Source organism: Desulfosporosinus sp. FKA (assembly GCF_002196785.1).
Lineage (GTDB): Bacteria > Bacillota > Desulfitobacteriia > Desulfitobacteriales > Desulfitobacteriaceae > Desulfosporosinus > Desulfosporosinus acididurans.
Map to the genome: position 1 here is coordinate 115,344 of NZ_NAHZ01000028.1, position 115,343 is coordinate 230,686.

The following is a 115,343-nucleotide window of genomic DNA, read 5'->3' on the forward strand; positions in this document are numbered from 1 at the left end:
GCTGCCAAAGGTTTTGCGATTAACCGAGCTGCTGATAACAAGGTGAACGGAGAAAGCGTCCAGGCTTGCATCGGTGTAATTGCAGGTGAAGGGTTAATTGCCGCTTCAAAGCTATCTTCCTCCTGCGTGATCCAATCGTCTGGGAGAGAATATGTTGATTGACCAGCTTTTACGCTGATGGTTGTCGGTCGCTTACGGGGACGATATTTTGAATAGGTCCTGAAGCCATCCGTGATAAATTGAGTAACTTCTTGGTCGGTTAAGGCCTGAGTTGTTCCGTTATCACGAATTTGGGTGCGGAATTCGGTGATTAAATCGGTAATGGTAATAGCCATTACTTATCACCAGGCTTATTGCGTTTACTAGCAGCAATCGCCTTTTGAGTCGCCTCTGGATCGGCTACAGTTTGGACAGTTACCGCCGGCTCAGCAGGATACTTAAGTTCTTGCTTTTCGTTTTCCTTTAGTTCCATATAGGATTGTCCTGGCATAATAATTTGCCCTGTGAGAGGATGCCTCATGGGCTTGCCTGTAGTGTTTATTAACATACGATGAGTCACCATAATTCCCCCTTTCAGAAGAATAGGAGCCGCCATTCAAGGACAGCTCCTATTAACACCTCTTTCTAAGGTACGATTCGAATTGTACGACTGACAGGGTTCAGTACGTTTCCGTTGCTATCCAAAACCTGAGGAGTAACAATGGCACTGAATTCTTCACCATACCAAGCTTTGACCGGCAAAAGGTTACCCGTTGTAGGATCCTGCTTAGTTATTGGCCCCTCGATCTTATATGGAGTTTGAATTCCATATCGAGTAGCGTTTTTCTGAGTCAATAAAATACGGCTATCACCGAGAATCCAAGGAGCATTCAACTTAAACAGGCTTGTTTCATCACGAACACCAAAGAAGTTCTTGGTTGGGGTTAATGACGTTGCGGGCGGCTGCGCAAGCTTATAAAACATTTGAGCATTGCGGACAAAATTAGAACTATTCAAGCTAAATAATCCGAGGTTCGGAGGATTAAATCTCGGGCTTGATCCCATGATTGCTCCAGTTAAAGAGAGCTGCATAAGCAGGGTGTTGTACCAATCTTCTTCTTTGGTATAACCAGCTCCCATAGCGGAATGCCAGAGGTCATAGTTTGTTGCAGCGCTATAGCTGATAACGGGATCGGTCGTTCCCGGAACAATTCCCAGTCCAGTTACAAAGTAAATATCGCCAGTCTCGAAGTTGATTGCAAACTGAGCACCAGTACCAACGATATTACCATTGCTGTCTAATCCTCCGATAGTTAAAGTTGTACTACCAACCTTACAGGTAATTGCATTTGTGGTGCTGGATTGGACCGAACCGTTTGCGTTAATAACTTGCTTCGTGCGAGGACGAACGATAGGAGTGGACCCTGCAGGGGCAAAGACAAAACTGCTACCATAAGCCGGTGCAGCTTGCCCAGCTTGGCCGCCTAATTTCAATTGTCCTTTAAACTTAACGTTTGTTCCATCGTTAACAGCAGTCGTGGTAACTGTTTCATTCGTAACGATCAAAGGATTGAATTCGTCAGCAGTAACCGCCATATCCCAATATGCATAGAGATCCACGCGCCGGCCAGCTTCTTTACCAATGTGGTAGATAGCCCGAGCAGGGGCATTGTATTTCAGCGGACCAGTTTCCATAGCACGGATAACATCTGTGGTTAAGCTAATAGCATTACGACGAGCTTTAGGCGTGAATGATGCCCAAATTACGTCAATTTGACTTTCAGGAATTGCACTATTTTCGGCAACTACAAGATCATAAAGCAACGTTGCAGGATCAATTGCGACAGATCCCTTGAAGGATTCAGACGGAATTCTCCACTCAGAGCCCTCGAAAACATCCGTCATCATGAATTGTGTTGATTCCGTATCTTGGAATTTTTGAATCAGGATTACTTCCTGGATCGTCGGTTGATTAAGAAGAGCTGCGGTCGTGACTGAAGCGCCACTATCCAGAAGAGCTTCGACTTTCTCTGCAGAATCCTTCATGACCGAATATCCAATATCCTTTTGTTCGAACTTATCAAGAATCTTCTTCACAAGTTCGCCGTTGTGCTTCCGTAATTCTGGATCAGGAGTGAAGCCCTTTTCGTCATCAATACGACTAAATGCCTGCAGCATACTGTCAACTAATGGCTGCCACGGCTTTGGCTCATTCCCAACCTGAACCCGTTGCTGCCCGGATGGTGTATTAGCTGCATTAAATCCTAATGATTGAAGGAATTCCGCAGCCGATACTTGCCCAGCCATATCAAGAACGCTATCAAGCACAATTTCGGCTTGTTCTTTTGTTTTGGGTTCACCGGTAGCTTTTTTAATCGCTTCTAACACTTGTGGAGTATATTTTGGTTTCAGTTCCTCAAATTTTGAGTCAAGAAAAGCCCTAGCTTCAGCCTTTTTTTGTTCGGCTTCTTGCTGGGCTTGCTGTGCGTCTAACATGGCTTGGAATGGCTGTAAGCTCGTTCCTTGAGCCTCTTGGATCATTTGCATAATTTCTTCCTTAGTCAATTCACGTTCCCCCTTATTTTGAGTTTGACTATCAGTCATTGGGTTTCCGCCAGGCGGCTCTTGGACAGCTCGATCTGCTCCGTAATTCGGTGAGTCATATCGACGGTAGAGGTTTTGGTTACTGGTGGTGCTAACCTGGATGCCGTTGTAAACGTCATAACGGCTTTTACATTTTGGACATTGCCAAAAATCTACGTCATCATCCTTGTCCGGATCGACAGGAACGAGCGCCGTTCCGTCCAAGGGACAGATAGGATCGTTAAAGTTAATCCCATCCATCATGGCTTCCAACTGGCTATCTGTCATGACAATTTGCTCTACTCCACATCCCTCGGTCGCTGGATCGGGTACATAATCAAAGGTCAGCATTTCCATGTTAGTTGCAACCGAAATAAGACTATCGTTGATAACCTTTTTACTGGAATGGCCAACACTTCGAAGACTTATCCCGACCGGCTCCCTAGCTCGTGCTAAAGCTGCGATATTTCGCCCCTTTGTTGTATCGAAGATATCTGAGTCAAACCAGACCCATCCATCACTATCCATCCAGGGGTCTCCGTGAATCCGAGCTACACGATTATCCAGGCTTGTCTTAAATCTAATTTGGCCGCTAGAGTCCACAAAATGAGCCGGGTGTGGGGATTCCATCGGCTCCCATTTTCCTTTTCTTCGCTCCATGCTGTCCGTCATAACGTTCACTGGATACATCCTATTATGAGCGTTAATCACATTAGCACGGGTCCCCTTGTTACGTAGCCGCATAATGATACCGGGAGGAAGCTGCTCCTTCTGTTCAGCATTTGCCGAGTCGAGTAATATCTCTGGATGTTCATAGATAGCATCTGTCATAGGAGACTTGTCCCAATCGGAAGTATCAATACCTTCCTTTTTCGCGGCAGCTAATATGTTCTTTCGGGCTGTTTTACGCTCGGAATCCGTAAGCCCTTTCGCCCTATCAACCATGTCCCAGCCAAGCTTTATATGTGTTTTATCAGTAATGGGGAACATTTTCTTTCCTGGCAGCGCAAATTGATCGCTTGATAACTTTTTGCGATCTGCCGAATCTAATTTAGCCATTCAATTACTCCTTTCTGCCGATTATGGACAAACAAAAATGGTGCTCTACAATGCGCACCACCGCCTTTCAATATATTTTCCTTCTACTTACTCAACAGGAAGCCAAATGCACCTACAATTTGGATGATATGGAGGTTGTTCGTCGTTTAAATCGAATATCCCCCCATTTTTGCTTAAGCAAATAGGACATGTCCGATTATCAACGACCGCTTCAGAACGGAATCTTGTGTACCCAGCCTCAGCTTGGTACTTCAGATTTGCTGTATTAAAAGCATACGCCATCTCTGTTCGTGCAATCATGTTAAGCCGCCACTCCGGAACGTCGACGACGTCCTTCATGCGTGATGTATACCCCGCGACATTGTCTCCGTCTTCGTAAGCGTCGCTAATTGCTTTCATGAGTTCCTTTTGAGTGGTTGCTTGAATCCCCTTAAGTCGGTACTTAATCTGATCCTTCAGGATATCCTGGACCTCTTTGCTTACTAAAGAAAAGCTTACGCTCTCGCGAATGTCTTTTTGGAGCGTTTCTTCAGCTAACCCGATGGATTTTAAGTAACTGGTTAAAAAATGATTACTCATTGTTTTCTCTTCGAAATTCCATGCCGTATTGAATTGGCCCAAAACATAATTTTGAAGAAGTTCGAGATCAACCCGAGCAATATTTATTACCTTTTCATCCAATTGCACTTCAGACTGCTGTTTTTGCCTATCACTTACTTGCTCAGTACCAGCGCTCTGGCCCGTAAGGTGGGCGATATTTTTAACAAACTTCTCTGAAGTAAGTTTTTGAGCTATTTCTGAAAAGGAATCTTTTAGTTTCCCTGCGAAATCAGATTCAAACTTTGCCATTTTGTCTGACCGCAGGGGACTAGACTTTTTTACATTGCTACCTCCGCTCTTACTATCGAGAGCCGCCCTTCCAGCGCTGGCAACGGTGCTTTTGCTAATGGCTACCGGACTTGGCTTTTCGGGATTAACAGCATTGGCTTCGACGGCTTGAGCCGCTTTATCCGAAGCAATTTCCTCATCAATCGCTTTAAGCTCATCATCAATAGCTTGTTCATTATCAAAGTCAAGGAATGGAGCTAGGATTGTTAGCCCGCGCTTCGCCGTAATCTGCGGCTTAGGTTGTGCAGCTCTAAGCTTGAGCACAGTATCTGTCGCCTCACCAAATGTTAATTCGTCTAACTGTGCCCAGCCGATATTGATCGAGACCTCCTCAGGATTAATTCCTCCAAGGGCCAAGGCCATGTTAAAAATAGCTCTTATTCCGGAGAATGTTCCAGGGTCACCATTCTCAAGTAAATCTTGGATTCCCTTAACGTCCTCTTTGTAAGTTCGTTTTTGGTCCTCCACAACATCCCGGTTAACGTTGCGGCCAAATCCTAGGATATGCAACGGTACGCCGGTGCCAATCATGGCGTTTTCCAGCAAATACTCCACGTCTTTAATATGGTCAAGGTGGGCGTCTCCTTCGAGATTGCGCACATCGCCAAGACCATTAATGAAGTAATCTGCTGTGATGCGTGAGTTTTTAGGATCATCTAATCGGTTATCCTTGATATATTTCTTGAGTTCAGTATCCGTACCAGGATTATCCTTATCGCCAACAACATGAACCCGGCGCTGTACGGCACGGGTTCTACGTCTGACAACCATATCTTCCTCTGTCATTTGAAGCTTTTTCCACATCGGTCTACCTGAATAGTATTGACTTCGTCCGTAGCGCTCGCCCGGCTCATACTTCCAGCGAATGTGGTTGACACTCCATAGCGGGAAGGCTTGGATTTCCTGCCTGGTAATTGGGTCAATCTGAAGAAAAGCTCGTTTTAAATCCGGAAAGCTATCGGTCATATCATCGAGGCGTTCCATACTGATGGCTGGCAGGTTTTTTATTCGGGTAATATGTGCGGACATACCATCAGGGTTCATCGCCGGAATGACATTCAAAAATATGTCACCATCTCTCAGGACCGTCCTAGCCCATGCCGGAAGATGAGCATTTAGCTTTGTATCCTTCATGAGCTTGTCAATGATTTCCTGCGCCTTTTTCTGGATCTTTGTTGTTCGGCTCCCGCCAACTGTCACCGTAATGCCTCCGCGTGTTGCGGCATTTGCCATAACATAATTAGCACGGTCTAGACGGCTATCACGTTTTACTAAAAGTTCCAAGTCCCTGAGGAGGGTTCGCCGTTCCCACTCTAACACGAATATTTCATAAGGCCAGAGTAAGGGAGACGTCTTAATTGTTAATCCTGGATCATCTTTGGCGGTTCGTGTTGCGTTTTCAGGCAAGATATTGACGAACATGTCAAAGAGTTTTGTTAATAGATTTGCCACACTATGGAATCACCTCCCTTGATGGGGATTGCTACGAATTTATTTCAGGAAAAATTCGCAAATAGCTTTGAATAAGTAATCCTTGCTACGCTGTTCCTGAGGTAATTGATCATAAGGTACCATGCAGGGATGAGTTTTCTTATTAGGATCTTTTATATCTCCATATATCCATCCATCTGCTTCCTTCTCGCGCATCCAGCTAATATGCGTTTCTTCCGGAGTAGCATTATTATTTAGGTGAAACCTTACTCCGTTAATGGCACTCTCCTTTTGCCAAACAGGCGCCTCTGTCCATCTTTTCTGCGAATGATCCCCCAGACTCTCACAATAAGCACGGTTAACTTCATGGCACAATTCGGCAATCTGCTCAATATTAACTCCGTTAAACATCCTTACTCCCTCCGATACAATAAAACGTCAATCTTCACATCTCTTGGCCGCCTATAAGCTACATCCCGAATCCTTGACTCAAGATCGTCCCTAATTTCAGCCCAAACATGTACCAAATACCTACCCGGTGAAACATACTCCGGCATGACATCATAAACGCCTTCCAATGCTAAAATTCTTTGACTCAACTTCCCTATATTCCATTTCCAAGGCGGATCTGGCAATCGTATCCGCTTAAAAATACCCATCATAATATCCTCCCTGATCATCGAGCCCATCATAATAATCCTCTTCGAGAATATCTGCATATGATGTTCGAACTGCCTGCATGTGGACAGGTTCTCTCTTAACTTCAAGCGCCCAATTTGCCAATGCCAACGCCCAAAATTTATCGCCATGGTGCTTATCGTTGCGTTCGACGGAATATCGGAAGGCTCCAGTACTCGTGACATCACGCTTAATAGCTACGATCTGGGAGATTAAATCTCGGTCATTAGGAATTAGAATCCCGCTGCGTCCCTTTTCAAAATCCTTGTGAAGGGCAATCGCCATAGCTTCTTTACTGGCGTTCGTGAAACTGATTGGCTCAACTTGCCCACCGTATTTCTTGCGAAGATCTTCGGCCAAGTTCATTCCAAGGCCGGTTTCGTCAATATCAAGTCGAACCGGCTTAGCGATCTCTAAAAATCTACTAAGCTCACGCTGCTGAAGCTCAAAGTCAGATTGTTTATAGGTCGCCATAAGCCGAAGAATCTTAGCGACTTCCGTTTCATCAAGACTGATAAGTTCTGAGGCATCTTTTCGGCGGCCAACATCGTACCCAGCTCCGAGTCTACCTTTGATTTTTTTACGAAGGTCAGTAAATCCACTGGCCATAAGGCGGTCCTGTTCGGTCTCCCCCTCTTCGCCTTCATCATTCATGACGCAGGCATATACCATTTGCAAGGGAAAGTATGATGAGTTATCGTCGACAAAGGCGCATTCGAACTCTTGTTGAAATGCCTCCAGGTCCATAGCATTGAAGAGTTCATGTAGTTGTTCTGTACCGAATTCCTCAACTCGCTGAAGGGTTTCCATGTTTAGGGCTTCTCTTCGAGCTCGCGGAACGTCTTTGCAGAGTAAAGAAAAGTCCCACCAGTATATGGTGCGACGCTTATAATTCTTATATTTTTTGGGATTATCCCATATCTCGTAAAACTTACCGGCTTTACCGAGTGGCGTTGATATAACTGTCAGCGAACCATGCTTTACTCGAGTAAAAACCGGTACTGCTGAAGTATAGACTACGCTGTCCCAACCACCAAAAAAGGCGAACTCATCAAGGATAACATCAAGGACGTTATTACTACCCTTACCACGAATAGGCCCCTTACCTTGAGCTATGATCCGAGTGCCGGTAGACTTTCGCCCTGACTTAGAAACGAATTCAAGCGATGTTGTGTTATCCACGAGCTTTCGTTTCTTGTAATTGTCAGGTAATGAATCATAAAGTTGCTTAGCATATCGAATTTTCTCTTTGGAGTCATCCAGCTTGTATGACGCGATGATACAGGTATAATCATCAAGGTTTTGACTTCGAGCCAAGGCTCTAGCAGCTGACACGAAGGAGAATCCTAACTGCCGGCCCTTAAGCCATATCTGAAAACGCTCTGTTGATTCCAAAAAGTCACGTTGATAATCATCAAACTCAATCGCTGGATCTGTAAGCAACTCAAGATAGCCAGCCTCCGTTGCGAGTACGTCTGCCAAGACATCAGACGTTATTGGTTTTTGGGTAATAATTGTTGGCCCTCTACTCATCCGAGATTACCTTCACTTCAGGCAACTTCTGGTTATATCTCGCCGCAAATCTTGCCTGTACTTCATCGGCAGAGATACCAATATTAACATGGACCTGAGGCCCTGCATCCTTAGCAGATTTTGGAGTCATTAAGAAGCTCCCCATGTCTATGCCCAAAGTCTTCATAATATGCGCCGCTTCCCTGAGCGCCGGGTGAGCGACTTTCTCTGTATATCTTAAGCCGCTGTTGGTGAGCTTCTCGCTTTCTACAACCACGCCATCTTTTATAACAGCTTCTAACAAGCGATTAACCTGAACTGCCATGCCACCGGCTACTGTGCCAACGTCATCTTTTAGGGATTCGAGATCATTTTTTCTGAAGGCTACTTGCCATTTTTTAATCTGACGAAGTTCTGGACGACAAAGTTCTTTATCCTTAACCTTTCCAGACATAAAATCTTTACATTGATCACGGTGAAGGCATTCGCTAGTACAAGGCCTTACTGGAATTTCAGAAGATAGATACGTTTTGCTACGCTTCTGAGTGGCGGCGGAGTTATTGGCTTCGCTTTCCGTGATGACTTGTCGGAGGGCTTGGTCATACTCCTCAACGCAGGTTGTGAAATCGTCATCGTCATCGACAAGGTTTAGGGGTTTTTCTTCATTGTCTTGCATGATTTATCCCTCCTTTGTGGGGTATTTTAACTACTATTTACTTAACGTGGGTTCCTTCAACTCCACGCTTTTCTCTTGCCATTGTTCGCTTTCTTAACCAGAGCATAGCTTCTTCAAGCTTGGTAATAGCAATTGAATTATCACGGCACGCATATTCTGATTTTTGGAAGTGTTCAAGCCGAGTAATGACCATTGCTATTAAATCTTCGTTGCATACGCCGTTGACGCCGCATTCCTTTATCGGGCCTTCCTGGAAATCAACTTTTGCTAAGATTTTGTGATTCTTTTCAACTTCACATACAGTAAAGTGATGTGGAGCGTTAAATTTCATAGTCTTATGTTCTTCGTGCCAAACTTCTGTATATTTATTAGTCAATAAATCATGCTCAAGTTTTTCCATTAGTAAATTCCTTCTTTCAACTCACCAGTTTTATGTGTATAAATTTTTTACCGGGAAAAATTTTCACTTTAAGGCTAATAAAAATGGGGAAAATTTCTGCGAGAGGGGGATTGCGTATAAAAAAATTCGATTTTCGTGGTCAATTTCCGACCATGTTCGACATTTGCCCAACGTACCCTGCTCACTGGGCATGCCTGCTCCTTTAACACGCACACAAAGCACAGACAAAAGAAAACAGATAGAACTTCTCTCAGCCCTACCTGTTAATAAGGAATCCCTTTTATACATAATCAACCTGGTCCACTGCCTTCTGTAGATCGTTCATGTCTGGCCTCGTATAGATCGCCGTCGTATTTAAGCTTGCATGTCCAAGCATCAAGGCAACCTTATCCAGGCTAACACCAGCATCTAGTAAATCATGAGCAAAAGTATGTCTTAATATATGAGGTGTTAGGTTGTCAACCTTCGCCTGCTCGCCGTACTTCTTGCATATCAATTGCACAGCACGAGGTGTTAGTTTAGGATCTCTTTGCCCTTGGAATAAGTATTCGCCAAGGTACTTGATTCGAATGTTACCCATGTAATCTGCCATGTAATCTCTTAGCATTTTACGCATGGGTACTTGCCTAAACTTGTTCCCCTTGCCAGCCCTTACGATCAAAACGCCTTTCCTGTCACTCAAAACAATATCCTCTGGTATTAACTCGACCAACTCTGATACTCGAATGCCAGTACTTAGCATGGTTAAAATAATAGACCCATCTCTTTTATTCTTTGTATGTTCTATGACTCTGAGGAGCCTATGCTTCTCATTTTTATTCAATCCTCTTGGAGCTGTTTTGACAACATCGACCTGCTTAACCTTTTTGACTGGGTTATGAGATAACTTGCCTTCTTCATACAACCATTGGCAAAAGGCTTTTATCGACGATAGTGCCGTATTTACTGAATTTGGCTTCATGTTATTATCCTGCAAATACTTTCTGTACTTGGCTGCGTCGATTGAAGTGATTCCCAGGGGATCGTCTGACTCAGTTGTCTCTTTTAACCATGCTAAAAACTTGCTTAATTGTATCCTTCGAGTTGCTATTGACCGGCTACTCTTCCCGGTGCCCTCCAAGACAGCTAAGTATTCGTCTAACATTCACAACGCCCCCTACACATAAGCGAACAGTTTTTTAACAGATAATAGGCTGTTCAAGGCCTTATTATTGTAGATATTATAACATAACTGTTCGCATATTGTATAGTATGCGAAGTGACCATTTTTTACCTTAATGTCTCAAGATGAGACTGTCCACGATTTGACGCGGGAGGGAGCGCCCCCGCCTATTCGAACCTCACGCCCTTGTTTGTTCGCATCATCATATCATAAACCCTAAACTTTGGACTTTCCTCGTACAACTCATCCAGTATTGCCCGGACCGAGCAACTCGCATTCTTCCAGTTTTTACAATTACCGCAGTTAGGATTTAGCCCAGCTTTCTTGGGTTCAAATCCTACGCAGGTGAAAGCTTGTTTTGGCAATCCAATCACCGCCTTAACAAAATAAAGAAAGCGCCCCTTTCGGGAACGCTTCTGCTCATTAACCGTATATCGCCTACGGCTTTATTATACCACTTATAAGTCAATACAGTACTGTCAAATTCCTGTCAAATTCCTGTCAATTTCGTTTTTTCCTAAATGCCTATCAACTTCAACTAAAAACTGATCTGCATTTAACATAACTTCCGCTATTCTACCAACGGCTTTTCTGCGTTCTCTATAAAAATCCGATTCACTTAATCGCATGTGCTCCCAACAGCTCTGATTTGTCCAGCATTTGACATACTTTAACTTGACAAGTTGCCGCTGATCATCTCCAAGTGAGTCAATAGCAGCGTCCATCATTCTTACTTTTGATTGTAATACAGGAAGCTTGTCCTCTTCGATAAGGATAATGGCTGCTCGTAAACTTGTACTATCGCTCGTAGTTCCTGATCCTCCGATTCCCGGACTATAACCTGCTGTAATTTTACTGCTATGGTCATTTTGATTTTCGAGCATTACCTCAATTTCTGCTTTCCACTTAGTTAAGTTATAGAGCCATCTTTCAGCTACTTTAAAAGCAGCGCGTATAATTTCATCAGCCAAGCTGAACTCACTTCCTTTGCGGTCACGTTATCTCCAGTTTATCCACACTTACTCCATCCACACACTGGGCAGTGAACGCATCCAGATTCGTGGATCAGTTTATTACCACAACATTGGCAGGTGTTATTATTGTCGGTCATCTGTCTTGGCCTCCTCAACCTCCCAGTACAAGTCCATATAGTTCCATGCTTCTTCCACGCAGGCTTCTCTAATCTTTTCTTCCGTGGCATCGTCTTCAATCTTGAATTCCCCAGTATGCTCTGCCCCAGGGCCAAAGCCGGTTGACAGAGTCCACTTGAATTTTTTTCATAAGCCTAATCCTCCTTCGGCTTCCAGTTAGAGAAATCAGTGCATGTATCGCAGGGATCGGCACCAAGTTTTTCAAGTGCTTCGTTTGTCATAACGTCATACAGGCATTGATGGCATTTTTGCTCGATCATTCTCAGTTCTTCCTCATTCCCCTTAAATAGGTTCTCTGATTTCCTATTTTCCGAATATGGTTTCCAATCATTCTCCATCGACATGATAAACTTCATAGCCATTGCTGCAACTTGTACGGCCTCGGCTCTCATATTCTTAACGTCTGGTTTATGCTTTTTCACTTCATCCCAAAGCTCGTCAAGTTCCTCAAGAATGACTCCGTATCCCTCAATGCCGTGAATTAAACAAAGGCCACTTCGCCATGGACTTTTGGAGTTCCTCACTGACATCAGCCCCTATTTTATATAGTGAATCGTTATACTTATCATTCATACGACTATCCCCTTACTTTCTCATAAACATCTCTGGCGGCTTCTCATCCGTCACCTTACCAACCCTGGTAAGCTTAAAAACAAGCATTAGATCAATCTTCAGCGGGCTTAAATTATTTCGCTTAATATCGTCCCATTCTTTATCATTCCACTCTCCAGGCATCAACGTGTAGCTCGTTTGAGTCTTTGTGATCTCAGCCCCACCACAACGGATACCATGAAGCAAGAAATATAATTCGTGTTCTTTAAGATGCCAGCAGTTATAGAGCACAATTCCCCAAAGTCGATGATCTCTTACTAAGTCTGGCCTTGGATCGCTTGGATGATGATCTTCTTTATTCATACTCTTCATTTTTGCCCAACTCATAGTATTCAACGTAGTCATTCCAGTCATCTAGATCTAGTCCTAAAGATTTCGCATCGTAATAGTCACACTTTGAATAAGGTGCATCAGCGGGAACATCTGGTAAATGATCATATTTACCCATGAAAAACTACCTCCTCAAAGACTCTCAATGACCACATAGATTCCCGGGATCTTTGCCCAAAACTTCTCAATGATCTCGCTAGCAACCAGAGCGTCATCCGTCCAAAAACCAAGATCCGTCATAACATCCTTAAGCATTTTTTGCAGATTATCCGTATCAGGCTTGGTTGTTTTGTATTCACCGTCCTGATGCTTACCCGTCATCGGGAAACACCACTTCACCAACAACCTGATTGGACCTGTGTATTTTTTCTCCGGCTTATGCCCTGCAAGGTTCGCTTCAAGTTTAGCTCTGGCGGCCTTAAGTTCTGTTGGGTTATAAAATACCGGTTTCCCCTTTTTGGTACTTGCTTTGATATTTACCTTTTTCTCTTGATGGGTTTCGGTTGGCGGGATCATCGGCATGAAAAATTCAGTTCTTGCCATAATTAATACCCCGCCATGTACCGCGTTCTGGATTGTAAACAATTAATGGTTCTCGATTATGATTTTTGCCTCGTACTACATCATAGACATATTGCAAAACTCCAGGCTGCTTAATAAGCCACTTAACAACTTCACTTTTGGTGATATCAAATTCTCCTTCATAACCTTTGCTTTTTAATTCAGGCATTTGTTTTACGCAAAGTAAATCATCACTTGTTTTAACCCATGCCATTTTACACACCTCTTGTTTTGTGTTATTTTTTTACAATTCTTCCAATTGCGTTTTTTCTTTCTGGACAACTTCTTTTAGTCACAGACAGGGTAAAGGGAGGCGTCGTGCAAGCTCACGCACGACTTCCTTACCCCTGTGACGGACGCGTGAGGGACAGACAGAAATGTATATATATACGTTTTTGTCCCTCATTTTGTCCCTGGGATTCTTAATGGACAAAAACGTGATTTGTGTTTTTGTCCCTAAGTTGTCCATAAGATTTCCTGAGGACAATTTTTAAGGACAAAAACGCTTTTTCTGTTTTTGTCCCTACTCTTGTCCCTAGGGACATTTTTGAGGGACAGGGACAAATTCCGTTTTTGTCCCTCTGTTCTTTATAGGGACAAAAGTTAATTTTCCGTTTTTGTCCCTGTCCCTGTCTTAGTAACAATACCTTCAGAAATGGTAAATCCACCGTGTTCCTGTATCCTTCTTCTAGCGGTTTTTTCACTTACACTCATGTATCTAGCGACCTCTTCAACGGTTACTTGCCCGCTGAAACTGCAAGCTTCGACGGCAACCTCAACGGATCGCTTCCTGTCATTAGCCTTAGATTCTTTCGGCTTTCTCTTACCTATAGCGCGTTTCCATGATGGACCCGATCCTTCAGACTCAACATCATTAAGACTACCAACCTCATCCACATAATGAATAGGGTAGTCAAACCACAAATTTACCGGATCGAACTTAGGGAACTCTCTCAAGGTACCGTCAATTCTCCAGGCTGTACGCTGCTTAACTGACCTTCTGGCGGCGCTGACTTCCTTCTCCATAGTTTTATACATCTCTGGATTTAAAAGCTTTTTAGTGACCTCAAGCATGACCTTTTCACTGCATAAATCATCCTGAGAGACTTCATTTTCCCAGTGCTGGACATGTTTTTTAAGCCAGGATTCGCATACCTTACAGACGGCCTTATTTTCTTCCTGTTTGAGAATATCTTCATTAAGTTCAAGTTCGATAAGGTCCATTAGTGCATCAGGATCCCGGGCAAATACTCCGGATCCCGAAGCACGGTCCATACTACGCTTATTGCCTTGGCTCCCTTTACTGTGATGGTGGCAATAGATCACGGCGGCTCCCAGCTCCGTACAGACTCTGTCAAACTGGTTGCAGAAGTTGGCCATCTGATCGGCGCTGTTCTCGTCGCCTGTAATGACCTTGTAGATCGGGTCGATGATGATGGCAATATAATTCTTCTTGGCAGCTCTTCGGATCAACTTAGGTGCCAATTTATCCATAGGGACAGACTTTCCACGGAGGTTCCAGATATCAATATTGCCTAAGTTCTTTGGCTCCCATCCTAACGCTTGATATACATCCTTAAAACGATGAAGGCAGCTTGGCCGGTCAAGTTCTAGGTTAACGTACATAATCTTCCCCTGAGTACAATCCCAACCAAACCATTTGCGCCCTTCAGCAAGGGCACAACATAACTCAATGAGGGCAAATGACTTACCAGCTTTAGACGGTCCAGCCATAAGCATTTTATGACCTTGTCTGAGAACATTATTAATCAGTGGCGGCGACAGCTCGGGAAGATTATCCCAAATACTAGCCATGCTTTCGGGCTCTGGAAGATCGTCGTTGATGCCTTCAATCCATTCCTGCCAGTCTTTCCAATTCTCTTTACCTATGTTGGTATCGACTAGGAATTGCTTTTGACCGTTACGCATAACCCCGGGCATCCGTGAAAGTCTTGAGGGATTACGGTTTTGTGTATCTACATTGAGACCATTCTTTTTAAGAATTGAATAAAGGTAATCAACACGTTTCCGATACTCGTCATAGTTGGCGGCCTCAATCTTCACGATGGCATGAAGGCTTTTCTTTCCGCTGTGAACAAGGCAGGCCACTGGAAGTTCTAGTTCTCGGATAATGGCATTTTGCTTGTCGATTTCCATGTCATCCGACTCAACTAGGGCATATCGAAAGTCTGTAACGTTCTCATTCTTAACACCATTACCATCTAAGGGATTGAACCGAATCCATGCCCCAACTTCCTGTTTGTAATCTCCCAAGACTGATCCAATATCACCGTTACACTGGTTCAATTGCTGAATTAGCTCCCCGGCTGTACGATCCCAGCAACCCCTAGTAGGAAGGTATTTACCATCCTTCTCCCAGCTTTCTGTGACATAACCAACGTTCTCTGAAGCTTCAAACAAGATTGAGAGATATTTAATTAACTCTTCAACAGGATTCCATGAATTAGGTTCATTGATCTCTCGGCCTTCGATCCAGTTCTTATTGATAACCACGAGCTCATCTTTATTGCCAATGATAGCGTTCCATTCTAGTTCATAGCTTTCGGTATTTCGCTCTGGCCTCCATCCCTGGTCCTTGGCTAATTGAACAATCGTTCCACCTGTTACCGGCTTTGTTGTCCCGCGAAAGCTATCCCATTTCTTGAAGCACTCGCCGGCATGATATCGCTTAACGTCCCGTCGGCTCCAGGCATCCCAATCGGAAGCAGTATGACCTGCTTCTTTTAGGGCCATACCGACGCTTGTCCATTCTTGATAATTCAGCATTGCCGGGTCGACATTATTTAGTGCTTCAAGCAAGTCATACTGCTTTTCCAAAGTTAGGCCTCCAGTCTCTTAATAAGTTCAGGAACTAAAATATTCTGCAATGACCATTCGTAAGTTGATTCTGAAACATTAACTCTACAATTGTTTAGGTTATGCTTTACTGCCTCTATCAGCGCCTCATTATTAAGCTTAGTGTACAGTAGATGGAATCCTGGTGAATTAGCTCTTGCGCTGTTGTACTGTTCAAGCGTTATGCTTCCGGAAGGAGTATTTTCGATATCGATTTCAATTCCATCGATTGAAACAAAAGGCTTTATTGTTGGTCTCTTTATCTTTGTTTTGAAATCAATCATGTTTTGTCACCTGTTTTCCTGTGAATCTCAAGAATCCATTCAGGGGCTGTAACGAACTCAAATTCTCCTGGCTTTACACCCATATATTCACCGTTATCGCAGAGACCAGAAATTGCTCCGTTCGGATTGGTCATTGCATCGTATTCTAAGCCTTGACGTAAAATAGTCCCTGGTTTAGCAAGAAAAATAAAGTCTGGACGAACATTTTGAAGCATTCTAATTTTAATTTGCGCTTTCATTTACATCTCCCACTCAAAATCAGACTTCGGCACAACCTCTGGTTTATACTCATGCGGATTAATATCATGCGGCACTCGCCAGCCATGGGCAGCAATTCGATCAATCAGTTTTTTAGCTGTCTCAAATTGCCAAGAGCCTACATGCTGGAATCCTTTACCTTCCAATAATCGTATCTGTTTCGGTGTCGTTAATCCTTCTTGTCGTCTCTTATCAAGTCGATCAAGGATCTTACCAGCTTTACCTGCACTCTCAATTTGATCTGGGAAAATACCTAATTTCTCAAGAGTCTGAACTTGTTTCTCACTTGGTGGACCCATTTCCCATCCGAAGGCCGGTACATAACCAACGAGGTCTTCGGCCTGAATGCTCATTTCGAACTGTAGCGGATCCACGAGCTTACGCTTACGATTCTTCATTTCTTGGAGTTGTTTAGCCAACGCTTCTTCTCTGGCGAACACTGCGTCCTCAGTGGCTTTCACTTCAGCTTCTTGAATATCGATAGGGCAACCGGCTTCTTCAATGTTCTTAGTCATAATCTCGGCGACTTCTTGAGACTCGCATATCAAGTGTGCAGGATGGCAGAGTTCATGGCGTTCTGTGTGCCAAAGGAAATCTAAGATTAAGAGATAATCTTTGCCATCGAAAAGGCGGGTACCGCGCCCGACCATTTGAACATAAAGACTTCGAATCTTTGTTGGTCTTAATACGACGATGCAATCCACTGAAGGACAGTCCCAGCCTTCCGTAAGTAACATGGAGTTGCAGAGAACATTGTATTTACCATCTTCGAAGTCTTTAAGCACTTTCTCACGGTCATCATTAGTCCCATTAACTTCTGCCGCACTGAATCCCTTAGAATTTAAGATATCTCGAAATTTTTGACTGGTTTTGATCAATGGCAGGAAGACTACCGTTTTTCGATCCATGCAGCACTTCGCCATTTCTTCAGCGATCTGATAAAGATATGGGTCAAGGGCATTTCCTAAGTCTGATGATTTGAAATCTCCTGCCTGCTGGCTTACTCCGGAGAGATCCAGCTTAAGAGGTATTGTCTGAGCTTTAATGGGGCAAAGATAACCTTCTTTAATAGCACGAGGTAATGGGTATTCATAGGCTAAAGTTTCGAAATACTGCCCAAGGTTTCGCATATCACCTCTGTCGGGTGTTGCAGTAACTCCGAGTACCTTGGCCTTATTAAAATAGTTAAGGATTCTTTGATAGCTGTCTGATAGGCAATGATGCGCTTCATCAATAATGATTTTGTCGAAGAAATCTTGTGGGAATTGCTTGAGCCGACTTTCCCTCATAAGTGTTTGCACGGACCCAACAACAACCCGGTACCAGCTTTCAAGACATGAGCTTTCAGCTTTTTCAACTGCGCATCCTAGGCCTGTGGATTTCTTCATTTTGTCGGCTGCCTGATCAAGGAGTTCGCCCCGGTGGGCGAGTATTAAAACTCGCTCACCTTCTCGAACACAATCCTCAGTGATCTTTGAAAAAACAATCGTTTTGCCGCCGCCTGTAACAAGCACTATAAGAGTTTTTTGAATCCCATTATCCCACTCTTTGAATACAGCATCTTTTGCCTCGGCTTGATAAGGTCTTAAGTCCATATCTAAAAGCTCCCTGCTTTAAAGCCTTTCTGGCTGTTTTGTGGACCTTCAGGTGGCTCGTAAAACTTCTTAATCTCATTGAAGGTCATTTCAGAACCATCATCTTTCTTCCATGTTCTAATACCGACCTTCGCTCTGCCTCCCGAGCCAACAACCTTATTCCAGTTCATGCTAACTCTTTCACCTTTTTTTCGTTGACCAATGGCTGTAAAGAACGCACAGAGCATTCCTTCAGTTTTTGAATGCAAGAATAATTGATGCTTGATTACCGCAACGCCCTCTGATCCTTGGACCTTGATATGAATAACTGCTTTAGGGCATGGAGGAAGTTTTTCGCTTCCACCATGATGTGCCCTTTCAAATTCAATAACCTCAAAATCATAATCGCCTTCAGGCAATGTCACAAATTCTGGACCATCGTTTTCTATTTGATCATCCCAACCTAATTCGCGTTCTTCATTCATTAGTCTCTCGCTCCCTTTTTATTCTTTTACTAAATACACTCCACAAAACTCCATCATCCTCGCACAAATCGGGCAGGGCTCTGGATGCTCATCACTATCACAAACCAGGTATAATTTGCAGCCCTTCAAACTGTTTAAATTACTGCTCATCCCAGCTGTCAACAATGCCATTTGTTCAGCGTGTATCGAGTGACACTCGCCATAATCGCCCGTATTGTGAGGAATATTTTTACGAGCACATACTTGGCAGGGTATCTTACTATGATTAAATCCAACCGAGATCATGTGACCTACTGGGTTAACAATCACACAAGAGTATTTTCTACGGAGGCAGTTTGATGACGAAAGATAACGTCTCGCTTCAGAAAAATAATTCATCATGATCACCATCCTAGAATGGAATATCATTCCTAATTGCCTCGATCATTTTGAACACCTGAGGCCAAGCCCCTACAAGAACACCACTAATGAATTCTGGATCATAATTCGAGATTGGTGTATTTTGAGGGTAATATCCTTTACTGGCAACGGCCTGCTGTATTTCCTCGACCGTAACCTTATTGGCAGCCATTAGATCTGCTAATGCCTTAGGAACACCTGTTAAGTCAATTGGCTTTTCATCTTTAGGTTGCTCTGTTTTTGGATGGTCTTCTTTTGGAGGATCCTGTTTAGGAGGATCAGCCGGCGGGGTATCCATTTTGAGTTGTTCTTGAGGTGGTTCTTCTTTAGGCGGAAGAGTTTCATAGGCTGGCTTAGGCTTAGTATTCTGTATCGCTACTCCAGCGGGGATAATATGAGCTATTTCATCAAAGCTAAATGATAGCTCATCCTTCAGATTGTCGCGGTTCTTAGCATCCCAACAGTTATGGTGGGTTGTGTACATGACACGTTTACCGCCCTGTGCTTTGTTTTTACCGCTCTGAACTCCTTGACCATCTACATTAACTACGTAAGTTTTATAATTTGCGAAGAGTACTGTATCTGCCCATTCCCGGAGTAAGGGAGCTGTCTTCTTTTGTAACTTCATTTCCCATCGGTCATAAGCTCCCATTTCGTCCGGTTGTTCAAACTTCCTCATTTGAGCATGAGCAGTAAATACCACATTAACTCCGACTTCGATAACTTCTTCCAAGAGGTTAAGTAAGCGCCCGAATTCTTCAGCAAGATAAACATATCCCTTACCATATCCAAAATCCTCAATGCCTGATTTACGGGACTTGGAACAAAGTTCACTAATACAAAGGATTTCTGCCCAGTCAGCAGTATCAATGACCAACGTGCTTAATTCCTTCGGGTTATTCTTGAAGTATTTAACCTGTTCGAGCAGCATAGTCCAACTGCTAGGCTTGGGAGTTCTGGCAACATTTAATTTTTTAGTGCTTCCTTCAGTATCAATGAAAATAGGATTTGGGAATTGTGAAGCAAAGGTTGACTTACCAATACCTTCAGGTCCATAAATCACTACTTTCTGAGCACTTTTAATTTCACCGCGGATAATTTGCATTAAGATTCAACCTCCTCGCGTTCCAGGATATTACTTGCTTCGAAATCAGCAGTAGTTAAAAGAGCAACTAATGGAGTAATTTTATTAGCATTGTTGAACGACCATCTTCCGGAATAATCGCTAAGATCCCAAGCCCCCATATGCCAGCGAATTGCTAACTTTTCGTTATCAGTAAGCTTTATAAAGTCTTGTAAAATACTTATTGATTTTTCGCCATGGCCTAGGGGTAGCTGGTCCTTGATGGAATATACAATTGGCAATTCCTCTGTGAAGGCAATACGAGGGCTATTCTTGAGCCAATTAATCAAGATAGTTGCAGTTGCGGTAGGGATTGATCTCAATAATTTACCGTCAGCGCCGAAAAGTTTTGTAGTATCATCTAAATCAATTTTTGCATGCTTTTGATTCTGATCCCAAAGATTACAAAGGTAACTAAATTGAGCATCACTACAGGGATCGCCGCCTTCTTGATAAGAATTAACTTTGCATAGATCATGTCCCAAGCCACAAATGGTTATCGTATCTCTTGGTACATCTAATCCAAAGCGATTAATTTTTTCGTATAGCAAGTTGTAAACATGTAAGCTATGCTCAGCTAATCCACCTGGTTCCGCTAAATGATGCTTCGTAGAACATGGGGCTTTAAAGAAATCGGATTCATTTAGAAAATTGATAAGCTTATCGATACCTGGTCTATTAACAAATCCCCAAAGGTTTAAAATAACTTCTTTATGGTCGACGCTAAGCAATCAAAATTCACCAACCTTCCATTTTGGAGTTTCCTGAATCGGTTCATCTGCTGCTTTATCAGCACCCACGACATAACCGTCTTCGATTAAGATACTGCACTCATCACCGGTGCTTACTCTGGTTGCAATGGCTTGAAGGCCTTCTTGCTCAAGCCACTGACCAAATTCCTTAAGGCTATCAAGGTCCATTTGCTCCAGCTTGTCCAAGAGAACAAAACCACATTTAGGATTAAGTTTCCGGACAATTGCAGTAGATACCTTGAGTTGATCAGCTCCAGACATTCCATCCCATTTGCGCCCGTTGTAAGTAAGTTCCCCATCTACTACAGAGAGACCAGGAAGAGGTAAGTCGGCATTCTGAAGGAGATCTATCCTTGATTTCCTGACAGCGTCAATCTTAGTTGTGAGAGAGTCGTATTGGGTGGCATAATCCCGGGCATCTTCTTCAGCCTTGTCTTTGTCGAGATTAGCCCTTACTTTTCTGTTAATCTCTTCAATATTTGAAATATTGGCTTCAAGCTCTGCAGTTGATTCATCGTGAAGGTCAAGAGCGTCCTTTTGGGCAATCTCTAAATCAGCATAAACATTGTCTTGCTGCTGTTTAAGTTCTCTTAGCTGTTCTGCCAATCGCTGAATGCTTTCACTTAATGATTTATGATCATTGCGAAGTTGTTCAACTTTAAGCCGCTTTCGTTGATTCTCACCATTCTGAGCCAGGATATCTTGCTGTTGTTTAATAAGCTCAGATACGGATATTAGTTCTTTTGGCGCTTCCGAAAAGTATGGTTGCTCTTTAGCAAATTTTTTCTTTTGATCTGAAATTCTGCCGATGGCCTGACGCTCGCTGTACAGTTCCTTTTCTTGCCGTTCAAACTCCTGAAGCTTGTCTCCTACACCAATAATTTGAAGCAACGTGTTAGCCTTTTCTTTTGGACTAGCTTGAATAAATTTTGGTAAGTTCAAAGCAAGTTCTTCTACAAACTCATTCAGGAGCTGCTGGCCGCCTTTATTACCGCCAGGATCAATAACCTTTAAATCGCTGTTCTTACCCTTGCGTTCAACGACCAAACCGTTAGACATGACCATGTGAAGATTAGGAGGAATCACCGATCCCTCTCGCTGAGGATCAGAAGGCTTATATGCATTACCGCCCAGGGCCCAGGCAATAGCATCAAGTACAGAGGTTTTACCTTGTCGATTCTTACCACCAATAACAGTTAACCCGTTTGCTGTCGGCTCAATCTTGACAGCTTTAACACGCTTGACGTTTTCGATTTCGAGCTTATTTATTTTAATGCTCACGCTTTTTCCTCCGTTTCTTTTGAAATAATCAGCATGGATATTACTACAACTCCCACGAACGCACCGACAAATAGCCCGACTATCAGTCCTTTCCAGAACATTGCGTATACCCTCCAATAACTTTATAATTAGAATGTAAATTAACATTTTTTCTAGAGAGCCCCGGCCAGTGCAATGACCGGAGCCCTTTTTATTTGTTGGGCAAATTTGACTTATTCCAAGACTACAACGCGGCCTTCATTGATCAGGGCTTCTAAGGCGCTTTCGAAATACTCTTTTATTCTTTCACGGGCTTGCAATCGCCACGCCCCACCATCGGCTTCGAAGAGAGCAACCTTGGGACCTTCCTGCATCCGGACTAAGAATTCACTTTCTGGCTGATTAACTTCAAGGAATGCGCGGTAAGGAGTAAGTTTTATGATATTCGGTACCGTAACGTTGCCCATAGTAGCAATTCCCGTTCTGGCGACGACCTGTTGAGAGAATCCATCATCACTGGTTGTTTTAACTGCTTCCTCCGTGATATTTCCGAGCAACTTGATAAGCTCATCTCTTTCTTCTGCGGTAACAAAGCAACTCTTCAGATGAATATTCATGGATTCCAATCCAATAAAGGTATTGAGTTGAAGCTTAGGCACCTCTGCTCCGGCAGCATACAATCGCTTACGATCAAGGTTCTGATCTAGGGAACTATATACAGAAACTTCAGTTGGGCCCTCAACCTGGATAATGATCTTAAGGTCAGCAATGCGAGGATGATTAAGTTCATTTAGAACAAGATCGACAATGGCAGCGAGGCTTTTTGCCTTTACGAAATCCGGCTCGAGCTCAGGAAGCTTTGTAAGACGTTCGTTAGAATACTTGGTATTGTTGTGTTCGATGATTTGAACATCGCGAAAACTCATAATGTATTGAAGGGCTTCTTTAATCATTGACATAATTTACACACTCCTAATTTAAATTAATGAATTTAAAGAACATCGGGATAAAACTTAGGAATTAATTGCATTTAGCTTAATTACATTTGTCACTTGATCTTCGCTGAATACTGCCATTTGGTTAGGATCGTTCTTAAGAATTTCTGAAGCACACGGATTACCGTTTCTATCCTGATCAACCATGATGCTCGTTGTAATGGATTTAATCGGGGCTGTTGTAGCCTTAGCCGAAGCTGAAAGTTTAACAACATTTCGATTTTCATCCGGTTTGAATGTAAGAGTAACGGTTAATTTTCGGGCTGTTGTAGCATCCGTATTAGGATCCAAGATATTGGCTAAAACTACGCCTGTTTCATTCATAACTTGCTCTTGGATAGCACCTTGAGCTAATTCCAAGATGTTAACTTCTTTGGTTAATGGCATTTTTTCTCTTCCTTTCATTTTAAGTTTTGGTTATTTGTAAAAGATTGGCGTTACATTGTAATCACCACCTCAAAAAACTAAATTATTTAATGCGGGCATCACACTCCTTTCATTATTGTTTTTTCCTTATCTCCACCCACCGGCAAACGTCGATATACCAATAAAAGCATTCGCCCTTATATTCACACTGTTTGCATTTACATGGGCCACCTTTACACTGTAGGCATTTACACAATCGCGCTTTCCTCCTTCATCCTCTTATTCCCGACATTCCTCTTAATCCGTGCATAAACAACGTCCATACCTAACCCGAAAATGTCACCGATTTGCTTGTAAGTTAATCCTTGTTTTCGGTACCGTTTCATTAGGGTTAAATCCTCTGGAAGGATGATTCTCTTAACTAAATCAGGATGAGGACTCGCAAGCTTTGCAAACGATGTCTCGGGAAGGTATCCGCCTATTATCGATAAAGCAAGAGCATAGTAGTTTTCCTGATTCATCCAGCCTCACGTCGTTTCCAGCTTCTAACTTCGCCGGTATCACGATGAATGATTTGAAAAAATGAAGGGGTATTTTTTGTGACAAACCAGTCTTCGTGGTTAAGGCCAAATAGCGTGATTCTTGCTTTTTGCTTGGCGTTGGGTTTGCGTCCATGTTTCACGATTTACCACCTCTGGTTTTCTTTCTCTCACCGATTTTGTTGTAAATATCCGCAATAATAATCCCTGTTCTTGTTAAATTAACATCGCTCTGGATCAGATTCTTTTGATTTAGCCTTACAAGTTGCTGGCGGGAAACAAGGATTAGATTATCCGGATCAAAATTACCTTTGTTCCCGTCACCGAAAATCACTACATGGTTCTTAGGAACTGGACCATTCGCAGACTCCCAAATCAAAACGTGCTTGGATTTCCAGTTTTTATTTAATTTACCGTCCGCAATTTTTACTTCGATATATCCATCCTTGCTTAACCTTTCAGTTCCTATCGGTACCCAATTGGCTGGCTTATGCCCCTTCTTGAATTGAGTCGGCTTCATTCCTGGGTAGCTAACTCCTTTTCGGCCTTTGTTAAAAGGGATATGGCCTTTTTTGAATTGCGTTGGTTCATAGCCTTTGTTGAGTTTTGTATCCCTGCCGTTGTGCAGGCCACGTCGATCAGCTAACGAAACCATTGCAGGAACGCTTAAGTTCATCCCAAACTTTTGATTAAACATGTCCGTTAAATCCTTAAAGCTTGTTCCAGCAATATGAGATCTTACAAATTCGATTTGATCCGAGTTATATTTACGATTCATAATCAACCCTCAGGTACAAATGCTTCACGCAGCATTGCTGGCATTTTCTTGTTGTCGCCGCCAAGGTACTCATCTTTTGCTTTTATCGCATCAAGGACTAACTTGCCGTTATTAATAATTTGAGTGGCAACCTGAGTGATAGCCTTTGATCTTTCGATTTCCTCTGAGAGCTTATCGCCCTTAATGTCCTCATCGCCTAAGCGCTCGAGTTGGGCAAATAAATGATTATTCAGATCTCCAAGTGAGTTCTTCAAACTTCTCCCTCCTTAGACGTACCGTATTACCTGAGCTCAACAGCTCTGCAAAATGATTTTTCCGGCGGAATATCTCGAGTAGTTTTCTTAGCACTTTGAGACCTCCAGGAGTTCGGGGTTTTCGTAGATGTTGCCGATGACTTCTCTGTCTTGCCAAACGTTATTAAGCAGCTGGTAATAATTATCGTCACGGTTTAATTCCCTTCTGGCTGCTTTTATGTTTCTTAGCCACCAAGCAACTCTATAGTCATCCCAAATTACTTCATAGATTCCAGGCTTATAATCGCCTGTGATTTTTACGATATCTCCCTCATAAATTTCAGCACCGTTCTTGTCTTGGAGTCCGGTGAATTGACCAATTGTTTTGGAATCAACCTCGTGGGATTCAATCATGCTACATCCAATAGGACGTATGATTAAGGAAAAATGACTGGCTTTATAAAAACTAACACCGCAAGATAAATAACCAGTAAACCATTCTTCGCTATCGACTCGCTTACCACGAAACTTAATCTCTCGACTCATCTCCGCCCTCCTTTATATCTCCACAACATGTATCTGTGATAATGATTAAGATCACTCCTGCGAGATATCATTAAAAAAGTCACAAACGGAACCTTACAAATTTCCCACAGACCGTCCAAGCTGAGTTCCCAGACCGTGCCGCACTCACAACGAGTTTTTATCTGACCATCAGGGAACTGCATAGCTTGTCCACATACACACTTAACGAGTGCTTGTTTTACGACCATAACCACGCCTCCTTTAAGGTGAGATCACACCGGAGTTTAGAAAGAAGCGTTGTGCATTTAAGTAGTGTCTAAACTCCTTGATCGATCCAATAAATCCGCAAAGAAAGATTGAATTATTTTCTGTATCACGTGGTATAATAACCGTAGATGTAATTTTTCTTCGGTCCGCTTGGCATTGCAGTGCTGGGCGGACTTCTTCAGTTTCAAGGGTTAACATTGGGTTCACCGTCCTTCATAAGTGGCACTCTTAGCCCATTTCTTCCAAAGATCAATTCGTAAACCTGCAGTGTGTCCTAGTTTGCTTGGAGTCTTGTAGTAAACGAAGAACCCTTCTTGACCAAGACAAATTCTTGTTCGATTTCCCTTTTTGTAGATGCCTGGGCGAGTGAGTTTTAGTCCAATCGGAACATCGTCCTCATCCACTTCGACTCTCCAGCCGCACTCACAGGTGCGCTTCAAGATATCGTCTGATATATCAAGGGTGCCTTCTCCGTTACCAATGAGTTCGCTTCCGCATTTTGGACATTTAGAGTATTTCTTTAAGAGTTCAACTGATTTAAGAGCGTTCAAAAGTTTTCGCCCCCCTTCCTTACTCTTCGCATCCTTTGCACACTCTCGGATGCCCAACAGCTTCGCCGATATAGGTTCCGCAGCTCTCGCAGAGTGTTCCGTCAAGGTGCATTTCGGCGATGGTTTCTGAGCTGAGTTGGCCTTCTGTCGTTTGGTTCATGGTTTTCACCTCCTTAAATTAAATTTTTCCTAGAAACATACTCTTCCCACGTTTCTTTGCGGTAACAACCTCCGTAAACGTATCTTTGGGCAAATTCTAATTGTAAGGAATTTGGTATAATGCCCTTTCGCTCGTTTCTTTCGGGCTGAGCATACAAATTGATCGCTTTAAGATGCTTTAGCTTTTCAACCCTAAAAGCCGCGTCATCAATGTCCTTTTTCACTAAGAGGTAAATAAATAACCTGTACGGACGAACGCCATGTTTTAAAAGTAATTCCGCAGCGTCTAGAATTGCAGGGATCTGCGAAGTTTGGTCACATGAGAATCTTATAAAGCGAATCCATTTTAATTTAGAAAGGATATTTGCTATTTCGTTGTTAACTAGTCGAGCATCCATGCCTTGATTTAAATCAATTTCATAATCGGTCCCGATCATATTTTCGAGTTGACCAATGCCGTATTCGCTAGCAAGAATGTTGTTATCCATTAGGATCAACTTTTTTGAATCGGTCCTAATTACTTTCTGCCATTGTCGATAAGCTTTTATGTTTCCCTCTTTTTCCGGCACATAGCACCAAGGACATTTATTTGGGCATCCTCTTGTTATATAGCCAATGGCGTAATCGCATCCAGGGTAGATAGAATAGTCGGGATAAAGATCATCAATTTCCTCAGGCAATTTGTGGTTCATCCGAATACCCGTGTATCCTGTCCCACCCCTAATTGTAGTTGTAGGTAAATAAAGATTTTCGGGAGTAAAATCAAATACTTTACTTGAGTAAATCTGGTCATATTTTTCAATTGGGTCCCACCATTCAACGGAATCACCTTGCGCTTTGTGCCATGCGCTTATTTTCATTAATGCCAAGTTTGGAAAATGTTTTTTCTTGAAATGATCTTTTTCTGCATCGTGCAACCCAATCCGCATTTCTTCTCTCACCTCCTTTCATGAAATACCATTACTTAACCAACTTCGCCGAGAATGATTTGAGTTGTCCTTTTGTTAACTCAACAAACTTTGAGGGATCTTTCCAGTTAGCCCCATTGCAATTTGACTGTATCCTCTGACGCTCCTGGTACCTCAAACGGCGGGCTTGATCTTTCCGCAAAATTTTCCATCCTTTCATGTGGTCCATGTGGTTTCACCTCACTGGTACTTGGTGTAGATAAGTAAGCAGGGTTTACCTTTCCTCTGTAGAATTGTAAATTGTCGAAGTTTACTTTCTTTTGGAAGGAGGTGTATCTATGAGAGATGTAAAATTAGGTAATTGGACCGTTAGGTGTTATACGGAAAATTACACTATCTGGGCTAATCAGAATGAGGAAAGCGTAATGATTGAGTTTAACCAAAGTAAAATTGCTACGCTTAATCTGAGGGACGATGGTTATGTTTTTATTCAGTCAGTAAACGCTAATTGCGAAGTCCATTCCGAACAGCACTTAATCATCATTTCAAGCCCGAATGACAAGAACATATTTTTTGAATAAGAGGAAATTCCTTGATTTCAACCTGAACGCATTCAAGTAGTGCATTTACTTGTCTCGTGTTCAGGTTATTTTCTTTGATTAGGTTAATAATCTGAATGCCTAAATCCTCAATTAAGGCCAATTCCTGAGCGTTTTTAACAGTTTCGCGTAGATCGTTATTGGCTGGGTTAATCGTTGCTTTAAGACGTTTTAGTTTTAAATAGGCCGGCATCTCTTCTCCCTCCTTTCGAGGAATTAAGGTTTTCACAAACTATTACTTTCAGCTTTTTCTGGGTCCTGAGCTAATGCTTCCATAACACTTTCATTCCATTTGATCTGATAACCGCTATGCCCATTCCTCACGTAAGGGAACTCCTCACCATGCTTCTTACCATCTTCGGTAAGCCGCCAATCTTTATTCCCCTTGCCATCGACTTGCTGTTCCTGCAACCCTTTAGAGGCTAACTTTTTATTAGCCGAGACTGCGCTTATGCCAAGTCTCTTCCCGACTTCAGTAGCGTTCAGAAATCCAGTTTCATGTTCAGCAGGCGGAAGGCATTTCGAGATTTCCGTTAGATCGAGGTTGTAATTCTTCTCGATGGTTCGCATACATGCCGCTTGAGCTATGCCGGGTTTGACGCCTAATCTTTGAGTGAGGTAATCCGCTGCGTCCAGGGCATCCTTGATCGCTGGTTTAACTCTTGAAGATATTCGTTTGGGCTTGTCCGATTGAGTAAGTTGCTTTTCCATTTCCTCGAATTTGGTAACATATGCTGCTGTGAAGAGGACTCCTTTTTCTCCCGTCATTTTATTTGCCACCATGTCGCAGCCCTTGCGGGTGAGGAGGTAACAGGGTCTTTCTTGGTTTTGTGCGTCTAAGTAGGTACTTGGAATAAAGAAGTTAGCCGAGCTCAATTTTGAGCTGGGGCTATCTAGGATCTCAACGTAACCCTTTATGTCTCTTAATAAATTTTTGTGGTCCTTACCGGTCATTTCAGCCACTTCCCGGCTGTCAATGACGAATAATCCGTTTTGGTTGATGACTTTTAAGTTGTTCATGCGCTCACCTTCTTTGCTTGCACTGCATTATCCATTTCTTCCTGAAGCTTAACCAAGTGAAGAAGTTCCCTAAGTCCTTCATGATATTTTTTAGGATCAAATTCAGGTGAAGGGAGATAAGTAACTTTAAATTCCGACATGTTCTAGTTCCTCCCCTTTTACTCCTGTAGCGTAATTACTTGATAAAAAAAGGGTATCCAGAGATAATCCCAATTCCCTTGCAAGAAGAATCATAGTGTCGATACCAGGTTTTTTTCTGCCAGCCTCAATATCACATATCAGTTGAGGTTTTCTTTCAATCAGCCCTGCAAGAGCAGTTTGAGTTAGCGATTTTTCACAACGTTTATTTCTAATAATAGAACCTAATTTTTTATTATCCATTTCAAATTTCACCTCCAACTTGCATAATTACGCTTCATGAGTAAATTATATTACTCCTGTGGCGTAATAAAAAGTCGCAAAAACAAGCGTATTTACTCTTAAAGCGGAATATTTTAATAATAATTTGGGCATATCAAACTATATCGTTATATTTCTTGAAATTACGCACCAAGTGTATATTTACACTGACAGCGTAAAATTATATAATTCATATATCATATCGAATCAAATAAGGGAGTGTAACCGTTGAAATTTGGAGAAAAACTTAAGCTGCTTAGGAATGAAAGAGAATATACATTGAGACAATTATCGGAGTTAACGAATCTTTCAATATCATTCATCTCAGATGTTGAAAATGGTAGAAGGAAACCTAGTATTGAAAATCTAAATAAAATTGCAAATGGATTAGATATTAGCGTTCCTGAGATTTTGGATGGAACTGATTTGGTTGGCCCGCCAATAAAAACAGGTAATTCGCAGATTTATGCCAATGAAATTCTCACCGATACAGTAAAGGTTCAGGAAAGCGAAGCAATTACTACTTATATCTCCATAAAACAAAACAGAGATGAAGCAGCTGAGTTACTCGAAATTCTCCATAAACGACCCGAAATGAAAGCTTTATTTAGCGCATCTAAAAACGCATCTAAGGAAGATATTGAAAGAGCTATTAAAATAATTGAAGCATTAAAAGATGAATAGGAGGAAGTTACATTGACGATTGTAAGGATGATCGGTTTACCTCTTACTGTTAGGGGGTTAACTATCCCTGATGTGGATGGAAACTATAATATTTTTATAAACAAAAACCTAAGCCACAAAATGCAGTTAGATGCTTATCTCCATGAGATAAATCATATAGAAAACGGTGATTTCGATAGTTATGCGCCTGTCTATGAATTAGAACAAAGAATAAATAAAGGAGCTTGATTCTAATGCATGGCATTTTATATTTACGTAAAAGTAGAGAAGATGAGCAATACGAAAAAAACACTGGTGAGGACGTTCTACAAACTCATCGGGAAAGGTTGACCCAATTTTGTAATGCTAGAGAAATTACCTTTGACGAACGAGCAGAGGTGAAAAGCGGTGATACTATAGCAGGTAGGCCACAATTCCAGCAAGTATTAAATATTGATATACCATCTGGCCAATATGAATGTATCATTGTTACTGAAATATCAAGACTTGGGCGAGGAGACATGGAGGACGCAGGCAGGATCTACAAAACAATTATTACCCACGATATTAAGATTGTTACCCCAAATAAGATATATGACCCCAACAACTCCTCAGATTTACGCCAGTTAAGATTCGAATTATTTATGTCTCGGGAAGAATATGAAAGCATTAAAGAAAGACTATGGAACAATAGAAATTACCGGGCAACTCAAGGCTACGCCGGTAATTATATCGTCACTTTAGGATTTAGGCAGTCCAGAGGAATAGTTGAAATAATACCTGAAGAAGCTAATTTAGTAAAAGAAATATTCACTATGAGGGCTGAAGGTAATTCCTATCAAGAAATAGCCACCTATATGAATTCAAGAAACTTAAAGACAAAACGCGGAACCCAATACCATCTCACAACTATTTGTAAAATACTTCATAATCCTCGTTATATTGGAATCGCAAGATGGAACGGAAAACAATATAAGGCTAAGCATCCGGCAATAATACCTCTCGATTTATGGGAAAAGGTTCAGGAAATTAATTCAATAAGGAAACACAATAAGCAAGGGACTAAAGAAAATAATCCCTATCTGGTCGAATTGTATTGCCACGAATGCGGAAGACGTATGTATGGTGAACATCGAAGACCATCTAAAACAGTCAAAGGAGTCAAAAGATGGTACACCGAAAAGGATATATATATTTGTTCTGGCAAAAACAAATCAAAATGCTTTCATAGTATCAACGCTAATAAGATTCATCAATTTATTATTAATGAACTCAAGAAGATCATCGACAATCCAGAAATATTCAAAGATTTATCCAATGAAAGAGAGTCGAAAATTGGGGGGAATAATGACGCCTTAGAATTACAACTAGATGAACTTTATAAACAAGTAAAATCCAAGGATAATTTACTTTCGAAATTAGAATCAGATTATGAATCCGGAGATTTGCCAGCCTTGTTATATACAAAGCATGTTGACAAAACTTCAAGGGAAAAAGCGGCATTAGAGAACAGAATTAACCAGATTAAAATCACTTTATCCAAATCAGATATTAAGATTGAATCACCCGAGAAATTAAGAGCCTTATTGGATAAAGTTCTTAAAAATTGGGATAGATACCCTAATAAAAGCAAGAAAATTATTATCCAATCTTTTTTGAGCAGAGTAGAAGTGGACAAGCAAGGGGAGTTTTATGTTGCTAGACGCTTACCGTATACCATTGACTTGTGACTTGATGACGGGGTAATCTCCCCACAATCTCAAAGCTTGGCAAGCCGTTTGACACGTCAACTTCTACCCGAATCAAGTGAGCATGTAATCCCAAAACGGTCATTCCGTAAATTGAAGCGAACATCATACTCTCCCCCAAAAAGGCAATAGTAAAATGTTCGCTTTAAGAGTCTTTAATCCTTCCAGAATAAGCAAAAAAATACATCTTATTCTAAAGAAGGGGCATTGAAATCTTTGGGCAAAGTTATAAGGAAGGTCGTTCCTTTTCCCATATCGCTTTCTACTTTTATCTGTCCTCCATGAGCTTCTACAATTTGACGAACTATCGCTAAACCAAGTCCCATTCCTCCGTCTTTTCTCGTACGTGCTTTATTAACCCGGAAAAAGCGATCAAAGATATAGGGCAGAGCTTCCCGCGGTATCCCCTCTCCTTCATCTTGGATAGCAAATTGAACATGAGTTTCCTGATCTTCAAAAAGGACTCGAACCGTTTTGCCCTGCGGGGTATGACGCATTGCATTATCCAAAAGATTAATAAATACCTGTAAAAGGCGATCAGGATCGGCCGTGATTTTGCCTGAACCTTTGGCGACTTCCAACGTTAAACCCAAATCTTGAGCTCTGCCCTGAAAGCGCTGGTAAACTTCACTAAGAAAGCTCTCCAGATCTAAGACAACCGGCTGCAAACTCTGTCCCCGCTCTAACCAATTAATGTCTTGCAGATCTTTAACTAAACGGGCTAAGCGTTTCGCTTCTTCCAAGACCAAGTCAATATATTCTCCCCGCTCGTTCTTAGGTATCACATCATCCTGGATTGCCTCTAAGTACCCTTGAATAAGATGGAGCGGAGTTCTTAGTTCATGGGTGACACTGGCCAAAAATTCACGTCTTGCCTTTTCGGCCCGCAGCGAGGCAGTTATATCGCGAAGAACGGCAACATGTCCTCGAAATCCCTCAGTCTCTGTCATAGGGGCCAAGATCACCTGAAGTACTTGAAGCCCTAATTTTAAAGTTCCATAATTTTCAGTTTGCTCTTGGTTTTTTCTCATGGCCTGAAGAAAATCAACAATTCGAAGTTTCCTATCTTGGAGTTCCGCCTCTTGCTCTTGCCATAATGACTTTGCCGTGTCATTGGCATAAAGTATAGCTCCGTCACAGCCTAACATAACTACAGCATCACTAATGCTTTCAATAATACCTTGAAGCAGGTTTTTTTGCTGTGACAGCCATTCCATGTGGTTTTTTAAACTTTCCCCCATAGAATTAAAAACTTCAGCCAGTTCTCCAATCTCATCTTGACTCGTTACTCCCTGGATGGGCAAGAAATCTCCTTTTGCCATTCTCGAAGCACTTCGCTGCATTAAAGCCAGAGGCCTCGTTACCTGCCGAGCAAAAATCAGGCTGACTATAGTAGCGAGAAACACAGCAATTAAGGACGCATAAACGATCAAGTGCCGAAAGGTTGCGATACTTTCTTGGATGGGAATTGGTGAACTGCCCAGCAGAACAACAGCTTGTACGGGTTTTGCTCCGACAGGTGCTGCCGCAAGGAGCATGGCCTGCCCCCCTCCGCTGGCGGGCAGAGCCTTAATCGAGATGGTATTGCCGGCCAGGACTTGCGCTAAATAATCGTCGGTGAAAAAATCAGAAGGGAGCAACGTTCGCGTCCATCCTCCAAGTAACCCATTAATCTCGCCGATAGGTCCGCTGAGTCCTATTCCTTGAGTCTTGTTTGAAGTTGATCCCGCAATCACAAGGATATTTCCTTGTGGATCAAGCAAAACCAGTTGGGTTCCAGAGGTGAGTTTAAAGGTTTCTAATAAGCTTAAACGTTCACTCCAACCTGGAATTGAAGCTAATTGGGTCGAAACTTCCGTTGCTTCTGTGCGCAGAGAATCAAGCTTTTGCTGTAAATAGAAATCCCCGAACAACCATGTAATGGTGACTCCTAATCCTCCCAGTACCAGAAGAATCAGAAGTGTCATAGCCAGCCAAAGTTTCATGGAGATGGTCCAAGAACGCCGTTTTCTCCATTTCATCAGGACACCATATCCGGATCAAATTTATAACCGACGCCCCATACGGTAACAAGCATTTTTTTAATCGTAGGATGGGCCAGTTTTTCCCTCAATTTTTTGACGTGGGTATCCACGGTACGAGCATCTCCATAAAAATCATATCCCCATACCGTTTCCATAAGCTGCTCACGAGAAAAAACTCTTCCCCGATTTTTGGCGAGAAAATAGAGTAAGTCAAACTCCAAAGGGGTTAAGTTTATCACCTCATCGCCAATTGTGACGCGATGCCTTTCTTTATCAATGTTGAGCAAACCAACAGTTATTTCCGAGGAAACTGTATGCATCTGGCCGCTGGATCGGCGCAGAAGCGCCTTGACCCTGGCGACTAATTCTTTCGTACTGAATGGTTTAACTAAATAATCGTCTGCACCCAGTTCCAAACCTAGTACACGATCAAACTCTTCCCCGCGTGCCGTCAGCATAATAATGGGAATCCCGGAGCTTTCGCGGATTTCACGGCAAACCCGCCAGCCATCAACATCAGGCATCATTAGATCAACAATTAATAGTGAAAATTGGCCTGTTTTAAATTTAGACAGAGCAACACTGCCATCCTCTGCCTCTTCAACAGGAAATCCTTCCCGCTCAAGATACAATCTAACTAAACTACGAATTCGTTCTTCATCATCGACAATTAGAATTGGATCCATGTTCTAACTCCCCTTTGAAAACTTGATGCAAGATTTTTCTTGGGTATTTGTCTTTAGTTTACCACGTTATCATGGCTATTTTGTGAAAATTAATTGAAGAATATTATAAAGCTCCTCTAATCCACATAAGATCAGGATTATCTCCCAGCCATCGTATGGCAATGACATCAATTCTCATTTCCGGCCAGTTGACATATCCTTGCTGCAGAATATAATACGCTGCTATTGACCTAAGACGCTGCGCCTTCCGAAAGGTGATACTTTCTTCACCCCATCCTCTATACGCAGAACTGCGAGTTCGCACCTCAATGAACACCAATGTTTCTTGATCTTGAGCAATAATATCCATTTCGCCTTTTGGGCAGCGGTAGTTCCGCTTAAGGACTTTTAATCCGGACGCTGTCAGCGAATGGACAGCCAATTCTTCCCCAGCTTTTCCCAAGCTATTTTTCTTGACTCCGATGATCATTCACTCCTTTCAGAGCAATATCATTTAATTCTTTGTCCTTGATCGGAAGTCCTTTATGCAGTTGCACTTAAGCAACAGGAAAGTTATACAAGCGAAAATTATTCTTTCAAATAGTACAAAAAAGAGGCTCTCAGAATGACTGAGAACCTCTTTAATGATTATACAAGAAACATAACACAAGTGAACTCGCCCACCCTCACTTATAGAAGTGGGGTCTTAAAAACCGGATAAAGGTGGACGTTAGTTCTTATTGAACTAAACTTTGAGCTGCCGCAATAGCCATTTGGGCCAAGGGAGTTGGGTAAATCCCAATAGCGATGGTAATAATCATTGTGAATAACATTGTGAATTTAACTGCTCCATGGACAGGAATATCAGGAAGCCCTTCTCCCTCTCCGAGGAACATGACTTTAACAACCGACAGATAATAATATACAGACACCATGCTCATGACAAAACCGATGTAAGCGATAGCCGTATAGCCTTGACCCATGACGGCGGAGAAGAGATAAAATTTCCCGACAAACCCGGCCAGTGGCGGAATCCCGGCTAAGGACAACAAGGAAGCTGTCATAACTACTGCTGCCAGGGGAGACCTTCGAGCCAAACCGGCAAAATCCTGAATCTCGTCGCTGCCTTGTTTTTCGGATACATGTGTCGCCACAGCAAAGGCACCCATATTAGCAAAGACATAAATCATAGCATAAAAGAGTACGCCTTTCACACCGGGAATAGACTCGGCGATAATGCCAACCATCAGATATCCTGCTTGGGCAATACTCGAATAAGCAAGCATCCGCTTGATATTCTTCTGCGGTATGGCAACTAAGTTCCCGATAATCATCGTCAGGGCTGCCAGAACTATGAGCAGGGTTTGACCTGTTGCTGAAAAAGACTGGCTGTTCATGGTAATCAGATAAACTCTGATCAACGCCGCAAAAGCAGCAGCCTTAGAAGCAATTGCTAAAAAGGCAGTGACAGGTGTCGGCGCTCCTTCATAAATGTCGGGGGCCCAGAGATGAAAGGGAACCAGGGAAATCTTAAAGCCCAAACCTGCTAAGATAAAGACAGTGGCCAAAAATGAGGTTGGGGTTAAAGACGCCCCAAGTCCGCTGGCGATCTCTGAAAGTTGAGTCGATCCTGTCAGTCCATAGATAAGACTGATACCATAGAGCAAAATCGCCGAAGAAGTTGCGCCTAAGACCAGATACTTGATTCCTGCTTCAGAGGAACGAGCATCTTCAGATAAATAGGCAACAAGAATATAAAAGGAAATCGTCATTAATTCCAGGCCAACATACAGGGTAATCAGCTCGCCGGCTCCCGCCATAAGCATCATACCTAACGTTGCTGTCAAAATTAAGGTGTAAAATTCCCCCCGGTACTTCGGCAATTTCTGTATATATCCGCCCGAAGAGAGCACAACCAAGAGAGCCGCCGCTAAGAAAAGCACTTTGAAATACAGAGCGAATTGATCGTGCCAGTAAAGTCCATTCATAAAGGAAGTCTTCGTACCAAAGTAAAAATCATAGAGGGTATAACTAAGGATTCCGATTAGAGAGAAAGCGGTGAGAGGCATCATGCCCTTTCTCGCGCTGGGTGGTATCAGAAGCCCAATGGCCAAGAGAATCAAGGCCATTGCAGCTAGCGCAACTTCGGGCGTGAGTACTGCAAAGATATTGAAATCAACCATTAGAACAGCCCCCCCATCTTCGCCTGACTCACCGTCTCAAGAACCTTCGCAAGGCCTGAGGAGGTAACACCAGTATTAACTAAACCAAACAAGATATTCGGAAAAATCCCTGTTGCAAAAATTACGAAACCCAGTACAACCAAAGGAACCAGTTCGGGACCTTTAATATCCTTCAGGTGATCCCATTCCGAGCGCCGCGGGCCAAACATCACATTGGCAATCACCCTCAAGGTGTATACCGCCGTAAAGATAATCCCTGCAATTCCGAGAATAGCCTGCACTGGCAGAGCTTTAATAGTACCCATGAAAATGGTAAATTCAGAGATAAAGTTCACGGTACTCGGTAATCCCAGAGAAGCCATCCCGGCAATAATAAATCCCGTGGCCAAGCGAGGCATCTGGTGGGCTAAACCGCCTAAATCAGGAATGTTGCGGGTATGCGTCTTTTCATAGATAAACCCAATCATCGAGAAGAACAAAGCGGACATAACACCATGAGCAAACATCATCGCCACGGCCCCTCCAACCGCTGTCGGATTTAAAGCCGCAATGGCAATGAGGACATAGCCCATATGGCTTACCGAAGAATAACCAATGACATACTTAAGATCTTTTTGAGCCAGAGCAATGAATGCCGCATAAAGAACATTGGCAATAGCCAGAACAGCAATCACCGGAGCCCAATACTTAGCTCCAATGGGGAGAACATAAATCCCGAGTCGAATCAATCCGTAACCACCGATTTTTTTCAAGACGCCGGCGTGAATCATACTGACAGCAGTAGGCGCTCCGGCGTAGCCATCCGGTGACCAGGAGTGGAAAGGGAACATAGAAATTAGAGATCCAAAGCCGAAGAGCATTAAGCCGAAAGCAACTTTTTGGAATGGTGCACTATAAAGATTTTGTCTTGCGGCTAATTGGTCAAACATAAAGGTTGGATGCCCCTGTTTAGCTGCTGCTAGATAGAGAGCCACCATCCCAACGAGAAGGAATGCCGATCCGATGAGAAGGTAAATGGTCAGTTTCATACCGGCATATTCTTTGGAGACCCGTTTAGTACTACCCCAAATAATAACCATGATGTAAATTGGAATAACGACGATCTCGTAGAACAGGAAGAAAATGAAGAGGTCGCGTGCGATAAATGTTCCCATGACACCGGTAATAAGGATAAGCAGCAAAGCAAAAAATTCTTTGGCCCGCTTTTCCATATTCCAGGAAGCATAAATTGAGGAAAAGCCAATCAAATTCGTCAGAAGAAGCATCGGCAAACTAATTCCGTCAACCCCGAAGGCTAAATTGACACCAAGATCAGGAATCCAGGGGATTGTCAGAGTAAACTGCATGCCGCCTGCCGCTTGATTATAGGCGAAGAATGCATAAAGCGAGAGCACCATAGAGGTAAAGGTACCTAGAGCTGCAACAATCTTTATCGTTTTCGTTTCTTCCTTCGGCAGGAATACAATGATAAACATGGCTAATAACGGTGCCAGTAAGATAAAAGGAAGCAGGTAAGACCCTCCTGATGGCAGTGCTGACATTATTTCACACCTCCCAGCATCGCTAAGGGGTTAAGGGATGAGAACTGTCCTTCCCCAAAAGCGAAGACCATGAAAATGACAACAACTGCGAAAAAGAATACCATAGCATAGGTTTGAAGTTGTCCGGTACTCATTCTGCGCAATCCTTTAGCACTCCCACGTGTCAATAGAGCAATTCCATTGATAATCCCGTCAATAATATAGATGTCAAAGAAATAGAGTACTTTAGCCAACCCATCCATGATATTGTGGATAATCCAGAGATACAGCTCATCAATGTAGTATTTGTTCTTGAGGATTTTGTAAGGCACTGGGAAACGGGCAACTATGCTCTCTGAGCTGATTGCTTTTTTGATATAGATATAATAGGCCAAGCCCATGCCCAGCAAACCGGCAATGACTGATATTCCAGCCAAACCCCAATTCATACCTTCTGGTTCAAATTCACCAAAGTGAATAAAGAAGGCAAAATTGTGACTTGGTAAAGCAGCTAATCCACCTATAGTACTAAACGTTGCCAAAACAATCAGTGGAATAGTCATAGTCCACGGAGATTCGTGAGGATGATTCTCCGGTTTTTCAGGGCCCATAAAGGCTACGAAGAAGAGGCGGCTCATATAAAAGGCCGTTAAAAACGCCGTAAACAAGCCAACAGCATAGACTATGGGGTGACCATTTTGTAAAGCGTTGGCTAACAGTTCATCCTTCGACCAGAAGCCGGCAAAGGGTGGAATACCGGAAATTGCCAACACACCAATAAAGAAAGTCCAGCCCGTAATCGGCATTTTCTTCCACAGACCACCCATGTCCCAAATGTTCTGTTTTTCATGCATAGCATGGATTACCGAACCTGCACCTAAGAACATTAAGGCTTTAAAGAAGGCATGAGTCATCAGATGGAACATTGAGCCTGAATAAGAACCAACCCCAAGAGCGAAGATCATATAACCTAATTGACTCAAGGTTGAATAGGCCAAAATCCGTTTTATATCATCCTGGGCAATGGCGATAGTTGCCGCAAAAAGTGCTGTGAAAGCACCGATTCCTGCAACAAACTGCAGCGCGGCCGGGGAAGCTTGAAACAGGAAATACATTTTGGCCACAAGATAAACACCGGCCACAACCATAGTTGCAGCATGAATCAAGGCGCTAACGGGTGTAGGACCTTCCATTGCATCAGGCAGCCATACGTGCAGAGGGAATTGGCCTGACTTGCCCATCGGTCCCATAAAGATCAGAAAGGCCATAACCGTGACATAACCGGCTGTACCTACAACGGCCACGTTTTGCAGGCTAGTACTCAAGGCAGCGGAGAGGGCCGTGAAATCCAGAGTTCCGAACCTGTTGTACAGAAATAGAATTCCCAGCAGTAAACCAAAATCCCCAACACGAGTTGTGATAAAAGCTTTCTTGGCTGCTTCCCGAGCAGAGACTTTAAAATACCAGAAACCAATCAGCAAATAAGAACAAAGACCGACAAGTTCCCAGAAAATAAAGAGCTGTAATAAGTTAGTCGCAATAACCATTCCCAGCATAGAGGAAGCAAATAAGGACTGGTACGCATAGTAACGTGACCAACCTTTATCTCCATGCATATAGCCTAAGGAGTAGATTTGTACCATAGAGGCAACTAAGGTCACAACAAACAACATCATAGCACTTAGAGGATCTACGATTGTACCGAAATTAATCTTTAATCCTCCAATATTTAGCCAGTTCGCGCTAACGATCACCGGATGTTCCACAATTTCAGCCCCAGACTGAATAATGCCTAAACCAATTGCGACAGCTAAGCCCAATGCAGTCAGGATCGCAAGGATCGACACCGTGGAAGACAGTCCTTTGGATCGTTTCGTGACAAAGGCGATGAGTAGAAACGACAGGAAGGGCAAAGCAGGAATTAACCATGCCCATCGAAAGAGATCATGCATTTCCTTGAACACCTACCTTCTCCATAGTCTCTCTTACCACTTCAACCAATCAAATTCATCAACATTTGTTGAATGACGATTACGATAAATTGTAATCACGAGGGCCAGGCCCACAGCAATTTCAGCTGCAGCAACCACGATTACGAAGAGTGCCGCTACATTTCCTGTAAGGATATAGTGAATATCAACTTTTTGATTCCATAGAAACCGGTTAAAGGCGACAAAATTGATGTTAACAGCATTAAGCATTAACTCAAGGGACATGAGTATGGCAATAATGTTCCTCTTAGCAAATACACCGTAAAGTCCAAGGCAAAAGAGCATCGCTCCTACCAAAAGATAGGTTGAAAGTCCAACACTTAAATTACCTAAATTCATTTGTTTTCCTTCACTCCCTTCGCCAAAATTACGGCTCCGGCTAAAGCTACAGTCAGCAATACAGCAGCAGCCTCAAAGGGAATCATAAACTGTGAAAGCAGCAGGAGGGACATATCCTCGGCAGAACCGCCGCTCGTCCAGGCCGATGGCAAAATACGCCAGTCAGGATTTGTAAGAACGACGAGAGCAATCACCGCGAAGAGCAGTACAGAAATAAACGCTCCCCATCCCCACTTGCGATTCTCCGGATTACTGTCACTAACCTCTCCGCGCAGCGTCAGCATTACTGCGAAAACGACCATAATCGATACTGCACCGGTATAAACAAGCAATTGAACAGCTGCGAGGAAATCCGCGTTCATTAGGACATAAAGTACGGCTACTCCTGAAAAGGAAAGTGCCAGATAAAACGCACTATGGACAATATTCCTGGAAGTAACTACCCCCCAAGCTGCGGCTATTGCCAAGATAGCAAAGATAAAGAAAACGATAGTGCCCACGCTTAGCCCTCCTTCCCTTTCCGCTCAGCCCGCGCAATCATATCCCATTTCATGTCATCAGCTTCAAATACTGCATTTTCATACTCCTGGGTGACTGTCAAAGCCTTAGTCGGGCAAGCTTCCGTGCACAAACCACAAAACAGGCAGCGACCAAGATCCATATGATAGCTTTTAAGAACTCGTTTTTTGCTTTCTTCATCTTTTTCGCCGGTTAATTTAATCACGCCATTCGGACAAGCCATCGCGCACATATTGCAACAAATGCATTTTTCCCGCTGCAGACCCATCGAACTTCGCACTCTACTTGGAAGCACAGGCTTCTGTTCGGGATAAAACTCTGTGATATTGGGACCGACCATGCGTTTGAACGTGATGCCTAATCCTTGAAACAGACCTTTACCAAACACTGCGTCAACCTCCCATCACGAGCCGGTAAATAAAAATTCCCAGACCCGTTAAGAAAATGTTCAAAATCGAAAGCGGCAGTAATACCTTCCATGCCAAGTGCATCAGATGATCCACCCGAATTCTGGGGAACGTCCAGCGCACCCACATCATAAAGAAGATGATTACCCCGACTTTCATCCAAAACCAAACCCAGCCCGGCAGAAAAGGACCTTGCCAGCCTCCCAGAAATACCGTTGCAGCAAGAGCTGAAACCGCCGTCATGTTGCCATACTCTCCTAAGAAGAACAAGCCCCAGCGAAGACCGGTATACTCTGTGAAAGGGCCTGCAACAACCTCTTGATCTGCTTCAACCAAGTCGAAAGGTGCACGATTGACTTCAGCAATTCCCGCAATAATATAAATAACAAAGGCCAAAGGCTGAAGAACTATAAAGGGAATCGTATGCTGAGCTTTAACGATATCGCCGAGATTAAAGGACTGAGTAATCATAATTACTCCCAGAAGGGAAAATAACAGGGGAATTTCATAACTGATCATTTGAGCAACCGCCCGCATACCGCCCAACAAAGAGTATTTATTGTTGGATCCCCAGCCGGCCATTAAAAATGCCAAGGTAGAAATAGCAGAAACCGCCAAGAAATAGAAGATTCCCAAATCGAGATCTATTGGAGCCATATGGTTTCCATAGGGAATCACGGCCAAGGTCATCATCGGTAGTGAAAAGATAATCATTGGTGCGATTTTGAAGATAATTTTATCGGCGCCAGCCGGAGTAACATCTTCTTTTCCCATTAATTTTAAAGCATCTGCAATTGTCTGAAACCATCCGCGCGGACCGAGACGATTGGGCCCTGTTCTCATTGAAGTCCAACCCGCTACTTTACGTTCAAGTAAAATAAGAATTAATGCAGCCAGGACAATAATGACAACCACGATGATGAAATTAATGACATCCATGGTTAAATTAGCCCAAACCGATTGGGGATCCGCAAATAAACTACGGATGAAATGCGCGATAATCAAAAACAGATTATTTAAAGTCTGCATCTTATTCTCCCCTCATAGGATTTTCTACTTGTCCACTTCACCCAAGACTGCATCCAAAGTTGCAAATATCGCCACAACGTCTTGAATTTTCCACCCTTTAGCAACGATGGGAAGCATTTGCAAATTGACGAATGTGCCTGGACGAATGCGAACACGTGCCGGTTTCGTCGATCCATCACTGACGATATAAAATCCCAATTCCCCTTTGGGGTTCTCCACGCGGTGATAAACTTCGCCAACCGGAGGCTTTATGACTTTCGGTACTTTGGCCATAATCGGCCCTTCAGGGATATCACGAATAGCTTGCCTAATAATCTTAACGCTTTCCTTAATTTCATCCATCCTTATTATGGTGCGGTCATAGCTGTCACATCCGTAGCGAACAGGGACATCGAAATCAAAGCGGTCATAGATACTGTACGGATAAGCCTTGCGCACATCATACTGAACCCCGGATGCCCGTAAAACCGGACCGGTAATTGATAGATTTTCTGCCAGTTCTTTAGGCATAATCCCCACATTTTTCAAACGGCCTTGAGCAATTTCATTCCCGAAAAAGATGCCGTAGTATTCTTCGAGCATCTCAGGGGTATCGTCCAAGAACGATTCTAATGCAGGCCAAAACTCAGCCGGAGGTTCGGCACTCATGCCGCCAATACGCATGCAGTTTACTGTCAAGCGGCTTCCTGCAGTCATTTCATACATATCCAGGATTCGTTCCCGATCCCGGAAGGCATAGCCCCAAGCCGTCCAGCCCGCGATATCCAGGGCAGTACTGGCAATCATGACCTGGTGGCTGGCAATCCGAGCAAGTTCCCCAAAAATTACCCGAAGATATTCAGCCCGCTCAGGAATTTCAACACCCATCAGCTTTTCAACAGTCTGTACATAGGCCCAGTTATTATGCGGAGAAGCTAAGTAATCTAAGCGATCCGTGTAGGGAATAAACTGCGTATAAGTCCGGCTTTCTGCTAGTTTTTCTATTCCTCGATGTAAATATCCAATTTTGGGCTCGATTTCTGTTACAGTCTCCCCTTCTAAATGAACAATCATCCGAAATAAGCCGTGCATACTCGGGTGTTGAGGACCCATGTTAAGAACGAGTTCTTCCGTTTTATCAATACTCATGGTTTTCCCCCCTATTCCCCGTCTATACGCTGGCGGACAAGATTACGAATCTCAATGGGTTCGGTCTCATAGTCCTTGCGTAGTGGATAGCCTTCAAAATCATCCCACATATAAATCCTTTTGAGGTTAGGATGACCTTTAAATTGAATTCCAAACATGTCGTAGGCTTCACGCTCTAAATAGTCTGCGCCTTGCCAAATTCTCGTGACCGAATCAACCACCGGGTTTTCTCGGTCAATAATGGCCTTTACGCGCAGATGCTGAGGGCCGTTTAGACTTGTCAACTGATATACAACCTCAAGATGATCCACTAGGTCTAACCCCGCCAGATCGTGGAGAAAGTCACATGGAACATCATTGAAGCTTTTCACAGCTGTGAGGGTTTCTGTCACATAAGGTGCCTGAACTTTAAGAATAAGTGTACCTAAGATCTCTTCGACCTCACCGTTAACCCTGCCGGCCAGCTCTTCCACTCGTTGTTTTAACAGTTCTTTATTTTCCATGTCTCATTAACCTCACCTTAGCGGGATTTGAAACCTTATATTGAAGTTGCAAAAGCCCATAGATTAAGGATTCCGGCCGCGGAGGACACCCCGGAATATAGACATCAACCGGGACAATCTTATCAACGCCTGCCATCATTGAATAGGAATCCACAAAAGGTCCTCCGGCGTTGGCACAACTTCCCATGGCGATAACCCATTTTGGTTCAGGCATTTGGTCATAAATACGTCTTAAAAGCGGCGCCATTTTGCGGGTACAGGTTCCCGCCACAATCATGACATCAGCTTGCCGCGGTGATGCCCGGAATACCTCATAGCCAAAGCGCGAAATATCGTAGCGTGGTCCGCCGGTAGCCATCATCTCGATGGCGCAGCAGGCTAAACCAAAGGTAACAGGCCAAAAAGAGTGCCCGCGCGCCCAGTTAAGAAGCTTATCGATATTCGTTACTAAAATGTTCTTCTCCAGCAGCGTTTCATCTTCACGCAGCTGTCTTTCCAACCTTACATCCACTCTAAAGCACCTTCTTTCCAAGCATACCAGAAGCCAACCAAAAGAATGACGATAAAGATGAACATTTCCACGAAGGCGAATGTCCCTAGTTTTTGGAATGTGAGCGCCCAAGGATATAAGAAGACCGTTTCAACATCAAACGCCGTAAATACAAGAGCATACATAAAGTAATTACTCTTAAATCCGAGCCAGGTCCGTCCAATAGTTTCGTTCCCGCACTCATACGTTGTCAGTTTTTCCTTATGTGGCTTATTGGGCGCCAACAACTTGGGCATTAGCATCATAATGACCGATACAGCGATGGCACCAACAAGAAACACTCCGACAGCAGCAAAATTGTTGTCCAACTTCCTTACCTCCTTCCTGAAAAATTTTTTTATAAGCCGGGTTAATCCACGGACTCAGAAAGAACCTCTCATTATCCCGGCATAAAGCGGCGCCATTGACCTCGGCAAAGTTAAAGAGCGGACAGCCCTTCTTTTACCGGGGCAAAACTCTTACGATGAAGAGGACATGGCCCTAAACGCCGCAAAACTTTCATATGTTCACTCGTACCATAACCCTTGTTTTTAGAAAAGGTATATTCAGGATAAAGTGCGTCAAGTTCGACCATTAATCGATCACGAGTTACCTTTGCTAAGATTGAAGCCGCAGCGATCGAGGCGCTTAACTGATCTCCTCTTACCAGAGGAAGCTGCGGTAAATTGACCGCCGGCAAAGTGAGGGCATCAATCAATAAGTAATGGGGACGAACTGTCAAACCTTCGACTGCTCTCTTCATTGCCAGCTTTGTTGCTTGTAATATATTGAGAACATCAATCTCTGCTGGTTCTGCACTGCCAATAGCGTAGTCTATGGCTTGGTTTTGGATTTGCGAAAATAGTTTTTCACGCTTGCTTTCTGTTAAAGCTTTTGAGTCATTAAGACCGGGCAGCGTAAACCGTGTCGGCAGAATACAGGCTGCAGCAACAACCGGTCCAGCAAGGGGGCCCCGGCCGGCCTCATCAATACCTGCTATCAGTAAAAAACCCTTCTGCCATAATTTCTTTTCCTCGATAAGTAATCCCTGAACACGCGCGTCTTCTTGCGCTTGGGCCTGCTGATGCTTTATTTGACGTTCTGCGAGCCGCCGAACCCCTTGCCGTGGGTCATTTTGGCAAGCAGCAAGCATCCGAGGAGAAGGATCATTATATAATGCGATTTCAACTTCTTTAATATTCATCTGGGATAACGGTACCACCTATTTTCCCTCTTTCTGAGTTCGACATCACAGGTCTATATCCTTTAATTACGGGGCTGAAATCCTTCCAAATAACGGAAAACACCTATCCAAATATATCCATGGTAATGGGGCCAAGTTGCCCTGTTCTCAGTTCACGCAAAAATATTTGAGCTGCTTTTAATGTATCCACCCGCCCGCCTCGAATCAAACAACCCCGTTTAATACCTATAGTCTCCAGGGTTATGTCCGAGTCAGAATTCTGATAGCGGCTTAAAGACTGGGGTGAATGTAATCTGAACCAATCAATCATCCAAAGGGCCAATTCTTCCAAATCAAAAACTTCGTCTTTAATCGCCCCTAAAACGGCAAGTTTACGTCCGATTTCAGGATCTTCAAACTTGGGCCATAACATACCCGGCGTATCCAAGAGTTCGACTCGATCATGGATCCGAACCCATTGATTTCCCCGGGTCACACCGGGTTTATTGCCAACTTTGACTTGGGCTCCCCCAGTCAATTGATTAATTAAAGACGATTTGCCGATATTAGGTATCCCCACGATCATAACCTTGATCATTTGCGGGCGAACGCCTTTTTCCGCAAGTTTCGCCTGTTTTTGCTGTACCATGTTTTCTAAGGCCGGTACAATCTGTTTAACGCCTTTTCCCGTAACAGCGCTCAACGCATAGGCTGGACTGATGCTTCTCAACTTTTCGAGCCATTTTGCTGTCCAGACAGGTTCTGCCAAATCAGCTTTATTGAGCAACAATAACTTTGGTTTTTTGCCAAGGATCTCATGTAATAAAGGATTGCGGCTGCTAGTCGGTATTCTGGCATCAGCAAGTTCTATGACAACATCAACCCATCTTAGCTGATCCGTTAAAAGACGCCTCGCTTTGGCCATATGCCCCGGAAACCACTGTATACTCATTAAAAACCTTCCTTATTAGTTTAAAACAACCTTTAATAAATTAAAGAACTTTAATAAATCAAATTAGAGAAACTTAACCCTTGGAAACGGGTAATAAACAAGCCAGGCTTTTCCTAAAAGATAGCTTTTAGGAAGAAGTCCCCATTCTCGGGAATCCTCGCTTTGACGGCGATTATCACCTAAAACAAACACTTTATCTTTAGGTACAACCTGCGGGCCATAAGGCGGATAATCTCCCGGTTTAACATAGGGCTCTTGAATTGCTTGGCCATTGACGAATACTTTATTATCACGAAGTTCGACTTTTTCTCCTTCAACAGCAATGACACGTTTAACAAACGTCCGTTTTGTGTCTTTGGGAAAAGCGAAGACAACGATATCTCCGCGGGTAGGAGCCCAAAGTCGATAGGCTAATCGGTTGACAAGAATACGATCTCCCGGAGCAATCCCCGGTTCCATGGATGGAGAAGGTATTAAATAGGGCTGTAACACTCCCCAACGCAGCAATCCTCCGCTTAGTAAAATAACCCCAAACAAAATTACAATCCACTTTCTTTTTGATTTTGATTGTTCCATTCCATAGCTCCCCTCTTGAACTACTTCATAGTATGAACAAGATTTTATGGAGCATACGTTAAAAATCAATAATCTCCAAAGTTATCAGTAAGTCAAGTCTGATAACTCAAAATAGTTCTACGGATCGTATTAAAGAAGGCTCGGCTTGCGCCGAGCCTCGCGAGGGCGGAAGCCGTCAGGTTTTACTGCACCATCGTCATGAATGACTGAGTGCCCGAAAAAGATTGCCTATTAAGAAGACCAACCGAGAATCTTTTTTGCATGCATGTAAAAAAAGGGCTAGATCGCTCCAGCCCATTTTTAACCTTAGATCGAACGCCGGTCGCGAATTCGTGCCGCCTTTCCGGACAAAGATCGTAAATAATAGAGTTTAGCCCGACGTACAATACCACGGCGAATTACCTCGATCTTATCTAAGCGAGGGGAATGCAAGGGAAATGTACGTTCAACTCCTACGCCGGCAAATACACGCCGAACTGTAAAAGTCTCCCTGATACCGCCACCTTTCATGGCAATAACAAGTCCTTCAAACACCTGAATACGTTCACGAGTGCCCTCAACAATACGTACATGCACACGTACTGTGTCACCCGGACGGAAGTGAGGAAGATCCTTTTTCATTTGCTCTTCTTCAATCATGCGAATATAATCCATTATAAAATTACCCCCCTTCCTTGCCTAGATGTTCATACACTGGTTTGACAGCGAGAGGACCATCCTTTTTAGACCAATTTATATTATCATAACCTGATTAGTTATGCAACTTCCATTTACAAAATATAATAATTCGGTCTTTTCTTAATACTTATCAGTGTCCCCTTAAACGATCTAGAATAATGGCTACTGCCGATCTTACGGATAAATGATTATAATCTGTAGGACCATAAACTGGTTCAAGGATTTGATCCATAGATTCCATGTCCTCTTTTAACAGTCCCCAGCCCGTGCCAAATAAAAGCAGAATAGGCGTTTCCGTAGTGTCAATATCCTTGCGCAATTGCGCGTAGGAAACTGTATTCGCGTATTTCCGAGCATCCGTAGCCACTCTCAAGGGAGCCACTCCTTGCTCAGCTGTGATCTCAGCATAAACTTCGGCTAAATCCGCAGCGATCTTCACCTTAGAAAAGGCCTCTTGGCGATCCGGATTATATTCTGCACCATACCCATCCTGCCAAAAACCCATAATTCGTTTAGCCAACTGACGCTGAGCTTCAGCTGGATGTACAACATAGTAGCGTTTAATCCCATAAGTCGTTGAACTGCGAGCAATATCATGTAAATCTAAATTCGTGATTGAGGTTGCAACCGTTTCCATGTTTTTATTGTAAACCGGTGCATGGATTAAAGCTAGGTAGATATCCGCCACGATATTTCCTCCTGATCTCTATACGAACTTTATAATTACTGAATCCTATATATTATCTCGTCTTTAGACGTCCCCTGCCCTGCTGCCTGAAGATCTATGGCCTTTCCAGCCATGTAGATTACTCAAGTAATTTTAAACGCCGCCGACGTTTTTTCGGCGGAGGACAGAGGAATTCCCACGTTTCACGCCATACGGCCATTTCTGGATGTTCAAGAAGAAGTTCTTCCAAAATGGAATAATCCTCAGGTTCGAAACTTAAATGTTTAAACAAATCCGGACGCCGCAAAAAGGTTCGTCGCAGGGATTCTTTTCTGCGCCACCGCTTAATGTTAGCATGATGCCCGGAAAGCAGGACTTCGGGGACGATTCTCCCCTCAAAATCTGCAGGCCTGGTATATTGCGGATATTCCAAAAGCAGTTTACTATGGGATTCTTCCTCAGCAGAGGTTTCCTGCCCTAATACACCGGGAACTAACCGGGCTACAGCGTCCATCATAACCATTGCCGCCAGCTCTCCCCCCGTCAGAACATAATCACCCAGCGAAGCCTCTTCATCTGCCAACTCACGAATCCGTTCATCAAAGCCTTCATAGTGCCCGCAAATAAACACCAACTCTTCATACTCGGACCAGCGTTGAGCTGTATCCTGGCGAAAAACCTGCCCCTGCGGAGACATCAGGATTGTCCGCCTCCTGCCTTGAGCTTGAGGCAAATCCCGCACGGCTGCAAAAATAGGCTCCGGCTTCAAAACCATTCCAACCCCGCCGCCATATGGAATATCATCAACATTTTTATGTTTGCTGACTGAATACTTGCGAAAATCTATGAACTCAAATTCTAAATATCCTGCCGCCTGGGCACGTTTGAGAATGCTTTCATGCACAGGCGCAAACATCTCCGGGAACAGGGTCAAGACAATCATTTTAATCGGCATCTGCTAGTCCTCCAACAACCCTGGGGGAAGCTCAACATCCATCCGTCGTCCTTTAACATCCACATGTTTGACAACGCTTTTAAGGGCAGGAACACAAATTTCTCCGCGAGTCCCTTTGACAATATAAACATCATTAGCACCCGTTTCCAAGACCTGGGTCAGAACTCCCAAAAAGGTCTCCCCATCATAAACCTTCATCCCCTCAAGCTCAAAATAATACCAACCTTCCTGAAGAGGAGGAACCTCCGAACGATCAATCCGGACCTCCCAGCCACGAAATGCTTCCGCCTGTTCAATACTCTCAATACCTTCAACCGAGAGCAGGACATGATCCGGCTGTACAACGGCAGAAATAACTTTAAAGCGTTGATTTGTCCTGCCCTTACCAAGGATAACTTCCCGCAGCCGAGAAAACCGCTCCGGGTCACTGGTAATAGGATAGACTTTTAACATCCCGCTCACACCGTGAGGACGTAAAACTTCACCAATCAGCACTTCTTCCATTTTTCAGGCCCTTTCTTTCAATTTATATCCTAAAACATTAAGAAGGGCCCTAAGCCCTTCTTAACATCATTGATCAATGTCCATATGAACTCGGCGACCATCTTTAACGGCAGCGGCTTTGACCAGCGTACGAATAGCGTTCGCGATCTTTCCCTGTTTACCGATAACCTTCCCCATGTCTTCAGGAGCGACAGTAAGCTGCAAATGCACGCTCTTGTCTGTCTCAGACTGTGCAACAAGAACCTGGTCGGGATGATCGACCAAGGCTTTCGCGAGGATTTCAACAAGTTCCTTCACAGGAACCACCCCCCACACACTACTCTAGTTCTTGGACTCGTGGAATTTTGTTAAGATACCCGCTTGACTTAACAAAGACTTAGCAGTATTTGAAGGCTGAGCTCCCGTAGAAAGCCATTTTAAAGCCTTTTCCTCGTCGATGTTTATAACAACAGGGCTCTTTGTCGGATCATAATAACCGATTTGCTCAATAAAGCGTCCATCACGCGGAGCTGAAGACTCGGCAATTACCATACGATAGAAAGGTTTCTTCTTCGCGCCAATACGGCACAAACGAATTTTCGTAGCCATCTTTTCACCTCCTTTACAGAATACCCAAATTTATAGGACCGTAGTCCTCGACTCAACAAACTCTTCCAGCTCTTCACAACAGACGGTGCACATTTATGTGCCGTCACCCGCGCTATCTCCCGTCGTTCCCCGTCCCGAGCTCAGGACGCAGTGTCACAAGAGCGCGACGTCTTATACGTAAGCAGATCAGCAAACTCCGTGAAAGCGACCCCAAACCGGGGCGGTGCACAGGGATGTGCACCGCCGCCATAGCGCCATGGACGGCGCTTATGGCGGGAACCCCGCTCCCCAAAGACAAGAGCTTGAACGGTAGTTTGCTCTGCGTCGTATGACCGAGCGCTCTGTGCCACAAGTCCTCAGAAGCCCTTAAACGCAGCTTTCTTACCCTTCTTGCCCTTCTTACCCATTCCGAACATTCCCATACCGCCGGAACTCGTCAATTGCTTCATCATTTTTTGCATCTGTTCAAATTGCTTTAATAGCCGCCCAACCTCCTGAACGCTTGTTCCGCTTCCTTTAGCAATCCGCTTTTTCCGAGAATCTTTAATAAGGGCGGGCTTTCTGCGTTCTTCAAGAGTCATAGAGCGAATAATCGCTTCAATATGAGCAGTGTCTTTTTCATCAATTTTTACATCTTTTAATTGTTTTCCAACACCGGGAATCATTTCCAAAAGAGACGACAAAGGTCCCATCTTTTTCATCTGCTGCATTTGATCGAGAAAATCATCAAGTGTGAATTCTTGCTTACGCAGCTTTTGTTCCATCTCTTTGGCTTTTTTCTGATCAAAGGACTCCTGAGCTTTCTCAATGAGAGTCAGAACATCCCCCATCCCCAAAATCCGAGATGCCATGCGGTCTGGATGGAAAGGTTCTATGGCATCCATTTTTTCACCGGTCCCGGCGAACTTAATCGTGCAGCCAGTAACTGCCTTAATGGATAGTGCTGCCCCGCCTCGCGTGTCTCCGTCTAGTTTTGTCAGAATGACACCGTCAAGACCGATTTCCTTGTGAAAAGACTCCGCCACATTGACAGCATCCTGTCCAGTCATAGCATCTACTACCAACAGGATTTCATGAGGTCTAACAGCAGTTTTAATCGCCCGGAGTTCATCCATCAATTCTTCATTGATGTGTAAGCGGCCCGCTGTATCAATAATCACAACATCATGGCCATTTTGATTAGCATGGTTTATACTGGCAACCGCAATATCCGCCGGAGGTTCCTGCCCCATAGAAAACACAGGCACATTCAGTTGTTCTCCCAAGACCTGCAATTGCTTAATGGCTGCAGGGCGATAAATATCACAAGCTACCAGCAAAGGATGTTTCCCCTGTTTCTTAAGCATGTTGGCAAGTTTGGCGGCATGGGTTGTTTTCCCTGCGCCTTGCAATCCCAACAGCAAAATCACAGTAGGCGGTTTTGGAGCGATCAGGATTTTTCCCGTTGCTCCCCCCATCAGGTCAATCATTTCCTCATGGACAATTTTGATCACTTGTTGCGCCGGAGAAAGGGATTCCAAAACGTCTTGCCCAATGCAGCGTTCCTTAACTTTAGCGACGAAGTCTTTAACTACTTTAAAGTTAACATCTGCCTCGAGCAAAGCAATACGCACTTCTCTCATGGCTTCGGTAACATCAGCTTCTTTTAAGATGCCTTTTCCCTTAAGTCGCTTAAATGTTTCTTGGAGTTTATCGCTTAGTCCTTGAAACATATCTTTGGGACACCTCCTGTGTCGTCGCCTCGTAAACCTTAGTTCTGGAGCAACTTACTCTCAAATATCAACTATATCCTCTATCTTAACGCCAATTTGGCAGTGACGTTCCCAAGCCTCAGGACTGGAAAAATCTCGCTCGCTCAGCCCCTGCATCAAAGTCTGCACTTCCGCAAGCTTCTCCCTTTCCTGCCAAAATCTTTGGACAAGTCCTAGCTTATGTTCATATTCTTCAAGGATTCTCTCTGTTCGCTTAAGCAAGTCATGAATCGCTTGGCGACTGATATGTTCCAACTCAGCTATTTCCGCAAGTGAAAGATCCTGTTGGTAATGCAGATCCCAAACGTTTCGCTGCTTTTCTGTGAGCAGCGGACCATAAAAATCTGCGAAAAGAGCCATTAAGGCAAGTTTCTCCATATCAATCCCCCTGTAAAGCAATTTTACTTTACATTCGAATATTAGACTAAAAGCAGCGATTTGTCAAGAACCTATTACCTACTCAATGCACCAGCAATCCTCTTAGCCCGGATTTCCGCTTCCTGACATACTTTGTGAACATCAAGAGTCAGGATTTTTCGATCTTCCATCAGTATCTTGCCATCGACCATCATCGTGCGTACATCTCCCGCATGGGCCACATAGGCTAGATGAGCCGGAATAGAAAACCGCGGATAAAAATGGGGCTGATCCAGATCAACTGTAATAAGATCTGCCTTAAACCCTGGGGCCAACATTCCTACGTCTTCAAGACCTAAACTTTGAGCACCGTTGACTGTAGCCATCTCAAGCACCTCATAAGCAGGGAGGGCTGTAGAATTCACCCGAAGTTTTTGCTGAAAAGCCGCCGAACGCATCTCCCCAAAAAGATCAAGATTATTATTACTAGAGGCTCCATCGGTACCTAAACTTACAACAATTCCCTGAGTACGAAGTTCTGTAATAGGGGCAGTTCCGCTGTTTAATTTCATGTTGCTTTCCGGATTATGAGCTACACAAACCTTATTGCGTGCTAAAATCTCCATATCTTTCCCGGTTAGATGAACACAGTGAGCTGCCACTACATGACCGCCAAACATGCCTAACTCTTCTAACCATTCCACAGGAGTCTTCCCATATTGATCATGAATCATTTTAATTTCATCGAGAGTTTCTGCCACATGAATATGAATGCCCACACCTAAACGATCCGCATGGACTTTTACTTTCTGAAGATATTCTCCGGAGCAAGTATAAGGAGCATGAGGGCCAAACATGACCTTAAGCCGTCCTTGACCGGCACCTTGATAACGTCTGACAAGATCAATGCCTTCTTGCAGGGCGCGCTCACCATTCGGGCCATTCCCTATAAGTCCACGAGAAAGAACAGCACGAGTACCTGCCTGCAAGACGGCTTCGGCGACTTGATCCATTGAGGCATACATATCGAGCATCGTAGTTGTTCCTGAACGGATCATTTCGCAAAGTGCTAAGGTCGTTCCCCAATAAATATCCTCCTCGGTCATCTTGTCCTCAAAAGGCCAAACCTTTTCATTTAACCAAGGCATAAGAGGAAGATCATCGGCATAACTCCTTAGCAAGGTCATTGCCGCATGGGTATGAGTATTAATTAAACCCGGCATGACAACATCATTAGGCAAATTAAGGACTCGATCAGGGACAAAGTTCTCAGGTGCAGAACCTTCTTCCCCAACTGATACTATCCGATCGCCATCAATGCCAATTTCTCCGCGGGAATAAAAAACTTCGGGGCCGGTCATAGGCAGAACCATAGCCCGAATTAATAGTTTCGACAAGCTCTATCACTCCCTACATTGTGCCTATCACCTTAAGAACGCACCATTAACTTAAGAAGGTTGACTGAATATGGTGCCGTGACAATTCCTTTCTCCGTGATGATTCCCGTAATATATTTCGCCGGAGTAACATCAAAAGCCGGATTGTAAACGTTAACATCTTCAGGAGCCATAGGCACGCCAAAACATTCTCTCATTTCTTTAGCCGGTCTTTCTTCAATAGGAATCTCTTGCCCTGTGGCAACTTTTAAATCAATAGTTGAGGTTGGAGCCGCCACATAAAAGGGAACTTCATGGGCCTGAGCCAAAACCGCTAAGGAATACGTTCCTATTTTATTGGCTGTATCTCCATTGGCAGCGATACGATCTGCCCCCACAATGACTAAGTCGACTTTGCCTTGCTGCATGAGTGAGCCCGCCATATTATCAGCTATTAATGTCACAGGGATTTTGTCATTCATAAGCTCTAAAGCAGTTAGTCTTGCCCCCTGTAACAAAGGCCTTGTTTCATCCGCATACACGTGAATTGATTTACCGGATGAATAGGCAGCACGAATAACACTTAACGCCGTTCCATACTCCACAGTCGCTAAAGCTCCGGCATTGCAGTGTGTAAGGATATTACCTTTCTCCGGAACAACCTCATTCCCAAGTTCTCCAATCAATCGATTCATACGCCGATCGTCTTCAGCAATACGGTCAGCTTCCTCGATAAGTGCCTTCCGCACTCCGTCCAAATCCTCAATTTCCCAGCAATCACGCAAACGATCTTCCATGCGGCGCAAGGCCCAAAACAAATTCACTGCTGTTGGACGCGTCTGGGCTAAACGCCCCTGAACTGTTTCCATAAAGTCTGTCAAGCCTTGTCTGGGACCATTATATTCGAGGGCACCGAGCACATAGCCATAGGCCACTGCAGCCCCAATAGCAGGAGCTCCGCGAACTTCCATTTTTTCAATAGCTTCGGCAACTTCCTCATAGGATTTAGCATCTCGGTAGGCCGTTTCTCTAGGTAACTTGGTCTGATCTAATATTCTTAAAATATTTCCCAGCCATTCGATTGATTTCATCATCCCACCGCCCTTTCTAAAACTTACCAACTTCTTGATTCGCAGAAGGACACCAACAACTCTGTTCAGGAGACAAAACCTCAAAGGTTCCCTGAAGGAGTTCCGCGGCCTTCATACCTAAGTTCTTCAAACTCTCCGTTACTTCAGCATGACTTAAGCGATGATCCGCAATCCCAGCAGCTTCATTAGTTACCATTCCGACAGAAGCATAACACATCCCGAGTTCCCGCGCCAAAACTACTTCCGGGACACTTGTCATGCCAACCACATCCGCACCGAGCTGCTGAAACATCCGTATTTCCGCAGGCGTCTCAAATCTCGGCCCTTCTGTACAAACATAACATGCCCCATCCTTAACTACAATCCCAATTTTTTCGGACACATCCAAAACAGCCTTCTTCAGAGAAGGACAATAAGGTTCAGTCATATCCACATGGAGGACTCCCTGATCTTCGCCTGCAAAAAATGTTTGAGGACGACTCTTAGTAAAATCTAAAAACTGACTTAAAAGAACTAATTCACCCAAACGGTAATTTCGGGATAAAGAACCGACTGCTGCTGTCGCTAAAATCTTGCGCACTCCCAAAGAATGCAGAGCCCAAATATTGGCCCTATAATTCACCAAGTGAGGAGGGGCAGCATGTCCATGGCCATGACGGCTTAAAAAAACAATTTCACGGCCCGCAATCTTCCCAACCGTTGGGCGAACTGTCCCATAAGGTGTCTCTACCGTAAGCAAACATTGATCCGTTAAGGTGAAATTTTCAACACCTGTACCGCCAATTAAGGCAAACTGACGCAAATTATCCCTCCTCAGAATTGCCGAAAAGAGCCTCAGCAAAGTCTTTGGGCACAAAGGGACGCAAATCTTCCATACCCTCACCGATTCCAATCCATTTCACAGGAATTCGCGTTTCCCCCTGAATTCCCAGAACAACGCCGCCTTTTGCCGTTCCATCGAGTTTTGTTAAAACAATTCCCGTAACCCCGGCAACCTCTTGGAATAATTTTGCCTGCTGCAAGGCGTTTTGGCCAGTTGTCGCATCTAACACGAGAAGAACTTCCTGAGGCGCACCAGGGATTTCCCGCTCGATCACCCGCTTAACCTTCCGCAATTCTTCCATTAAATTCACTTTATTATGAAGACGTCCCGCGGTATCCACAAGAACAACATCTAAATCGCGCGACTTTGCTGCCTGCACCGCATCATATGCAACCGCAGCCGGATCAGCACCTTCACGCTGCTTAATCACCTCAACTCCCGAACGTTCTCCCCAAACCTCCAATTGATCAATAGCCGCTGCCCGAAACGTATCCCCGGCAGCCAGAACAACACGTTTTCCATCCTTTTTAAAACGATTAGCAAGCTTCCCGATCGTCGTCGTCTTACCAACTCCATTAACTCCAACGACCAGAATAATACTCGGCCCCCGCGCCGCAAAAGCAATCGTTTCCTCCTCACCTAACAATTCCACAATCAACTCTTGAAGAACCTTAGTCAACTCTTGAGGATCAGAAATCTTCCGCTGTTTCACCTCTTTACGCAGACGTTCAACCAGCTCCATGGAGGTATTAACCCCAACATCTGAACGAATCAATACCTCTTCCAATTCCTCAAATAACTCTTCATCAATTTTTTTATAACCGGTAAAAATTTGCTCAACTTTTTCCACGAAATTTTGACGTGTTTTCGTTAGACCAGCCTTCAGCTGCGAAAAAAAACCTGCCATACTATACTATGCCACCCTCCCATATCGTGATTCGAAATCACAATTCACAGACCGAAATCAGACATAGATGGTATCATTCATTTTGTATGTCGTTTTTGCTCAACTCATGCCAAAAACAAAATACTTAAGAATTGTTTACCATATATACCATATCTTTATATAACCAAAATAGCAAGTCAAAAAGGGGTCGGTTTTTTTGTTGCCAAACCAATCCCTATAATATAACTCAAAAAACTCCATTATATTCGGGCAGGAGACTCTCTCTCTCCTTACCTTGTCTACTCACTGTCCCCTAGTCCGTTCCAAAACAGACGGCGCACATTTTTGTGCCGTCACCCAAATCCCGTTACCGTTTTCGTTTCCTAAGTCGACTCCAAACAAGGGCTGATTCATTAAATTTTCCTTATTTGACCCAAACAAAAGAGCCGTCTCCCGATCCACCCGCAACAGACGGTGCACATTTTTGTGACGTCACCCAAAGTTCCGTCTCCATTTCGATTCCTAAGCCGAACCCGGACAAGGACTGTTTCGTTAATTCCTTCTTTATTTGGCCCAAACAAAAGAGCCATCTCCCGATCCACCCAAAAACAGACGGCGCACATTTATGTGCCGTCACCCAAAACTCCGTCTCCTAAGCCGATCCACAGACAAGGACTGATTCGTTAAATCCTTCCTTATTTGGCCCAAACAAAAAAATTATATCCCCGATTCGCCCGAGATTCCGCTTTTTCCCTCCCCCGACCCAAGTTTGAGACGCAGCATGATACGGGAGTGAGGTCTTTACGTGAGCAGATTAGCAAACTCCGTGAAAGCGACCCCAGACACGGGGCGGTGCACAGGGATGTGCACCGCCGCCATAGCGCCATGGATGGCGCTTATGGCACGATAATCTCCAGTGGAGATTATCGCCGGAGGCGGATTCTTCAAAAAATACTATCGCCGGAGGATGAACCCCGCTCCCCAAAGCAAAAGCTTGAACGGTAGTTTGCTCTGCGAACGTATGACCGAGCGACGTATCATGCAAGTCTCTCATTCAACCGTACCGAAAGCAGCTTAGAAACCCCGCTCTCCTCCATAGTAATCCCATACAAAATGTCCGCCGATTCCATAGTCCCTTTTCTATGCGAAATAACCACAAATTGCGTTGAGTCAGATAAGCGATGAAGATACTGGGCAAACCTCTGTACATTAGCATCGTCGAGAGAGGCTTCAATTTCATCTAAAATGCAAAAAGGACTGGGTTTTACGCGCAAGAGGGCGAAAAGGAGAGCTATTGCTGTTAAAGCCCGTTCCCCCCCGGAAAGCAGCGAAAGCAGCTGAGGTTTTTTACCGGGCGGCTGGGCGATAATCTCCACACCCGTTTCTAATAATTTATCAGGTTCAACTAAAGACAGTTCGGCATTGCCGCCAATGAAAAGCTCCTTAAAGACTTCTTGAAAGGCCGAGTTCACGGCATTAAAACTTTCTAAAAAGCGGACACTCATAGTTTCATCAAGCTCATCAATTAATTGACGCAGTGTCTGATCAGCTTCAACTAAATCCTTTTGCTGAGCCAGCATAAATTCCTTTCGTTCACGCAGCTTAGGAAATTCTTCAATAGCCGCCTGATTAATCGGGCCAAGTTCCTCAATGCGCCGTTTTAATTCTTGAACTCTTTTCCCAATAGCTGTCCTCTCTTCTTGGGTAAGATAAGTCACAGCTTCTTCCCATTGAAGGGAAAACTCCTCTTCAAGACGGGTTAGCCCTGTTTGGCACTCTGTCTCCCAGCGAACAATCCGAAGGTCATTGGCATGTAAACGTTGTTCATTTGTGTGGACTTTTTGACTTTGAGCATGCATTTCTTGTTCTAGTGCCTGGGCTCGAGCTAATAGGTCTTCCTTCTCCTGTCTTAGCTTCATCAGAGAGTATTGCAAAGACTCCTGAGCCTTGCCATGGCTTTCCAGACTCTCGTTCAATTCCAGTTGTTCTTTGTCGACCGTCTCAAGGTTATGCTGGAAGGTAAAGAAGTTATGTTTTTTCTGTTTAAGACTTTGTTCACTTTCTCTGTAAGTTTCTTTTTCCTGTCCAATTTGCTCTGAGCACTGGGCCAGTTCTTGCTCCCACTTAGCTAAGCGTACCTTTTCCTGGGTCAACAGCTCCCTGCCTTGATTGAGTTCGTCGGCAGCTGTTTGTGCTTCTTGTTCTCGTTGATTAAATTCTGCGCGTATCCTGCGGGAATTATTTTCTGCTTTTTCAAATTGCTCCGTACTCTTTTGCAAATTCAGAGTTATTTCGTCAATCTCCCGCAGGGTTCCCTGTTTACGCTGATCTAACCCACTCAAATCGTTACCGATGCGCCGTATCTGGCCTAAGGAATTGTCATTGGCCGTTTTAAGGATGACCTGACGTTCTTTTTCCCAACGCTGCTTCTGAATTAAGGTTTCCAGATTTTCTTGAAGCTCTCTTTCTTGACTTTCCAGCCTCAGAGATTCCTGTTCTTTTTCCTTATAGTTTTTTTCCAATTGACTTAATTCAGAGCGCAGTGTTTCTATCTCACGCGAACGCCCCAGCAGATTTCCGCCTTTGCGATGAATGCTGCCGCCAGATAAGGAACCTCCCGGGTGTACTTGGTCTCCTTCTAAAGTAACAATTCGCAGCTTATACCCGGACATTCGTGCGATCCGTGTTGCAGCATCCATATCTGTGACAACCACGATACGGCCCAACAGAAATTCAATAGCCTTTTGGTATTTGGGATCATATCCTACCAAATCTACGGCAATTCCAATAAATCCGGGATCATTTTCCACAGTTCTAGCGACACTCATCCTGTTGCCTTGAATTACATCCAAAGGCAAGAAGGTAACTCTTCCCAGCTGATGGGCTTTTAAATATCCTATCGCGGTTTTAGCAGCTTGTTCATTTTCAGCGACGACATTTTGCAGGCCCGCTCCGAGAGCTGTTTCTATGGCGACTTCATGGTTCTCCTGCACAGAAATCAAATCGGCCACAGTACCGCAGAGCCCAGAACCTTCGCGAATTCCTTTTTTCTTCGCAAGCATCACCTCTCGGACCCCGCGTTGATATCCCTCCAGGGAATCCTCCAAACTTTGTAAGGCATGTAACCGAGCGCGAGTTTGATCCATTCTTGTGCGCTGATGCTGCAATTCGCTAGTTTTAGCTTGGCGTAATCCTTTTAGCTTTTCCAACTCCGACTGAAGTTGGACTTTTTCCCGCTGATAAGCTTCTGCTTGCTCCTGCAAACGGAAAAGTTCCTGTTCTTGGGCTTCCGCTTCCTCCGTCATGCTTCGGAGTTCCTGTTCCTTATGGGCTTGCTCACGTTGTAGTTGCAGAAGCTGCTGCTCCAGTGAGGCTAGGGAATGTCTCATACCCGTAAGAGCATTCGAACAATTCGCTTGTTCTGTCATCGCTTCAAAGAGATCAGCTTTTAAGCGGTCGATATCTTCTCTCAGTTCATGGTCCCGGGCATTTGCTAATTTAGACTCATGTTCAGCAACCCTTTGACGGGATTCCTCTACCGTTAAGCTTAGAACTGCTTGTTTTGCCGTCAAGGTTTGCTGACGCTGTTCTAATTGCCGAAGTTTATCTTCACCCTCGTTCATCTCCTGGGCTAAACGTTCAATTTGTTCCTTAAAATTATTTGCTCGTTCCAAACGTAAACTCTGCTCATGTTTTACAGAATTATAGGCCTGTTCAGCCTGGAAAGCCTCTGCTTGTTTGGCCTGAATTTCTTCATCCATCGTTTTGAGCTTAATTTTTTGCTGCAGATCTTGGCTTTCTATTTGACTTAAAAGAGTCTGAGCTTCTATTAAGCCGTGTTTCATTGTATCAGAATCCTGCGTTGCTGCCGCCAACTTCTGTTTGACATCGGCAACATCTAAAACGACAGCTTGAATTTCCAGGGATTTTTGTTCAGCCATTAGGGAAAGGCTTTCTTCGGCCACTTGGGCTTGGGCAGCCAGAGGAGTCAATTGTCCCTCAATCTCTTGGATTATATCCTCAAGACGTTGGAGATTAGTGGTTGTAGCATCAAGGCGTTTTAAAGCTTCGCGCTTCCGATAACGGTATTTTGTAATCCCAGCCGTTTCTTCAATCAATGATCGACGTTCTTCCGACTTAAGATTTAAAATTTCCTCAACCCGCCCCTGCCCAATGATCGAAAATCCTTCCTTGCCAGCCCCGGTATCCATAAATAACTCTTGAATATCCTTCAGGCGGCATGACGCTTTGTTAATCAAATATTGTCCTTCGCCATCGCGATAAACTCGACGGGTTACGGTAACTTCGCGAAAGTCCAAAGGAAACATTCCTGTTTCATTATCAAAAATCAGAGAAACTTCGGCCATACCTACAGGTTTGCGCTTCGTGCTTCCGGCAAAAATCACATCTTCCATTTTGGAGCCTCTCAGGCTCTTGGCACTCTGCTCCCCCAAAACCCAACGCACGGCATCCGCAACATTACTTTTACCGCTTCCATTGGGCCCTACGATAACACTAAGGCCATGACCAAGCTCTAATTTAACGCGATCAGCAAACGATTTAAATCCTTGAATATGAATTTCCTTCAAGAATACGGGGAAATTCTCAGGACTCATCGCTTTCTTTCCCCCAGTTCTCTAAGACCTGCTGGGCAGCGTGCTGTTCTGCTTCCTTCTTTGTCCGACCGATTCCTTTACCCATCAGCTTTCCTCGCAGAAAAACCCCTGCTGTAAAGGATTTATTATGATCAGGACCTTCTTCAATCAAAATTTGATAACTCACTTCAATTTCTTGGTGCTGGGCCTTCTCTTGCAGCATTGTTTTATAGTCGCCATAATTTCCTTGAGCAACGTCGTCAATGGCGGGTTTAAGCATTTCTAAAATAACTCGCCTTGACTCTTGAAAACCATATTGCAAATATATCGCGCCGATAACAGCCTCCCAGGCATCAGCTAAAATTGAAGGCCTTTCTCGCCCGCCTGAGACTTGTTCTCCTTTGCCAAGTAAGAGTTCCTGCCCCAAACTAATCTCATGGGCCTTACGGGCTAAAGTTGTTTCATTGACAACAGCAGCCCTCATTTTAGTGAGTTCTCCTTCCGGACGATCAGGATAATTAAGATACAGATACTCAGCAACGACAAAATCCAAAATTGCATCTCCTAAAAACTCCAGGCGCTGGTTATTTTCTCTGCCCGACTGGGGATTTTCAAAGACATAGGAAGGATGAGTCAAAGCAGTAATAAAGAGTCGATTGGGAGGAGCATCCAATCCCAATCGCTTTGCCAAATTAAGTCCCAGGTCCTGTTTGCTGGAGATAAATCCATAACGTTTCCGTCCCGATTTCCCATCTGACTTTGCAGAGACAGGCATCGAGCTGTGGTTCTTTTGTCCCATTTCTCAAGATCTCCTTACCCTGTTATTCGGAAAATTTCTTCAAGATAATGGTGGCATTATGTCCCCCAAACCCTAAAGAATTGGACATTGATACCTTCACCTCCTGATACCGTGCTTGATTAGGAACATAATCCAAATCACATTCCGGGTCTGGCTCTCCATAATTCGCCGTAGGCGGAATTACACCGCGCTCAATAGCTAAAGTACAAATAATCGCTTCGATAGCTCCGGCGGCTCCCATTAAATGTCCTGTCATGGACTTCGTCGAACTAATTGCTAATTTTGAAGCAGCATCTCCAAAGACCGTTTTGATTGCCGCCGTTTCAGTTGAATCATTGGGCCCCGTTCCGGTCCCATGAGCGTTAATATAATCCACCTCGTTAACGTTCAGGCCTGCATCATCAATCGCCATCTGCATTGCCCGAGCCGCGCCGGCACCGCCGGGAACGGGTGTTGTAATATGATAGGCATCAGACGTGCTGCCATAACCTGCAAGTTCAGCATAAATCCGGGCGCCGCGAGCCTTGGCATGCTCTAAGGATTCTAAAACCAAAACCCCTGCTCCCTCACCCATGACAAAACCGCTGCGCCGCTTATCAAAAGGACGACAGGCCTGCTCAGGGTTTTCCTTTTCTGTTGACATTGCTTTCATGGAACAAAATCCGGCATAGGCCAGAGCCGTTAAGGGAGCTTCTGTCCCTCCACATAAGATAACATCGGCATCTCCGCGCTGAATTAAGCGCAGGGCCTCTCCCACCGCATTTGTTGATGAAGCACAAGCCGTCACAATCGTCATGCTGGAACCTTTTAAGCCAAATTCAATCGACAAATGCCCAGCGGCCATATTGCCAATCAACATGGGAACAAAAAAAGGACTAATTCGGTTGCTGCCCCGGTTCATCAACACCTCTTTCTGTTCTTCAAAGGTAATGACTCCGCCGATCCCGCATCCCATCACGGCACCAGCCCGTTCTTTATTAACGTTCTCAAAATCAAGACCGGAATCTTGTACAGCAAGTTTGGCAGCCGCAATAGCAAATTGGGCAAAGCGGTCCATATGCCGGCTTTCTTTCTTATCGATCCACTCCGTGGGTTCAAAATTCTTAACTTCTCCCGCAACCTTCGTCGATAAGTTCGACGTATCAAAACGAGTTAATAACCCGATTCCTGACTTGCCTCCAATCAAGTTATTCCAAAATTCCTCAAGTTGATTGCCAACAGGAGAGATGACACCCATCCCTGTGATTACCGCACGATGCTTCAAATCTCTTCCTCCTTAAGCCTTTTCTATTCCTTCTTTTATATCCTCAAAAATTTCATGAACCGATTTGACCTCATTGATTTTATGAACCTTGGCACCGGAAAAAATTAAGCCGTCATGAACATCGCCCTCTTGAGCCCTGATCAGGCGGTGCATGATACAAAAGTTACCCTCGCAATGTTTAAGACACATGGCGCATCCCTTAGACTTGACATCGTCATGAGCCTCCAGGGCCTTTGTAAAAGGATTTCTTATTCCCCTTCCCGGCAAACCCACTGGACTATGAATAATAACAATGTCCTCTTCCTTAGCCTTAATCATTTCGTTTTTCCATTCTTCAGCAGCGCTGCTCTCTTCGCTGACTGCGAAACGGGTTCCCATCTGCACGCCATCCGCGCCGGATTTCAGCATTTCTGCCACACCTTGGCCGTCAGTGACTCCTCCGGCACCTATTACCGGGATATTTACCGCCGCAATAACTTCCGGCAGGATGTCATGGATAGAACGATCTGTGCCGAGATGACCGCCCGCTTCTGTTCCTTCCACGATAACAGCAGCGGCACCCAGCTTTTCGGATAACTTAGCAAGTTTAGCTGTCGAAACAATCGGTACTACGGGGATACCCTTTTCCTTCCCCCAGGAAAACATATCTCTTGAGAATCCTGCTCCAGAGACCAAAAGGTCTATTTTCTCTTCAAAAGCAGCGTGCACCAACTGGGCAAATTCTCGAACCGCAAACATAATATTAACTCCAATAATCCCTTTTGTTCGCCGACGAGCTTCACGAATTTCTGCAATCAATTCTTCTACAGACAAGCCACTGCCCGCAATCAGGCCAATTCCGCCTTCTTCAGCCACTGCGGCTGCCAGGGGAGCCATTGATATTCGAACAGCCATCCCTCCCTGGATGATGGGAATTTTGGCTACCAAATCTGCAATATGAAGTTCGGGTATTTTCACTAATGTTTCCTCCCGTCAGAGTTATACCCCATACTTAATAATTATTGTAAAACCTAATTTATTTAAATTTTCTCTGAAGTATTAATATTTCAGAGAAAAGCAAACTCTTTAACAGAAAGCCCCGCAACTGTGTACGGGACTTTTGTGATTATTTGTTTTCCTTGATGTAATTGACTGCATCCCCGACTGTCCGGATTTTTTCAGCTTCTTCATCCGGAATATCCATATCGAAGGCCTCTTCCAGAGCCATAATCAATTCAACGATATCCAAAGAATCTGCATTCAGCTCTTCAAAGGAGGTCTCCTGGGTAACCGTTGCTTCGTCGACCCCAAGCTGCTCGACGACGATGGCTTTAACTTGTTCGAAAACTCCCATGGTGTTTCTTCACCTCCTCTCGCTGATAAACATCACTCATTTACAATTACATTTCCATACCACCGTCAACACATAAGACTTGACCTGTTATGTAAGCCGATTCCGGTGATGCTAAGAATCGGACAACTTTGGCAACATCTTCCGGCTTACCGATATGACCCAAAGGTATTTTTTGCAAAATGTCATGTTGCACCCCTTCAGGTAATGTTTCCGTCATATCCGTACTAATATACCCCGGCGCAACAACATTGACCCTTATTCCCCGGGTAGCAAACTCTTTAGCCGTGGCCTTAGACAAACCAATGATTCCGGCCTTTGCAGCTGCATAATTAGCCTGACTGGCATTACCGGATAAACCGACTACTGAAGAAATATTCACAATGACCCCCGACCGTTGTTTGAGCATCCCTTTGCTGACGGCCTTCGTACATAAAAAAACCCCCTTGAGATTCGTTGCCAAGACTGCATCCCAATCCGCTTCTTTCATACGCAGCAGCAAACCATCCCGAGTAATCCCTGCATTATTGACAAGAATGTCAATTTTTCCAAAATGCTCGAGAGCCATTTGAATTAAGTGATCCACTTCAGCTGCTTGGCTGACGTCTGCCTGAACAGCTATGCTTTCTCCTCCTGCCTGGCGGATTAAGGAAACGGTCTCCTCCGCCTTATCAGAACGGCCCGCATAATTGACAACAACCTTGACGCCCGCAGCGGCCAATTCAAGGGCGATGGCGCGTCCAATTCCCCGACCGCCCCCAGTAACGATAGCTACGCTTTCATTCAGCACCATTTTAACGACTCTCCTTCAAATATGCAAGTGACTTTTCTAAGCTCTCCTTATCCTCAACGCGGAGAAGGTTGACCCCCGGGGCAATTTTCTTGATCAGCCCGGTTAAAACCTTGCCGGGACCACACTCAATAAATGTGTCAACACCTGAATCAACAAGATAGCGCACAGACTGTTCCCATCTCACGGGTCCGCTGACCTGGTCAACCAAGGATTGCACAGTACGCTCTGCAGAAGCGACCTCTCCGGCATCAATATTAGCAATAATCGGACAGCTTGGAGTGGCCCAATGAACCTGTTCTAAAACTGAAAGAAGTTCTTCTCCTGCCTTCCTCATTAACCTCGAGTGAAAGGGTCCGCTCACGGCAAGAGGTACAGCTCTTTTAGCTCCCAGTTCCTTGGCAATCTCCATGGCCCGGGTCACCGCCGGCAGCTCTCCGGAAATCACCACTTGCCCAGGACAATTGAAATTCGCCGGAGCAACAACACCCAGCTCCGCTCCTCGTTGACAAGCTTCTTCCACCTTTTCTGCCGCCAACCCCAAAATAGCAGCCATCCCGCCTCCTGCAGGAACAGCCTTCTGCATCAGTTCTCCCCGCCGTCTCACAACGTTTAGGGCCTCTGCCAAAGTTAGACTGCCTGCAGCGACATGAGCTGAATATTCACCCAGGCTATGCCCTGCCACATAATCAGGCTTAATACCAGCCTCTTGAAGCTGAAGCCAAGCAGCAATACTCACAAGAAGAATTGCCGGCTGAGTGTTTGCCGTTTGCTGAAGCTCTTCTTCAGGGCCCTTTTCCAAAAGTTCTAAGAACGATGTTCCCAGGACCTCCCGGGCTGTCTCGTAAGCCCCTTTCCCGCTTGCTGTTTGCAACAATTCCTTTCCCATGCCAACATATTGAGAGCCCTGGCCCGGGAAGACAACTGCTAGTTTATTCAACCTCAGTCTCCCTTCTTTCCAAGCAAAGTCGTTAGACGTGAATATTCTTTTTCTGCTGATTGCATGATATCTTGAACAATCATGGCAGCGGGTTCAATTTGCTTTACCGCTCCGGCAATCTGCCCAGCCATGATTGAACCGTTCTCAACGTCTCCTTCAACCATTGCCAGGCGGAGTTTTCCCTGACCAAGCTTTTCGAGCTCAGCCCCTGCCATGCCTTCTTTCTCATACTGTTCAAATTCTCGTGTAAACCGATTATCTAAGCAGCGCACCGGGTGTCCCGTTGACCTCCCGGTCACAACTGTCGAACGATCCTTAGCTTTTATAATTTTTTCTTTTACAAGAGGAGAGATCGTACACTCTTGAGCACACATAAAGCGAGTCCCCATTTGTACCCCTTCTGCGCCGAGAGCCATGGCCGCGACGAGTCCCCGTCCGTCTAAAATCCCGCCTGCCGCTATGACTGGTATATCTACCACATCCACAATTTGCGGAATCAAAGGAAAGGTTCCAATTTCCCCAATATGTCCACCGGACTCCATGCCTTCGGCAATAAGTGCGTCAACTCCGACCTTTTCCAAACGTTTGGCTAAGGCTACCGAAGCAACGACTGGGATCACCTTCGTGCCAACTTCTTTGAGTTCAGGAACATATTTTCCAGGATTACCTGCTCCGGTCGTGATGACGGGAACACGCTCTTCGAGAATCACCTGCATGACTTCATCTACAAACGGTGACATTAGCATGACATTAACGCCAAAAGGTTTTGTCGTAATTCTCTTGACTTTGCTGATCTCCACGCGCAGCCAATCCGCCGGCGCCTGACCCGAGCCAATGATCCCAAGGCCGCCTGCTTCCGAAACTGCTGCCGCTAACTCCCCCGTTGCAACCCAAGCCATTCCCCCTTGAAAAATGGGGTATTCTATGCCTATTAGCTCACAGATTCTTGTTTTAATCATGCTTTTTTCCCACTTTCATCCATTTCAGGACACAGGCCCCCCAAGTCAATCCAGCTCCAAATCCAACCATGACAATCACATCCCCTTCATGGAGACGACCCGCTTTTACCGCTTCATCAAGGGCCACGGGAATGGAAGCCGCCGACATATTACCATACTTGTCCAGATTAACAACCACTTTTTCCGGTGAAATACCCAAACGTTTGACAGATGCATCGACAATTCGAATATTTGCTTGATGGGGCACAAGCAAATCCACATCTTCTTTGGCTAAACCTGCCTTTTCTAGAACACTTACTGAAACATCACCCATGATCCGCACGGCAAATTTATAAACTTCCTTGCCCTCCATCTGAAGCGTGTGTAAATTTTTCTCAACAGTTTCCTTACTAGCCGGATGCATTGACCCGCCGGCAGTCTGGGTTAACAGCTTGCCTCCTGAACCATCAGAGCCCAATTCAAAACTCAGAAAGCCATAGCCTTCCTCCACAGGCTGTAATACGGCTGCTCCTGCACCGTCACCAAAAAGAACGCAGGTGCTGCGATCGGTCCAATTCAGGATTTTACTTAATGTTTCCCCGCCAATGACAAGAACGGTTTTATACATACCGGCGGCAATGAATTGACTGGCCGTCGTTACTCCGTAAATAAAGCCTGTACATCCTGCCTGCACATCAAAAGCCGCGGCATTTTTAGCACCTAAGCGATCAGCGACTAGACATGAAGTTGAAGGAAAAGCATAGTCTCCCGTAACGGTTGCCACAATCACAAGGTCAACCTCTTCCGGGCTTATCTTGGCATCTTCTAACGCTTTTAACCCTGCTTGATAGCATAACTCTGACACCGGCGTATCTTTAGCCGCAATATGCCTTTCACGGATCCCCGTTCGTGTGACGATCCATTCATCATTTGTCTCTACAAGTTTCTCCATATCAGCATTCGTTAAAACCTTTTCCGGAACAAAGGACCCTGTCCCGACAATTCCAACACTTTTCATAGCCGCAGTCCTCTCTATTCATTATTTGAAACACGTTACTTTGGCAAATTACTTTTTATTTGTTCCAGGAGCTGTATCTGCACACATTCCCGAGCAACACGGACTGCATTGAATATCGCCTTGCTTTTCGAGCTTCCATGACAGATAATGCTGATTCCATTGACCCCTAACAGAGGAGCACCACCATATTCAGCATAATCCATCATTTGGGCGATCTCCTTTAAGCCCGGTTTAACCGCTAAAGCTCCTAACTTGCGCAGCGCAGTAGAGGTAATCTTTTCCTTAATCTGCTCAAATAAGGCCCCTGCCAGACCCTCTGCCGTTTTCAACAGCACATTGCCTACAAAACCTTCACAAACAACCACATCGGCCCGGCCGAAAGGCACATCCCGACCTTCAATATTACCCGAGAAATTTAGGGGAGCATTTTTCAGGAGTCCATAAGCTTTTTGGGTTAAATCATTTCCCTTGCCTTCCTCACTGCCGATATTTAACAGCGCGACCCGCGGCTTAGGAATTCCTAAGATTTTTTCAGCATAAACACTCCCCATAAGCCCATACTGGCAAAGTTGTTCCGGGGAAGCGTCCAAGTTAGCTCCCACATCGAGAACTAATTTCCCCCCTTGTGCTGTTGGCAGCACTGTCGCAATTGCAGGACGTTCAATACCCTTGATGCGCCCTAAGCCCAGCAAAGAGGCTGCCATTTGTGCGCCTGTGCTGCCGGCACTGATCAGCGCGTCAGCATCACCTTGCTTTACTAAGCGGGTAGCCACCACAATCGACGAATCCTTCTTCTTGCGCACAGCATTTGCCGGATGTTCACCCATTTCCACCACTTCTGACGCCTCAACCAATGAAAGGTTATCCGGACATGAACCAGACAAGAAGGGTTGGATCCGTTCTTTTTGTCCAACCAGCAGCAGATGTAATTCAGAGTTTGCTTCTGCTGCCCTCAAGGCCCCTTTCACAATCTCTTCGGGAGCATAGTCTCCTCCCATAGCATCTACGGCAATTTTCATCTACTCCATCTCCGTTTCACGTACTTCCCCTCGCTCCTTGGCAAATAGAACCCAATGTCCGCGAAGTACAGCCTCTGTATTAGCTTGCAAAAGGACATCTACCCAATATTTGTCCCCTTTTCGTTTGGTAACCTTGCCTTCTGCTACAACAACTTCCCCTAACTGGACCGGACGAATGTACTTAAGCTCTACACTGCCGGTTAAAGCCATCGGAGCATCCACTAAAGCAATCGCTAAAGAATTAGCCTGAGCAAAGAGATAATGTCCCCGTGCAACTCTTGCTTTCGCCAAAACCATGGTTTCCTCGATTATCATCGTGGAACGGGCCCTTTCCCCGATAATTAATTCCTGAAGCTCTCCTATGACTTCTTGATCATCTAAGGATTTTAACGTTGAATATGCTTCCTGGGCGACTGCCCTGGTCCGTTCTCTCAGTTCAGGAATTCCCAGGACTCCGCGATCTAAACGAATCGTTGAAACACTCACTCTAAAGCGCAGAGCAAGTTCTTCATCCGTAAAAAAAGGATGTTTGCTTAACTCTGCTTCAAGAATTTTGCGACGTTCATCCTTACCATATCGAACCACTGCTATCACCAAATCTTACTTTATATTCCCGATCATCTTAACCAGTGAACGCGTTCAGCTAAAATCTCATTTCGCAATTGTGACCTGGTCACAATTATAAACCATATCTATCTTCATTACAAGAAATTACCCTGTCGAAAAATATGCAGAAAAAAACAAAGAACTCTAATCATAGAATTCTTTGTTTGCTGCTAAACCTTAAGCTTCCTTTGAAATTACAACCTTGGAATTATAATACCCACAGTTTGGGCAAATATAATGCGGCAATTTCGGTTTATGGCATTGGGGGCATTCAATGTGGTTTGGTGCAGTGATTTTCCACATAGCCCGGCGTTTACGTACTCTTGATTTTGATTGGCGATGTTGCGGAACACCCATGATTACACCCCCTTTAGATACTCGTAAATCGATTAGTCATTAGCTTGCCATTTGGCCAATGCTGCAAGTCGAGGATCAACGACGTCCTCTTTACACGAACACGTGGTTTGGTTGAGATTTACACCACAGGTTAAACACAAGCCTCGACAATCCTCTGAACAGATAAACTTCATAGGCAAAGCTAACACAATTTGTTCAGAAATACGTTGCGTAATATCAACGTCATCCTTTTCTAAAAGAAGTGCTGATTCCAGCAATTCTTCCGTAGCTTGCGCAGGAAAAACCCATTCATCCTGGTAAGGTAAATTAAGAGGATAATCAAAAGGTTCTAAACATCTTCCACACACCACTTTAAGTTCCGTCTCAATTGTCCCCTTAACCAGCACTGCTTTATTTGTGTTGATTACCTGAAGTTGTACGTGTACAGGCGCTGAAAACGAGAATGTTTCTGTTCCCAATTCAAACGGTGAAAAATCTTCCGTTAAATCAAAATAGATACTTTCTCCAGATCTGTGACGAACCTGGGCAACATTCACTTTCACTTTAATTCACCCCAATACACATACTACATTATAGTTGGCACATTTTTCTTTGTCAAGGAAAACTCTTTACATCCTATTTTGCTGTCAATTCTTGAGCCTCGAGAGCAATCATCAATTCTTCATTGGTCGGAATCACCAGAACTCGGCACCTGGCATTCGGTTTAGAAACGTCGACTTCTTCACCCCGAACTTTATTTTTCTCTAAATCAAGTTCGATCCCAAAGAACTCCATGTTAGCGCAGATAGACGCACGTGTGCTCGCCGAATTTTCTCCAACTCCTGCTGTAAAGATAATGGCATCAAGACCGCCTAATTCAGCGGCATAGGCTCCAATATACTCCCGAACATCATGAGCAAAAATATCTAAGGCCAGCTGAGCACGGAAATTGCCCTGTGCTGCTGCAACTTCAATATCTCTAAAGTCACTGCTTACTCCTGAAACTCCTAAAGCACCACATTTGGTATTCAAGAATTCATTCATTTGGTCAACATTAAAGTTTTCTTTGTTCATAATATAGGTTACAATCGCCGGATCCAGAGCCCCGGAACGGGTACCCATGAGCAGGCCGTCTAAAGGAGTAAAGCCCATAGACGTTTCCATAGACTTTCCGCCCTTGATGGCGGAGATAGAAGCGCCATTTCCTAAGTGACAGCTAATTAATTTTAAGTCCTTAAGGGGCTTTTGGAGCAGAACGGCAGCCCGTTGACTGACATATTTATGGGAAGTTCCATGAAAACCGTATTTGCGAATGCCATATTTCTGATAAAGCTCATAAGGCAATCCATAAATATAACTATCCGGCTTCATAGATTGATGGAAAGCGGTATCAAAAACTGCAACTTGAGGAACGCCTGGCATGATAGACTGACAAGCTTTAATTCCAGCAATATTGGGCGGATTGTGTAAAGGAGCGAGTTCTATACATTCATCAAGTGCTTTCATTACTGTATCATCAATAACTACAGACTTCGAGAATTTTTCTCCACCATGAACAACCCGATGGCCTACTGCCGTAATTTCACTTAAATCTTTGAGGGCGCCGTATTCTGGAGATACCAGTTCTTTAAGCACAAGTTCTATGGCCACGGAATGATTCGGTATGCTCGTTTTCTTAACTTCTTTTTTACCCGAAGCAGTAGTATGAGTGAGAACTGACCCTTGAAGGCCAATACGCTCCACTAAACCCTTAGCAACCGGGTTATTAGTATTCATATCAATAGCCTGATACTTCAATGAAGAACTTCCACAGTTTATTACGAGAATTTTCATTTCTAATCCCCTTCGTTTTTTTCCGGTCTCACTTCGATTTCTGTTTTAGATAACCTTAGTCTTTCCGAAAAGTTTTTTATTTTTTCTAATTTCAACACTCCATATTTTTCCATCAACAATTTGTTTTTTACTAAGTGAGTGTAGCACAATTTTTTAGGTTATTTCAAGCCCTATCTCCATTTTTCTTCTAATTTCAGAAGATTGCGCTAACGTTTGCCACATCATTTCTTCCTCGTCACAACTTCTAGAGCCTGGCATTCTTCCATATAAATTATCAGAGAAGGGGAAGGAAGGGTGTGATTTTTAGTATGTCTGTCGTAATTCGTGTCTTAAGTTTAAGTTTCCTTGCCTTCGGCATGTTTATTTATCCTCAAGAAGTTCTGAATTCTGCCGCTGCAAGCTTAACCTTATGGTGGCGTTTTGTTCTCCCGGCCTTGCTTCCATTTTTTATTCTCTCAGAACTTCTCATGTCTTCAGGTTTTGTTCATTTTCTTGGTGTCTTTCTTGAATCATTTATGCGTCCTATTTTTCGCCTGCCGGGCCAAGCGGCCTTTGTGGTGGCAATGGGATATACCTCGGGATTTCCAATGGGAGCAGTTCTGACTGCCCGGCTCCGTAAATCCGGGGAAATATCCCGCATTGAAGGAGAACGACTTTTAGCATTCACCAACAACCCCAGTCCGGGGTTCATGTTTGGCGCAGTCGCCTCAGGAATGTTAGGCCAACCGGCGCTCGGGATCGTCCTAGCCGCTTCAGTGTATCTTGCCAATCTCTTGGTAGGATTTCTCTTTCGCTTTTACCGTAAAACCGCTTCCCCTGCTCAGCCGCTCAAATTCCCTTCCTTTAGACGTGCCTGGCAGGAACTAAAAACAGCTCAGCTCCAAGATAAACGAACCATTGGACAGATTCTCAGTGATTCCATTAAGCAAAGTTTTACTACAGTTCTTATGGTCGCTGGATTTATGGCCTTTTTTTCTGTAATTCTCCGTCTTCTGAATATTTGGCACATTACATTATTCTTAGCATCGTTGAGTCATTATTTTTTAAGGATAATCCCCATATCAATACACCAAGCCTTTTACAACGGCCTTCTCGAAATGACCATTGGCTGTCAGCAAAGCATCCAAGCAGTTCCGATTCTCAAACAGCAAATAGCCCTGCTAAGCTTCCTCATGGGGTGGAGCGGCTTATCTGTCTTCGCTCAAGTGATCGGTTTCATCAGCGGTACAGACTTACGGATCACACCTTTTATTGCAGCCAGAATACTTCATGGCATTTTCGCTTTAGGATTGAGTCAGCTCTTCTTAAACTACACTAAAATACCAGTCCTTGCTCTATCCCCACAAACATTAAGTCCCATGTCTCAGGCCTGGAATACATGGCATCTTAGTTTCCTCATATTTTTAGGAGCATCGGGTATTCTTTTTTCTCTTGCTGCAAGCCAGCGGCTGCGTCGTTAACTCTTACTAGTGAACTCGCTCAGTTAAAGTCGAACATCGGAGTTAAGAAAAAAGAGAAGAAGGAGCTTATTTCCTTTACTCCTCCTTCTCACTTTCAATGGTTGTCTTTTGTTCTTTGTCTTCCTTGGCAAGACTCTTTAATTCTTCATGATTCCTTCTTAACGATTGAAGGGTATCATACAAACTTTGCTCCACATGTTGAAGCATCTCATCAGCATATTGAACCGAACCTGCCTTAACATTATGAGCAAAGGTCTGAGCTTGTCTGACAATATCCTCTCCATAAGCCTGAGCTTGCTTCACAACCTCATGGTCAACAGCCATCTTATCAACGTAAGCTTTTCCCCGTTCCATAACTTTTTGAGCTTCAGCTTGCGCTTCATCGAGTATCCGTTGCCGCTCTTTCAGCACCCATTTAGCATTTTCCAACTCTTCCGGCAAAGCGGCACGCACACGATCAAGGAGTTCAAAAATCACGGCATCATCCACAAGTACTTTTCCTGTCATAGGAATCTTAGGCCCATGATCAATAATCTCTTCCACTTCATTAAGCAAACTCAAAACATCGTCTTCCACGTAAATCCTCCCCCTCGTTAGACATCCTTTCTCTGGATGTACCATACTTTTGTATCGCCATATAAACCGGTTTTTCGAATTTCCAAAGGAAAGAAAGCATCATCCACATCTAATGGTTCATCTTTTGCTGTTTCCGCAATGATAACACCGTTAGGTGCTAAGTAAATACTGGAACTTAGAGTTTTTAACGACTGAAGGACTAATTCTTTATGGTAAGGGGGATCTAAAAAAATCAAGTCATAGACTTCAGCTGAACAGTTTTCTAAGTACTTAAAAGCATCCATATGCAAGACTTTCGTCCTTGGCTCTAAGCCGAGACGGCCGATATTCTCCTGAATAACTTTAAGTGCATTATGGCTTTTTTCTACTAATACTGCCTCGCGGGCTCCTCGAGAAAGAGCTTCCAAGGCTAGGTTTCCCGTACCCGAAAACAGGTCTAAAACGCGGGCATCAATTACGCGTTCTCCTAAAACATTAAATATAGCGCCTTTAACTTTATCTGAGGTAGGACGCGTCAGCATTCCTTCGACAGCTTTCAGAATTCGTCCCCGCATCTCACCTGCTATGATTCTCATATACCCTCCAAACTCCATTATAGCAGAGCTTATTAAGCTTTTCAGCCAATAATTTGGTCAGTTAGACATTTTACGTTAAGTATAACATAAATACTCTGAACTCTTTCTCAATTTCTTTGAATATCATTTTTGTTTTTGCCCATACTATCTTTGGTATTCAATGATTTTGAAATGAGCATTGAATACTCTTCCCCCATCCAGCTCTTCCTTTCGTTTTTCCTCTCTGTTCACTGGGAGCTTAACAAAGCCCCAGTGACTTTTTTAAGCGGATATAACTAATCTTTATTCACTCTCATAAAGCAAGAAAAGGAGCCAAGAACAATGAATAAATCTCAGCTTTATCGCCAACTTAATGTCCAGGTTGACCTAGCAGTCGAAGCGCATCAGCTCCTTCGAGGGGAGAGCGGAGAAGAAATTCCGGGAGTCATTATGGATGAACAAACATTGGATCATGCCAAAGTAACTATTATTACGGTTGAAACCGACGAAGGAGTCGACGCCATCGGTAAACCAAAAGGACAATATATTACTATTGATGCTCCGGAAATAAGAACTAACGATTATTCTATCCATGATTCTATTACCCAAATATTAGCAGACCAATTAACTGAATTAATGGGCCTTAGAGACGATGCCAGTGTCTTGATCATTGGCTTGGGAAACTGGAATGCCACACCGGATGCCCTGGGTCCTCAAGTAATCAGTAAGACTATGGTGACACGTCACCTCTATCAACTTTCTCCCGACGATTTAAAAGGTAAACTGCGCAAGGTTAGTGCTATCTCCCCAGGTGTCCTTGGTACCACGGGAATTGAGACCGCCGAAATTATTCGAGGTATCGTTGACCACGTCAAACCCGATTTGGTGATTGCCATTGATGCCTTAGCGGCAGGTTCTCTGGAACGCATCGGCACCAGTATCCAGCTGGCCGATACAGGAATTCACCCTGGTTCCGGCGTTGGAAATCCTCGAGCTGGAATTAACGAAGAAACCGTCGGTTGTAAAGTAATTGCTATTGGCCTTCCGACTGTACTTAACGCTGCTATTATTGCCCACGACGCAGTTGAAGGTATTTTTAAAGAATTTGTAACTACTCCTTCTTTATATAAACTTTATAAAGGGATTAAACCTGAAGTCCTAAGCAAAATTATTGACGATGTACTATCACCTTTTCAAGGAAACCTCATGGTCACTCCCAAGGAAATTGATTCCCTGATTCAAACGACTGCCAAAATTATTGCCGGAGCACTAGCCATTAGTATCCATCCAGGAATCGATCGGGAGGATTATGAAAGGTATTTGCAGTGAACTCGTTCAGCTAAAGCTGAACATCGAGGCATCGGTGGGGAAGCCTACCCCCACCGATGCCAGGTATGGGAACCAGATTTAGATCAATTTACCTATGCGGGGCTTAAGGCAGCAAACGTGTAAAATCATCAGTGCCTTTGGGCCCTATTTGTTTATATAAGAAAAAGGCCAGGTTAAATTTAACCGACCTTTTTCAGGGAAACGTTATTGCGGTGTATTGGGAAAGCGTTTGTGTTTGCGATTGGCAATCCCAATCTCTTGAGCGACTTCATACTTGAATTTCTCTAATTCCGGTGTGAGTTGGACCATCGGTTTCGTTGACTTAGCCAAAGCTTACACCTCCATAGATTTTTTCAGTAAGGCAGCAGACCTACATCGCTGCTGCTTCGCTTTCAAACCCTTGCGCTTTGTTCTGATTCTAGTATTCTCATTCAGGCAAAATCAATACTCGGCAATTCTTACCAGGATTAAGTTTGGCCTTTTGCTTAATTGTTCCTAAAGACAACGACATGTCCTTAATGAACTCCAATCTTCTCAGGCGGAAACATTCTCTGAACTTCGTGAAAAAGCAACGTGAAATTTTCAGGATGGCGCAGAGCCTTTTGGACCATCTGATAGGCCTTTTCCACAAGTTGTCCGTCACGTGAAAAGTCCGCAAGATGTAATTGACCGAGTCCATGCTGACGAGTCCCCAAAAGTTCCCCCGTCCCGCGCAGACGCATGTCCTCCTCGGCAATTTTAAAACCATCTTCAGTCTGACAAAGAATATCCAAGCGGCGGCTTTGAGATTGTTCAGACAATAGAAAGCAATAGGATTGTTCACTTCCTCGGCCAACCCGTCCTCTAAGTTGATGTAACTGGGCCAAGCCAAATCTTTCCGCCGATTCGATGACCATAACTGAGGCGTTAGGAACATTAACCCCAACCTCAACCACAGTCGTTGCAACGAGGATATCAATGTTTCCCCTTTGAAACTCGGTCATAATTTCATCTTTTTCCGAACCCTTCATCTTACCATGCAATAATGCCACCCGACATTTGGAAAAGCGATTTTGAAGTTCAGAAGCCCTTTTGGTTGCTGAAATAAGGTCAAGAGTTTCCGATTCTTCAACTAACGGACACACGACATAAACTTGTCGGCCTATAGTTACCTGCTCTTCAAGAAATTTTTCTAATTTAGCACGACTGCGTTCCGTCAATTTCCTTGTAATGATTGATTTTCTGCCTACAGGCATTTCATCAAGAACGGAAAGCTGTAAATCTCCATAGAGAGTTAAGGCCAACGTTCTCGGAATCGGTGTAGCTGTAAGGACTAAGACATGAGAGTTATCACCTTTATTTTGAAGCATCGATCTTTGGCGTACGCCAAAACGGTGTTGTTCATCTGTGATCGCCAACCCAAGAGCTTTAAAAACCACCGTATCTTGAATTAAGGCATGAGTTCCGACAACGATCTCTGAGCTGCCATCCGCGATTCCAGCCAGAATGCCCTCTCTTTCACTTTTGCTTTGACTGCCCAGCAAGCAAACAACGGTGATTCCCAAAGGAGCGAACATCTTTTCCAGGGCTTGGTAATGCTGCAGGGCTAAGATTTCCGTCGGTGCCATCATGGCTCCCTGATATCCGGAGCCCACTGCCCGCAGCAAGGCCGCCATAGCTACTGCTGTTTTCCCCGAACCAACGTCCCCCTGAACTAATCGAGCCATTCCTTGAGGCTTGGCCATATCTTGAAATATTTCTTGAATCACACGCTGCTGAGCTCCGGTTAATTGAAACGGTAAATGTTCGCAAAAGCTCTGGATCAACGTTTCCCCTCCGGTAAGCGGCGGACTTCCAAGTCTGACTAACCCCTGGCGCAGATTGGCGAAGGCTAATTGTAAAAGCAGAACTTCCTCCCAAACCAAACGATCTCTTGCCTTTGATAAGCTTTCATAGTCTGTCGGAAAATGGATTTCGCGATGAGCTTTTGCTCGTTCCATCCACCCCTTGACCTCTTCCTCCGGAATTATCTCCGGAAAGATGTTGTCTGCCTCTTTCAGCACATATTGGATAATTCGGCGAATCGCCTTTGAAGACAAGCGGGCCGTCTCAGAATATACCGGTAAGATCGCAGGTGGGGGCGCTGATGAACGGGAAGACTCCTCAGTTTTATCCATTTCGATATCAGTTGCCAATATTTCCGGAATTTGTTGCTGCCAGCGCACTTTTCCCGTAACAACTACCCTAGTCCCTACCGGATATTGTTTAAGAATAAATGGCTGATTAAACCAAGTTGCCTGAACTAAACGCCCTTGTTGCTCAATGCTCAGCTTAACCACCTTTAGCTTGCCTCTGATAACTTGTCCCGCTGCAACGTTCCCCGAAACAGTGGCAACTTCTCCGTCTTTTAATTCAGAGATCATTCGTCTTCGACGATCTTCATATCTGCGGGGATAGTAGAGCAGTAAATCAAGGATAGTATCAATTCCTAATTTTTTAAGTTGTTTCGCTCTTTCCGGTCCAACTCCTTTGACAAATTGCAAGGATTTGCTGCTGTCAGCCTTTTTGGAGAGCTTAGGCTCTTTTTTAAGACATTCTTGCTTATGTAATTGCCTGTCTTCTTCCTGCCTTGTGGGAGTCTCTTGGGCCGCCGAGGGTGTTAAACGTTCTGCTAACCCTCTTTTAGCAGGAGAATCCTGATCCTGGTGAGAGCGATTTTCGGCTTCCAGCAACATTTCCTGCCGAAAGCGACGCAATTCAGAGAAAGCCTCTCGTCGGCGCAATGGACTCCAAGCGCCATAACTTTGGGCTAATTTTCTAAGTAATGCCATATCATACCCTGGAAATAATTGTTCGAGCCTAGGAAGTATTCCTCCCAGAAAGGAACTAAATCCTCCAAGGACCCCTGTATTCAAGAAACCTTGCTTTTCTTCAGCCATCAGCGCTTTTTGCAGATTGTTAAGAACAATCTCCACTTGATTTAATTTCATAGAAAATCAGCTCGAATTTTTCGGCCTGTTGGTGTTGCAGCAAGGCCGCCTTGAGCAGTTTCCTTTAAAGAACAGGACATTTGATGACCTATTTCCGCCATCGTATCAATAACCTCATCGATAGGAATGGCACTTTTTACCCCTGCAAGGGCCATCTCGGCAGCAGTAAGTGCAATCATTGCCCCTGTAGCGTTACGTTTCACACAAGGCACCTCAACAAGGCCGGCGACCGGGTCACACACTAGACCAAGCATTGACTTTAAAGCAATAGCAGCGCCATGAGCTGTTTGTCTTGGTGATCCTCCCGCCAGTTCCACAGCCGCTGCTGCAGACATGGCCGCTGCAGATCCGATTTCCGCCTGACATCCGCCTTCAGCGCCTGATACATTGGCTCTCTCGGTAATAATGATTCCTAATCCAGCTGCGGTAAACAGAGCGGAGAGCAATTCCTTTTCATCCGAATGAAAAATCTCTTCAAGAGTAAACAGAACTGCCGGCAAAACACCGCAAGAACCGGCAGTAGGCGCAGCGACAATTCTGCCCATAGAAGCATTGACTTCAGCCACAGCCAAGGCTTTAGCTATAACCCCGCTCATTACTTCTCCGATTAATGTACTTCCGCTTTTTCTATGTTCTTCAACTTTTGCCGCATCTCCTCCGACTAAACCCGAAGCCGAACGTCGTTTACCGCTCAGACCAATCTTAACAGACTCTCGCATGACCTTAAGATTATTTCCCATACGATCAAAGAGAGCCTCCTCGGACAATTCCAGCTCTTCAATTTGGTTCTGAAGAACAACGCTGCAAATTTTCAAACCCTTCGACTCAGCCTCAACAACCCAATCTTCATACGCGCGCATCCGTGCTACCTCCTATTCCAGTGGTTCAATGGCTAAGGCCTGCTTAATACTCGGAAGTCTCCGAGTTAATTCCAGTACAGCTTCCTCTATTTTTTGATCCGTCTCCAATACCATTAAAGCCTGGGCACCCTTCTTCTCACGGGAAACCCGCATCGTGGCAATATTAATCTGAGCCGTTGCTAAAAGTAGTGTCACTTGAGCCACTACCCCAGGCAAATCCTGATGTAAAATGACAAGAGTCGGGTAATCTCCATTAATACCCACCATAAAATTATTGATCTGCCGAATTAGAATAGCACCTCCTCCTATGGAGGAACCAATAACTATAACCCTTTCCTTTGAACCCGTTAAATCAAATTTTACAGTATTAGGATGAACATCGCCAAGGTCAGCCTTTTCAAAGCGAACCTTAAAGCCTCGTTCCTTGGCGAGTTCAGGTGCATCGGGTATTCTTTCATCATCCGGCGCCATTCCTATAAGGCCTGCGATTAAGGCCACATCTGTCCCATGACCCTTTCCCGTTTCGGCAAAAGAGCCATGAAGCGTGATAATTCCTTCAAGAGGTTCCTCTCCGAGAATTTTCCTAGCCATAGTACCTAAACGAACGGCACCGGCAGTATGTGAACTCGAAGGGCCAACCATAATCGGTCCAAGAAGATCAAAGACATTACTTTTACTCACTGTTCCATCTCCCACGATAAATCTCAGACATATCCTTTAAAAGCTTATACAGACAAAATTTTCTTTATTTATAAAGAAAACCTCCGGAAATTCCGGAGGTTAACCTATTCCACACCAAAGATATAATAGTAGAGTGGTTGTTTACCGGGGTGAGCCTCAACTTCCACATTTGAGTTTTCTTCCTGGAGCCAGGTTTTTAATTGTTCAACCTCTTGCAATTCCGTATCTTCTCCATAGAATATGGTAACCAAATCATGCTCTTTCCAGTCCATTTTTGCCAAAGTTGCTTTCGCAACTTCAAGAAGGCTTTGTCCTGTCTCAACAATGGTGCCCTCGACCAATCCCAGAATGTCTCCCGCAGAAATGTCAAGCTCTCCAAACTGTGAATCTCTGACTGCATAAGTCACTTCCCCGGAACGAACGTTCTTCAAGGCACGCTCCATATTTTGAAGGTTATCATTTCTTTCACCTTCAGGGTTCATATTCAAAAGCGCAGAAATTCCTTGAGGTACCGACTTGCTGGAAATCACATGAACTTCTCGATCCGAAATGACATCGTTTACTTGACGTGCTGCCAAAATAATATTTCCATTGTTCGGCAGGATAAAAACATTGTGTGCCTTCACTTTGCGAACGGCTGCTGCAAGATCCTCTGTACTGGGATTCATGGTTTGGCCTCCTAAGACCACTTCATCAACACCCAAACTTAAAAAAACATCCGCAATTCCTTGTCCCATGGCAACGGCAACGACACCATATTCTTTCATGGAAGTTAGTTCGTCAACCTCTGCCGATCCTGAAGATTTTGATTTCATGGCATGAGCCATAGCTTCATTTTGTTCCAACATATTGTGAATTTGAACTTGATGCAGGGAACCCCATTGAATAGCATAATCTAAAATCTTGCCTGGATTTTTTACATGGACATGGATCTTCACTACTTCAGGTGTCCCAACCACAAGCAAACAATCACCGCGGTTTAATAGATCCTGACGAATTCGCTCAACCTGCAAGTCCGTTCCCTTAACCAGAAATTCAGTGCAGTAAGGATATTCTAAATTCTCCAGCTGAATAAAGTCCTGATTTCCTTGATTCGGCTCCTTGGTTTGAGAAACTTCGGAATTGATCTTTTGCTCCTGCAGGATTGGAGCTTTTACGGTTTCACCGGTCAAAGCTCCAATCCATCCTCCCAAAATAATCAGGAAACCCTGGCCGCCTGCATCTACAACACCGGCCTGTTTTAAAGCGGGCAACATCTCAGGAGTTCTGGCAAGAGATTCCAGGCCCTTTTTATGAGCCTCTTGCAGCATATCTAAAAGCGATCCCCCTGCTTTAGCTTTACTAAGTGCAGCTTTGGCCGTTTCTCGAGCAACAGTAAGAATTGTTCCTTCGACCGGCTTCATCACAGCCTTATAAGCCGTATCTACTCCGGATTGCAAAGCCTGTGCCAATTGAAGAGGATTGGCCGTAACCAGCCCGTCCAAACCTTTGGCGATCCCTCGCAAAAGCTGCGAAAGAATAACCCCCGAATTCCCCCTCGCACCCATTAGGGAACCCATTGAAGCAGCACTGGCAACTTCACTAATTGAAACTCCTGCAGCCTTCTCAGCATCCCTCGCGGCCGATTGAATCGTTAAGAACATATTGGTTCCCGTATCTCCGTCAGGCACAGGAAAAACATTCAGGGCATCCACATCCTGTTTTTTTAACTCTAAGGCCTGAGCACCGGCGACCATCATTTGTTTCCACTCTTGGGCATTAAGAAGGCTCTTTGTATTTGAAACTGGTCTCAAAACAGTATCCCCCTACTCTTTTGCGCTACTCTAAAACGCGAACTCCTTGTACGTTCACATTCACTTGGGATACGTCTAATCCCGTAAGTTTCTCTGTAGTATAACGAACGCGTTCCATAACATTAGCAGCAACTTCAGAAATTCGAACACCATACCCCACCACAATATGGAGGTCAATGATAACTTCATTTTCATTCAGGGTTACAACAACCCCTCTGGCCAAGTTTTCACGGCCAAGTAAATCAACAAAACCATCGGTAATTTTGCGCGATGCCATACCAACTAAACCGTAACATTCAACGGCTGTAGCACCGGCAATAGTGGCGATCACTTCTTCCGAAATATCGATTTTCCCTAAGCCATTCATTATTTCCTTACCCATCAAGGACCCTCCCCTTCCAGCTTAGTCCACATGATTTCCATTTTACCAAGTAAATGAAAAATGTTCAAAGAAAACTTTAGATATTTTACTAAATTCACGAAAAATAAGCTTGCAAATAGTTTAAGATACAAGTATTCAGGAAATGCAGGGGGAAAACCTTGCCAATCTCTTCGACATTTGATAAAATATATAAGTGTCATTTCGGCTGCAAAGGAGGATTTAGAGCATGGCCAATGTTTGTGCAGTATGCGGCAAAGGGGTTGTCACCGGATTTCAAGTCAGCCACTCTCATATAAGAACAAAACGTACTTGGAAACCTAACCTGCAGAGCGTTCATGCTATTGTGAACGGTACTCCTGCCCGGATCAAAGTTTGCACCAGATGCTTACGTTCCGGCAAAGTCCAACGCGTTAGCTAATGAATTAAAAGCCCGACTACGTCGGGCTTTTTTCATACTCTCAGGCCCTCACGCCGCGAAACCCAACCATCAGCTTCACCTGCGCTAAAACCCGCTAAGCCGGGTTTTTTTTTATTCACTTCCCCGCACTATTTACCACTCTGTCCTTAAGAGCCTCTAAATCCACTTTAGAAAACAAATAATGTTCATTACAAAAATGACAAATTACTTCCGCCTTGCCCTCAGAGATTAAACCTTCCAGTTCCTCTGCACCCAGGGAAACCAAAGAATCCCCTAAACGTGACTTCGAACAGGTGCAAGAAAACCTGACAGACCGACGCTCCAGCACCTGATACGAAAGACTTCCCAGCAAACTGCCAAGGAGATCATCCATACTGTGACTCTCAGCCACTAATTCACTAATTCCAACCTTTATCTGCCCAAGTATATCTTCAAGGGCTTGAATATCCTCTTCCTGAGCTCCAGGTAAGGGCTGCATCAAAAAACCGCCGGCTCCGGCCACATGATAATCTTTTTCAACAAGCACACCAAGCAGCATAGCCGAAGGAATCTGTTCCGAGGTCAACAAATAATGAACCAGATCTTCCGCAACCTCTCCGCTCACCAGAGGAACCGTCCCCGTATAAACCTCCGTATAAACCTCACCATTCTGCAGACTCCGGCTCACAGCCAGTTCCCCGGCTCCCACCGCCGCCGCCACATCAAGCTTGCCATTAGGCTTCAAAGGCAAATCTACCCACGGTTCCCGCACATATCCCCGAACCTCTCCAAGAGCATTCCCCACGCTCACAACGCCTTGCAGAGGACCATCCCCCAATAAGCGCAGCGTAACACTCTCGTCCCCTTTCAGCGAACTCGCTAAAATAAGCGTCCCCGTCATCAACCGCCCCAAAGCCGCAGCAGCAACAGGAGACAACTCATGACGTCTCCGAGCCTCTTCCACCGTATCCGTCGTCCTGACCGCGACCCAGCGAGCCCGGCCCTCAAGCATCGTACCAATCCAAAGTTCATCTTGCTGCATTAATTCTTCGTCCTTTATAACATAATATTTATTATATACCTATAATATCTGAAGAGCTTTTGATTTACAAAGCTCAACCTCAACTTATTTCCACAATAAAAACAAATTCATCAAACCCACAAACAAAACCCAAGCGGCGCCCTCAGCGCCACGTTGACAGCGCAGCGCCTCAACGCCGTTCCCCACGTAATTTACAGTTTATTAGGTAAAAAACCACAGCAAATGTGCTAAAAAGAAACGAAACCAGCATATGCCGCTCCAGGTCGGAACAACTACCAGTTTCACTGTCAGTATATGCAATACTGTACTAATAGTCAATATTAAATTCCAGATTTTGTAAGAAAAATATAGAAATTAATCAAAAAGAAACCAGCACCCGCCGCTCCAAAACGGAACCACGACCAGTTTCGTTTAATAGTATATGTATTTCCAATACTTTCTATACACAAAGCTGTGGGGCCCTAGGCAAAGAGTTTTTCCTTACAAGATGAATACCAAACGCATTGAATCCATTTAGCCAATGTCTAGATGTCTTACTTTCAATTATGTTATATTTCTCTTTAATCCATCTTTCAAAATCATCATCAGGATCTTTAGCATTGAGATGTCGGTTATAATAATGCCTTGTGACACCTGCCATTATATCTGCTATTTGAATACCGGGTACAATCTTTGAGCTAACAAATAAGGGCATTTCTATTATATTGTAATAGTTCTGTACGCCATATACAAGATTATAGAACTTTTTGGATATTATTCATCACTACCAGCATCTTGACCATCGAAAATTATAGACACAGCTCTATGAGCTGTTTGGGCACAAGCATTGATTCGTTGAAGTAAGTATGTATAATGTGTTGCTAGCTTATCAGGATGAACATAGGGTTCATAATCGGGTTTTTCCATGACAATTGCATAAACGCTAATGTTTTCATTTTCGATAGTCTCAAAAAGTTTATCTGCAAATTCTTTGTTCCTTGTTCTGTCCGCACGCAAAGTCCTCGGTACAATAAAGTTCTTTGCTTTTATTTCTACTTCTTTACCACCTCCAAATACATCTAATTTTAATTGATATACTTGTCTAGTTATAGATCTAATATCATCAAGTTTAATACATGCTGCTAAAAGTACCGAGTGTTCGGAATCCTCAGTGGGCCTTGGAAAACTACTTTCGTCAATAAAAGCAAACATTTTTTCTCCTTATAAATACACAATTACCTTTAATTTGTAATTATCTTCAACATCAAGTTAGCTAACTCCTTTTAGTAAAAGATAAAATAACTTTTCTATAGGTAACAAGAAAAATGAACTTTCGTTTCTACCTCTAATAAGATTTCTTTTATAAGTCTTTATCTAAAACTGTTTAGCATACATTGAGATAAGTAAAAGCTTTTAACAGCATGTTTATCATCAGACTAGGAAAAAAGTTCAAATAATCGAGTGCCTCGAAATTTACACTTAAATAAAAATCAGTACCCCGACAAATCGTCAAAGTACTGATTTCACTGCATATTTGGCTGGCGGATAGAGTGGAATTCGAACCACTAAAGCCCTCGATGGACCCTGATCGATTTCGAGGGGAACAGCAGAACAATGGGTTACCCAATAAGCCAGCATCCCAAGCGGCGCCTTCAGCGCCCGTTGACAGCGCAGCGCCTCAACGCCGTCCCCCTCGTCCCCCCGCTTCAAAGCCCTACTCCCACCACTCCCTCGTCGACCCTTGACCAGGAGGGTGTGATTTTGCAGAGCGAACCATTCAGCAGAGGCGCGTCCAGCGCGCTTAGATTTCGAGGGGAACGGCGGGGCAATGGTTCACATCAGGTATTACCCGGAGGTTTTGCCCCGCTCCCCTCGGAATCAAGCGTGCTAGCGACGGCGCTGTGGTGAGCGGCGCAAATCACACCCTCCCCGCTAAAGCAACCACCAAAACCCATCCCTCATGAACCTCAATCCCCACGCTCTCTCCAAGACAAACATTGCTCACTCCCCGCGGAACATCCTGCCGCAAAACCCCCCGCTCCAGCGGATAATACAATCCCCGCGTACTCACAACAGCTTTCTCAGACAGAGCCAGCAAAGAAATCTCCTGCCCTTTGCACGTTGAAAATTCCTCCTGCCCCTGGAGAACCCACATCTCATGTTCAGGATCAACCAAACGAATGCGGATCCCTTGCCGGGCATAACCCAACATCAGGGCCAAATTGCCCATAAAATGATCAATACGTTTCCCCGCAGCACCATAGAGCCAAATATCCCGTTCACCCTCCGCTAAGGCTTTTTCCTTTGCCCGCAGAAGAGCCAATTCCAAATCCGTTTCATCTTTTTCACGGGGAAATTGTTCAATAAAGCAACCGGCTTTCCGGCACAGGGCTAAAGTTTCACTGGAAACCGAATCCAAATCCCCGATAAGCTGCTGCGGCATATACCCTGAGTTCAGAGCATGATTGGCACCTCCGTCAGCGCAGATCAAATAATCAGCCGTTTCCAGGACTTTCTTCCCCCATTCCGGGTCCCAACTGCCATTGGCCAGTACCACTATGTTCATCTTATTCACTCTGAACCGTACTAACTGCCCGCCGAAGTTTTTCTACGGCAAGCTTCGGATCGGCTTGACCAAATACCGCCGAACCTGCTACCAAAATATCAGCCCCCGCCCGAGCAGCTAAAGGTGCTGTCTCCAAATTGATTCCGCCATCCACCTCGACCACGCAGGAAGACTGCTTTTGTTCAATGTGATGATGAAGTACCTGAATTTTGGGAATCACGCTATTGATAAATTTTTGGCCCCCGAAGCCCGGATTCACCGTCATTAACAATACCATATCTAAATCTTCAAGAATATATTTAAGTCCGTCTAATTGAGTTGCCGGATTAAGGGCAATTCCTGCAGTTAGTCCCAGTTCCTTAATTTGTTGAACTACACGGTGGACATGGCGTGACGCCTCCAGGTGAAAGGTAATGTGATCCGCTCCTGCAGCGGCAAAATCTGCAATAAAACGTTCCGGCTCCTCAATCATCAAATGAACATCAAAGCGCATTTTGCTATGAGGCCTCAGTGCTTTGACCATCGCAGGCCCAAAGGTGAGATTCGGGACAAAATGCCCATCCATAACATCAATATGTAAAACCTCAGCACCGGCTTCCTCAACCAAACGAACGTGTTGACCTAAACGCGCAAAATCAGCAGACAAAATAGACGGGGCAAGTTGAACCATTTTAATATCTCCTTTCGGCAGCAATCACTTCTTGCAAGAAATCCCGATAATGTTCATAGCGAGTTCTGGAAATCTCTCCATTTTCTTGAGCTGCTTTAATTGAACAATCGGGTTCTTTATCATGCAAACAACTGCTAAAACGGCATTTATGCCGATATTCTTCAAATTCCGGAAAATAGCCTGCCAAATCCTCCCGTTTCATTTTAGGCAGGAAAAGAGAGGAAAAACCCGGTGTATCAGCCACTAATCCCCCGGCGCATACCATCAGCTCAACATGACGGGTCGTATGTCGGCCACGTTGGGACTTCTGACTGATCTCACCGGTTTTTAATTGTTTTCCCTCAGATAAAGCGTTAAACAGGCTTGATTTACCTGCGCCTGAAGGACCGGCCAGGACACTAATCTTCTCCTCTAAACAGTTTCTTAATTCCGCTATACCTGTGCCTGTCTTATTGGACACCTCAAAAACCGCATACCCTATTCGACGGTAGATATCCGAAACAAAGGGCTGAGGCTTAGAATCAGGGGATAATGTTTCAGCATTGTAGTTGTCCAATTTGGTAAAAACGATAATTGGTTCTATTCCCGAACAGGTCACCTGAATTAATAAGCGGTCTAAAAGGTTCAGATCAGGTTTTGGCGAAGTCATGGCAAAGACAAGAAGCGCCTGATCGACATTGGCAATGGACGGACGGCTAAGAAAGTTAAGCCGAGGTTCTGCCCCTTCAATTCTCGCCTTAGTATCACTTTCAGGTAAAATTCTCACTCGGTCACCGGGCAGAAAATCTTGATCTTTAATGCGAAAACGACCGCGCAGAGAACATTCCCATACCCGGTCTTCCGCATAGACATAATAAAAGCCACCGTAACCTTTTAGTAAAACTCCTTCGATCATACAATTTCCTCACTGTTACATTTCAGGGCTGATCCAGCTAGGGATTCGCCCTGATTCGGATGGTTTCTTTAGGAATAACACTGAAAATCTGAGCCATAAACATTGAGGCGTCTTTATCAATATTAAACGCAAGAGGCCCTGGGCCACGCGATACGACGATGGTAACCTGACTCCCCTGCTGAACCGTTTCTCCCGGGTTAGGCGAGGTACTGATGACGACATCCGCAGGAATTGTGGTAGAATCTTGAGTTTCTACCAAGGGAACTAAACTATTCTGCTGAAGAATCGTTTTAGCATCTTCGGACGATTTATTAATTACATTGGGCATGTTAATGCTTACATAAGGAGAACCGTTGCTAATTGTCAATTTAACAGGTCCGCTCTTCGGCCAAGTCGCCGAAGGGAGAGGGTCCTGCTGGATAACATAATCTCTAGGAACGCTTGAACTTGGCTGGGTTTGAAAGGTAATCTTCCCTGTAAATCCATCGTTTTGAATCATATTAACGGCATCCGCTTTCGACATTGGCGAACTGGTTACATCCGGAAATGTGCCGGTGTTCGGACCTTTACTTATAACAACTTGAACGTCCCGGCCAACTTTTACCATTGTATTCGCTTGCGGATTCTGTTCAATGATCAGGCCTTTTGCAAACTTATCACTGAACTCTTTCTTGACCTCGGGGTTGAGTTTCAATCCTGCGGAGTTTAGATAATCTGTGGCAACCGGTACAGTCTTACCTGTCACATCAGGAACTTTCGTCGTACCGACGAGAAGGTAATTTCTCAACATTATCCCGCCCACCAAAAGAAGCAATACGACAGCAATTCCCAAGATCCACTGCCAACGTTTTTTCTTGACCTTAGTTAAAAAACTATTGATATGCTTTTCTGGTTCTTGTTCCTGTTCCGGTTCTATCTCACGTACACTAACGGGTGCTAAAATCCTGCTCATGCCTTGATGAGTCCGAGTTGCTTCCAAATCGTCAACGGGAAATACTTCAGGCCGATTTATCGGGCGGCCGGCAAGAAAATGGTTCAAATCCTCCAAAAGCTCTTTAGCAGAAGTATACCGTTGTTCAGGAGACTTAGCAATTGCCCTCATAATTACGCCCTCGAATTCTTTCTCGACCCGAGGATTGAGCTTACTCGGCAGCGTTGGCTGTTCCTGAAGATGCTTAAGAGCGATAGCGATGGGAGTTTCACCATCATAGGGTACCTGGCCCGTAACCAATTCATACAGAATAATGCCCAACGAATAAATATCCGATTGCTCATTACTCTGCAGGCCTTTAGCCTGTTCCGGCGATAAATAGTGGACTGAACCGATAATGTCTCCTGTATGCGTTACCGTTGCCGATGATACTGCTCGGGCGATACCGAAATCCGTAACTTTAGCGCGTCCATCCTCAGTTACTAAAATATTATGGGGTTTTATATCTCTGTGAATAATATGGTGTTCGTGGGCATTTTGAACGGCACTGGTAATTTGACGGGCAAGATTGATCGCCTGATCTGTGGTCAAGGGAGCATAATCTCGAATAATTTCTTTGAGATTCCGCCCTTCTACATATTCCATAACGATATATTCAGTATCTCCTTCTTTGCCCACATCATAAACAGAAACAATATTGGGATGTGACAAACTGGCGACAGCCTGGGCTTCCCTTCGAAAACGGCGAATAAAGTCTTCATCAGTAGCAAATTGTTCACGAAGAACTTTGATCGTTACGACACGATTAAGCAGCTGATCTTTAGCTTTATAAACAATCGCCATCCCACCGGCACCAATACGCTCTAAAACTTCATAACGTCCTCCGAAGATTTTACTCACTATGTTCACCTACTTTCTGGCTAATGCTTCTTCAATAATTTGACGCGCAATGGGAGCAGCTGCCGCTCCTCCAGTTCCGCCATGTTCTACAAAAACAGCCACCGCAATGCGTGGAGCCTCCGCAGGTGCAAAAGCGATATACCAAGCATGGGTAGGTTGATTGCCTCCCGGCTCCGCTGAACCGGTCTTTGCCGCTACCTGGACGTCCGGCAAAGCTCCGGGAGAAGCAGTTCCATCGGTAACAGCAGTCACCATGGCACTAGTAATTTTATCCGCTTCATCTTTTGAAAGTGCAGTTAGCCAAGGCTGAGGCTCTTGTTCATATTGTACGGTTTGCGAAGGATCAAGAACTCGTTCCACAATGTGGGGAGTCATTATCACCCCATGATTAGCAATACCGGCGGTAATCAGAGCCATTTGAAATGGAGAAACCAGAACCTCACCCTGTCCAAAGCAGCTTGCAGCAAGAAGATTCGTTGACAGAGTTTCAGGAACCTTAGGAGAATTAGTGATCTGACTCACAGGAACATTTAGTTCAAAAGGAATCTTTTGTCCAAAGCCAAATCCTTTAACCGCGGACAGAAAACTTTTATCCCCTGCCTGGACTCCAAAGGTTGCAAAATACGTATTGCAAGAATCGGCTAAGGCCTTGTTATAGTTAACCCAACCATGAACCTCTAGGTTCTGTTCAGGGATAACTTGTCCGTTGATAATCGTCGAGCCTTTACAATCATAAAGATTCGTAGTGTTTAGGCCGCTGCGAAATAAGCTGGCAGAAGTCACTACCTTCATCGTTGATCCCGGAGGATAGAGGGAAAGGGCACGATTGTCTAAAGGTTTTTCCTGGGTTTGCTTAATAATGTCTTTCCAGTGATCATCCAAATTTGTCGGGTTGTATCCCGGCTGACTCACTAAGGCAAGTACTTCTCCCGTTTTAGGGTCAATAGCAACAGCTGCGCCCTTTTTCCCTTTGAGGGCATTGTAAGCCACACTTTGCAGATGGGAATCTAACGTCAGCACCACATCATCCCCTTGACGCGGCAAAGAAAAGAGTTGCTGAATCGACTGAGTGGCTGTGGCGTCTTTAACACCCATGAGCCAATTCGCTAAACTTCCTTCAAGCCCAGCTGCGCCAAGCCGAACAGTAGAGTAACCGAGAGTAGGCTCATACATTTCTCCATTGGGATAGACACGAACCTTCTTTCCCTTGATTGTTTGAGTTTGTGCTATTATTTCGCCGTTACGATCAAAAATTCCTCCACGGGTCACTCGGCTTTCCAGGAGAATTAAGCGTCGATTCGCGGGATTATCCAGTAACGTATTGGATTGAACCACTTGCCAATAAACAAGCCCCAGACTTAAAACAAAGAAGCTAAAGGCCATTCCTAATGCTACACGACGTACCCCTCGCATTATGTTGCATACTCCCTTCCTCTTGTCTTATTACGCTTAACTCCCACCGCAGTAGCATTGGAAATATTCAACAATACACCTAGAAGAATAAAATGCACAAGTATAGAACTTCCGCCATAGCTGACCCAAGGCAGCGGAATACCTGTTAAAGGAAGTAATTTTGTCACCCCGGCAAGAATAATTAACGTCTCTGTTCCCAGAAGAATTCCAATTCCGGCAGCCAGAATCTGGCCAAAGCGGTCTTTGGCTCTTACACTAATTGAAAACGCCCTCATAACTACGATCAGAAAAAGAGCCAGAACAGCCATCGCCCCCGCAAATCCCAGTTCCTCAGCTATGACAGAAAAAATAAAGTCAGTACTTGAGGCCGGCACCATAGAAGCCCCTATTCCATTGCCTAGTCCAGTTCCCAGGACCTTCCCTCCACTAATGGCAAACAGCGATTGAGCAATCTGATATCCCATACCCGTGGGATCTTGCCAAGGATTTAACCAAACCAATACCCGAACGCGAACGTGCCGAAAAAGCAAATACCCTGCACTTCCCACCACTAAAAAAATCGGCAGTGAAATCCCCAAATACAGCGCACGTTCTGTTACGACGTAAATCATAAGAACAAATAAAGCGTAAAACACCAGCGCCGTTCCGAGACTTTTTTGGGCCCCTAAAAGGCCAAGCGAAAAACCAGCCATAATTAAAAAGGGCCCTAAAGTTCGCCAATCCGGCAAGGAAAACTTCCCTACTTGGACAGTTCCAACCCGCAGCAACTCTTCATTTTCTTCCAGATACGTTGCCATAAACAAGAGTAAAGCAAGTTTTACGAATTCCTCAGGTTCGACACCGATTCCTCCGATTCTTAGCCAACTCGTTGCGCCACCGGAGGCAAAACCAAAAACCAGGGTTATAAACAGTAAACTGACAGCAAGCAATCCCCACAGATAACGAAACTTGCCTAACTGTCGGTAATCCCTAACGGCAAATAAAATAGCGTAGAAAATCAGCTGTCCAATATTGGCCCACCAAAACTGGTGCAAAGCTTCCTTAGGACTAATACGTACTAAAAATACCAGGCCTAAGGACAGAATTGCTTGAACAACCGGAAGGACATAAGGATCACCTTGGTAATGAAGAATTTCTTCCGCAAAACTCCCCATGAGCATAAGGGCAGTAAATATTAAAGCCTGCCAGAGAAGTTGATCCTTATTGCCTCCCCATTTGAGCAGAACCAGCCCTAACCACATCATTCCTATAATTATAAAGCGAGAAACGAAACGATAAAGCATCTTCCTACTCCATAATACAGCATAAAGCTGTGAAATTATCCGGTGCGCCGCGTTCTAAAATAAGCTGCCGCAGCCTCTCCAAGCGTTCTTCCCAAGAACCTGATTCAGAAAATTCATCTGCTAATTCCTCATCACTGATCATATTGGAAAAACCATCCGTACACAACAGAAACACGTCCTCGGAGCGCAGAGATATAGCCTGACAATCCACTTCAATCTCCTGATCGGCACCGACCGCCCGCATTAAAACGTGACGTTGGGGATGTTTCTCTGCTTCTTCCAAAGAGATTTGACCTAAACGCACAAGCTCACCCACTAAGGAATGATCTTTCGTTAAAGGTGTCAACTCTTCTTGCCGCCACAAATAGGCCCGGCTGTCTCCCGCATGAGCAATCAAGGCCCTTGTGTCGCGAATGAGCAGCGCCGTAAGAGTCGTACCCATTCCGGCATTTTGGGGCTCCGTTGTCGATGATTTGTAAACAACCCGATTAGCCTGAGTAAAGGATTCCACAAGCCATCCTTCTAAATCTTGATCACTCAACCCTTTTAGCTGAGGGGCCAGTTTTTCTAATTCCCGTAAGGCTGTTGATGAAGCAACTTCTCCAGCCCGGTGTCCTCCCATTCCGTCGGCCACGGCAAAGATTCCGTGATCTGGTAATACTAAAAAGGAATCCTCATTATTTTTCCGGATACACCCTTTTTCACTAAAGCTTAGCACTCTCATTTTGCCACCTCGAGTATTGGAATGTGATACTTCCAATTTTCACATAATCTCCAGCAACTAATTGGACCGGAGAATGAATTTGTTCTCCATTAACCCAAGTACCATTCGTACTTCCAAGGTCTTCGACAAAAGTTTTTCCTTTTTGGCAGCGAAAAACAGCATGATCGACAGAAGCAAAATGATCCGGTAATACGATATCATTATGTTTTCCGCGTCCCAGACGCAAGCCCTTCCCATCAACTTTAAAAATCTGGCCTCTGGGAAGAGTGTCCGTACCTGTCAAAACTTCTAATCGTCCATAGTCCTGATTCGAACGCTGAAACATCCCTTTCAGCTGAAGGTCAGCTAATAACGCTGTAAAAATCCTAAAGATAAAAAGATAAATCAAGGCGACAAAAACCAGTCGTCCAATCACTGTAACAACTTCCATACAACCCTCCAAATACAATATCGGAGAGCACTGTGACAACTCTCCAAAATTACGGCAAGGGTACTTTTTGAATGACGAGAACACTCAGGCCAATTTGGATTCGATCACCTGGAGCCGCCGTCTGATGCGTGATCCTTTGACTATTGACAAAGGAACCATTGGTGCTGCCCAAATCATCAAGCCGCCAGCCGTTTTCCCCTGGAGTAATTTTTAAATGTCGTCTTGAAACCTCGGGATCATGGAGCACAAGATCACACTGCCCGTGTCGACCAATATAGATATCGTGATCCGGCAATTTAAAGGATTGCCCTTTATCCGGCCCTTCTATAATTTCGAGAAAGTAATTCGAAATCCTTCCCGCACTGTCCTCAGCTCTTAAGTTTGTCTTGACACTTTCCCGGAAGATCGTTGTGTTTTCACGCCAATTCGATTCTTTGGGAAAGTCATTTTCATTTTCCTCTTCATCTCCCCATTCAACGTCAATAGAATCGTCAAAATCGATCTCAATGATCATTTCCCTAGGATTGACAGTGTCATCAGAATGCAGTTCAATGGCTGGTTTCGATAAAAACGTATATCCCTCACGCTCAGCCTCGGTGTATAAATACTTGGACAACTCGATCAGAAAAACCTCTCCAAAACTAGCTAGAGGACCCCAATCACTGGAATGAAGGTATACCCGGTAAATATTCGGAACGTATACTTGAGAAATACTAATCTGTTTATTTCTAAACATCGCTTTCACCAGTTCCTTAGCCAATTCAACCGGTTGGAGCCGAGCCCCTCCTTTCTTAAAAGCACCGGTAAAAAGATACTCAGCCATTCCTTCAAATCGAGTCAATAGGCTCATGGTTACCCTCCCTCCACTGTCGTCGAAGCTGACCACAGGCTGCGTTAATGTCCGCCCCCCGTTCTTCACGCAGGGAGACGGAAATTCCGCCAACTTCTAAATGATGAGCAAATTTCTTCAATTTTTCAAGGTTAGGACGTTTTAAGTCTGTTCCCGCCACCGGATTAACCGGAATCAAATTTACATGCCCTAATTGGTCTTTTAATAAACGAGCTAATGCTTCTGCCTCACCAAGATTGACATTATCATCTGTCAAGGCCACCTCAAAAGTAATTCTTCTGCGCGTAATTTTTGCATATTCCTGGCATGCTTCCATAAGTTGAGCTAAAGGATAGCGGCGATTCATCGGAACTAAGCGGCTTCTTGCCAGATCATTGGACGCATGAAGGGAAATGGCCAAACCCACCTGAGGATTATCCTTCGCCAATTGAATAATTCGCGGCACTACTCCACTTGTTGAGATTGTCATACGCCGCATGCCAATATTTAGTCCCCGTTCCTGATTCATAAGCATGATTGCCGAAAGCACTTGCTCATAATTTAACAGAGGTTCCCCCATTCCCATAAAAACAACATTCGTAACCTGAAAATCCGGGTCTTCCTGACGAATAAAATGTGTCACATCCAAAACCTGACCCACTATCTCTCCGCTGGTAAGGTCTCTGCGGAAACCCTCCATGCCCGTTGCGCAAAAAGCGCAGCCAACTGCGCAGCCAACCTGTGTGGAAACACAGACGGTATGGCGATCTCTTGTCAGCTCACGAGCATAATCCATTAAAACGCATTCGATCATTTCTCCGTCTTGCAGACGGAATAGATATTTTCGGGTACCATCAATGGACCTGCGCTCTGTCACGAGTTCCGGCGCATAAAAACTCAAACGTGATGATAGTAACGTAAGATCTTTCGTACCAATATTTTTAATTTCGTCCCAAGAGCGCACCGCTTTTTGTTGTACCCATTGAAATAACTGCGCTGCCCGAAAACGCTTCAAACCAAGCTCTCCGCAAACTGTCTGCAGCGTTTCTTCGGTACAGCTTCGCAGATCGTACATTTCCATAGTTATTATTATTCACCCAATTCGTTCCAGTTAAACTTCTCTTCAAAGAAAACTTAGCTCTAGCTCCTGCGATGAAATTTCGCCAAAAAAAATCCATCGGTGCCATGACGTTGTGGCAAGAGCTGGAGCATCCCCTTGGCAGCCTGCTGGATATCTCTGGTATCTTTAAGTTCAAAGGGTAAGGTGTCCGCTAAGTTCACTGCCTCAAACTCAGGATGGGCTGAGCGAAATTTCTTGACCAATTCAAAGTTCTCTTCCGGTTCAATCGTACAGGTCGAATAGACTAAGTCTCCGCCAACTTCGACACAAGAAGCGGCACGCTCTAAGATAGCAAACTGTAGTATTGGCAGATCCCAAAGGTCTTGTTCCGCTTTCCTCCAGCGAAGATCTGCTCTCCGCCTAAGAACACCCAAACCGGAACAAGGCGCATCGACTAAAACCCTTTGTTGGGAATCGAGTCTTATTCCCGGCAGATCGCGTGCATCACCTAACTGAGTTTCTATGCAGGTTATGCCTAACCTTTGGGCCAATTGATCAATGAGCTCTAACTTATGAGCATGAACATCAAACGCCAGGATAACTCCCTCATTATTCATCAGTTGGGCCAGATGTGTTGTTTTGCCGCCAGGAGCACTGCAAGCATCCAAAACATGTTGACCTGCTTCAGGTGCCACGACATGAGCAATTATTTGAGAGCTTTCATCTTGTACTGTGAATAAACCGGCTTTAAACGCTTCCAGCTTTTCAAGGGAACCAAAGTTTTGAATCCGCATACTTTCAGGCACTCGTTCACCCAATTCGATAGTGATACCGTCGCGAATCAACTGATCTGCTAAATCCTGACGTGAAATTTTGAGAGTATTTGTTCTGATCCAGGTAGGAGCAGGTTCATTATTTGTTTGGCATAAAGCCTCCGTCTCCTCCTTTCCCCAGCGTTTTAACCAGCGCTGAATCATCCATTCGGGATGAGAATAACGCACAGAAAGATAACGAACCGTATCCCGCTTCACATCGGGCCAGGGGATATCCCAGCCTTTTGTCAGCACCTTGCGCAGGACAACGTTCACTAATCCTGTAAACTTGGGAAAGGATTTAGCTAATTCGACACTTTCATTGACTGCCACAGCCGGCGGAACCTTATCAACGAAGAGAACCTGAAAGGCTCCAATTCTCAAGATGGCCCGAACTTCATGGGGAAGGGCTGACATTGGCTTACTCAAATGAAGACGCAGAGCATAGTCCAGCGTTAACCTGTGTTTCAAAACACCATTAACCAATAACGTCACAAATTGACGTTCTCGAGCATCGGACAATCTGGCAATTGTTTTTTGCATTAAGAGATTGGCATAAGCCCCTTCTACCTCAACACGGGTCAGTATCTGGACCGCCATCCCTCGTGACGTTTCTTTAATCATCCCGTCTGCCCTGGGCAATAATTATAAACCTTGCCAACTGGAGCACAGCTGCTAAAGCCGCAGCAACATAGGTCAAGGCTGCCGCATTTAAAACCTTGCGGGCGCCGCGGACTTCCTCACTCCCCAGCAATCTTCCTTCCTGTAAGAGAACTAAAGCTCTGTGACTGGCATTAAATTCTACAGGCAAAGTAATCAGTTGAAAGAGTACGGCCAGAGAAAAAAACAAGATTCCTAACTGCAGCAGCCAGCCAAAGCTTGGCAGGAACAATCCAATTATAATTAATATTGGTCCTGCCCCGCTGCCAAAATTAGCTGCCGGCACAAAGGATGATCTGAGCTGCAAAGGCGCATACCCGGAAGAATGTTGCAGGGCATGACCCGTTTCATGAGCTGCAACCGCTACTGATGCCAGGGAATTTCCATAATATACATCCTCACTCAAACTGATAACCCGTGAGCGAGGATCATAATGATCCGAAAGATGTCCGCGAATAGCTACCACACCTACATCATAAAGTCCCTTGCTGTTTAAGAGTGCTTTCGCCGCCTGTGCTCCGGTCAGCCCCGACTGAGCATGCACTCTAGAGTAATAATTGTAAGCAGAAGATATTTTATATTGAGCATAAAGGGATAGCAGGATTGCCGGAATTAAAAGAACCATCGTAGGATCCCAGAACATTGCTTAACCTCCTTTTTTGAAATCCCATGTTAAAATTCCAAAAGAATAGACTAACAGCCACTTAAGATGAGAAAATTATAAAACCGAAGGTTATGCTGTCACTTTCAATTAGTAAACGATTAAATCAAGTTCTTTAAATGAATTTTTCCCCAACTTGACCATGCCGCCCGTTCAAAAAATCACGCGCGGACATGGAGCGCTTACCAGCCGGCTGAACCTCGAATATCCCCAGGATCCCCTCTCCCGTTTGGACGAGCAGACCATCTTCCAGCACTTCAATTATTTGACCCGGATCAGGGTTCAGATCCTCAAATGAATGTCCCTTCTGTTCAGCCATTTGTGAAGAAAATACAGAACTGCGCCAAACCTTAAAGTTCTCCTCTCTGAATACTCCAAAGGCCCCCGGCCAGGGATTTAAGCCCCGGATTTTATTATGCAATTCAATGGCCGGCCGTGTCCAGTCAAGACGTTCATGTTCACGGTTTAAAAGAGGAGCATAATTGGAGTTTCCTGATTGAGGAACAGGAATTAGGGATTCTTGTTCCAGCTCACGCAACGTTTCAACTAGTAAATCCCCACCCAGATCTGCTAATTGATTATGAATTTCTCCCATAGTTGCATCTTGGGAAATCACGATTTCACGTTTTAGTAAGGTGTCCCCGGTATCCAGCCCTTCATCCATAAGCATCGTCGTCACACCGGTACGCTTTTCACCATTGATAATCGCCCAATGAATCGGTGCCGCTCCTCGATATGAGGGGAGCAAAGAAGCGTGTACATTTATGCATCCCTTCAAAGGTAAGTTCAAAATTTCCTTAGAGAGAAGCTGCCCATATGCTACAACAATAATACATTCCGGAGCTAACTCGCGCAAACGCTGGACACCTTCAGGCGTTTTTATTTTGGCAGGCTGAAAAATCGGCAAGTTTAATTCTTCGGCAGCAGCTTTTACCGGGCTGGGTTTTAACTTTTTCCCTCGGCCTGCCGGCCGATCAGGTTGTGTAAAGACGCCCGCAATCTCATATCCATGGCTGGCCAAGGCTCGCAGAGAAGGTACCGCAAAATCCGGCGTTCCCATGAAAACAATACGCATAACTATTCTCCTTTAATGCGAGGTTCGAGGTTCGAAGTTAGAAGTTAGAAGTTCGAGGCTCGTACCCATAAATTTCATCAATCTAGTTTTGCAGCCGTTATGTTATGAATCCAAGTGTGGGGGGGGAGTTCACTACGCGTCATTTACTTTCGATAGGTCTTTTTAGCCAGATCGACAAACAAAATTCCCTCGAGGTGATCAATTTCGTGTTGGAGTGCTCGTGCCATCAAACGATCGGCATGAATATCAACCATTTTCCCCTCACGATTTAACCCTTGAACATGAACTTTCGCCGCTCGCACCACGTCCCCTGTCATATTAGGAACGCTGAGACATCCTTCCTCGGCAACGGACTCTCCCTCTTTCTCTAAGATCACCGGATTTACCAGTTCAAGCAGAACATCTCCTACCTTAACGACGACTACCCTCTTGGAGACGCCGATCTGAGGCGCCGCTAAACCTACCCCATCTGCGGCGATCATGGTATCCACCATATTATCCAAGAGTTTGGTGATCGAGGGATTAATCTCTTTAACCTCTTTTGCTTTCTCCCGTAATATATCTGCACCTATTTCTACAATTTGATAAACTGCCATAACCAATACCCCTTTCTCTTAAACAATTTATTGTTCTGTCTTTATTTTACTACTATCAAACTAAACCCTAGGCCTAATTTGTCAGTGGGTCTACTTCAATATTTAATATAATACCATTACTCGCCGAAGTCTTGAAAAAATCTCGTATTCCCTGGTGTAAAAATTCTCTCAGTTCCTCAAGATATATCCCGCGCACCGAGATTTGCCAGCGCCATTGGTTTTTCAGCCTCGCTAAAACGGCTTGTGCCGGGCCAAGGATATCTAAATCAGTATTTCCAAATTTAGGATCACGCATTCTTTCGTTCAAACAAGTCCCTAAACTATTTGCTCCCAGAATAACGCGTTCTTCCTTGTCATGAAGCAGCAAGACGCGAATGATATGGGTAAAAGGAGGATATTTTCGGCCCTTGCGATAGCGAATCTCTTCCCAAAAAAATCCTTCATAATCGTGATGGGAAGCCTTCTCAATGGCACTGTCTCCCGGCGTATACGTTTGAATAATTACTTCACCCGCTTTTTCGCTTCGCCCGGCTCTGCCGGCAACTTGAGTCAATAGCTGAAAGGTCCGCTCTTTAGCTCTGAAATCCGGCATATTAAGCGTTTGGTCGGCAGCGATAACTCCTACCAAGGTCACATTTGGAAAATCCAAGCCCTTCGCCATCATTTGGGTCCCAACAAGGATCGAGGCCTTCTGCCGGCGAAAACTTTCCAAGATCATCGTATGGGCTTCACGATTGCGAGTTGTATCAAAATCCAACCGAAGAATTGATGTTTCGGGCAATAGCACTTGCAGTTCCTCTTCAACTCTCTGAGTTCCTTGTCCAAAAAAACGAATATACCGACTCCCGCATTTGGGGCACGTCAACGGCGGCTGCTCTTGATGATCACAATAATGACAACGCATAGACTGACCTTGGCTATGATACGTTAAAGTCACATCACAGTTTGGGCAGCTTACCACATAGCCGCATTCACGACATACCACAAAGGTAGAATATCCTCTTCGGTTGAGGAAGAGCATCGCTTGCTCTCCAAGTTCTAATCGTTCCCGGAGTTTTTGCTGTAAGACTTTTGAGAAGATACTTCGATTTCCCTGCATTAATTCTTTGCGCATGTCCACAATTTCAACGGGGGGCAATTGACTATGGCCAATACGCCGAGACATGGATAACAAACGAATTTTACCTGCTTTCGCCGCGGCGTAAGCCTCTAGAGAGGGTGTTGCACTTCCGAGCAGAACCACCCCGCCAACCTGCTCCATTCTTTTTCGAGCCACATCACGAGCGTGGTATTTAGGATTCTCGTCTTGTTTATAAGCGCCGTCATGCTCCTCATCTAAAATAATAAGCTGCAAATTGGCCAAGGGAGCAAATACCGCTGAACGCGCGCCAATCACAATTCTCTTCGTTCCTTTCAGGATTTCTTCCCAAGCTTGTATTTTTTCTTTAGCACGCAAACCCGAATGTAAAATGATCACATTTTCACCGAATTGTGCTTGAAAATAACGAGCCACCTGAGCAGTTAAGGAAATCTCCGGAACTAAAAGAATCGCATCACCGCCCCGAGAAAGTACTTGAGCAATTAGTTCCCGATAAACTTCAGTTTTCCCGCTTCCCGTCACTCCGTGCAATAAAATAGTCTCACATAAGCCCGCTCTTAATGAAGTCATAACGGCGGACACAGCCGCTTCCTGTTCAGCGGATAACGTGAACGTTCTTTCGCTATACTCTTGCGGCCTATGCACCTTCGTCTCTCGTCTCTGCCCAACTCCCACGGAAATAAACCGGTACCCTTCCCTAATCATACCTTGTTGGATTAGCATTTCAACAGTCTCTTCAGAAATATGGGCTCGTTTGATAAAGAGATTCCGGGAAATCTCGTTATTGCGGGTCCGAGCAAGCACTTCGATCCCTCGAAAGGCTTCTTCATTGAGCCACCGAAGAGTCTGAACATCTGAATCTTTCGGTGAGGCGAGGAGGAATAATCGCTTCTCCATCTTGCCATTAAGAAGTGGCCAAACTGTATGTAAGCTTTGGGCCATGGAACAAAGTGTGGTTTTAGCCAGCCAATGCGCTAATTCAATAAGTTCTGGCGGCACAAGGCTGTGTTCGTCTATGATTTCCAAAACCGGCTTGAGGGGGGTCCTCTCCAATTCTTCCGGCAAGTCTGATGTAAGACCAACAACAAGCCCTTGGACCTTACGATTTTGAAGATTTACGAGCACTCTCATCCCGATCTTTAAGCTTAAATGCTCTGGAATAAGATAGTGATAGCTTTGATCTAAGCGTCGGTTAGCTACATCAAGCAGGACCTCAGCATAACGTAACATGACGACGCCCCCTTATCTGCAAAAAACTTCAATTCCAATTCTTATCAAGACACCTCCCTTATTTTATCATATTACTTGCTTCTAATATAATTAAAAGATTTTTCTATACTCATCGGGATGAGAACTGAATAAAACTCTTGTCAAACTGATGTTACTTATGATATGCTCTTTACAGCAAAAAAATCTTTAAACCTTTAAATTAGTCCCGTGAGGCTAAGAAGGAAATGGCGGACCATGAATGTATATGGACACCTCTTTCTTGCTTGCGGGCAGGAAAGAGGTTTTTTAGTGCTAAAGAGGAGGTATAACGATATCAACCTAAGCCCAAATTAAATAGGGAAACATCAACTGCAAGGAAGATTCCTTCAGAGTAAACCTGAGAGTTTACATGCCTGCAAGGCATTAAGTTGAATTAGGAGGATGACAGTTATGAAAGAAGTTCAAATTAACGAAAGATTACCACTAACACGAGCAATACCTTTAGGGGTTCAACATTTGTTTGCTATGACGGGTTCTACGATCCTTGTCCCTTTCCTTGTTGGCTTGAGTCCTGCAACGGCCCTATTTTGTTCCGGTATTGGTACTATTGTATTCTTACTTCTAACACGCAGCAAAGTTCCAGCCTATCTCGGTTCGTCTTTCGCCTTTATTGCAAGTTTAACCGCATTTATTAAAGATCAACATGATCTTGGCTCGGCGATGGCCGGAGTTATGTCGGTTGGTATCGCATACCTTCTCATTTTCTGCATACTTCGCCTCTTTGGTACCAAATGGATCAATAAACTCATTCCTCCTGTTGTCGCAGGAAGTGTCGTAGCAATTATCGGATTAAGTTTAACCCCAACAGCTGTACAAATGGCAAGTTCAAATTGGATTATCGCGATATTTACTTTAGCAGTGGCAACTTTAGTTAGTGTATATGGTAAAGGGTTTTCAAAAGTCATACCAATTCTTATTGCGATTGTCGCAGGATACATCCTTGCTGGATTTATGGGATTAGTCGATTCAGCTAAGATTATGGCATCATTTAAAACCCCATTTGTTTTGCCTTTCCAAGGCTTCGGCGCAATCCACCTAAATGTGACCGCTATTATTACGTTCGCTCCATTAGCACTTATAACATTGATCGAAGATTTAGGACACATGATGATTCTTAGCAACATCACGCATACTGATATCATTGAAGACCCGGGTTTTGATAAAGTCGTCTTAGGAAACGGTCTAGCAACAGGTATTGCCAGTTTGTTCGGTGGTGTTCCGCTTACGACCTACGCAGAAAATATCGGAGTCTTAGCGATAACGAAGGTATACAGCTCCTTGAACCTCTGGATAGCAGCGATTGCCGCGATCATCCTGAGTACCTTCAATCCCTTGCAAGCCTTAATTATGTCTATCCCATCCCCTGTTATGGGTGGTGTAGTAATCCTACTGTTCGGAATGATCGGTGCAGCCGGACTAAGAACTTTAATCGAGGCCAAAGTGGATTTCTCCAAAAACAAGAACCTTATTATTGCTGCGGTAATCTTCGCCCTAGGAATCGGGTTAACCAATCACGGAATTATGTTTGCTACTCTAGCAGGAATCTTCTTGAATCTTGTTCTAAAGGATGAAAAAGAAGAAAATTCCTTGAGTTCTACTAAAGAGGCCGCAAAATAATAGAGTTAATGTTGCTATTCTAACATAAAAACAGAGCCTAGCAGGGGGAGTTGCCCCTCGCTAGGCTCTGTTTTTTTTACTGGATAACAAATAGTTTTGAGGAAATAATAACACCTGAGGTTTTGGATACTCATACAAACCACTTTCTTGGAGGAATTTTGCATGAAAAAATTTATTTGTACAGTTTGTGGCTATGTTCATGAAGGTAATAATCCACCGGAAGTTTGTCCTATTTGTAAGGCAAGTAAAGACAAATTTAAAGAAATGACCACTGATCTTAACTTCGCTGATGAACATAGGATTGGGGTGGCAGCATCGGGATGTGACGATGAATTATTGGAAGGATTAAGAGCTAATTTTATGGGTGAATGCACTGAAGTTGGCATGTATCTTGCGATGTCTCGCCAAGCTGATCGTGAAGGTTATCCTGAGGTTGCTGAAGCTTATAAGAGAATTGCCTGGGAAGAAGCAGAGCATGCTTCAAAATTTGCCGAACTCCTGGGTGAAGTCGTGGTTGCCGATACTAAAGCAAATTTAGCCGCTAGAGTTGAGGCTGAATATGGTGCTTGTGAAGGCAAAAAGAAGCTTGCCACAATAGCTAAGCAAAATAATTTGGATGCTATTCACGACACAGTCCATGAAATGTGTAAAGATGAAGCCCGCCATGGCAAAGCTTTTAAAGGCTTACTTGATAGATATTTTAGCAAATGAGACGTCGGGGGGCTTAAAAACCGGATAAATCGTAAAGGAGTGTGTATTAGTGCAAAGAATTAATTGCAGTGCAACAACTTGTTCACATAATAAAAGCGGTATTTGCTATTCAAATAGGGTTGATATCGGAGGCGTTACTGCTTCTACTGAGAGCGGAACGGTATGTGGTTCATTCTTAAATAACTATGAGTACAGCAGTTTAACAAATAATACGAATTCTTCAGGGCCATGTGATGCCCTTACCTGTAACGTGATGAGCTGCAAACATAATGATAACAAGCTTTGTAATTTAGATTCTATACAAGTGTCTGGTAACGAAGCTCACATATATACTGAAACAGAATGTTCCAGCTTTAACGCTAAAGATAAGTGAACTTAACGAAGAACCCACCCCCACTTATAAAAGTGGGGGGTTAACAACTTTTCGTCGCAGCGCAATTCTTCCGGGAACACCTTCAATTTAATTATAACAAAGGCCGTGGAAAACCAGTTTTCAGCACGGCCTTTGTTATATTATTGGATGTATAAACCTTCAGTTAATTACTTCTTCCAGCCTACTCTGCAGCCCACGACTTTGCTTTAGCTTTAGCTCGTTACTACAACAAAGGCAGATTAAGTTCCCGCATAGCCTTCTCCATAACTGCCTGATCCTGAGCTCTGATAACAACGCGGGCTTGTTCGTTTTCCTTTTCTACAAACGCATACATGTACTCAATTACAACATCGTGTTTAACCAATTGATTAAGCACTTCGGCAAGTCCTCCGGTCCGATCCGGAACCTTAAGTACCCATACATGGGTTAATGAGACAACAACCTTTCGTTCGCGCAATTTTTCCGTAGTAAGTTCCGGATCATCGACGATAATACGCAGAACTCCGAAATCCTTTGTATCTGCTAGAGACAGGGCTCGCAAATTTACCTTAAGTTCTGCAAGAAGGCTGACGACCTCAGCTAAACGTCCTTTAGCATTCTCCAGAAAAATAGATAATTGTAACATAGATTTACCTCCTTATCGACGTTTATCAATAACACGAACCGCTTTTCCTTCACTCCGCGGGATACTTTTAGGTTCTACTAAACGAAGGCGAATGGAAATGCCTATGATCTCTTCAATTTTACGCTGTAAACGTTCCTGGCGGCCCTCTAACTCGCGGACTTCATCGAAGAAGCTGGTGTCATTGATTTCAACCTGTACTTCCAACTGATCCAAATTTCCCGTACGTTCTACAATAAGTAAATAATGGGGCTCAAACCCACCGATTGACAGAATGGCTTCTTCAACCTGACTTGGGAAAACATTAACGCCTCGAATGATCAGCATATCATCCACTCGTGCTAAAACACGTTCCATTTTCCAGCCCGTATGTCCGCAGGAACAAGCCCCATAATGCAGTCTCGTCAGATCCTTGGTTCGATAACGTAAAACCGGAAAGCCCTCTTTATCTAAACTTGTTATAACCAATTCACCCTGGATGCCTTCCGCAACCGGATTCCCGTCAGGGCCCAACACTTCGGGATAAAAATGTTCATCGATATGCAATCCATCATGAGCGGGACATTCCATGGCTACTCCCGGGCCCATAGTTTCACTTAAGCCATAGATGTCATAAGCCTTAATCCCCAGTCGAGCTTCGATCTGTTCCCTCATACCCTCTGTCCAAGGCTCAGCCCCAAAAACTCCAATCCTTAACTTTAACTCTTCACGTGAAATCCCCGATTCCTCAAGGCTTTCTGCCAGATAAAGAGCGTATGAAGGAGTACAAGCCAACACTGTCGTTCCAAAGTCTCGCATTAACATAAGTTGACGAGCCGTATTCCCACCTGAAATGGGAACAACCACTGCACCTAATTCTTCACAGCCATAGTGCAGACCCATTCCTCCCGTAAACAATCCATACCCATAGGCAATCTGAACAACATCCTTAGGAGTTACACCCGCTCTCCGCAGTTCGTCGGCGACAATTTTGGACCAAAGTTTAATATCGCGTTTAGTATATCCCACGACGGTCGGTTTTCCTGTCGTCCCGGAAGAAGCATGCAGCCGAACAATATTTTCCATAGGTTCTGCGAATAGGCCGAAGGGATAATTTTGACGCAAGTCTTCCTTTGTTGTCAGCGGGAGTTTTTGAAAGTCCCTAAGAGAGTGAATATCCTCAGCCTGATGAATCCCTAGTTTCCGAAACCTCTCTTGATAATAAGGAATCGGCAATACACGATCTACTGTCCTACGCAGGCCTTCCAGCCACTGTTTTTCCATTTCTACCATCCTCTTTACCCATTATTTTTGAGTCTTTGTCATTATGCTATTGAGCATTACAACGGATCCTCTTTATAACTACTATAATACAGTTTGCCTTATAATACCCAATTCTCTAACATTCTGTCAAGGAAACTTTAGGATAGTGAACTCATTCAGCTAAAGCTGAACATCGGGGCTTCAGATACAATAATGTCCAGTGGACATTATTGTCGAGCCGCCTTTACCAATAGGAATACTTAGCGGCGAAGGAGAACTCTACCCCACAGAAAATAATAGTGGCTGCTATGAAAGAAGGAGTCCCACTCATAGTATGATTGGAACTCCTCTAGAAGGACTCGATCAATTAAAGACCGGCAAGTTTTTTCAAAACGTCAGCTTTATCAGTTCTTTCCCAAGGGAGATCAAGGTCGATTCTTCCAAAATGCCCATAAGCCGCCGTCTGACGATAAATCGGGCGTCGAAGGTTCAGGCTCTTGATAATTCCCGCAGGACGGAGATCAAAGGTTTGCATTACCAATTCAACAATTTTCTCATCCGGTATCTTTCCGGTACCGAAGGTTTCAATAGAGACTGAAACAGGACGTGCAACACCAATGGCGTAGGCAATCTGAATCTCACAACGGTCCGCAAATCCCGCTGCAACAACGTTTTTCGCCACATATCGCGCGGCATAGGCAGCAGAACGGTCAACCTTTGTGGGGTCCTTCCCGGAAAAAGCGCCGCCGCCATGGCGGGCCATTCCTCCATAGGTATCAACAATAATTTTTCGTCCCGTTAAACCGCAATCCCCTTGCGGACCTCCGATAACAAAACGCCCTGTAGGATTGATAAAGTACTTCGTATCTTCATTGAGCAATTCCTTGGGGACCGTCGGATAAACGACGTATTGAAGCAAATCCCGACGGATCTGTTCTTGGGTAACATCCGGATGGTGTTGGGTGGAGATAACAATAGTGTCAACACGTACAGGCTTATTTCCTTCATATTCTACTGTGACTTGGGTTTTACCGTCCGGTCGTAAATAGCCTAAAAGTTCGGTTTTCCGAACTTCCGTTAAACGGCGGGCTAAGCGATGGGCCAAGTCAATAGGGACCGGCATATAACTTTCAGTTTCGTTCGTTGCATAGCCAAACATCATGCCTTGGTCGCCGGCACCGATTGCTTCTATATCAAGATCTGACATTTCCCCTGTTTTGGACTCCAAGGCCTGATTGACACCTAAGGCTATATCAGCGGATTGTTCTCCAATAGAAGTTAAAACGGCGCAGGTATCGGCATCGAAGCCATATTTGGCGCGTGTATAGCCCACTTCCCGAATGGTTTCACGAACAACATGCGGAATATCAACATAACAAGATGTTGTAATCTCGCCGCTGACAAGAACTAAGCCAGTCGTCACCATGGTTTCGCAGGCAACACGTGCATTAGGATCTTGAGCAAAAATCGCATCCAAAATGGCGTCCGATATTTGGTCGCAAATTTTATCGGGATGCCCTTCGGTTACGGACTCTGAAGTAAACAACTTTTTTGTCATCAAAATATCACTCCTTTACGTTCATTCCAAGGAGGTTAACAATCTCCTTAACGAGATGTCGAGCAACCTCAAGCTTGCTCATCTGAGGAAAATCTATTTTTCTTCCATCAGGAAAGAGAAAACTAACAATATTTGTAGGACTCCCAAACCCTGCCCCTTCTTTTGTAACATCATTAGCCACGAGAAGGTCAACATTCTTACGCTGCATTTTTCCCTGGGCGTTAGCTAAGAGATTTTCAGTTTCAGCAGCAAAACCGATTAAAACCTGAGCAGTCTTCTTTTCTCCAAGTTCAGCAAGAATATCTGGATTAGGAACTAACTCAAGAGTTCGTCCTGAGCCATCCTTTTTTATTTTTTGCTCCGCTTGTACTGCAGGTCGATAATCGGCAACTGCAGCGGCTTTAACAATAATGTCAACATCTGTAAAACGAGCCAAGACTTCGTCACGCATTTGCAGTGCTGTTTGCACAGACACACGGGTAACTCCCTGAGGAACTGGCAAATCTGTTGGCGCGCTTACAAGTATTGTCTCTGCGCCAGCTTCCTGCAAAGCTTGGGCAACAGCATAACCCATCCGCCCGGAACTTCGATTGCCCAGATAACGGACAGGATCTATCGGTTCTTGAGTTCCGCCTGCGGTCACAAGGGCTTTCTTTCCTTTTAAGCAAGTACTTAGATCAAAAAACCGCAGGAGCGTCTCCACAATCTCTTCCGGCTGACTCATGCGGCCGTCTCCCTCAGAACCACAAGCCTGAAAACCCGAATCAGGTCCGACGAAATGTATCCCCCGATCCTGAAGGATTGCTAAATTCTTTTGGGTTGCAGGATGATGATACATGGCATGATTCATAGCCGGGGCCGCAAAGATCGGTGCTCTTGTCGCCAGCACAACGGTTGAAAGAAAATCATCAGCTAAACCCATGGCCATTTTAGCTAAAATATTCGCCGTTGCCGGCGCAACAACTACAGCATCTGCCAACTCCGCTAAAGCTATATGTTCAACATTCCATACTTTTGGTTCTTCAAACAAGTCAATATAGACAGGATTTGCAGACAAGCTTCTTAAGGTTAGCGGGGTTATAAATTCCGTCGCCGATGGTGTCATCACGACATGAACATCAGCATGCAGCTTTCGCAGACGACTTACTATCTCAGCCGTTTTATAAGCCGCAATGCCGCCGGAAACTCCAACCAGAATCTTTCTGCCTGTTAACATAGTGTATGCTCGTCAGGAATACATTCGTAAGCGCTCGTTGATTTAGAAATCTCTTCGAGGGATATACTTACGGATTTGACTCCCTTCGCCAAATCCTCATGCTTCCCTTCTTCCATAATTGCCCGTGCCCGCTTAGCGACCACAATAACCAGTGTATATTTGCTGTCAACCTTTTCCATCAGTTTATCTAGTGACGGTTGTTTCATCAGGATTCCCCCTTAAAGACGAACGGTTTTCGTTTAACCCGGCATTTTTCGGCGGTAATGATACTCTTTAATTTATCAACAGCCACAGGAACTTCGTCATTAACAACAACATAATCATATTCACTGACATATTCTAATTCCTGTATGGCAGTAGCTAAACGCTTTTGAATAACTTCCTCGGTCTCAGTACCTCGTTTATGTATACGCTCTGAGAGTACATCGAGGGAAGGCGGAACAATAAAGGTAAATACTCCCTGAGGAAAGCGCTTTTTAATCTGCAAAGCGCCTTGGATTTCGATCTCCAGAATAACATCTTGGCCGTCCAATATTGCCTGCTCTACAGCAAACCTGGGCGTACCATAGTAGTTTTCACAAAACTGAGCCCATTCCAGCAATTCATCTCTGGCGATCATAGCTTCGACGTCTTCCCGGGAGCGAAAAAAATAGTGAACCCCGTCCACTTCACCAGGACGCGGCGAGCGTGTCGTCAAGGAAACGGAATAGCTTAAATTTGGCATCTGCCGAAGTAATTCTTTACATAAAGTTCCTTTCCCTGCTCCTGAAGGACCCGAAAGGACGATTAATAACCCATGACTTTTTTCCACACTACACCCCTAATCCGCCGGATCTTCTACATGATTGCTGGACTCTTTGGTGGAAAGACGGTGAGCCACGGTCTCAGGCTGGACCGCAGAAAGAATAACATGATGACTGTCACAAATAATGACCGCACGTGTACGCCGACCATAAGTTGCATCAATCAGCATGCCCGCATCACGCGCCTCTTGAATAATCCGCTTGATTGGGGCAGATTCCGGACTCACAATCGAGATAATTCGGTTGGCAGATACGATATTACCAAAACCAATATTAATAAGCTTAATGTCCAAAATGAATCCTCCATTACTCTAAATTTTGAATCTGCTCACGTACTTTTTCGAGCTCGCTTTTAATGATAACAACCTGTTTTCCAATAATTAAATCATTGGCTTTAGACCCAATGGTATTGATTTCCCGGTTCATCTCTTGTACCAAAAAATCCAGTTTACGCCCCACTGAATCATGGCTGTTCAACGCCTCACGGCTTTGAGCCAAATGGCTGTCAAAACGAACCAATTCCTCAGTAATTGATGCTCGATCTGCAAAATAAGCCACTTCATTCGCCAAGCGAGCCGGATCCAATTCTACCCCGCCTAATAACGTTTGAATCCGTTCCTGAAGACGTTCTTGATAGTCGGTCACAACATAAGGCGCTCGTTCAGAAATAAGGCGCAAATGCTCTGCCAGTTGATCCAATCTTCGCAGAAGATCGAAGGTTAACTTTTCTCCTTCAACCCGGCGCATTTGTCCAAAACCCTCGGCTGCTTTCAATAATGCCTCTGCACAAACATCCCATAGAGTATCTCCTTCGATTTCCGGTTCCTGAACTGAAAGTACTTCGGGCAAAGCCACTAAACGATAAATATCCGTATCATAGGCCGTATGCAGAGCTGAGGCGAGATCCTTCAATGCCTTATCATACGACAGTGCCAATTCTTTGTCAACCTTCGCTAATCTCATCTTTTCTTCAGTTTCCACGATATTAATATGTACTTCAATCCGTCCGCGCTTGAATTTTTCTTGTAATGTTTTACGGACTCGTTCTTCAAATTCCACAAAATTCCGCGGCAGACGAACAACGATTTCTAAGAAGCGATGATTGACTGCTTTCAGCTCCACAGAAAACTGATAACCACAGCCACTCGCTTCTCCTCGTCCAAATCCTGTCATGCTATATGCCATACTTAACCCGGCGAATCAAAACAGCCAGGCTTTTCACCCCTTTATAGTTGATACCCTTACTATATTATAACAGATCAACGAATAACTTTCCTAGTGAACTCGTTTAGCTAGAGCTAAGCAAAATCGCATCTCCTGGCGAAGATGCGATTAAATGTTTTATGTCTCAGCTTTCTAACCATTCTCCTTTAAACACATAAGCCGCAGGGCCAGTCATATAGACATGATTGTCAGGCCCCCATTCGATCAATAAATCCCCGCCTGGCAAATGAACAGTTGCAGTACGTTCAGTCTTCTGATTAAGTACTGCAGCAACCAAGGAAGCGCAAGCACCTGTTCCACAGGCAAGGGTTGGCCCAGCTCCCCGCTCCCATACTTTCATCGTCATTTCCGCTGGGGAGTCAATCCGAATAAACTCCACATTCGTTTTACGCGGAAATAAAGGATGGCTCTCGATTGCCGGACCAAGCCGTTCAAAGTCCAGAGATGAATAGTCATCGACAAAAATGACACAATGAGGATTTCCCATTGAAACGGCAGTATAGAAAAATGTCTTCCCCAATGCTTCGAGGGACTGGCCGACCACAGGTTCTCCAGCACCGAGAACTGGAATAAGATCCGCTTTTAAAATAGGCTCACCCATGTCAACCCTTACTCCACGTACCTGACCATCTTCGAGATCAAGTCCCAAGGTCAAAACCCCGGCAAGAGTCTCCACCCGCATGGGGTTTCGGGAGACAATTCCTTGATCATAGACGTACCGTGCAAAACAGCGGATACCGTTGCCGCACATTTCCGGTTCTGATCCATCTGAATTAATAATGCGCATCCGAGCGTCAGCACCTTGGGAAGGAAGAATGACAATTAACCCATCTCCCCCGATACCAAATTGACGGTGACAGAGTTTCTGAGCTAACTTCGGATAATCCGCCTCTTCCTGCGGTGTATGAGAAAAATGATCCAGGAAAACAAAATCATTCCCCAGACCATGCATTTTTACAAAGTTCATTATGTTTGCTCCCCTCGCAGAATTTTATCCCTATTATAATCTTAAAACATTTGCAGTGAACTCATTCAGCTAAAGCTGAACATCGAAACTTCGGTGACGAAAGTTTCCTGTGAACACTTTCGTCGAAAGCGCCCAGTCCATAACAAATTCTATCACGCTGAAGTCTTAAGATTTAAGAATACCTAAAACGTTTAGATGGAGTTAGCTTCCTCTAAACGTTTTAGTATAGTTTACGTTATATCTCATTAAAGGATACTACGCAAGGTAAATAGGGTCAAGCTATTGGATCAAGTATACACGTTTTATCCTTTGGCTATTGACGGTTTGCCCTGCCAGCTGTTCTTGAGAAGGCGGGCAAGACCAATTAGAATTGAAGGTCCTCCGGCTACGCAAAGGATTAAAATCCATTGCCAGCTGTGCAGAGCTGTCGTCTTAAAGATGGCTTGTAAAGGCGGCAGATAAATGACACTCAGCTGCATCATGCTTGAAACCAACACCGCTCCAACTAAGTAAGGGTTTGAAAAAAGTCCTACTTCAAAGATACCTCGTTCTTCAGAGCGACAATCAAAAACATGGAATAATTGGGAAAACACCAGCGTACTAAAGGCCATAGTTCGAGCCCCTAACATATTGGCTCCCATAAAGAGACCGGCAACAAAAACGAAAAGTGTACCCAAACCTATCAAAGTTCCCCTGATGCCTATTTTACGAGCCAGTCCGCGGGCAAAAATGCTTTCTCCCGGGATTCTCGGAGGACGATTCATAATTTCCGGCTCCGCTCCGTCAACTCCCAGGGCCATGGCCGGCAAACCATCGGTTACAAGATTTACCCATAAAATTTGAATTGGCAGGAGAGGAAGGGGCAGCCCGACAAGCGTTGCTAAAAACATAGTTAAAACCTCTCCCAGATTACAGGAAAGCAAGTAGCGGATAAACTTACGGATATTATCATAAATTCCCCGTCCTTCTTCCACCGCGGCAACAATGGTCGCAAAGTTATCATCGCCTAAAACCATGGAAGACGCTTCTTTGGTAACATCTGTTCCGGTTACACCCATAGACACTCCAATATCCGCTTCCTTGACCGCAGGTGCATCATTAACACCATCGCCGGTCATGGCAACAACTTGGCCCTCGTTTTTCAAGGCCCGCACAATTCTTAGTTTATCTTTGGGAGTTACCCGGGCATAAACGGAAATATCCATAACCCTTTGGCTGAGATCCTGATCGGACATTCGCTCCAGTTCTTCCCCTGAGATTACCCCGTCTCTCCCTTTGAGAATCCCTAATTCATGTCCTACAGCTTCAGCCGTTAGACGATGATCTCCCGTAATCATAACAGGCTTAACTCCTGCCTGCCGGCACAATTTAATGGCCCGAACTGCACTGGGACGCGGCGGATCAATCATACCCAATAAACCGACGAAAGTTAACCCCTGTTCAATCCCCTCATCATGCATCTCATTTTCCGTTAATGATTTTTCTGCGACTGCCAGAACGCGCAGAGCATGCCTGGCCATTTCATCATTGGCCCGCATAATACTTTGTCTGCGTGCGGAAGATAACTCCACAACACCTGCCGAGGTTAATTCCTGCTTACAAAGCTGGACAATTTTGTCCGGAGCCCCTTTAACATAAGCTCTTGGCCCATGCTTTGTCTTATATACCACGCTCATTCGTTTGCGGTCCGAATCAAAGGGCAATTCTCCAATCCGCTCTTCTTTTCGTTCCAATACCTCACGCCAAATCCCCGCCTTAGCCGCTGCAACTAAAATTGCGCCTTCAGTAGGGTCACCTTCAATTCCCCAGGGAGCCTCATTAGCTTTAGAGCGAAAGAGGCCTGCAACTTTAGCTCCCTTTTTCGTTAAAATGGCATTATTACATAAGGCAGCAATTTTTAAGCCTTCATGAAGAGGATCTTTTTCTTTCTCTGGATCGGCACCATAAAAATCCCCCTTGGGATCATAGCCTTGGCCGGAAACGGTAATTTTTCTGCCATCCGAATAAATTTGACGTACGGTCATTTCATTTTGGGTTAAGGTCCCTGTCTTATCGGAACAAATCACTGTCGCACAGCCCAAGGTTTCCACCGCCGGAAGTTTGCGAATAATTGCCTGCCGCTTGACCATTCGTTGAACCCCGACAGCTAAGGCCACCGTGACGATAGCCGGCAACCCCTCAGGAATGGCCGCAACGGCCAGAGATACGCCAGTAAAAAACATCTTATAAAAATCTTCGCCCCGCAAAATTCCCGTTGCTACTACAACTAGACAAACAAGAAGACTAAGTAAGACTAACCATTTTCCCAATTCCGCCAAACGTTTTTGTAATGGGGTTTCCTCCTCTTCCACACTTTGAATCATCCCTGCGATAACACCCATTTCTGTATCCATACCTGTCGCCACGACGACACCGGCCCCTCGGCCGTTGACGACAGAAGTCCCCATATAGCCCATGTTTCGCCGATCAGCCATGGGGGTCAATTCATCGCTGAGAGGGGCAATACTCTTACTCACAGGGTGAGATTCTCCCGTTAAAGCTGATTCTTCCACTTGAATGTTGACGGCCTGAATCCAGCGCACGTCAGCCGGAATGCGATCACCCGCTTCTAACAGCACAATGTCCCCGGGGACAAGCTCGGCTGCCGGAATTCGCTGTTC

General features: G+C 44.4%; 131 protein-coding genes (2 of these 131 cut by a window edge). 10 read left to right on the forward strand and 121 right to left on the reverse strand.

Features of this window, described 5'->3' with window-relative positions; translation table 11 throughout:
• From B5771_RS10990 to B5771_RS11160, 34 genes are all read right to left on the reverse strand, one after another.
• On the reverse strand, positions 1-335 hold the 5' portion of the coding sequence (locus tag B5771_RS10990; RefSeq protein ID WP_088187547.1) for a hypothetical protein. It extends 355 nt beyond the left edge of the window; only the first 335 of its 690 coding nucleotides appear in the window; it begins with the start codon at positions 333-335; its stop codon lies beyond the left edge, outside the window.
• A complete protein-coding gene (locus tag B5771_RS10995; RefSeq protein WP_088187548.1) occupies positions 335-595 on the reverse strand; it encodes a hypothetical protein in 261 nt (86 codons plus the stop codon). The genes B5771_RS10990 and B5771_RS10995 overlap by 1 nt, the downstream gene beginning before the upstream one ends.
• 29 nt (positions 596-624) lie before the next feature.
• Positions 625-3,621, reverse strand: coding sequence for a DUF6582 domain-containing protein (locus B5771_RS11000; protein ID WP_088187549.1), 2,997 nt, complete (start codon positions 3,619-3,621; stop codon positions 625-627).
• Positions 3,622-3,708: 87 nt separating this feature from the next.
• Positions 3,709-5,961, reverse strand: coding sequence for a minor capsid protein (locus tag B5771_RS11005; protein WP_088187550.1), 2,253 nt, complete (start codon positions 5,959-5,961; stop codon positions 3,709-3,711).
• Between the two features lie 39 nt (positions 5,962-6,000).
• Positions 6,001-6,351 carry a RyR domain-containing protein gene (locus B5771_RS11010; protein ID WP_088187551.1) on the reverse strand — a complete coding sequence of 117 codons (351 nt, stop codon included), beginning with the start codon at positions 6,349-6,351 and terminating at the stop codon, positions 6,001-6,003.
• Between the two features lie 2 nt (positions 6,352-6,353).
• A complete protein-coding gene (locus B5771_RS11015; protein ID WP_172408244.1) occupies positions 6,354-6,602 on the reverse strand; it encodes a hypothetical protein in 249 nt (82 codons plus the stop codon).
• Positions 6,586-8,151 (reverse strand): terminase family protein, encoded by a 1,566-nt coding sequence (locus B5771_RS11020; protein ID WP_088187553.1) that lies wholly within the window; start codon positions 8,149-8,151, stop codon positions 6,586-6,588. The genes B5771_RS11015 and B5771_RS11020 overlap by 17 nt, the downstream gene beginning before the upstream one ends.
• Entirely contained in the window at positions 8,144-8,806 is a 663-nt protein-coding gene (locus tag B5771_RS11025; RefSeq protein ID WP_088187554.1) for a hypothetical protein, read from the reverse strand. The genes B5771_RS11020 and B5771_RS11025 overlap by 8 nt, the downstream gene beginning before the upstream one ends.
• Positions 8,807-8,843: 37 nt before the next feature.
• Positions 8,844-9,206 (reverse strand): hypothetical protein, encoded by a 363-nt coding sequence (locus tag B5771_RS11030; RefSeq protein WP_088187555.1) that lies wholly within the window; start codon positions 9,204-9,206, stop codon positions 8,844-8,846.
• A gap of 280 nt (positions 9,207-9,486) precedes the next feature.
• Positions 9,487-10,350: a tyrosine-type recombinase/integrase gene (locus B5771_RS11040; RefSeq protein ID WP_088187557.1), complete on the reverse strand. Its 864-nt coding sequence runs from the start codon at positions 10,348-10,350 to the stop codon at positions 9,487-9,489.
• A gap of 497 nt (positions 10,351-10,847) precedes the next feature.
• Complete coding sequence (locus tag B5771_RS11050) at positions 10,848-11,339, reverse strand: hypothetical protein (RefSeq protein WP_088187559.1); 492 nt, start codon at positions 11,337-11,339, stop codon at positions 10,848-10,850.
• Positions 11,340-11,653: 314 nt separating this feature from the next.
• Entirely contained in the window at positions 11,654-12,043 is a 390-nt protein-coding gene (locus B5771_RS11055; RefSeq protein WP_088187560.1) for a hypothetical protein, read from the reverse strand.
• Between the two features lie 61 nt (positions 12,044-12,104).
• On the reverse strand, positions 12,105-12,443 hold the full coding sequence (locus B5771_RS11060; protein ID WP_088187561.1) for a hypothetical protein: 339 nt from the start codon (positions 12,441-12,443) through the stop codon (positions 12,105-12,107).
• Entirely contained in the window at positions 12,427-12,579 is a 153-nt protein-coding gene (locus tag B5771_RS24295) for a hypothetical protein (RefSeq protein WP_172408245.1), read from the reverse strand. The genes B5771_RS11060 and B5771_RS24295 overlap by 17 nt, the downstream gene beginning before the upstream one ends.
• Before the next feature lie 14 nt (positions 12,580-12,593).
• Positions 12,594-13,004, reverse strand: a complete 411-nt coding sequence (locus B5771_RS11065; protein ID WP_088187562.1) for a RusA family crossover junction endodeoxyribonuclease — start codon at positions 13,002-13,004, stop codon at positions 12,594-12,596.
• Positions 12,991-13,236 carry a hypothetical protein gene (locus tag B5771_RS11070; RefSeq protein ID WP_088187563.1) on the reverse strand — a complete coding sequence of 82 codons (246 nt, stop codon included), beginning with the start codon at positions 13,234-13,236 and terminating at the stop codon, positions 12,991-12,993. Before B5771_RS11070 ends, B5771_RS11065 begins: the two co-directional genes overlap by 14 nt.
• Before the next feature lie 389 nt (positions 13,237-13,625).
• A complete protein-coding gene (locus tag B5771_RS11075) occupies positions 13,626-15,860 on the reverse strand; it encodes an AAA family ATPase (RefSeq protein ID WP_088187564.1) in 2,235 nt (744 codons plus the stop codon).
• Between the two features lie 2 nt (positions 15,861-15,862).
• Complete coding sequence (locus B5771_RS11080) at positions 15,863-16,162, reverse strand: hypothetical protein (protein ID WP_088187565.1); 300 nt, start codon at positions 16,160-16,162, stop codon at positions 15,863-15,865.
• The gene (locus tag B5771_RS11085; protein ID WP_088187566.1) at positions 16,159-16,401 is read right to left on the reverse strand and encodes a hypothetical protein; all 243 of its coding nucleotides are present in this window, start codon (positions 16,399-16,401) and stop codon (positions 16,159-16,161) included. Before B5771_RS11085 ends, B5771_RS11080 begins: the two co-directional genes overlap by 4 nt.
• Complete coding sequence (locus B5771_RS11090) at positions 16,402-18,015, reverse strand: DEAD/DEAH box helicase (RefSeq protein ID WP_088187567.1); 1,614 nt, start codon at positions 18,013-18,015, stop codon at positions 16,402-16,404.
• Positions 18,016-18,017: 2 nt separating this feature from the next.
• A complete protein-coding gene (locus tag B5771_RS11095; RefSeq protein WP_088187568.1) occupies positions 18,018-18,479 on the reverse strand; it encodes a DUF669 domain-containing protein in 462 nt (153 codons plus the stop codon).
• A gap of 391 nt (positions 18,480-18,870) precedes the next feature.
• A complete protein-coding gene (locus B5771_RS11105) occupies positions 18,871-19,983 on the reverse strand; it encodes an ATP-binding protein (RefSeq protein ID WP_088187570.1) in 1,113 nt (370 codons plus the stop codon).
• Positions 19,983-20,732 (reverse strand): hypothetical protein, encoded by a 750-nt coding sequence (locus tag B5771_RS11110; protein ID WP_088187571.1) that lies wholly within the window; start codon positions 20,730-20,732, stop codon positions 19,983-19,985. Before B5771_RS11110 ends, B5771_RS11105 begins: the two co-directional genes overlap by 1 nt.
• Positions 20,733-22,034, reverse strand: coding sequence for an AAA family ATPase (locus tag B5771_RS11115; protein ID WP_088187572.1), 1,302 nt, complete (start codon positions 22,032-22,034; stop codon positions 20,733-20,735).
• Positions 22,035-22,246: 212 nt separating this feature from the next.
• On the reverse strand, positions 22,247-22,972 hold the full coding sequence (locus B5771_RS11120; RefSeq protein ID WP_242966818.1) for a hypothetical protein: 726 nt from the start codon (positions 22,970-22,972) through the stop codon (positions 22,247-22,249).
• A 54-nt stretch (positions 22,973-23,026) separates the two neighbouring features.
• A complete protein-coding gene (locus tag B5771_RS11125) occupies positions 23,027-23,395 on the reverse strand; it encodes a hypothetical protein (protein ID WP_088187573.1) in 369 nt (122 codons plus the stop codon).
• A 227-nt stretch (positions 23,396-23,622) separates the two neighbouring features.
• Entirely contained in the window at positions 23,623-23,895 is a 273-nt protein-coding gene (locus B5771_RS11130) for a hypothetical protein (protein WP_088187574.1), read from the reverse strand.
• Positions 23,892-24,056, reverse strand: a complete 165-nt coding sequence (locus B5771_RS24300; RefSeq protein ID WP_172408247.1) for a hypothetical protein — start codon at positions 24,054-24,056, stop codon at positions 23,892-23,894. Before B5771_RS24300 ends, B5771_RS11130 begins: the two co-directional genes overlap by 4 nt.
• Positions 24,053-24,691, reverse strand: a complete 639-nt coding sequence (locus tag B5771_RS11135) for an HNH endonuclease signature motif containing protein (RefSeq protein WP_088187575.1) — start codon at positions 24,689-24,691, stop codon at positions 24,053-24,055. The genes B5771_RS24300 and B5771_RS11135 overlap by 4 nt, the downstream gene beginning before the upstream one ends.
• 2 nt (positions 24,692-24,693) lie before the next feature.
• The gene (locus B5771_RS11140) at positions 24,694-24,945 is read right to left on the reverse strand and encodes a hypothetical protein (RefSeq protein WP_088187576.1); all 252 of its coding nucleotides are present in this window, start codon (positions 24,943-24,945) and stop codon (positions 24,694-24,696) included.
• 87 nt (positions 24,946-25,032) lie between these two features.
• Positions 25,033-25,470, reverse strand: a complete 438-nt coding sequence (locus B5771_RS11145; RefSeq protein ID WP_088187577.1) for a YopX family protein — start codon at positions 25,468-25,470, stop codon at positions 25,033-25,035.
• A 449-nt stretch (positions 25,471-25,919) separates the two neighbouring features.
• Positions 25,920-26,267 (reverse strand): DUF3797 domain-containing protein, encoded by a 348-nt coding sequence (locus tag B5771_RS23845; protein WP_140417723.1) that lies wholly within the window; start codon positions 26,265-26,267, stop codon positions 25,920-25,922.
• A 19-nt stretch (positions 26,268-26,286) separates the two neighbouring features.
• Entirely contained in the window at positions 26,287-26,427 is a 141-nt protein-coding gene (locus tag B5771_RS24305) for a hypothetical protein (RefSeq protein ID WP_172408248.1), read from the reverse strand.
• A 13-nt stretch (positions 26,428-26,440) separates the two neighbouring features.
• Complete coding sequence (locus B5771_RS11160) at positions 26,441-27,355, reverse strand: radical SAM protein (protein WP_088187579.1); 915 nt, start codon at positions 27,353-27,355, stop codon at positions 26,441-26,443.
• A 317-nt stretch (positions 27,356-27,672) separates the two neighbouring features.
• Between B5771_RS11160 and B5771_RS11165 the strand changes: the two genes are divergently transcribed.
• Positions 27,673-27,915 carry a hypothetical protein gene (locus B5771_RS11165; protein WP_088187580.1) on the forward strand — a complete coding sequence of 81 codons (243 nt, stop codon included), beginning with the start codon at positions 27,673-27,675 and terminating at the stop codon, positions 27,913-27,915.
• Here B5771_RS11165 and B5771_RS11170 read toward each other — a convergent pair.
• The 4 genes from B5771_RS11170 to B5771_RS11180 are packed head-to-tail and all read right to left on the reverse strand — an operon-like array spanning position 27,875 to position 29,334.
• Positions 27,875-28,126: a hypothetical protein gene (locus tag B5771_RS11170; protein WP_088187581.1), complete on the reverse strand. Its 252-nt coding sequence runs from the start codon at positions 28,124-28,126 to the stop codon at positions 27,875-27,877. The two genes, B5771_RS11165 and B5771_RS11170, sit on opposite strands and share 41 nt — an antisense overlap.
• A gap of 32 nt (positions 28,127-28,158) precedes the next feature.
• On the reverse strand, positions 28,159-28,953 hold the full coding sequence (locus B5771_RS24555) for a Rha family transcriptional regulator (RefSeq protein ID WP_207652687.1): 795 nt from the start codon (positions 28,951-28,953) through the stop codon (positions 28,159-28,161).
• Complete coding sequence (locus tag B5771_RS24310) at positions 28,950-29,093, reverse strand: hypothetical protein (protein ID WP_172408249.1); 144 nt, start codon at positions 29,091-29,093, stop codon at positions 28,950-28,952. The genes B5771_RS24555 and B5771_RS24310 overlap by 4 nt, the downstream gene beginning before the upstream one ends.
• Positions 29,080-29,334 carry a helix-turn-helix transcriptional regulator gene (locus tag B5771_RS11180; RefSeq protein WP_088187582.1) on the reverse strand — a complete coding sequence of 85 codons (255 nt, stop codon included), beginning with the start codon at positions 29,332-29,334 and terminating at the stop codon, positions 29,080-29,082. The genes B5771_RS24310 and B5771_RS11180 overlap by 14 nt, the downstream gene beginning before the upstream one ends.
• Positions 29,335-29,580: 246 nt before the next feature.
• Between B5771_RS11180 and B5771_RS11185 the strand changes: the two genes are divergently transcribed.
• From B5771_RS11185 to B5771_RS11195, 3 genes are read left to right on the forward strand one after another with little or no spacing between them, the layout of a single operon-like run.
• The gene (locus tag B5771_RS11185) at positions 29,581-30,036 is read left to right on the forward strand and encodes a helix-turn-helix transcriptional regulator (protein WP_088187583.1); all 456 of its coding nucleotides are present in this window, start codon (positions 29,581-29,583) and stop codon (positions 30,034-30,036) included.
• A 12-nt stretch (positions 30,037-30,048) separates the two neighbouring features.
• Entirely contained in the window at positions 30,049-30,264 is a 216-nt protein-coding gene (locus B5771_RS11190) for a hypothetical protein (protein WP_088187584.1), read from the forward strand.
• Between the two features lie 5 nt (positions 30,265-30,269).
• On the forward strand, positions 30,270-31,745 hold the full coding sequence (locus B5771_RS11195) for a recombinase family protein (protein ID WP_088187585.1): 1,476 nt from the start codon (positions 30,270-30,272) through the stop codon (positions 31,743-31,745).
• Here the strand turns inward: B5771_RS11195 and B5771_RS24315 are convergent.
• From B5771_RS24315 to B5771_RS11415, 47 genes are all read right to left on the reverse strand, one after another.
• The gene (locus tag B5771_RS24315) at positions 31,714-31,869 is read right to left on the reverse strand and encodes a hypothetical protein (RefSeq protein ID WP_172408237.1); all 156 of its coding nucleotides are present in this window, start codon (positions 31,867-31,869) and stop codon (positions 31,714-31,716) included. The genes B5771_RS11195 and B5771_RS24315 overlap by 32 nt on opposite strands.
• An 82-nt stretch (positions 31,870-31,951) precedes the next feature.
• Positions 31,952-33,784 carry an ATP-binding protein gene (locus B5771_RS11200; protein WP_088187586.1) on the reverse strand — a complete coding sequence of 611 codons (1,833 nt, stop codon included), beginning with the start codon at positions 33,782-33,784 and terminating at the stop codon, positions 31,952-31,954.
• Positions 33,784-34,473 carry a response regulator transcription factor gene (locus B5771_RS11205; RefSeq protein WP_088187587.1) on the reverse strand — a complete coding sequence of 230 codons (690 nt, stop codon included), beginning with the start codon at positions 34,471-34,473 and terminating at the stop codon, positions 33,784-33,786. The genes B5771_RS11200 and B5771_RS11205 overlap by 1 nt, the downstream gene beginning before the upstream one ends.
• A 103-nt stretch (positions 34,474-34,576) precedes the next feature.
• The gene (locus tag B5771_RS11210; protein ID WP_088187830.1) at positions 34,577-34,936 is read right to left on the reverse strand and encodes a YraN family protein; all 360 of its coding nucleotides are present in this window, start codon (positions 34,934-34,936) and stop codon (positions 34,577-34,579) included.
• Positions 34,937-35,189: 253 nt separating this feature from the next.
• Positions 35,190-36,635: an NADH-quinone oxidoreductase subunit N gene (locus B5771_RS11215; RefSeq protein WP_088187588.1), complete on the reverse strand. Its 1,446-nt coding sequence runs from the start codon at positions 36,633-36,635 to the stop codon at positions 35,190-35,192.
• A complete protein-coding gene (locus B5771_RS11220; RefSeq protein WP_088187589.1) occupies positions 36,635-38,176 on the reverse strand; it encodes an NADH-quinone oxidoreductase subunit M in 1,542 nt (513 codons plus the stop codon). The genes B5771_RS11215 and B5771_RS11220 overlap by 1 nt, the downstream gene beginning before the upstream one ends.
• Positions 38,176-40,119, reverse strand: a complete 1,944-nt coding sequence (nuoL, locus tag B5771_RS11225; protein WP_088187590.1) for an NADH-quinone oxidoreductase subunit L — start codon at positions 40,117-40,119, stop codon at positions 38,176-38,178. Before nuoL ends, B5771_RS11220 begins: the two co-directional genes overlap by 1 nt.
• A gap of 21 nt (positions 40,120-40,140) precedes the next feature.
• Positions 40,141-40,485 carry an NADH-quinone oxidoreductase subunit NuoK gene (gene nuoK, locus B5771_RS11230; protein ID WP_088187591.1) on the reverse strand — a complete coding sequence of 115 codons (345 nt, stop codon included), beginning with the start codon at positions 40,483-40,485 and terminating at the stop codon, positions 40,141-40,143.
• Complete coding sequence (locus tag B5771_RS11235) at positions 40,482-40,985, reverse strand: NADH-quinone oxidoreductase subunit J (RefSeq protein WP_047811148.1); 504 nt, start codon at positions 40,983-40,985, stop codon at positions 40,482-40,484. The genes nuoK and B5771_RS11235 overlap by 4 nt, the downstream gene beginning before the upstream one ends.
• 2 nt (positions 40,986-40,987) lie before the next feature.
• A complete protein-coding gene (locus B5771_RS11240) occupies positions 40,988-41,392 on the reverse strand; it encodes an NADH-quinone oxidoreductase subunit I (protein ID WP_047811147.1) in 405 nt (134 codons plus the stop codon).
• Between the two features lie 4 nt (positions 41,393-41,396).
• The gene (gene nuoH / locus B5771_RS11245; protein ID WP_047811146.1) at positions 41,397-42,440 is read right to left on the reverse strand and encodes an NADH-quinone oxidoreductase subunit NuoH; all 1,044 of its coding nucleotides are present in this window, start codon (positions 42,438-42,440) and stop codon (positions 41,397-41,399) included.
• Positions 42,441-42,464: 24 nt separating this feature from the next.
• Positions 42,465-43,568 (reverse strand): NADH-quinone oxidoreductase subunit D, encoded by a 1,104-nt coding sequence (locus B5771_RS11250; protein WP_047811145.1) that lies wholly within the window; start codon positions 43,566-43,568, stop codon positions 42,465-42,467.
• 11 nt (positions 43,569-43,579) lie between these two features.
• Positions 43,580-44,071: an NADH-quinone oxidoreductase subunit C gene (locus B5771_RS11255; RefSeq protein ID WP_088187592.1), complete on the reverse strand. Its 492-nt coding sequence runs from the start codon at positions 44,069-44,071 to the stop codon at positions 43,580-43,582.
• Positions 44,061-44,582 (reverse strand): NADH-quinone oxidoreductase subunit B, encoded by a 522-nt coding sequence (locus B5771_RS11260; protein ID WP_047811143.1) that lies wholly within the window; start codon positions 44,580-44,582, stop codon positions 44,061-44,063. Before B5771_RS11260 ends, B5771_RS11255 begins: the two co-directional genes overlap by 11 nt.
• Positions 44,573-44,929 (reverse strand): NADH-quinone oxidoreductase subunit A, encoded by a 357-nt coding sequence (locus B5771_RS11265; protein WP_047811142.1) that lies wholly within the window; start codon positions 44,927-44,929, stop codon positions 44,573-44,575. The genes B5771_RS11260 and B5771_RS11265 overlap by 10 nt, the downstream gene beginning before the upstream one ends.
• Before the next feature lie 110 nt (positions 44,930-45,039).
• The gene (locus tag B5771_RS11270) at positions 45,040-45,822 is read right to left on the reverse strand and encodes a ribonuclease HII (RefSeq protein WP_172408250.1); all 783 of its coding nucleotides are present in this window, start codon (positions 45,820-45,822) and stop codon (positions 45,040-45,042) included.
• A gap of 85 nt (positions 45,823-45,907) precedes the next feature.
• A complete protein-coding gene (ylqF, locus tag B5771_RS11275; RefSeq protein ID WP_088187593.1) occupies positions 45,908-46,735 on the reverse strand; it encodes a ribosome biogenesis GTPase YlqF in 828 nt (275 codons plus the stop codon).
• Positions 46,736-46,798: 63 nt separating this feature from the next.
• Complete coding sequence (gene lepB / locus B5771_RS11280) at positions 46,799-47,311, reverse strand: signal peptidase I (RefSeq protein WP_047811140.1); 513 nt, start codon at positions 47,309-47,311, stop codon at positions 46,799-46,801.
• A 306-nt stretch (positions 47,312-47,617) separates the two neighbouring features.
• On the reverse strand, positions 47,618-47,965 hold the full coding sequence (gene rplS, locus B5771_RS11285) for a 50S ribosomal protein L19 (protein ID WP_047811139.1): 348 nt from the start codon (positions 47,963-47,965) through the stop codon (positions 47,618-47,620).
• 154 nt (positions 47,966-48,119) lie between these two features.
• A complete protein-coding gene (locus B5771_RS11290; protein ID WP_047811138.1) occupies positions 48,120-48,677 on the reverse strand; it encodes an RNA methyltransferase in 558 nt (185 codons plus the stop codon).
• 118 nt (positions 48,678-48,795) lie between these two features.
• Positions 48,796-49,611, reverse strand: a complete 816-nt coding sequence (trmD, locus tag B5771_RS11295; RefSeq protein ID WP_088187594.1) for a tRNA (guanosine(37)-N1)-methyltransferase TrmD — start codon at positions 49,609-49,611, stop codon at positions 48,796-48,798.
• 3 nt (positions 49,612-49,614) lie between these two features.
• The gene (gene rimM / locus B5771_RS11300) at positions 49,615-50,115 is read right to left on the reverse strand and encodes a ribosome maturation factor RimM (protein ID WP_047811136.1); all 501 of its coding nucleotides are present in this window, start codon (positions 50,113-50,115) and stop codon (positions 49,615-49,617) included.
• 66 nt (positions 50,116-50,181) lie between these two features.
• A complete protein-coding gene (locus B5771_RS11305; RefSeq protein WP_047811135.1) occupies positions 50,182-50,412 on the reverse strand; it encodes a KH domain-containing protein in 231 nt (76 codons plus the stop codon).
• Between the two features lie 24 nt (positions 50,413-50,436).
• On the reverse strand, positions 50,437-50,703 hold the full coding sequence (rpsP, locus tag B5771_RS11310) for a 30S ribosomal protein S16 (RefSeq protein WP_047811134.1): 267 nt from the start codon (positions 50,701-50,703) through the stop codon (positions 50,437-50,439).
• Positions 50,704-50,843: 140 nt separating this feature from the next.
• Entirely contained in the window at positions 50,844-51,053 is a 210-nt protein-coding gene (locus B5771_RS23850; protein ID WP_140417724.1) for a hypothetical protein, read from the reverse strand.
• Positions 51,054-51,059: 6 nt separating this feature from the next.
• Positions 51,060-52,415, reverse strand: coding sequence for a signal recognition particle protein (gene ffh, locus B5771_RS11315; protein WP_047811133.1), 1,356 nt, complete (start codon positions 52,413-52,415; stop codon positions 51,060-51,062).
• Positions 52,416-52,475: 60 nt separating this feature from the next.
• Positions 52,476-52,832: a putative DNA-binding protein gene (locus B5771_RS11320; protein WP_088187595.1), complete on the reverse strand. Its 357-nt coding sequence runs from the start codon at positions 52,830-52,832 to the stop codon at positions 52,476-52,478.
• Between the two features lie 74 nt (positions 52,833-52,906).
• Complete coding sequence (locus B5771_RS11325) at positions 52,907-54,208, reverse strand: amidohydrolase (RefSeq protein ID WP_088187596.1); 1,302 nt, start codon at positions 54,206-54,208, stop codon at positions 52,907-52,909.
• Between the two features lie 32 nt (positions 54,209-54,240).
• The gene (mtnA, locus tag B5771_RS11330; RefSeq protein WP_088187597.1) at positions 54,241-55,278 is read right to left on the reverse strand and encodes an S-methyl-5-thioribose-1-phosphate isomerase; all 1,038 of its coding nucleotides are present in this window, start codon (positions 55,276-55,278) and stop codon (positions 54,241-54,243) included.
• A 16-nt stretch (positions 55,279-55,294) separates the two neighbouring features.
• Positions 55,295-56,080, reverse strand: a complete 786-nt coding sequence (gene mtnP / locus B5771_RS11335) for an S-methyl-5'-thioadenosine phosphorylase (RefSeq protein WP_088187598.1) — start codon at positions 56,078-56,080, stop codon at positions 55,295-55,297.
• 1 nt (position 56,081) lies between these two features.
• Entirely contained in the window at positions 56,082-57,008 is a 927-nt protein-coding gene (ftsY, locus tag B5771_RS11340) for a signal recognition particle-docking protein FtsY (protein ID WP_088187599.1), read from the reverse strand.
• A 403-nt stretch (positions 57,009-57,411) separates the two neighbouring features.
• Positions 57,412-57,624 carry a hypothetical protein gene (locus tag B5771_RS11345; RefSeq protein ID WP_088187600.1) on the reverse strand — a complete coding sequence of 71 codons (213 nt, stop codon included), beginning with the start codon at positions 57,622-57,624 and terminating at the stop codon, positions 57,412-57,414.
• Positions 57,625-57,801: 177 nt separating this feature from the next.
• On the reverse strand, positions 57,802-58,032 hold the full coding sequence (locus B5771_RS23855; RefSeq protein WP_172408251.1) for a hypothetical protein: 231 nt from the start codon (positions 58,030-58,032) through the stop codon (positions 57,802-57,804).
• Positions 58,025-61,603, reverse strand: coding sequence for a chromosome segregation protein SMC (gene smc, locus B5771_RS11350; RefSeq protein WP_088187601.1), 3,579 nt, complete (start codon positions 61,601-61,603; stop codon positions 58,025-58,027). The genes B5771_RS23855 and smc overlap by 8 nt, the downstream gene beginning before the upstream one ends.
• Positions 61,593-62,381, reverse strand: a complete 789-nt coding sequence (rnc, locus tag B5771_RS11355) for a ribonuclease III (protein ID WP_088187602.1) — start codon at positions 62,379-62,381, stop codon at positions 61,593-61,595. The genes smc and rnc overlap by 11 nt, the downstream gene beginning before the upstream one ends.
• A 22-nt stretch (positions 62,382-62,403) precedes the next feature.
• Entirely contained in the window at positions 62,404-63,645 is a 1,242-nt protein-coding gene (gene fabF, locus B5771_RS11360; protein WP_088187603.1) for a beta-ketoacyl-ACP synthase II, read from the reverse strand.
• A gap of 12 nt (positions 63,646-63,657) precedes the next feature.
• On the reverse strand, positions 63,658-64,602 hold the full coding sequence (locus tag B5771_RS11365; protein WP_088187604.1) for a nitronate monooxygenase: 945 nt from the start codon (positions 64,600-64,602) through the stop codon (positions 63,658-63,660).
• Between the two features lie 148 nt (positions 64,603-64,750).
• Complete coding sequence (gene acpP / locus B5771_RS11370) at positions 64,751-64,978, reverse strand: acyl carrier protein (RefSeq protein ID WP_014828523.1); 228 nt, start codon at positions 64,976-64,978, stop codon at positions 64,751-64,753.
• Between the two features lie 46 nt (positions 64,979-65,024).
• Complete coding sequence (fabG, locus tag B5771_RS11375) at positions 65,025-65,768, reverse strand: 3-oxoacyl-[acyl-carrier-protein] reductase (protein WP_088187605.1); 744 nt, start codon at positions 65,766-65,768, stop codon at positions 65,025-65,027.
• A gap of 1 nt (position 65,769) precedes the next feature.
• Entirely contained in the window at positions 65,770-66,705 is a 936-nt protein-coding gene (gene fabD / locus B5771_RS11380; protein ID WP_088187606.1) for an ACP S-malonyltransferase, read from the reverse strand.
• Between the two features lie 2 nt (positions 66,706-66,707).
• Positions 66,708-67,664: an enoyl-[acyl-carrier-protein] reductase FabK gene (gene fabK / locus B5771_RS11385; RefSeq protein ID WP_088187607.1), complete on the reverse strand. Its 957-nt coding sequence runs from the start codon at positions 67,662-67,664 to the stop codon at positions 66,708-66,710.
• Positions 67,657-68,661 (reverse strand): beta-ketoacyl-ACP synthase III, encoded by a 1,005-nt coding sequence (locus B5771_RS11390; protein ID WP_088187608.1) that lies wholly within the window; start codon positions 68,659-68,661, stop codon positions 67,657-67,659. Before B5771_RS11390 ends, fabK begins: the two co-directional genes overlap by 8 nt.
• 35 nt (positions 68,662-68,696) lie before the next feature.
• Positions 68,697-69,680, reverse strand: a complete 984-nt coding sequence (gene plsX, locus B5771_RS11395; protein WP_088187609.1) for a phosphate acyltransferase PlsX — start codon at positions 69,678-69,680, stop codon at positions 68,697-68,699.
• Complete coding sequence (fapR, locus tag B5771_RS11400; protein ID WP_088187610.1) at positions 69,681-70,265, reverse strand: transcription factor FapR; 585 nt, start codon at positions 70,263-70,265, stop codon at positions 69,681-69,683. It lies immediately after the preceding gene.
• A 198-nt stretch (positions 70,266-70,463) separates the two neighbouring features.
• Positions 70,464-70,643: a 50S ribosomal protein L32 gene (rpmF, locus tag B5771_RS11405; RefSeq protein WP_014828530.1), complete on the reverse strand. Its 180-nt coding sequence runs from the start codon at positions 70,641-70,643 to the stop codon at positions 70,464-70,466.
• A gap of 32 nt (positions 70,644-70,675) precedes the next feature.
• Positions 70,676-71,185: a DUF177 domain-containing protein gene (locus B5771_RS11410; protein ID WP_088187611.1), complete on the reverse strand. Its 510-nt coding sequence runs from the start codon at positions 71,183-71,185 to the stop codon at positions 70,676-70,678.
• 73 nt (positions 71,186-71,258) lie between these two features.
• A complete protein-coding gene (locus B5771_RS11415; RefSeq protein ID WP_088187612.1) occupies positions 71,259-72,455 on the reverse strand; it encodes an acetate kinase in 1,197 nt (398 codons plus the stop codon).
• Between the two features lie 308 nt (positions 72,456-72,763).
• On the opposite strand from B5771_RS11415, the gene ylbJ reads away from it, so the two are divergent.
• Positions 72,764-73,915, forward strand: coding sequence for a sporulation integral membrane protein YlbJ (ylbJ, locus tag B5771_RS11420; protein WP_088187613.1), 1,152 nt, complete (start codon positions 72,764-72,766; stop codon positions 73,913-73,915).
• Between the two features lie 75 nt (positions 73,916-73,990).
• Here ylbJ and B5771_RS11425 read toward each other — a convergent pair whose 3' ends face one another.
• Both B5771_RS11425 and rsmD read right to left on the reverse strand, forming a co-directional pair.
• Positions 73,991-74,491, reverse strand: a complete 501-nt coding sequence (locus B5771_RS11425; protein ID WP_172408252.1) for an ATPase — start codon at positions 74,489-74,491, stop codon at positions 73,991-73,993.
• A 17-nt stretch (positions 74,492-74,508) separates the two neighbouring features.
• Positions 74,509-75,066 (reverse strand): 16S rRNA (guanine(966)-N(2))-methyltransferase RsmD, encoded by a 558-nt coding sequence (rsmD, locus tag B5771_RS11430; protein WP_088187614.1) that lies wholly within the window; start codon positions 75,064-75,066, stop codon positions 74,509-74,511.
• 321 nt (positions 75,067-75,387) lie between these two features.
• On the opposite strand from rsmD, the gene gpr reads away from it, so the two are divergent.
• On the forward strand, positions 75,388-76,374 hold the full coding sequence (gene gpr, locus B5771_RS11435) for a GPR endopeptidase (protein ID WP_088187615.1): 987 nt from the start codon (positions 75,388-75,390) through the stop codon (positions 76,372-76,374).
• Positions 76,375-76,578: 204 nt separating this feature from the next.
• On the opposite strand, the gene B5771_RS11440 is transcribed toward gpr, so the two are convergent.
• The 6 genes from B5771_RS11440 to B5771_RS11465 form a co-directional block, all read right to left on the reverse strand.
• Positions 76,579-76,704 carry a small, acid-soluble spore protein, alpha/beta type gene (locus B5771_RS11440; RefSeq protein WP_140417726.1) on the reverse strand — a complete coding sequence of 42 codons (126 nt, stop codon included), beginning with the start codon at positions 76,702-76,704 and terminating at the stop codon, positions 76,579-76,581.
• Between the two features lie 185 nt (positions 76,705-76,889).
• Entirely contained in the window at positions 76,890-79,343 is a 2,454-nt protein-coding gene (gene recG, locus B5771_RS11445) for an ATP-dependent DNA helicase RecG (protein ID WP_088187616.1), read from the reverse strand.
• The gene (gene sdaAA, locus B5771_RS11450; protein ID WP_088187617.1) at positions 79,340-80,203 is read right to left on the reverse strand and encodes an L-serine ammonia-lyase, iron-sulfur-dependent, subunit alpha; all 864 of its coding nucleotides are present in this window, start codon (positions 80,201-80,203) and stop codon (positions 79,340-79,342) included. Before sdaAA ends, recG begins: the two co-directional genes overlap by 4 nt.
• Before the next feature lie 12 nt (positions 80,204-80,215).
• The gene (gene sdaAB / locus B5771_RS11455) at positions 80,216-80,884 is read right to left on the reverse strand and encodes an L-serine ammonia-lyase, iron-sulfur-dependent subunit beta (protein WP_047811113.1); all 669 of its coding nucleotides are present in this window, start codon (positions 80,882-80,884) and stop codon (positions 80,216-80,218) included.
• A 104-nt stretch (positions 80,885-80,988) separates the two neighbouring features.
• Positions 80,989-82,623: a DAK2 domain-containing protein gene (locus B5771_RS11460; RefSeq protein WP_088187831.1), complete on the reverse strand. Its 1,635-nt coding sequence runs from the start codon at positions 82,621-82,623 to the stop codon at positions 80,989-80,991.
• Between the two features lie 79 nt (positions 82,624-82,702).
• Positions 82,703-83,059, reverse strand: a complete 357-nt coding sequence (locus B5771_RS11465; protein ID WP_047811112.1) for an Asp23/Gls24 family envelope stress response protein — start codon at positions 83,057-83,059, stop codon at positions 82,703-82,705.
• A 226-nt stretch (positions 83,060-83,285) separates the two neighbouring features.
• Between B5771_RS11465 and rpmB the strand changes: the two genes are divergently transcribed.
• The gene (gene rpmB / locus B5771_RS11470; RefSeq protein WP_047811111.1) at positions 83,286-83,477 is read left to right on the forward strand and encodes a 50S ribosomal protein L28; all 192 of its coding nucleotides are present in this window, start codon (positions 83,286-83,288) and stop codon (positions 83,475-83,477) included.
• Between the two features lie 115 nt (positions 83,478-83,592).
• Here rpmB and hslO read toward each other — a convergent pair whose 3' ends face one another.
• The 18 genes from hslO to priA form a co-directional block, all read right to left on the reverse strand.
• The gene (hslO, locus tag B5771_RS11475) at positions 83,593-84,498 is read right to left on the reverse strand and encodes an Hsp33 family molecular chaperone HslO (protein WP_088187618.1); all 906 of its coding nucleotides are present in this window, start codon (positions 84,496-84,498) and stop codon (positions 83,593-83,595) included.
• Positions 84,499-85,251: 753 nt separating this feature from the next.
• Entirely contained in the window at positions 85,252-85,689 is a 438-nt protein-coding gene (locus B5771_RS11480) for a DUF3800 domain-containing protein (RefSeq protein ID WP_088187619.1), read from the reverse strand.
• Between the two features lie 297 nt (positions 85,690-85,986).
• Positions 85,987-86,187: a hypothetical protein gene (locus B5771_RS11485; RefSeq protein ID WP_088187620.1), complete on the reverse strand. Its 201-nt coding sequence runs from the start codon at positions 86,185-86,187 to the stop codon at positions 85,987-85,989.
• Positions 86,188-86,395: 208 nt separating this feature from the next.
• A complete protein-coding gene (locus B5771_RS11490) occupies positions 86,396-87,043 on the reverse strand; it encodes a thiamine diphosphokinase (RefSeq protein WP_088187621.1) in 648 nt (215 codons plus the stop codon).
• 1 nt (position 87,044) lies between these two features.
• A complete protein-coding gene (gene rpe, locus B5771_RS11495) occupies positions 87,045-87,713 on the reverse strand; it encodes a ribulose-phosphate 3-epimerase (protein ID WP_088187622.1) in 669 nt (222 codons plus the stop codon).
• A gap of 1 nt (position 87,714) precedes the next feature.
• Positions 87,715-88,608 (reverse strand): ribosome small subunit-dependent GTPase A, encoded by an 894-nt coding sequence (gene rsgA, locus B5771_RS11500; protein WP_088187623.1) that lies wholly within the window; start codon positions 88,606-88,608, stop codon positions 87,715-87,717.
• 37 nt (positions 88,609-88,645) lie between these two features.
• Positions 88,646-90,439, reverse strand: coding sequence for a Stk1 family PASTA domain-containing Ser/Thr kinase (gene pknB, locus B5771_RS11505; RefSeq protein ID WP_088187624.1), 1,794 nt, complete (start codon positions 90,437-90,439; stop codon positions 88,646-88,648).
• A gap of 9 nt (positions 90,440-90,448) precedes the next feature.
• Positions 90,449-91,852 (reverse strand): penicillin-binding protein 2, encoded by a 1,404-nt coding sequence (locus B5771_RS11510; protein WP_088187625.1) that lies wholly within the window; start codon positions 91,850-91,852, stop codon positions 90,449-90,451.
• Entirely contained in the window at positions 91,852-93,135 is a 1,284-nt protein-coding gene (locus tag B5771_RS11515; RefSeq protein WP_088187626.1) for an FtsW/RodA/SpoVE family cell cycle protein, read from the reverse strand. Before B5771_RS11515 ends, B5771_RS11510 begins: the two co-directional genes overlap by 1 nt.
• Positions 93,136-93,139: 4 nt before the next feature.
• Positions 93,140-93,859, reverse strand: a complete 720-nt coding sequence (locus B5771_RS11520) for a Stp1/IreP family PP2C-type Ser/Thr phosphatase (protein ID WP_088187627.1) — start codon at positions 93,857-93,859, stop codon at positions 93,140-93,142.
• Positions 93,840-94,289, reverse strand: coding sequence for an FHA domain-containing protein (locus B5771_RS11525; protein WP_047811102.1), 450 nt, complete (start codon positions 94,287-94,289; stop codon positions 93,840-93,842). Before B5771_RS11525 ends, B5771_RS11520 begins: the two co-directional genes overlap by 20 nt.
• Before the next feature lie 49 nt (positions 94,290-94,338).
• Positions 94,339-95,139 carry an FhaA domain-containing protein gene (locus B5771_RS11530; RefSeq protein WP_088187628.1) on the reverse strand — a complete coding sequence of 267 codons (801 nt, stop codon included), beginning with the start codon at positions 95,137-95,139 and terminating at the stop codon, positions 94,339-94,341.
• Positions 95,117-96,199, reverse strand: a complete 1,083-nt coding sequence (rlmN, locus tag B5771_RS11535) for a 23S rRNA (adenine(2503)-C(2))-methyltransferase RlmN (protein WP_088187629.1) — start codon at positions 96,197-96,199, stop codon at positions 95,117-95,119. Before rlmN ends, B5771_RS11530 begins: the two co-directional genes overlap by 23 nt.
• A 59-nt stretch (positions 96,200-96,258) precedes the next feature.
• Complete coding sequence (rsmB, locus tag B5771_RS11540) at positions 96,259-97,614, reverse strand: 16S rRNA (cytosine(967)-C(5))-methyltransferase RsmB (RefSeq protein ID WP_088187630.1); 1,356 nt, start codon at positions 97,612-97,614, stop codon at positions 96,259-96,261.
• The gene (locus B5771_RS11545; protein WP_088187631.1) at positions 97,607-98,293 is read right to left on the reverse strand and encodes a zinc metallopeptidase; all 687 of its coding nucleotides are present in this window, start codon (positions 98,291-98,293) and stop codon (positions 97,607-97,609) included. The genes rsmB and B5771_RS11545 overlap by 8 nt, the downstream gene beginning before the upstream one ends.
• A 133-nt stretch (positions 98,294-98,426) precedes the next feature.
• Complete coding sequence (fmt, locus tag B5771_RS11550) at positions 98,427-99,386, reverse strand: methionyl-tRNA formyltransferase (RefSeq protein ID WP_088187632.1); 960 nt, start codon at positions 99,384-99,386, stop codon at positions 98,427-98,429.
• Positions 99,387-99,529: 143 nt separating this feature from the next.
• Positions 99,530-99,982, reverse strand: coding sequence for a peptide deformylase (gene def / locus B5771_RS11555; RefSeq protein WP_088187633.1), 453 nt, complete (start codon positions 99,980-99,982; stop codon positions 99,530-99,532).
• 73 nt (positions 99,983-100,055) lie between these two features.
• The gene (priA, locus tag B5771_RS11560; RefSeq protein WP_088187634.1) at positions 100,056-102,311 is read right to left on the reverse strand and encodes a primosomal protein N'; all 2,256 of its coding nucleotides are present in this window, start codon (positions 102,309-102,311) and stop codon (positions 100,056-100,058) included.
• Between the two features lie 429 nt (positions 102,312-102,740).
• Between priA and B5771_RS11565 the strand changes: the two genes are divergently transcribed.
• From B5771_RS11565 to B5771_RS11575, 3 genes are all read left to right on the forward strand, one after another.
• Positions 102,741-103,967, forward strand: coding sequence for a solute carrier family 23 protein (locus B5771_RS11565; RefSeq protein WP_172408253.1), 1,227 nt, complete (start codon positions 102,741-102,743; stop codon positions 103,965-103,967).
• Positions 103,968-104,129: 162 nt separating this feature from the next.
• Positions 104,130-104,678, forward strand: coding sequence for an NADH peroxidase (locus B5771_RS11570; RefSeq protein ID WP_088187636.1), 549 nt, complete (start codon positions 104,130-104,132; stop codon positions 104,676-104,678).
• Between the two features lie 49 nt (positions 104,679-104,727).
• The gene (locus tag B5771_RS11575) at positions 104,728-105,051 is read left to right on the forward strand and encodes a DUF1540 domain-containing protein (protein ID WP_088187637.1); all 324 of its coding nucleotides are present in this window, start codon (positions 104,728-104,730) and stop codon (positions 105,049-105,051) included.
• Positions 105,052-105,274: 223 nt separating this feature from the next.
• Here the strand turns inward: B5771_RS11575 and B5771_RS11580 are convergent, their stop codons facing one another.
• The 10 genes from B5771_RS11580 to B5771_RS11625 all read right to left on the reverse strand — a co-directional run.
• Positions 105,275-105,676, reverse strand: coding sequence for an ACT domain-containing protein (locus B5771_RS11580; protein WP_088187638.1), 402 nt, complete (start codon positions 105,674-105,676; stop codon positions 105,275-105,277).
• Positions 105,677-105,688: 12 nt separating this feature from the next.
• Positions 105,689-106,936 carry a phenylacetate--CoA ligase gene (locus B5771_RS11585; RefSeq protein ID WP_088187639.1) on the reverse strand — a complete coding sequence of 416 codons (1,248 nt, stop codon included), beginning with the start codon at positions 106,934-106,936 and terminating at the stop codon, positions 105,689-105,691.
• Between the two features lie 346 nt (positions 106,937-107,282).
• On the reverse strand, positions 107,283-108,473 hold the full coding sequence (metK, locus tag B5771_RS11590) for a methionine adenosyltransferase (RefSeq protein WP_088187640.1): 1,191 nt from the start codon (positions 108,471-108,473) through the stop codon (positions 107,283-107,285).
• 7 nt (positions 108,474-108,480) lie between these two features.
• On the reverse strand, positions 108,481-109,689 hold the full coding sequence (gene coaBC / locus B5771_RS11595; RefSeq protein ID WP_088187641.1) for a bifunctional phosphopantothenoylcysteine decarboxylase/phosphopantothenate--cysteine ligase CoaBC: 1,209 nt from the start codon (positions 109,687-109,689) through the stop codon (positions 108,481-108,483).
• Positions 109,683-109,895, reverse strand: coding sequence for a DNA-directed RNA polymerase subunit omega (rpoZ, locus tag B5771_RS11600; RefSeq protein ID WP_088187642.1), 213 nt, complete (start codon positions 109,893-109,895; stop codon positions 109,683-109,685). The genes coaBC and rpoZ overlap by 7 nt, the downstream gene beginning before the upstream one ends.
• Complete coding sequence (gene gmk / locus B5771_RS11605) at positions 109,895-110,500, reverse strand: guanylate kinase (protein WP_088187643.1); 606 nt, start codon at positions 110,498-110,500, stop codon at positions 109,895-109,897. The genes rpoZ and gmk overlap by 1 nt, the downstream gene beginning before the upstream one ends.
• Before the next feature lie 9 nt (positions 110,501-110,509).
• Positions 110,510-110,785 (reverse strand): DUF370 domain-containing protein, encoded by a 276-nt coding sequence (locus B5771_RS11610; RefSeq protein WP_014828567.1) that lies wholly within the window; start codon positions 110,783-110,785, stop codon positions 110,510-110,512.
• A gap of 13 nt (positions 110,786-110,798) precedes the next feature.
• Complete coding sequence (locus tag B5771_RS11615; RefSeq protein ID WP_088187644.1) at positions 110,799-111,677, reverse strand: YicC/YloC family endoribonuclease; 879 nt, start codon at positions 111,675-111,677, stop codon at positions 110,799-110,801.
• Between the two features lie 163 nt (positions 111,678-111,840).
• Entirely contained in the window at positions 111,841-112,683 is an 843-nt protein-coding gene (gene dapF, locus B5771_RS11620) for a diaminopimelate epimerase (RefSeq protein WP_088187645.1), read from the reverse strand.
• Positions 112,684-112,985: 302 nt separating this feature from the next.
• Positions 112,986-115,343: the 3' portion of a calcium-transporting P-type ATPase, PMR1-type gene (locus B5771_RS11625; RefSeq protein ID WP_088187646.1), read on the reverse strand. It continues 378 nt past the right edge of the window; the window shows 2,358 of its 2,736 coding nt (coding positions 379-2,736); its start codon lies off the right edge, out of view; the stop codon is at positions 112,986-112,988.

Bases quoted from the DNA above. Each gene is read 5' to 3' on its own strand.
- B5771_RS11585 (WP_088187639.1), bottom strand. From the start codon at position 106,936: ATGGAAAAACAGTGGCTGGAAGGCCTGCGTAGGACAGTAGATCGTGTA.
- B5771_RS11095 (WP_088187568.1), bottom strand. From the start codon at position 18,479: ATGAATGAAGAACGCGAATTAGGTTGGGATGATCAAATAGAAAACGAT.
- B5771_RS11195 (WP_088187585.1), top strand. From the start codon at position 30,270: ATGCATGGCATTTTATATTTACGTAAAAGTAGAGAAGATGAGCAATAC.
- B5771_RS11545 (WP_088187631.1), bottom strand. From the start codon at position 98,293: ATGTTCTGGGATCCTACGATGGTTCTTTTAATTCCGGCAATCCTGCTA.
- B5771_RS11490 (WP_088187621.1), bottom strand. From the start codon at position 87,043: ATGAACATAGTGGTACTGGCCAATGGCAGTTGGGACCCGGAATGGGGG.
- hslO (WP_088187618.1), bottom strand. From the start codon at position 84,498: ATGCAGCAAGATGAACTTTGGATTGGTACGATGCTTGAGGGCCGGGCT.
- ylbJ (WP_088187613.1), top strand. From the start codon at position 72,764: ATGTCTGTCGTAATTCGTGTCTTAAGTTTAAGTTTCCTTGCCTTCGGC.
- B5771_RS11530 (WP_088187628.1), bottom strand. From the start codon at position 95,139: ATGAGCCTATTGACTCGATTTGAAGGAATGGCTGAGTATCTTTTTACC.
- B5771_RS11220 (WP_088187589.1), bottom strand. From the start codon at position 38,176: ATGTCAGCACTGCCATCAGGAGGGTCTTACCTGCTTCCTTTTATCTTA.
- B5771_RS11460 (WP_088187831.1), bottom strand. From the start codon at position 82,623: ATGATGGTCGCCGGTGCTCAGGCCTTAGAGTTAAAAAAACAGGATGTG.
- priA (WP_088187634.1), bottom strand. From the start codon at position 102,311: ATGTTACGTTATGCTGAGGTCCTGCTTGATGTAGCTAACCGACGCTTA.
- smc (WP_088187601.1), bottom strand. From the start codon at position 61,603: ATGAGTCCTGAGAATTTCCCCGTATTCTTGAAGGAAATTCATATTCAA.
- B5771_RS11015 (WP_172408244.1), bottom strand. From the start codon at position 6,602: ATGATGGGTATTTTTAAGCGGATACGATTGCCAGATCCGCCTTGGAAA.
- B5771_RS11205 (WP_088187587.1), bottom strand. From the start codon at position 34,473: ATGGATCCAATTCTAATTGTCGATGATGAAGAACGAATTCGTAGTTTA.
- fabG (WP_088187605.1), bottom strand. From the start codon at position 65,768: ATGGTGCTGAATGAAAGCGTAGCTATCGTTACTGGGGGCGGTCGGGGA.
- ffh (WP_047811133.1), bottom strand. From the start codon at position 52,415: ATGTTTCAAGGACTAAGCGATAAACTCCAAGAAACATTTAAGCGACTT.
- nuoH (WP_047811146.1), bottom strand. From the start codon at position 42,440: ATGCAGACTTTAAATAATCTGTTTTTGATTATCGCGCATTTCATCCGT.
- B5771_RS11165 (WP_088187580.1), top strand. From the start codon at position 27,673: ATGAGAGATGTAAAATTAGGTAATTGGACCGTTAGGTGTTATACGGAA.
- B5771_RS11065 (WP_088187562.1), bottom strand. From the start codon at position 13,004: ATGGCAAGAACTGAATTTTTCATGCCGATGATCCCGCCAACCGAAACC.
- B5771_RS11085 (WP_088187566.1), bottom strand. From the start codon at position 16,401: ATGAAAGCGCAAATTAAAATTAGAATGCTTCAAAATGTTCGTCCAGAC.
- B5771_RS11180 (WP_088187582.1), bottom strand. From the start codon at position 29,334: ATGGATAATAAAAAATTAGGTTCTATTATTAGAAATAAACGTTGTGAA.
- rpsP (WP_047811134.1), bottom strand. From the start codon at position 50,703: ATGGCTACGAAAATTCGTTTGTGCCGTATTGGCGCGAAGAAGAAACCT.
- B5771_RS11255 (WP_088187592.1), bottom strand. From the start codon at position 44,071: ATGGAAAATAAAGAACTGTTAAAACAACGAGTGGAAGAGCTGGCCGGC.
- fmt (WP_088187632.1), bottom strand. From the start codon at position 99,386: ATGCGTATTGTTTTCATGGGAACGCCGGATTTTGCGGTACCTTCTCTG.
- B5771_RS11250 (WP_047811145.1), bottom strand. From the start codon at position 43,568: ATGAGTATTGATAAAACGGAAGAACTCGTTCTTAACATGGGTCCTCAA.
- B5771_RS11105 (WP_088187570.1), bottom strand. From the start codon at position 19,983: ATGCAAATTATCCGCGGTGAAATTAAAAGTGCTCAGAAAGTAGTGATT.
- B5771_RS11525 (WP_047811102.1), bottom strand. From the start codon at position 94,289: ATGGAAGTTGTTACAGTGATTGGACGACTGGTTTTTGTCGCCTTGATT.
- recG (WP_088187616.1), bottom strand. From the start codon at position 79,343: ATGAAATTAAATCAAGTGGAGATTGTTCTTAACAATCTGCAAAAAGCG.
- B5771_RS11000 (WP_088187549.1), bottom strand. From the start codon at position 3,621: ATGGCTAAATTAGATTCGGCAGATCGCAAAAAGTTATCAAGCGATCAA.
- B5771_RS11390 (WP_088187608.1), bottom strand. From the start codon at position 68,661: ATGAAAAGTGTTGGAATTGTCGGGACAGGGTCCTTTGTTCCGGAAAAG.
- B5771_RS11320 (WP_088187595.1), bottom strand. From the start codon at position 52,832: ATGGAGAAACTTGCCTTAATGGCTCTTTTCGCAGATTTTTATGGTCCG.
- B5771_RS11520 (WP_088187627.1), bottom strand. From the start codon at position 93,859: ATGAGAGTGCTAAGCTTTAGTGAAAAAGGGTGTATCCGGAAAAATAAT.
- B5771_RS11145 (WP_088187577.1), bottom strand. From the start codon at position 25,470: ATGAGTCGAGAGATTAAGTTTCGTGGTAAGCGAGTCGATAGCGAAGAA.
- B5771_RS11030 (WP_088187555.1), bottom strand. From the start codon at position 9,206: ATGGAAAAACTTGAGCATGATTTATTGACTAATAAATATACAGAAGTT.
- def (WP_088187633.1), bottom strand. From the start codon at position 99,982: ATGGCAGTTTATCAAATTGTAGAAATAGGTGCAGATATATTACGGGAG.
- B5771_RS11415 (WP_088187612.1), bottom strand. From the start codon at position 72,455: ATGAAAATTCTCGTAATAAACTGTGGAAGTTCTTCATTGAAGTATCAG.
- B5771_RS11130 (WP_088187574.1), bottom strand. From the start codon at position 23,895: ATGAATCAGGAAAACTACTATGCTCTTGCTTTATCGATAATAGGCGGA.
- dapF (WP_088187645.1), bottom strand. From the start codon at position 112,683: ATGAACTTTGTAAAAATGCATGGTCTGGGGAATGATTTTGTTTTCCTG.
- B5771_RS11160 (WP_088187579.1), bottom strand. From the start codon at position 27,355: ATGCGGATTGGGTTGCACGATGCAGAAAAAGATCATTTCAAGAAAAAA.
- gpr (WP_088187615.1), top strand. From the start codon at position 75,388: ATGAATAAATCTCAGCTTTATCGCCAACTTAATGTCCAGGTTGACCTA.
- B5771_RS11170 (WP_088187581.1), bottom strand. From the start codon at position 28,126: ATGCCGGCCTATTTAAAACTAAAACGTCTTAAAGCAACGATTAACCCA.
- B5771_RS11060 (WP_088187561.1), bottom strand. From the start codon at position 12,443: ATGAAGAGTATGAATAAAGAAGATCATCATCCAAGCGATCCAAGGCCA.
- B5771_RS24310 (WP_172408249.1), bottom strand. From the start codon at position 29,093: ATGTCGGAATTTAAAGTTACTTATCTCCCTTCACCTGAATTTGATCCT.
- B5771_RS11565 (WP_172408253.1), top strand. From the start codon at position 102,741: ATGAAAGAAGTTCAAATTAACGAAAGATTACCACTAACACGAGCAATA.
- B5771_RS11020 (WP_088187553.1), bottom strand. From the start codon at position 8,151: ATGAGTAGAGGGCCAACAATTATTACCCAAAAACCAATAACGTCTGAT.
- rpmB (WP_047811111.1), top strand. From the start codon at position 83,286: ATGGCCAATGTTTGTGCAGTATGCGGCAAAGGGGTTGTCACCGGATTT.
- B5771_RS11135 (WP_088187575.1), bottom strand. From the start codon at position 24,691: ATGAATCGTAAATATAACTCGGATCAAATCGAATTTGTAAGATCTCAT.
- coaBC (WP_088187641.1), bottom strand. From the start codon at position 109,689: ATGTTAACAGGCAGAAAGATTCTGGTTGGAGTTTCCGGCGGCATTGCG.
- metK (WP_088187640.1), bottom strand. From the start codon at position 108,473: ATGACAAAAAAGTTGTTTACTTCAGAGTCCGTAACCGAAGGGCATCCC.
- B5771_RS10995 (WP_088187548.1), bottom strand. From the start codon at position 595: ATGGCGGCTCCTATTCTTCTGAAAGGGGGAATTATGGTGACTCATCGT.
- B5771_RS11080 (WP_088187565.1), bottom strand. From the start codon at position 16,162: ATGATTGATTTCAAAACAAAGATAAAGAGACCAACAATAAAGCCTTTT.
- rplS (WP_047811139.1), bottom strand. From the start codon at position 47,965: ATGGATTATATTCGCATGATTGAAGAAGAGCAAATGAAAAAGGATCTT.
- acpP (WP_014828523.1), bottom strand. From the start codon at position 64,978: ATGGGAGTTTTCGAACAAGTTAAAGCCATCGTCGTCGAGCAGCTTGGG.
- plsX (WP_088187609.1), bottom strand. From the start codon at position 69,680: ATGAAAATTGCCGTAGATGCTATGGGAGGAGACTATGCTCCCGAAGAG.
- rpe (WP_088187622.1), bottom strand. From the start codon at position 87,713: ATGGTTCAACTTGCCCCGTCTATTTTGTCTGCTGATTTTGCGCGTTTA.
- B5771_RS11465 (WP_047811112.1), bottom strand. From the start codon at position 83,059: ATGGGTAAGGAAATAATGAATGGCTTAGGGAAAATCGATATTTCGGAA.
- fabK (WP_088187607.1), bottom strand. From the start codon at position 67,664: ATGATTAAAACAAGAATCTGTGAGCTAATAGGCATAGAATACCCCATT.
- rpmF (WP_014828530.1), bottom strand. From the start codon at position 70,643: ATGGGTGTTCCGCAACATCGCCAATCAAAATCAAGAGTACGTAAACGC.
- B5771_RS11215 (WP_088187588.1), bottom strand. From the start codon at position 36,635: ATGGTTGATTTCAATATCTTTGCAGTACTCACGCCCGAAGTTGCGCTA.
- rsmB (WP_088187630.1), bottom strand. From the start codon at position 97,614: ATGATTAAAGAAACGTCACGAGGGATGGCGGTCCAGATACTGACCCGT.
- rsgA (WP_088187623.1), bottom strand. From the start codon at position 88,608: ATGATCGAAGGAGTTTTACTAAAAGGTTACGGTGGCTTTTATTATGTC.
- B5771_RS11615 (WP_088187644.1), bottom strand. From the start codon at position 111,677: ATGGCATATAGCATGACAGGATTTGGACGAGGAGAAGCGAGTGGCTGT.
- B5771_RS11515 (WP_088187626.1), bottom strand. From the start codon at position 93,135: ATGCTTTATCGTTTCGTTTCTCGCTTTATAATTATAGGAATGATGTGG.
- nuoK (WP_088187591.1), bottom strand. From the start codon at position 40,485: ATGAATTTAGGTAATTTAAGTGTTGGACTTTCAACCTATCTTTTGGTA.
- B5771_RS11570 (WP_088187636.1), top strand. From the start codon at position 104,130: ATGAAAAAATTTATTTGTACAGTTTGTGGCTATGTTCATGAAGGTAAT.
- B5771_RS24295 (WP_172408245.1), bottom strand. From the start codon at position 12,579: ATGGGTAAATATGATCATTTACCAGATGTTCCCGCTGATGCACCTTAT.
- B5771_RS11010 (WP_088187551.1), bottom strand. From the start codon at position 6,351: ATGTTTAACGGAGTTAATATTGAGCAGATTGCCGAATTGTGCCATGAA.
- ylqF (WP_088187593.1), bottom strand. From the start codon at position 46,735: ATGAGTATACAGTGGTTTCCGGGGCATATGGCCAAAGCGAGGCGTCTT.
- sdaAA (WP_088187617.1), bottom strand. From the start codon at position 80,203: ATGCGCGCGTATGAAGATTGGGTTGTTGAGGCTGAGTCGAAGGGTTTG.
- B5771_RS11480 (WP_088187619.1), bottom strand. From the start codon at position 85,689: ATGTTTGCTTTTATTGACGAAAGTAGTTTTCCAAGGCCCACTGAGGAT.
- B5771_RS11040 (WP_088187557.1), bottom strand. From the start codon at position 10,350: ATGTTAGACGAATACTTAGCTGTCTTGGAGGGCACCGGGAAGAGTAGC.
- rnc (WP_088187602.1), bottom strand. From the start codon at position 62,381: ATGGGACAAAAGAACCACAGCTCGATGCCTGTCTCTGCAAAGTCAGAT.
- B5771_RS11580 (WP_088187638.1), bottom strand. From the start codon at position 105,676: ATGTTACAATTATCTATTTTTCTGGAGAATGCTAAAGGACGTTTAGCT.
- ftsY (WP_088187599.1), bottom strand. From the start codon at position 57,008: ATGGCAGGTTTTTTTTCGCAGCTGAAGGCTGGTCTAACGAAAACACGT.
- B5771_RS24315 (WP_172408237.1), bottom strand. From the start codon at position 31,869: ATGTTCGCTTCAATTTACGGAATGACCGTTTTGGGATTACATGCTCAC.
- B5771_RS11025 (WP_088187554.1), bottom strand. From the start codon at position 8,806: ATGCAAGACAATGAAGAAAAACCCCTAAACCTTGTCGATGACGATGAC.
- B5771_RS11510 (WP_088187625.1), bottom strand. From the start codon at position 91,852: ATGCGAGGGGTACGTCGTGTAGCATTAGGAATGGCCTTTAGCTTCTTT.
- mtnA (WP_088187597.1), bottom strand. From the start codon at position 55,278: ATGAAATCAATCGAATGGCTGGGAAATATTTTAAGAATATTAGATCAG.
- B5771_RS11090 (WP_088187567.1), bottom strand. From the start codon at position 18,015: ATGGACTTAAGACCTTATCAAGCCGAGGCAAAAGATGCTGTATTCAAA.
- trmD (WP_088187594.1), bottom strand. From the start codon at position 49,611: ATGCCGATTAAAATGATTGTCTTGACCCTGTTCCCGGAGATGTTTGCG.
- B5771_RS11200 (WP_088187586.1), bottom strand. From the start codon at position 33,784: ATGAAATGGAGAAAACGGCGTTCTTGGACCATCTCCATGAAACTTTGG.
- rlmN (WP_088187629.1), bottom strand. From the start codon at position 96,199: ATGGAAATGTACGATCTGCGAAGCTGTACCGAAGAAACGCTGCAGACA.
- lepB (WP_047811140.1), bottom strand. From the start codon at position 47,311: ATGGAACAATCAAAATCAAAAAGAAAGTGGATTGTAATTTTGTTTGGG.
- rpoZ (WP_088187642.1), bottom strand. From the start codon at position 109,895: ATGAAACAACCGTCACTAGATAAACTGATGGAAAAGGTTGACAGCAAA.
- rsmD (WP_088187614.1), bottom strand. From the start codon at position 75,066: ATGAGAATCATAGCAGGTGAGATGCGGGGACGAATTCTGAAAGCTGTC.
- rimM (WP_047811136.1), bottom strand. From the start codon at position 50,115: ATGGAAGAAGTGCTGATTGGTGAAGTTTTACGTCCTCACGGTGTGAGC.
- B5771_RS24305 (WP_172408248.1), bottom strand. From the start codon at position 26,427: ATGAACCAAACGACAGAAGGCCAACTCAGCTCAGAAACCATCGCCGAA.
- B5771_RS24555 (WP_207652687.1), bottom strand. From the start codon at position 28,953: ATGAACAACTTAAAAGTCATCAACCAAAACGGATTATTCGTCATTGAC.
- B5771_RS11120 (WP_242966818.1), bottom strand. From the start codon at position 22,972: ATGTCAATGATTAAAGAAGCCCTTCAATACATTATGAGTTTTCGCGAT.
- B5771_RS11070 (WP_088187563.1), bottom strand. From the start codon at position 13,236: ATGGCATGGGTTAAAACAAGTGATGATTTACTTTGCGTAAAACAAATG.
- B5771_RS11125 (WP_088187573.1), bottom strand. From the start codon at position 23,395: ATGCCATTAACCAAAGAAGTTAACATCTTGGAATTAGCTCAAGGTGCT.